The 115,343-nt window shown below is 30.9% G+C and carries 110 protein-coding genes, 1 rRNA gene, 1 other RNA gene and 1 pseudogene; 53 read left to right on the forward strand and 60 right to left on the reverse strand.

Going from position 1 to position 115,343, the window contains the following annotated elements; translation table 11 throughout:
• A 5S ribosomal RNA gene (rrf, locus tag BXY80_RS06010) occupies positions 1-93 on the forward strand; the annotation flags it as partial.
• 170 nt (positions 94-263) lie between these two features.
• On the opposite strand, the gene BXY80_RS06015 is transcribed toward rrf, so the two are convergent.
• The 17 genes from BXY80_RS06015 to BXY80_RS06095 form a co-directional block, all read right to left on the reverse strand.
• The gene (locus BXY80_RS06015) at positions 264-728 is read right to left on the reverse strand and encodes a T9SS type A sorting domain-containing protein (protein ID WP_147376105.1); all 465 of its coding nucleotides are present in this window, start codon (positions 726-728) and stop codon (positions 264-266) included.
• On the reverse strand, positions 725-2,257 hold the full coding sequence (locus BXY80_RS06020; protein ID WP_120200370.1) for a tail fiber domain-containing protein: 1,533 nt from the start codon (positions 2,255-2,257) through the stop codon (positions 725-727). Before BXY80_RS06020 ends, BXY80_RS06015 begins: the two co-directional genes overlap by 4 nt.
• A gap of 24 nt (positions 2,258-2,281) precedes the next feature.
• Positions 2,282-3,637, reverse strand: coding sequence for a hypothetical protein (locus BXY80_RS06025; RefSeq protein WP_147376106.1), 1,356 nt, complete (start codon positions 3,635-3,637; stop codon positions 2,282-2,284).
• A gap of 51 nt (positions 3,638-3,688) precedes the next feature.
• Positions 3,689-4,417 (reverse strand): DUF4412 domain-containing protein, encoded by a 729-nt coding sequence (locus BXY80_RS06030; protein ID WP_120200372.1) that lies wholly within the window; start codon positions 4,415-4,417, stop codon positions 3,689-3,691.
• Between the two features lie 6 nt (positions 4,418-4,423).
• Positions 4,424-5,344 (reverse strand): hypothetical protein, encoded by a 921-nt coding sequence (locus BXY80_RS06035; protein ID WP_120200373.1) that lies wholly within the window; start codon positions 5,342-5,344, stop codon positions 4,424-4,426.
• Positions 5,345-5,829: 485 nt separating this feature from the next.
• The gene (locus BXY80_RS06040) at positions 5,830-6,624 is read right to left on the reverse strand and encodes a T9SS type A sorting domain-containing protein (protein WP_120200374.1); all 795 of its coding nucleotides are present in this window, start codon (positions 6,622-6,624) and stop codon (positions 5,830-5,832) included.
• Positions 6,625-6,644: 20 nt separating this feature from the next.
• A complete protein-coding gene (locus BXY80_RS06045; protein WP_245977186.1) occupies positions 6,645-8,048 on the reverse strand; it encodes a hypothetical protein in 1,404 nt (467 codons plus the stop codon).
• A 10-nt stretch (positions 8,049-8,058) separates the two neighbouring features.
• The gene (locus tag BXY80_RS06050) at positions 8,059-9,528 is read right to left on the reverse strand and encodes an SUMF1/EgtB/PvdO family nonheme iron enzyme (RefSeq protein WP_120200375.1); all 1,470 of its coding nucleotides are present in this window, start codon (positions 9,526-9,528) and stop codon (positions 8,059-8,061) included.
• Between the two features lie 460 nt (positions 9,529-9,988).
• The gene (locus BXY80_RS06055) at positions 9,989-10,219 is read right to left on the reverse strand and encodes a DUF6095 family protein (RefSeq protein ID WP_120200376.1); all 231 of its coding nucleotides are present in this window, start codon (positions 10,217-10,219) and stop codon (positions 9,989-9,991) included.
• Positions 10,209-11,027, reverse strand: coding sequence for an N-acetylmuramic acid 6-phosphate etherase (gene murQ, locus BXY80_RS06060; RefSeq protein ID WP_120200377.1), 819 nt, complete (start codon positions 11,025-11,027; stop codon positions 10,209-10,211). The genes BXY80_RS06055 and murQ overlap by 11 nt, the downstream gene beginning before the upstream one ends.
• Positions 11,028-11,129: 102 nt before the next feature.
• Positions 11,130-13,358: an NADP-dependent isocitrate dehydrogenase gene (locus BXY80_RS06065; protein WP_120200378.1), complete on the reverse strand. Its 2,229-nt coding sequence runs from the start codon at positions 13,356-13,358 to the stop codon at positions 11,130-11,132.
• 911 nt (positions 13,359-14,269) lie between these two features.
• Complete coding sequence (gene rplS / locus BXY80_RS06070; RefSeq protein WP_120200379.1) at positions 14,270-14,620, reverse strand: 50S ribosomal protein L19; 351 nt, start codon at positions 14,618-14,620, stop codon at positions 14,270-14,272.
• Between the two features lie 275 nt (positions 14,621-14,895).
• Positions 14,896-15,573 (reverse strand): tRNA (guanosine(37)-N1)-methyltransferase TrmD, encoded by a 678-nt coding sequence (gene trmD / locus BXY80_RS06075; protein ID WP_120200380.1) that lies wholly within the window; start codon positions 15,571-15,573, stop codon positions 14,896-14,898.
• Between the two features lie 52 nt (positions 15,574-15,625).
• Positions 15,626-16,069 (reverse strand): GNAT family N-acetyltransferase, encoded by a 444-nt coding sequence (locus BXY80_RS06080; RefSeq protein ID WP_120200818.1) that lies wholly within the window; start codon positions 16,067-16,069, stop codon positions 15,626-15,628.
• 127 nt (positions 16,070-16,196) lie between these two features.
• A complete protein-coding gene (locus BXY80_RS06085) occupies positions 16,197-16,805 on the reverse strand; it encodes a tRNA (guanine-N1)-methyltransferase (RefSeq protein ID WP_120200381.1) in 609 nt (202 codons plus the stop codon).
• Positions 16,806-16,946: 141 nt separating this feature from the next.
• On the reverse strand, positions 16,947-18,395 hold the full coding sequence (locus tag BXY80_RS06090) for a glyceraldehyde-3-phosphate dehydrogenase (RefSeq protein WP_120200382.1): 1,449 nt from the start codon (positions 18,393-18,395) through the stop codon (positions 16,947-16,949).
• Between the two features lie 144 nt (positions 18,396-18,539).
• A complete protein-coding gene (locus tag BXY80_RS06095) occupies positions 18,540-19,955 on the reverse strand; it encodes a trypsin-like peptidase domain-containing protein (protein ID WP_120200383.1) in 1,416 nt (471 codons plus the stop codon).
• A gap of 147 nt (positions 19,956-20,102) precedes the next feature.
• On the opposite strand from BXY80_RS06095, the gene dapF reads away from it, so the two are divergent.
• From dapF to BXY80_RS06120, 5 genes are all read left to right on the forward strand, one after another.
• On the forward strand, positions 20,103-20,879 hold the full coding sequence (gene dapF / locus BXY80_RS06100; RefSeq protein WP_120200384.1) for a diaminopimelate epimerase: 777 nt from the start codon (positions 20,103-20,105) through the stop codon (positions 20,877-20,879).
• A complete protein-coding gene (locus BXY80_RS06105) occupies positions 20,873-21,397 on the forward strand; it encodes a GNAT family N-acetyltransferase (RefSeq protein ID WP_120200385.1) in 525 nt (174 codons plus the stop codon). Before dapF ends, BXY80_RS06105 begins: the two co-directional genes overlap by 7 nt.
• A complete protein-coding gene (gene mltG, locus BXY80_RS06110; RefSeq protein WP_120200386.1) occupies positions 21,398-22,441 on the forward strand; it encodes an endolytic transglycosylase MltG in 1,044 nt (347 codons plus the stop codon).
• A 13-nt stretch (positions 22,442-22,454) separates the two neighbouring features.
• The gene (locus tag BXY80_RS06115) at positions 22,455-23,357 is read left to right on the forward strand and encodes a DUF2279 domain-containing protein (RefSeq protein WP_120200387.1); all 903 of its coding nucleotides are present in this window, start codon (positions 22,455-22,457) and stop codon (positions 23,355-23,357) included.
• A 109-nt stretch (positions 23,358-23,466) separates the two neighbouring features.
• Complete coding sequence (locus tag BXY80_RS06120) at positions 23,467-24,138, forward strand: peptidoglycan-binding protein LysM (RefSeq protein WP_120200388.1); 672 nt, start codon at positions 23,467-23,469, stop codon at positions 24,136-24,138.
• Positions 24,139-24,144: 6 nt separating this feature from the next.
• Here the strand turns inward: BXY80_RS06120 and BXY80_RS06125 are convergent, their stop codons facing one another.
• From BXY80_RS06125 to dnaA, 4 genes are all read right to left on the reverse strand, one after another.
• Positions 24,145-24,861: an SAM-dependent methyltransferase gene (locus BXY80_RS06125; RefSeq protein ID WP_120200389.1), complete on the reverse strand. Its 717-nt coding sequence runs from the start codon at positions 24,859-24,861 to the stop codon at positions 24,145-24,147.
• Positions 24,862-24,866: 5 nt separating this feature from the next.
• Positions 24,867-26,285, reverse strand: a complete 1,419-nt coding sequence (locus BXY80_RS06130) for a PQQ-dependent sugar dehydrogenase (RefSeq protein ID WP_120200390.1) — start codon at positions 26,283-26,285, stop codon at positions 24,867-24,869.
• Between the two features lie 78 nt (positions 26,286-26,363).
• Positions 26,364-26,816, reverse strand: coding sequence for a low molecular weight protein-tyrosine-phosphatase (locus tag BXY80_RS06135; protein ID WP_120200391.1), 453 nt, complete (start codon positions 26,814-26,816; stop codon positions 26,364-26,366).
• A 9-nt stretch (positions 26,817-26,825) separates the two neighbouring features.
• A complete protein-coding gene (gene dnaA / locus BXY80_RS06140) occupies positions 26,826-28,253 on the reverse strand; it encodes a chromosomal replication initiator protein DnaA (RefSeq protein WP_120200392.1) in 1,428 nt (475 codons plus the stop codon).
• A 190-nt stretch (positions 28,254-28,443) separates the two neighbouring features.
• Here dnaA and BXY80_RS06145 point away from each other — a divergent pair, with 190 nt between their 5' ends.
• Positions 28,444-28,854, forward strand: a complete 411-nt coding sequence (locus BXY80_RS06145) for an acyl-CoA thioesterase (protein ID WP_120200393.1) — start codon at positions 28,444-28,446, stop codon at positions 28,852-28,854.
• Here BXY80_RS06145 and BXY80_RS06150 read toward each other — a convergent pair.
• The 5 genes from BXY80_RS06150 to BXY80_RS06170 are packed head-to-tail and all read right to left on the reverse strand — an operon-like array spanning position 28,851 to position 32,398.
• The gene (locus BXY80_RS06150; RefSeq protein WP_120200394.1) at positions 28,851-29,471 is read right to left on the reverse strand and encodes an IMPACT family protein; all 621 of its coding nucleotides are present in this window, start codon (positions 29,469-29,471) and stop codon (positions 28,851-28,853) included. The two genes, BXY80_RS06145 and BXY80_RS06150, sit on opposite strands and share 4 nt — an antisense overlap.
• A complete protein-coding gene (locus BXY80_RS06155) occupies positions 29,472-30,335 on the reverse strand; it encodes a DMT family transporter (RefSeq protein ID WP_120200395.1) in 864 nt (287 codons plus the stop codon).
• Entirely contained in the window at positions 30,332-30,943 is a 612-nt protein-coding gene (locus BXY80_RS06160; protein WP_120200396.1) for an HAD-IA family hydrolase, read from the reverse strand. The genes BXY80_RS06155 and BXY80_RS06160 overlap by 4 nt, the downstream gene beginning before the upstream one ends.
• Positions 30,936-31,940, reverse strand: coding sequence for a bifunctional diaminohydroxyphosphoribosylaminopyrimidine deaminase/5-amino-6-(5-phosphoribosylamino)uracil reductase RibD (ribD, locus tag BXY80_RS06165; RefSeq protein WP_120200397.1), 1,005 nt, complete (start codon positions 31,938-31,940; stop codon positions 30,936-30,938). The genes BXY80_RS06160 and ribD overlap by 8 nt, the downstream gene beginning before the upstream one ends.
• A gap of 2 nt (positions 31,941-31,942) precedes the next feature.
• Positions 31,943-32,398 (reverse strand): LEA type 2 family protein, encoded by a 456-nt coding sequence (locus tag BXY80_RS06170; protein WP_120200398.1) that lies wholly within the window; start codon positions 32,396-32,398, stop codon positions 31,943-31,945.
• 53 nt (positions 32,399-32,451) lie between these two features.
• Between BXY80_RS06170 and BXY80_RS06175 the strand changes: the two genes are divergently transcribed.
• The 5 genes from BXY80_RS06175 to BXY80_RS06195 all read left to right on the forward strand — a co-directional run bounded on the left by BXY80_RS06175 (position 32,452) and on the right by BXY80_RS06195 (position 38,218).
• Positions 32,452-32,946: a GNAT family N-acetyltransferase gene (locus BXY80_RS06175; protein ID WP_120200399.1), complete on the forward strand. Its 495-nt coding sequence runs from the start codon at positions 32,452-32,454 to the stop codon at positions 32,944-32,946.
• A complete protein-coding gene (prmC, locus tag BXY80_RS06180; protein WP_120200400.1) occupies positions 32,943-33,791 on the forward strand; it encodes a peptide chain release factor N(5)-glutamine methyltransferase in 849 nt (282 codons plus the stop codon). Before BXY80_RS06175 ends, prmC begins: the two co-directional genes overlap by 4 nt.
• Positions 33,791-35,389, forward strand: a complete 1,599-nt coding sequence (locus BXY80_RS06185) for a hypothetical protein (RefSeq protein WP_120200401.1) — start codon at positions 33,791-33,793, stop codon at positions 35,387-35,389. The genes prmC and BXY80_RS06185 overlap by 1 nt, the downstream gene beginning before the upstream one ends.
• A 2-nt stretch (positions 35,390-35,391) precedes the next feature.
• Positions 35,392-37,386, forward strand: coding sequence for an NAD-dependent DNA ligase LigA (gene ligA, locus BXY80_RS06190; protein ID WP_120200402.1), 1,995 nt, complete (start codon positions 35,392-35,394; stop codon positions 37,384-37,386).
• 97 nt (positions 37,387-37,483) lie between these two features.
• Positions 37,484-38,218, forward strand: coding sequence for a hypothetical protein (locus BXY80_RS06195; RefSeq protein WP_120200403.1), 735 nt, complete (start codon positions 37,484-37,486; stop codon positions 38,216-38,218).
• Here BXY80_RS06195 and BXY80_RS06200 read toward each other — a convergent pair.
• Positions 38,207-38,596 carry a DoxX family membrane protein gene (locus BXY80_RS06200; RefSeq protein WP_120200404.1) on the reverse strand — a complete coding sequence of 130 codons (390 nt, stop codon included), beginning with the start codon at positions 38,594-38,596 and terminating at the stop codon, positions 38,207-38,209. The genes BXY80_RS06195 and BXY80_RS06200 overlap by 12 nt on opposite strands.
• Before the next feature lie 139 nt (positions 38,597-38,735).
• Here BXY80_RS06200 and BXY80_RS06205 point away from each other — a divergent pair, with 139 nt between their 5' ends.
• Positions 38,736-39,509, forward strand: coding sequence for a hypothetical protein (locus BXY80_RS06205; RefSeq protein ID WP_147376107.1), 774 nt, complete (start codon positions 38,736-38,738; stop codon positions 39,507-39,509).
• Here the strand turns inward: BXY80_RS06205 and BXY80_RS06210 are convergent.
• Both BXY80_RS06210 and BXY80_RS06215 read right to left on the reverse strand, forming a co-directional pair.
• A complete protein-coding gene (locus tag BXY80_RS06210; protein ID WP_120200406.1) occupies positions 39,506-40,417 on the reverse strand; it encodes a bifunctional metallophosphatase/5'-nucleotidase in 912 nt (303 codons plus the stop codon). The two genes, BXY80_RS06205 and BXY80_RS06210, sit on opposite strands and share 4 nt — an antisense overlap.
• A gap of 3 nt (positions 40,418-40,420) precedes the next feature.
• A complete protein-coding gene (locus BXY80_RS06215) occupies positions 40,421-41,179 on the reverse strand; it encodes a 5'-nucleotidase C-terminal domain-containing protein (protein WP_120200407.1) in 759 nt (252 codons plus the stop codon).
• A 71-nt stretch (positions 41,180-41,250) separates the two neighbouring features.
• Here BXY80_RS06215 and BXY80_RS06220 point away from each other — a divergent pair, with 71 nt between their 5' ends.
• From BXY80_RS06220 to BXY80_RS06305, 18 genes and pseudogenes are all read left to right on the forward strand, one after another.
• Positions 41,251-41,769, forward strand: a complete 519-nt coding sequence (locus BXY80_RS06220; RefSeq protein ID WP_120200408.1) for a DUF6913 domain-containing protein — start codon at positions 41,251-41,253, stop codon at positions 41,767-41,769.
• Positions 41,769-42,647 carry a 4-hydroxy-tetrahydrodipicolinate synthase gene (gene dapA, locus BXY80_RS06225; protein WP_120200409.1) on the forward strand — a complete coding sequence of 293 codons (879 nt, stop codon included), beginning with the start codon at positions 41,769-41,771 and terminating at the stop codon, positions 42,645-42,647. The genes BXY80_RS06220 and dapA overlap by 1 nt, the downstream gene beginning before the upstream one ends.
• A gap of 123 nt (positions 42,648-42,770) precedes the next feature.
• Complete coding sequence (locus BXY80_RS06230; RefSeq protein ID WP_120200410.1) at positions 42,771-43,586, forward strand: outer membrane protein assembly factor BamD; 816 nt, start codon at positions 42,771-42,773, stop codon at positions 43,584-43,586.
• A 13-nt stretch (positions 43,587-43,599) separates the two neighbouring features.
• On the forward strand, positions 43,600-43,932 hold the full coding sequence (locus BXY80_RS06235) for a DNA-directed RNA polymerase subunit omega (RefSeq protein ID WP_120200411.1): 333 nt from the start codon (positions 43,600-43,602) through the stop codon (positions 43,930-43,932).
• A 4-nt stretch (positions 43,933-43,936) separates the two neighbouring features.
• On the forward strand, positions 43,937-45,148 hold the full coding sequence (coaBC, locus tag BXY80_RS06240) for a bifunctional phosphopantothenoylcysteine decarboxylase/phosphopantothenate--cysteine ligase CoaBC (protein ID WP_120200412.1): 1,212 nt from the start codon (positions 43,937-43,939) through the stop codon (positions 45,146-45,148).
• Positions 45,141-46,028, forward strand: a complete 888-nt coding sequence (gene porD, locus BXY80_RS06245; RefSeq protein WP_120200413.1) for a type IX secretion system protein PorD — start codon at positions 45,141-45,143, stop codon at positions 46,026-46,028. The genes coaBC and porD overlap by 8 nt, the downstream gene beginning before the upstream one ends.
• Positions 46,029-46,071: 43 nt before the next feature.
• Positions 46,072-47,724 carry a DNA repair protein RecN gene (gene recN / locus BXY80_RS06250; RefSeq protein WP_120200414.1) on the forward strand — a complete coding sequence of 551 codons (1,653 nt, stop codon included), beginning with the start codon at positions 46,072-46,074 and terminating at the stop codon, positions 47,722-47,724.
• 153 nt (positions 47,725-47,877) lie between these two features.
• Positions 47,878-48,693: an enoyl-ACP reductase FabI gene (locus BXY80_RS06255; RefSeq protein ID WP_120200415.1), complete on the forward strand. Its 816-nt coding sequence runs from the start codon at positions 47,878-47,880 to the stop codon at positions 48,691-48,693.
• 71 nt (positions 48,694-48,764) lie between these two features.
• Positions 48,765-49,334: pseudogene (locus BXY80_RS06260) on the forward strand (FG-GAP repeat domain-containing protein); the annotation flags it as partial.
• 24 nt (positions 49,335-49,358) lie between these two features.
• Positions 49,359-49,856 (forward strand): ASPIC/UnbV domain-containing protein, encoded by a 498-nt coding sequence (locus tag BXY80_RS06265; RefSeq protein ID WP_120200417.1) that lies wholly within the window; start codon positions 49,359-49,361, stop codon positions 49,854-49,856.
• A 144-nt stretch (positions 49,857-50,000) separates the two neighbouring features.
• A complete protein-coding gene (locus BXY80_RS06270; protein WP_120200418.1) occupies positions 50,001-51,731 on the forward strand; it encodes an FG-GAP-like repeat-containing protein in 1,731 nt (576 codons plus the stop codon).
• A 260-nt stretch (positions 51,732-51,991) separates the two neighbouring features.
• Entirely contained in the window at positions 51,992-54,835 is a 2,844-nt protein-coding gene (locus tag BXY80_RS06275) for a T9SS-dependent choice-of-anchor J family protein (RefSeq protein ID WP_120200419.1), read from the forward strand.
• A gap of 270 nt (positions 54,836-55,105) precedes the next feature.
• Positions 55,106-56,662 carry a T9SS-dependent choice-of-anchor J family protein gene (locus tag BXY80_RS06280; protein WP_162843278.1) on the forward strand — a complete coding sequence of 519 codons (1,557 nt, stop codon included), beginning with the start codon at positions 55,106-55,108 and terminating at the stop codon, positions 56,660-56,662.
• A 79-nt stretch (positions 56,663-56,741) separates the two neighbouring features.
• Positions 56,742-57,755, forward strand: coding sequence for a glycosyltransferase (locus tag BXY80_RS06285; protein WP_120200421.1), 1,014 nt, complete (start codon positions 56,742-56,744; stop codon positions 57,753-57,755).
• Positions 57,745-58,713 (forward strand): YbbR-like domain-containing protein, encoded by a 969-nt coding sequence (locus tag BXY80_RS06290; RefSeq protein ID WP_120200422.1) that lies wholly within the window; start codon positions 57,745-57,747, stop codon positions 58,711-58,713. Before BXY80_RS06285 ends, BXY80_RS06290 begins: the two co-directional genes overlap by 11 nt.
• Positions 58,710-59,297, forward strand: a complete 588-nt coding sequence (gene coaE / locus BXY80_RS06295) for a dephospho-CoA kinase (protein WP_120200423.1) — start codon at positions 58,710-58,712, stop codon at positions 59,295-59,297. The genes BXY80_RS06290 and coaE overlap by 4 nt, the downstream gene beginning before the upstream one ends.
• A gap of 77 nt (positions 59,298-59,374) precedes the next feature.
• Entirely contained in the window at positions 59,375-60,949 is a 1,575-nt protein-coding gene (locus BXY80_RS06300) for a sensor histidine kinase (RefSeq protein ID WP_162843279.1), read from the forward strand.
• A 4-nt stretch (positions 60,950-60,953) separates the two neighbouring features.
• A complete protein-coding gene (locus BXY80_RS06305; RefSeq protein ID WP_120200425.1) occupies positions 60,954-61,664 on the forward strand; it encodes a response regulator transcription factor in 711 nt (236 codons plus the stop codon).
• A 72-nt stretch (positions 61,665-61,736) separates the two neighbouring features.
• Here BXY80_RS06305 and BXY80_RS06310 read toward each other — a convergent pair whose 3' ends face one another.
• The 9 genes from BXY80_RS06310 to BXY80_RS06350 form a co-directional block, all read right to left on the reverse strand.
• Positions 61,737-61,928 carry a cold-shock protein gene (locus BXY80_RS06310; protein WP_120200426.1) on the reverse strand — a complete coding sequence of 64 codons (192 nt, stop codon included), beginning with the start codon at positions 61,926-61,928 and terminating at the stop codon, positions 61,737-61,739.
• 72 nt (positions 61,929-62,000) lie between these two features.
• Positions 62,001-62,933, reverse strand: coding sequence for a tRNA (adenosine(37)-N6)-dimethylallyltransferase MiaA (gene miaA / locus BXY80_RS06315; RefSeq protein ID WP_245977188.1), 933 nt, complete (start codon positions 62,931-62,933; stop codon positions 62,001-62,003).
• Positions 62,914-63,771: an ion transporter gene (locus tag BXY80_RS06320; protein WP_120200428.1), complete on the reverse strand. Its 858-nt coding sequence runs from the start codon at positions 63,769-63,771 to the stop codon at positions 62,914-62,916. Before BXY80_RS06320 ends, miaA begins: the two co-directional genes overlap by 20 nt.
• Positions 63,772-63,800: 29 nt before the next feature.
• Positions 63,801-65,174: an exonuclease domain-containing protein gene (locus tag BXY80_RS06325; protein ID WP_120200429.1), complete on the reverse strand. Its 1,374-nt coding sequence runs from the start codon at positions 65,172-65,174 to the stop codon at positions 63,801-63,803.
• Between the two features lie 71 nt (positions 65,175-65,245).
• Positions 65,246-65,932 (reverse strand): YggS family pyridoxal phosphate-dependent enzyme, encoded by a 687-nt coding sequence (locus tag BXY80_RS06330; protein WP_120200430.1) that lies wholly within the window; start codon positions 65,930-65,932, stop codon positions 65,246-65,248.
• Positions 65,929-66,789, reverse strand: a complete 861-nt coding sequence (locus BXY80_RS06335) for a phospholipase D family protein (RefSeq protein WP_162843280.1) — start codon at positions 66,787-66,789, stop codon at positions 65,929-65,931. The genes BXY80_RS06330 and BXY80_RS06335 overlap by 4 nt, the downstream gene beginning before the upstream one ends.
• Positions 66,790-66,903: 114 nt before the next feature.
• Complete coding sequence (locus BXY80_RS06340) at positions 66,904-68,142, reverse strand: DUF1015 domain-containing protein (protein ID WP_120200432.1); 1,239 nt, start codon at positions 68,140-68,142, stop codon at positions 66,904-66,906.
• 61 nt (positions 68,143-68,203) lie between these two features.
• On the reverse strand, positions 68,204-69,094 hold the full coding sequence (locus BXY80_RS06345) for a 3-hydroxyacyl-CoA dehydrogenase family protein (RefSeq protein WP_120200433.1): 891 nt from the start codon (positions 69,092-69,094) through the stop codon (positions 68,204-68,206).
• Positions 69,095-69,235: 141 nt separating this feature from the next.
• On the reverse strand, positions 69,236-70,195 hold the full coding sequence (locus tag BXY80_RS06350; RefSeq protein WP_120200434.1) for a Gfo/Idh/MocA family protein: 960 nt from the start codon (positions 70,193-70,195) through the stop codon (positions 69,236-69,238).
• Positions 70,196-70,350: 155 nt separating this feature from the next.
• Between BXY80_RS06350 and BXY80_RS06355 the strand changes: the two genes are divergently transcribed.
• Positions 70,351-70,992: a protein-L-isoaspartate(D-aspartate) O-methyltransferase gene (locus BXY80_RS06355; RefSeq protein ID WP_120200435.1), complete on the forward strand. Its 642-nt coding sequence runs from the start codon at positions 70,351-70,353 to the stop codon at positions 70,990-70,992.
• Positions 70,993-71,039: 47 nt separating this feature from the next.
• Positions 71,040-71,939, forward strand: a complete 900-nt coding sequence (locus BXY80_RS06360) for a hypothetical protein (RefSeq protein WP_120200436.1) — start codon at positions 71,040-71,042, stop codon at positions 71,937-71,939.
• Between the two features lie 109 nt (positions 71,940-72,048).
• Here the strand turns inward: BXY80_RS06360 and BXY80_RS06365 are convergent, their stop codons facing one another.
• From BXY80_RS06365 to smpB, 4 genes are all read right to left on the reverse strand, one after another.
• A complete protein-coding gene (locus tag BXY80_RS06365) occupies positions 72,049-72,456 on the reverse strand; it encodes a lipocalin-like domain-containing protein (RefSeq protein WP_162843281.1) in 408 nt (135 codons plus the stop codon).
• Between the two features lie 112 nt (positions 72,457-72,568).
• A complete protein-coding gene (locus BXY80_RS06370; RefSeq protein ID WP_120200438.1) occupies positions 72,569-73,693 on the reverse strand; it encodes a helix-turn-helix domain-containing protein in 1,125 nt (374 codons plus the stop codon).
• A 121-nt stretch (positions 73,694-73,814) separates the two neighbouring features.
• A complete protein-coding gene (locus BXY80_RS06375) occupies positions 73,815-76,283 on the reverse strand; it encodes a DUF5686 and carboxypeptidase regulatory-like domain-containing protein (RefSeq protein WP_120200439.1) in 2,469 nt (822 codons plus the stop codon).
• A 112-nt stretch (positions 76,284-76,395) separates the two neighbouring features.
• On the reverse strand, positions 76,396-76,854 hold the full coding sequence (gene smpB / locus BXY80_RS06380; protein WP_120200820.1) for an SsrA-binding protein SmpB: 459 nt from the start codon (positions 76,852-76,854) through the stop codon (positions 76,396-76,398).
• A 90-nt stretch (positions 76,855-76,944) separates the two neighbouring features.
• Here smpB and BXY80_RS06385 point away from each other — a divergent pair, with 90 nt between their 5' ends.
• Positions 76,945-77,688 (forward strand): DUF6503 family protein, encoded by a 744-nt coding sequence (locus BXY80_RS06385; RefSeq protein ID WP_245977192.1) that lies wholly within the window; start codon positions 76,945-76,947, stop codon positions 77,686-77,688.
• On the opposite strand, the gene BXY80_RS06390 is transcribed toward BXY80_RS06385, so the two are convergent.
• From BXY80_RS06390 to BXY80_RS06405, 4 genes are all read right to left on the reverse strand, one after another.
• Complete coding sequence (locus BXY80_RS06390; protein ID WP_120200440.1) at positions 77,681-78,190, reverse strand: SixA phosphatase family protein; 510 nt, start codon at positions 78,188-78,190, stop codon at positions 77,681-77,683. The genes BXY80_RS06385 and BXY80_RS06390 overlap by 8 nt on opposite strands.
• Before the next feature lie 168 nt (positions 78,191-78,358).
• The gene (deoC, locus tag BXY80_RS06395) at positions 78,359-79,024 is read right to left on the reverse strand and encodes a deoxyribose-phosphate aldolase (protein ID WP_120200441.1); all 666 of its coding nucleotides are present in this window, start codon (positions 79,022-79,024) and stop codon (positions 78,359-78,361) included.
• A gap of 212 nt (positions 79,025-79,236) precedes the next feature.
• Positions 79,237-79,746, reverse strand: coding sequence for an acyl-CoA thioesterase (locus BXY80_RS06400; RefSeq protein WP_120200442.1), 510 nt, complete (start codon positions 79,744-79,746; stop codon positions 79,237-79,239).
• A gap of 49 nt (positions 79,747-79,795) precedes the next feature.
• The gene (locus tag BXY80_RS06405; protein ID WP_120200443.1) at positions 79,796-80,392 is read right to left on the reverse strand and encodes a TetR/AcrR family transcriptional regulator; all 597 of its coding nucleotides are present in this window, start codon (positions 80,390-80,392) and stop codon (positions 79,796-79,798) included.
• A 142-nt stretch (positions 80,393-80,534) separates the two neighbouring features.
• Between BXY80_RS06405 and BXY80_RS06410 the strand changes: the two genes are divergently transcribed.
• Positions 80,535-81,149, forward strand: coding sequence for an OmpW/AlkL family protein (locus BXY80_RS06410; RefSeq protein ID WP_120200444.1), 615 nt, complete (start codon positions 80,535-80,537; stop codon positions 81,147-81,149).
• 215 nt (positions 81,150-81,364) lie between these two features.
• Here BXY80_RS06410 and clpB read toward each other — a convergent pair whose 3' ends face one another.
• Positions 81,365-83,971 carry an ATP-dependent chaperone ClpB gene (gene clpB / locus BXY80_RS06415; protein ID WP_120200445.1) on the reverse strand — a complete coding sequence of 869 codons (2,607 nt, stop codon included), beginning with the start codon at positions 83,969-83,971 and terminating at the stop codon, positions 81,365-81,367.
• Positions 83,972-84,124: 153 nt separating this feature from the next.
• Between clpB and ytxJ the strand changes: the two genes are divergently transcribed.
• Positions 84,125-84,526 carry a bacillithiol system redox-active protein YtxJ gene (gene ytxJ, locus BXY80_RS06420; RefSeq protein WP_120200446.1) on the forward strand — a complete coding sequence of 134 codons (402 nt, stop codon included), beginning with the start codon at positions 84,125-84,127 and terminating at the stop codon, positions 84,524-84,526.
• A 65-nt stretch (positions 84,527-84,591) separates the two neighbouring features.
• Here ytxJ and BXY80_RS06425 read toward each other — a convergent pair whose 3' ends face one another.
• From BXY80_RS06425 to fahA, 3 genes are all read right to left on the reverse strand, one after another.
• Positions 84,592-85,773, reverse strand: coding sequence for a hypothetical protein (locus BXY80_RS06425; RefSeq protein ID WP_245977195.1), 1,182 nt, complete (start codon positions 85,771-85,773; stop codon positions 84,592-84,594).
• 87 nt (positions 85,774-85,860) lie between these two features.
• Positions 85,861-86,160, reverse strand: a complete 300-nt coding sequence (locus BXY80_RS06430; RefSeq protein ID WP_120200447.1) for a GIY-YIG nuclease family protein — start codon at positions 86,158-86,160, stop codon at positions 85,861-85,863.
• Between the two features lie 86 nt (positions 86,161-86,246).
• On the reverse strand, positions 86,247-87,539 hold the full coding sequence (gene fahA / locus BXY80_RS06435; protein WP_120200448.1) for a fumarylacetoacetase: 1,293 nt from the start codon (positions 87,537-87,539) through the stop codon (positions 86,247-86,249).
• Positions 87,540-87,739: 200 nt separating this feature from the next.
• Here fahA and glyA point away from each other — a divergent pair, with 200 nt between their 5' ends.
• Entirely contained in the window at positions 87,740-89,014 is a 1,275-nt protein-coding gene (glyA, locus tag BXY80_RS06440) for a serine hydroxymethyltransferase (protein WP_120200449.1), read from the forward strand.
• Between the two features lie 52 nt (positions 89,015-89,066).
• On the opposite strand, the gene BXY80_RS06445 is transcribed toward glyA, so the two are convergent.
• Both BXY80_RS06445 and BXY80_RS06450 read right to left on the reverse strand, forming a co-directional pair.
• A complete protein-coding gene (locus BXY80_RS06445) occupies positions 89,067-90,620 on the reverse strand; it encodes a hypothetical protein (protein WP_120200450.1) in 1,554 nt (517 codons plus the stop codon).
• A 223-nt stretch (positions 90,621-90,843) separates the two neighbouring features.
• Positions 90,844-91,872, reverse strand: coding sequence for a glutaminyl-peptide cyclotransferase (locus BXY80_RS06450; RefSeq protein ID WP_245977196.1), 1,029 nt, complete (start codon positions 91,870-91,872; stop codon positions 90,844-90,846).
• A 94-nt stretch (positions 91,873-91,966) separates the two neighbouring features.
• On the opposite strand from BXY80_RS06450, the gene ffs reads away from it, so the two are divergent.
• The 4 genes from ffs to fsa all read left to right on the forward strand — a co-directional run bounded on the left by ffs (position 91,967) and on the right by fsa (position 94,158).
• Positions 91,967-92,065, forward strand: an RNA gene (ffs, locus tag BXY80_RS06455) — signal recognition particle sRNA small type.
• Between the two features lie 59 nt (positions 92,066-92,124).
• A complete protein-coding gene (locus tag BXY80_RS06460) occupies positions 92,125-92,928 on the forward strand; it encodes an SDR family oxidoreductase (protein ID WP_120200452.1) in 804 nt (267 codons plus the stop codon).
• Between the two features lie 46 nt (positions 92,929-92,974).
• Positions 92,975-93,391, forward strand: a complete 417-nt coding sequence (locus BXY80_RS06465; RefSeq protein ID WP_120200453.1) for a hypothetical protein — start codon at positions 92,975-92,977, stop codon at positions 93,389-93,391.
• Between the two features lie 113 nt (positions 93,392-93,504).
• On the forward strand, positions 93,505-94,158 hold the full coding sequence (fsa, locus tag BXY80_RS06470) for a fructose-6-phosphate aldolase (protein ID WP_120200454.1): 654 nt from the start codon (positions 93,505-93,507) through the stop codon (positions 94,156-94,158).
• Positions 94,159-94,193: 35 nt separating this feature from the next.
• On the opposite strand, the gene BXY80_RS06475 is transcribed toward fsa, so the two are convergent.
• Positions 94,194-95,633, reverse strand: a complete 1,440-nt coding sequence (locus BXY80_RS06475; protein WP_120200455.1) for a TlpA family protein disulfide reductase — start codon at positions 95,631-95,633, stop codon at positions 94,194-94,196.
• A gap of 250 nt (positions 95,634-95,883) precedes the next feature.
• On the opposite strand from BXY80_RS06475, the gene BXY80_RS06480 reads away from it, so the two are divergent.
• Positions 95,884-97,509: an ABC-F family ATP-binding cassette domain-containing protein gene (locus tag BXY80_RS06480; protein ID WP_120200456.1), complete on the forward strand. Its 1,626-nt coding sequence runs from the start codon at positions 95,884-95,886 to the stop codon at positions 97,507-97,509.
• A gap of 39 nt (positions 97,510-97,548) precedes the next feature.
• Here the strand turns inward: BXY80_RS06480 and BXY80_RS06485 are convergent, their stop codons facing one another.
• The 5 genes from BXY80_RS06485 to nhaC all read right to left on the reverse strand — a co-directional run bounded on the left by BXY80_RS06485 (position 97,549) and on the right by nhaC (position 100,837).
• The gene (locus BXY80_RS06485) at positions 97,549-97,782 is read right to left on the reverse strand and encodes a DUF2007 domain-containing protein (RefSeq protein ID WP_120200457.1); all 234 of its coding nucleotides are present in this window, start codon (positions 97,780-97,782) and stop codon (positions 97,549-97,551) included.
• A 138-nt stretch (positions 97,783-97,920) separates the two neighbouring features.
• Positions 97,921-98,178 carry a DUF6952 family protein gene (locus BXY80_RS06490; RefSeq protein WP_120200458.1) on the reverse strand — a complete coding sequence of 86 codons (258 nt, stop codon included), beginning with the start codon at positions 98,176-98,178 and terminating at the stop codon, positions 97,921-97,923.
• A gap of 9 nt (positions 98,179-98,187) precedes the next feature.
• Positions 98,188-98,496, reverse strand: coding sequence for a thioredoxin family protein (locus tag BXY80_RS06495; protein WP_120200459.1), 309 nt, complete (start codon positions 98,494-98,496; stop codon positions 98,188-98,190).
• Between the two features lie 95 nt (positions 98,497-98,591).
• Entirely contained in the window at positions 98,592-99,230 is a 639-nt protein-coding gene (locus tag BXY80_RS06500) for a peroxiredoxin (protein WP_120200460.1), read from the reverse strand.
• A gap of 140 nt (positions 99,231-99,370) precedes the next feature.
• A complete protein-coding gene (gene nhaC, locus BXY80_RS06505) occupies positions 99,371-100,837 on the reverse strand; it encodes a Na+/H+ antiporter NhaC (RefSeq protein ID WP_120200461.1) in 1,467 nt (488 codons plus the stop codon).
• 85 nt (positions 100,838-100,922) lie between these two features.
• Between nhaC and BXY80_RS06510 the strand changes: the two genes are divergently transcribed.
• Positions 100,923-101,942, forward strand: a complete 1,020-nt coding sequence (locus BXY80_RS06510; protein WP_120200462.1) for a metal-dependent hydrolase — start codon at positions 100,923-100,925, stop codon at positions 101,940-101,942.
• A gap of 52 nt (positions 101,943-101,994) precedes the next feature.
• Here BXY80_RS06510 and BXY80_RS06515 read toward each other — a convergent pair whose 3' ends face one another.
• Positions 101,995-103,221, reverse strand: a complete 1,227-nt coding sequence (locus tag BXY80_RS06515) for an aminotransferase class I/II-fold pyridoxal phosphate-dependent enzyme (RefSeq protein ID WP_120200463.1) — start codon at positions 103,219-103,221, stop codon at positions 101,995-101,997.
• A gap of 187 nt (positions 103,222-103,408) precedes the next feature.
• On the opposite strand from BXY80_RS06515, the gene BXY80_RS06520 reads away from it, so the two are divergent.
• From BXY80_RS06520 to BXY80_RS06540, 6 genes are all read left to right on the forward strand, one after another.
• The gene (locus BXY80_RS06520) at positions 103,409-103,867 is read left to right on the forward strand and encodes an Lrp/AsnC family transcriptional regulator (RefSeq protein ID WP_120200464.1); all 459 of its coding nucleotides are present in this window, start codon (positions 103,409-103,411) and stop codon (positions 103,865-103,867) included.
• 1 nt (position 103,868) lies between these two features.
• Positions 103,869-104,495, forward strand: a complete 627-nt coding sequence (locus BXY80_RS06525; protein WP_120200465.1) for a CPBP family intramembrane glutamic endopeptidase — start codon at positions 103,869-103,871, stop codon at positions 104,493-104,495.
• 95 nt (positions 104,496-104,590) lie between these two features.
• Positions 104,591-105,991, forward strand: a complete 1,401-nt coding sequence (gene lpdA, locus BXY80_RS06530; RefSeq protein ID WP_120200466.1) for a dihydrolipoyl dehydrogenase — start codon at positions 104,591-104,593, stop codon at positions 105,989-105,991.
• A 197-nt stretch (positions 105,992-106,188) separates the two neighbouring features.
• Positions 106,189-106,761 (forward strand): RNA polymerase sigma factor, encoded by a 573-nt coding sequence (locus BXY80_RS06535; RefSeq protein ID WP_120200467.1) that lies wholly within the window; start codon positions 106,189-106,191, stop codon positions 106,759-106,761.
• Positions 106,761-106,934 (forward strand): hypothetical protein, encoded by a 174-nt coding sequence (locus tag BXY80_RS13910; RefSeq protein WP_162843282.1) that lies wholly within the window; start codon positions 106,761-106,763, stop codon positions 106,932-106,934. Before BXY80_RS06535 ends, BXY80_RS13910 begins: the two co-directional genes overlap by 1 nt.
• 34 nt (positions 106,935-106,968) lie before the next feature.
• Positions 106,969-107,796 (forward strand): mechanosensitive ion channel family protein, encoded by an 828-nt coding sequence (locus BXY80_RS06540; RefSeq protein WP_120200468.1) that lies wholly within the window; start codon positions 106,969-106,971, stop codon positions 107,794-107,796.
• Between the two features lie 119 nt (positions 107,797-107,915).
• On the opposite strand, the gene BXY80_RS06545 is transcribed toward BXY80_RS06540, so the two are convergent.
• Positions 107,916-109,271, reverse strand: a complete 1,356-nt coding sequence (locus BXY80_RS06545; protein ID WP_120200826.1) for a DEAD/DEAH box helicase — start codon at positions 109,269-109,271, stop codon at positions 107,916-107,918.
• A gap of 74 nt (positions 109,272-109,345) precedes the next feature.
• Here BXY80_RS06545 and BXY80_RS06550 point away from each other — a divergent pair, with 74 nt between their 5' ends.
• From BXY80_RS06550 to BXY80_RS06565, 4 genes are all read left to right on the forward strand, one after another.
• The gene (locus tag BXY80_RS06550; RefSeq protein WP_120200469.1) at positions 109,346-110,665 is read left to right on the forward strand and encodes an anthranilate synthase component I family protein; all 1,320 of its coding nucleotides are present in this window, start codon (positions 109,346-109,348) and stop codon (positions 110,663-110,665) included.
• Positions 110,666-110,690: 25 nt separating this feature from the next.
• A complete protein-coding gene (gene tilS, locus BXY80_RS06555) occupies positions 110,691-112,034 on the forward strand; it encodes a tRNA lysidine(34) synthetase TilS (protein WP_120200470.1) in 1,344 nt (447 codons plus the stop codon).
• Positions 112,035-112,045: 11 nt separating this feature from the next.
• Complete coding sequence (gene ade, locus BXY80_RS06560) at positions 112,046-113,665, forward strand: adenine deaminase (protein WP_120200471.1); 1,620 nt, start codon at positions 112,046-112,048, stop codon at positions 113,663-113,665.
• A 184-nt stretch (positions 113,666-113,849) separates the two neighbouring features.
• A complete protein-coding gene (locus BXY80_RS06565; protein ID WP_211328343.1) occupies positions 113,850-115,319 on the forward strand; it encodes a CoA-acylating methylmalonate-semialdehyde dehydrogenase in 1,470 nt (489 codons plus the stop codon).
• The last annotated feature ends 24 nt before the right edge of the window (positions 115,320-115,343 follow it).

Raw genomic sequence — 115,343 nt, forward strand, 5'->3', positions numbered from 1 at the left:
GATGGGGCTCACCTCTTACCATTCCGAACAGAGAAGTTAAGCCCATTTGCGCCGATGGTACTGCATTTGTGGGAGAGTAGGTCGTTGCCTTTTTTGTGCCGATGCAAATCGACATTTACTGAAACCCTTACCATAAATTGGTAAGGGTTTTTTGTTTTAATCTTTACATCATATGAACTATAGTAATGGGAGATCTTTTTTTTAGATCTTAAAAAGTTAATAGATAAGAGCGGTTTTATCTTAGGTATAAATACGTTGTATTATTATTGAATCAATACCTTTTTAGTAACTTTTTTATTTTTAGAAACTATTTTTATAAGATATAATCCAGATTGTAAATTATAAACGTTTATTGTTTTCAATTTGGTCTCAATAACTTTGCTTCCTAAAACATTATATATTTCTATAGAATCAATAGGAATATCGGATTTTATAAATATATATGCTGATGCGGGATTTGGATAAACAATTAGATTATATGTTGAATTTGTGATTGGTGTTAACCCTAAGGTACTAGAATTATCTGAATTAATAAACCCACTTGATACTTGAAGATTACCCATGTTAAATTCTTGAACTATAACTTCTCCAATGGTATATAATACATGAATATTATCAATTGCAACATTATTTCCGCCACTATCGATACTAAATTTATCAATAGTTTGTGCTTGTGAAGACATGAATGCTCCGAACAAAAAAAGAATGCTTTTTATTATCGTTTTCATTTTTCTAAAGTATTAGTATTTAATGCTTCTAATTTCTTAATTCGTTGATCGAACTCTTTAAATTTTATGAGTTCAGCAGATAAACCTTCAATCTGTTTTTCTTGAGTATTAATTAAAGTTTGTTGCTCTTGCATGGCTTTAATTAAAATAGGTATGAGTTCTGTATAACTTAGACTTAATGTTTGATCTTTATCAATTCCAATTTTTACAATTTCTTCTATTAATGGTTGCACTTCTTGAGCAATTAAGCCAAGAGATTGTTGCGTTTCTTCTGGATAACGCTTCCAGTTATAACTTACAGGATTTAAATTTAAAATAGTTTGTAATCCATATTGAAGTTCTTTAATATTTGTTTTTAACCGTCTGTCTGAGTTTTGTGTGAGTGTACCTGCTAATGTTGCATTTCCGTTTCGATAAATTGTAAGTGCATTGCTACGTGCTATATCGCTAGATCCATTGCCAATTTCAAAAAGTGGATCGGTTGAAACCATGGTGTTAGGCGTACCACCACCAAGATTAAAGTGACCTATAGCAGTTGAGCCTAATGATTCTGCTTTAGTTCCATCACCAATTGCAAATGAATAAAACCCAGACGCAGTTGTGGCTTGTCCCATTGAAACGGAATAGCTTCCAGAGGCTAGTGTGTTTCTGCCACTTGTAAATGAATACCATCCTTCGGCTATTGTGCCATGACCTGTTGCTGTGGCATAAACACCAGATGCAGAAGTTTGATAACCAATCGCAGTAGCTCCTAAAGCACTTGCATTGTTTAAATAGCCAATTGCAGTAGTATGATTTTCAGCAGCAGTACTTGAGTTTCCCAAAGCGGTAGAGTAATCGCCTGAAGCAATTGTACCAGCTCCCATTGCTGTTGATCCGATTCCAGAAGAAGATGTTGCAATACCAATTGCAGTTGAAACTGCTCCAGTTGATGATACGGAATTTCCAATGGCAATTGCTCCAAACCCAGTAGCACCATTAGTTGTTGATGAATCTTCGGCAAAACTCAAGTCTATTGCGAATTCGCCAATATCGCCAAAATTATTAGGATCGCTACCTATTAATCTCCAACCTATGCCTTCACCTTCATCTAATGCTTCTAAACCAGAAGGTTCTGTGCCAGAACCACCCCCAGAATAATTAGCATCGGCAAATTCTTTAGTGATTAGGGCTTTAGGGTTAGTAATTTCAGAAATATCAAAACTTGGGGCTGTTATGGTTCCGTTTTTTAAGATCGTAAGCGCATTTGATCTATCCAAGAATGTTCCATTTCCTATTTCAAATAGAGGGTCAGTTTCAACCCAAGAATCTAGAGTACCACCTCCTTCATTACGACGCCCAATTACAGTTGATGCATATGACTCTGCGCTAACATTGAAGCCAATTGCGGTAGAATAATCTGCTAATGCACCAAAAACAAAAACCCCATCATTACTAAAACTTAAATCAACAGCTTGACGTCCAATATTACCATAAAGATTTGGATTTCTTCCAATAAGCCGCCAGCCTATACCATTGCCTTCATCCAAAGTTTCGAGACCTGAAGAAGTACTTTAATTATCTGCCCAAGTTAAAGTACCATTACCATCTGTTTGCAATACTTGATTCGTTGAGCCATCTGCGGTAGGAAACGCAAAACCAGTTAGTGTTGGATTACCTATTTGAAACTCACTATTGGTTCTTAAAATATTAATACCAAAATCACCGTAAATAAGTGCACCATTAGCATCATGACTCCTATTTTCTATATAAAGTTTACCGCTACCTGTTTCTTGCGCACCTGCAAAAGATCCAATAAATACGTTTCCATCTCCTATAATATTATCACGACCAGCATTATTGCCAATGGCAGTATTTGACGTACCAGATACATTATTTTCTAGTGTTCTATATCCAATTGCTGTATTATTAGATCCTTCATTGCTGTTAAAAAGCGATTGATAACCGATGGCTGTGTTGAAATCACCAGTATTAATATTAAATAGTGCTTTATAACCGCTTGCAAAATTTCGATTTCCATCTGTATTATTAAAAAGAGCCTGATAACCATATGCTGTATTTTCAGACCCTGTAATATTATTGTATAATGCTTCATTACCAACAGCTGTGTTTTGAATGCCAGAAGTATTACTATAAAGTGATCTATACCCATTTCCTATATTTTTATTTCCAGTTGTATTATTAAAAAGAGAACTAGTACCAATTGCTGTATTATTAAAACCATCAATGTTATTAAATAGTGCTCCACTTCCAACAGCTACGTTTTCTGATCCGATATTATTAAAAGAAAGTGCAAAGGCTCCAATACCTGTATTACCAAAACCTAAATTATTAGATAAAGTTTGATAACCTAGAGCACTATTTTGTAGTCCCGATGTATTATTTAGAAGAGCTTCATACCCAACACCAATATTTTTATTGTCTGCAGCATTATCGTTGTAGCCTGCTCTAATACCTATAAAGACAGAGGATCCATTATCTGTACCATCGTTGTCAGATTTCCCATCTGATAGTTCATCTATTTTACTAGCTGCATTTAAGGCATATGGCACTGCTTTAAATTCGGTAGTTCCCAAATCGGTTAAACCAGCTCCAGAATCCATTTGGACGTTTAAAAAATGAGCATCAGTAGCCCAATCAATTGCATTATAGTTACCGCTAATAATTGTGCCTTCGCCAATATTAACTATAATAATACCATTAGCTCCACTAGTTGTAGTATGAGATTCTTGGTATACAGAAGTCATTCCAGCGCCTTGAAGAATATTAAATTCTACTGTAATTGTTGCATTTGCAAGTACGTTTCCACCAGAATCTTTAATTAAAGCCTTATAGTTTATGCCTTTACTTTGTGCAAAGGATAATGATGTCATTAAAATAGTTAGCAGTAAAATTAATTTGGTTTTCATAATAAATGATATATAGATTAATAGCTTTTTTTTAATTTGCTTGTCCAATGATTAAAACCCCAAATTTGAGTATTCTTTTGTGTTTATAGTGGTTTTCTTTTTGTTAAGACTTATGGCATGCATAGTAAAACTTTGTTTCTTTTTCTTTTTATGTTTAAAATTCATTTCCATAAGCAAAGCTTCTTCTTTTAGTACTTTTAAAAGTGCTGGGTCAAATCCTTTAGGTCCATTTTTATTATTTGCAAATGCCATGAAGGCACTAAAGTTTACTGGTGCATCTAGAGTAAAATACATGGTGCCAATGTAATTTGCATTTTCTAACTCAATACCGTAACATTCAAAGCCTAAGATGTCTTTAGTTCCAATTTCTTTATAACCGTAGCCATAATCTTCTGCCATATTATGTTTTTCTTTAGGAAGCTTAGTTATCTGAGCCATGTTTTGGTCTTGAGCATTCATAAACATAATCATAATTTTTGATTTTAAATCCATAACGATTCTCATTTCACCCATTTGTTTAAAGTCTTTTCCCGACATTTCCATTCCTATGTAATCTTTATCTTCTCCTATGAGGTAATTCATCTCCATAGTTTCATTTTTTGCAGATTTTATTTCGGTTTTAAACTCCCAACTAAACTCATATGTGTTAGGTAATTTTGATGCGTCTAATTTTTTGGAACCCATCATAGCTTCCATGATTTTTTTCGTTGGATTTTGTGACTTTACTGAAATGCTTATAAACAAGCATAATGTGATTAGAAGAATAACTTTAGTTTTCATGATACTTTAATTTTTTTGTTTTTTTTTATCTTTCTTATTGTGTTTCCAGGGTTCTAAACCTTTTTCTAAATTGAGTATTTTACCCAATGGACCAGGAATCATTGATTGTTCTATAGCATCTGGCAATTTTACACTGCATTCTTGATAAGAGTAAACGTATTTGCCCGAAGTAGGTTCTTGCATATTTGAGTTATGTGACTTATTACCAAATGCCGTGGTAGTTTTTATTTTAAGTATTACTAATCTGCCTTTATCATCAAACTGAATATAGCTTTCAGGATATTCGGGATTATTATAGTTAAAACGAGTGCAATCACTAGATACATTACATTTCACTCTTACTGGTGTATAGTTTTCGTTATTTTTAAAGTGAATGGGTTTATAAATAAAAGCCAACTCTAGTATCATAAAATTAAGACTAGAATCAATGTCTTCTAATGCTTGAAATGCTTCTAAATAAGGTTCTGAAGGCAAATTGTATGCTTGAGGAACCATACCAGCAAGCATAAATCCTGATAAGCTTGGCGGTAATAAGGATGCTTTCTCATAATAGTCTTCGTCTTCATTAAAAACATAAAATTTGCCTTTGTTATCATGATAGATTGGTTTAGACTTATCATTTTGTTCAGTGCGCATTGCAATGACCTCTTTGTCAAAATACATGGTTTGGATAATCATATTTTTATCATCTATCAATTTTAAGACAACATCTTTATTAAAGAAGTCTTTAGCTGAATTAAGTACTAATTCTTCTCTTTCATAAGATGTTGTTCTGTTTTTTGTGTTGCCTGTAGTATCATAAGAAACTTCTTTAGTTTCTAGCCCTTTCTCTTTTGCTCTTTTCTTTAATTTTTCTAAGAGTTGCGCTTTAGCAGTTGTACCAAATAGAAGTACTAAAAATCCTGTTAACATTAATTTTAGTTTCATAATTTTTTCATCTTTAAAGTTTTAAATAAAAAGGGAAACAACTCCTTATGATTTTCATTATTTCCCTTTCTCTCACATGATTAATAGCGTCTTCATATTTTTTTTTATAAAGCTTAACAGATTTTATTGCTTTACTCTTAAGTGTAACTTAGCTCATAATGACCCTCTTTAAATAATCAAAACATAAATAATTTTTTTGAGGGCTTATTTTCAGTATTACCATCTGCTTTTGTAGTGCTTGGTAATTAAATTAATTAGGGATAGATTGTGTGCACTAGTTTGGTATTACAAAACTATTATAGAATCCTGATTAAGGATATTACTATTGTAACAAAGTATATAAGATATGTTACACTGTATTGTATCTGTGTGTTGTATTGTTAGTTATGTTTGTGTGAATCTGTGATTTTGCATAAATGTTGTATTATAAAAAAAAGGAAACATAAATTGTTTCCTTTTTCAACTAATACTATTTGAGTTTTTATTTATTCTTTAATGATTTTTTTTACGGTTATTTTATCATCTATTTTTACTTTAACTAAATAAGCTCCAGAACTTAAGCTCTTAACATCTATATGTTTTTTTGAACTACTCATAACCAATTTCCCTAATAAGTCGTAGATTTCTACATTGTCAACAGTTTTAGTAGATTGTATCGTAATATAATCTGATGTTGGGTTAGGATAGATAGAGAATTCAATTAGTTCTGAATCATTAACGTCTAATGTACTAAAATTAAAAGAAGTCATACCAGATAAAGCAGAAGTATTAGAATCTACCACATTTGGAAACATTGCCATGCCATCATCTACCATATCTGCCGCCATAAAACTCTTTAAAGCTGTTACTGTTGTTGCTAATGTAGAATCATTTGCTAAAATACTTATAGACCCAGTTGTAGGCGATCCATTAACTAAAACAGTTACCATAGCAGAATTAGTCCCACTAGAAGGAGCTGCCAATGATATTGGGCTTCCTAAAACCTCAGTTATTAAATAACCATCGATAGTTGGTTGAGCAACATTAGTTCCGTCGAAAAAAGTATCATTAGCTCCATTTCCTAAAGATGATGTTATACTAGCAGTAATACCATCTGTTAAAATAATAGTAAACCCATAACTTTGAACCGATGTTGCAAAGTTTGAAGGACTTGCATTTGGCACAGCAGAAATAGTAAAGCTATAACCACCATTATGTGATAATGTATATGTATATCCATCTTGTGCATTAAGGCTAAGACTTAAAAAGAGGATTATAATAAGAGATATAATTTTTTTCATGATATATAATTTTTTTTAAATTAATTTTCTGGTAATTGCTCAGTTATTTTATAAGTACTCAAATTCAAGAAATTACCTGGATGCAAGAGTACATTTTGTAAAATAAATGGTGTGTCTGGATTTAAGCCAGAATATTGTGTTGTACCATTAAGATCTAAATCATAAGTATAATAACCAGAGATAGCATGCGTAGGGAAATTTAAAAGATTGCTAGGATCATTAAGTATAAATGATAAAATACTTGGTGAATCTGGTGTGTCTCCTGCATATTGTACTACACCATCATTATTAGCATCACCTGCCCATAGCGCTTTGGTTATCTTATTTAAAAATACTTGTGCGTTAGTACCAAAGGTTAAAGTGCTAGCGTTTGTAAAGTCTATTGAACTTGCTACTACACTTAAATTTATTGGATTACCAGTCATAACTCCTAAATGGTTTCGATGTTTTATAACAACATAATAGCTATTAGTAGTTCCTTGTAAAATTACATCTGATGTTCCATCAAGGTCTACTACATCACCATCTCGTTGTATTAATGCAGATGAACTATCTACCACAAGAGTGTTGTCTACATTGCTTCGTATTTCTACCCATATCCAATCTACAATATCATCTGAAGTACTGCCAAGGCCACTGGTACCTCCATCATTTAAAACAGAAGTGTTAATAACAGCTAAATCTTGATAAGGACTAGTTGTTGGAAGGTCGTTGTTTGTTCTTAAAGCATCATTCATATATGCAGGGTTTGTTGGGTTTATTAATGGTCCTTGTAAAAATGCTTTTATATTCAACCTTAAATCTACTATTTGATTAGGGTCTAAGAATGTGCTTTCTTGATTTACAGAAAACCCATCACCATTTCCACCAGCGAACATAAACGTAATCATTTCACCTGTTAGAATGTTTTTGTTTGATTGTTCTAGAGCAAACCCATCACCATTACCACCAGCAAACATGAATGTAATCATCTCACCAGTTAAAATGTTTTTGTTTGATTCTTCTAGAGCAAACCCATCACCATTGCCGCCATCATATAATACAGCCAATGATATATTTTCTAGTGTTGTAGCTGCTAAAATTCTATTAGAGAACCCATCACCATTTCCGCCTTCATATAATATGGTTAGTGATATATTTTCTAAAGTAGTAGCGACTAATGCTTCATTATCGAAGCCATCACCATTTCCACCTTCATATAGTACAGCTAAAGAAATATTATCTAAGGTTGTTGCTGAGATAAGTTTTCTATCGAAACCATCACCATTATTACCTTCATATAGAATAGTTAATGAAATGTTTTCGAGTGTGGTTGCAGTTTTTCTATTGTCAGCATAGCCATCGCCATTACTTCCGTTAAATTGTGCAAACAAACTGTTACTACAAAAGAGTAAAAAAGATATTATTATAAATCTTTTTTTCATTGTTCAGAGATTAAGGTGCTGTTCTAGCTGCTCTAAACCCTAAGCGATTGTTCCCACTAGAAATAATAGAAGCTCCATCGTACCGATCTGAAACTCTAATAAAGTCAGAACCATTTAACCAGCTTCCGCCTCTAAAACTATAGCCATCTCCTGTTGTATTATTTGGCCAATTAGACACGGTTCCATTTCCTGTAGTAGAACTTATAATTCCATTTCCATGAAGCCCAGTAAAATTTCGTCCTTGCAATGTTCCTACGGTTACACAACGTTCATATAAGTTTCCAGAAAGTTCCATGATACCATAATAACTACCACCAGTTTCTTCACGGTTATTGTTTACAGCACTAGCTGCAAAAATTCCGTTTCTTACAGGTCCGTCGATTGACCCATTTGTTAAACTATATATTGCATTTCCAGTATTAGTTTCTGGGTTAGTAATTCTCTCACTTGAAAACCCTGAATTTACTAGTGTATAATCGTTAGAAGCTATATTTGCACTTCCCCAAGCAAATTCACCAGGTTTTGGTATTATAGGACCTCTACAGGCTTTTTCATATTCTAATTCACTTAAAGGACGTAATCCTGTCCAATCCATGTATGCATTCATATCTGCAATATTTAAATAACTAATTGCTCTATCTGGTGCTGTGGTAGTAGCACTTGCGGTTCCACCAGTCCAAGCAATTGTATTTCGACTTACAACAGCATCACTATTTTTGTGATTTGCATCTGTAACATCTCTGTTCGTTTTTTGATTCTCAGTCAAGCTATTAAAGAAGCCTAACCATTGCGATTCTGTAACTTCATACTTCATAGCATAAAAATCATTAAACCCTTTAGGGTATGAAGCACTAAGTACACCTGTTTGATCACCTCCATTTGCATTGGTAGCTGTATAGTATAAGTTTCCACTTGTATTAGCGATGGTTAATGCTGCCTCAGATGTGATTCTAAATGATGAAGATGTAGAAAAACCACCAGAGTGAAATTTATTGGCTTCATCTCCAGTAGTGCCGCCTACATAAAAAGAACCTTCAGGTACATATACCATTTCTATAGCAAATACTTGAATGTCGATAATATCGTCAGTATCTGTAGAACCAAAATTCCAACGAATTTGCATATTTTGGTAGTTTACATTACCGCTTCCGTCTGAATCTCTGTAGACAAATGCTCCAATACCATCAGAAGTAACATCTAATGTTGCTCCTGGAGAGGCTACTGAGTTGGCTTGACTTATAATACCATGTGTCCAGGTTCCATTGTTTACTCGATATTTAATAAAAACCCAAGCTGCATCCCAATTGGATGGTCCTGAACTTATTCTCCATGAATTATCCCAAGCTAAATCAAATTCAACATGTACCCAATTAGATACTTCATTTAAATTTTCTAATGAGATGTTGTTTACCCTAATATTATTGCTATGTATTGTATAGCTAAAAAGGATAATAAATAAAAGTGTAAATTTTGTTTTCATAATATTGATTTTATGTTAATAGATATGTATTAGTGTTCAACAATTAAAAAAGTAAACATTGTTTAAATTTTCAATATTCATATGGTAAAAAAATTACTCTACGAAATTATATTAGCTAATGAAAACTTGATGCATGATATGTAACAAACTATATAACATATGTAACAATAGTCTATTTGTTTAATAGTGTGACGCTTTTAATAGTAGCTGATTATTAATGTTTTATAGCTTTAGTGTAAAGTTAAAAAATGCTATATTTAAAAGTTTACTAAATGTATGAATGGTCAAAATTTGCACTTTTTTGTATACAAAAAATGTATTGGAGGAATTTTTAATTAACAGAAAAGGTTTGTTTACCGTAAAATATTTTGTTTACTGAAAGAAAATAGATAAAACTATTTAACTTTTTTGAAAGCAGATAAGTATAGTTTAATAAATAATGAAGAGAAATAAATTTTTATTACTTTTTAAACATGCTGTCCATAATAATTTTAAGACCTCTAAAGCCAAAAAAAATAGCGAGGCCACAAATGGCAATAGAAATAATTAACAGAGGTATATAAAAGGGTTTATCATTATTACCTAAAACAATATATAATAATGTAGGACCTAGAAACATTAAAACTAAAGTTATCCCCATTGTTTTTAGTCCTTTTACTAGTAAATCTTTATCAGTTTTATTAGTTTCCATTATTGTAATGTTGTATTGCTGTTCTAACGTTTTTGTATTTGTCTAGTAAGTTTTGAGCTTCTTTTTGTGAGATATTTAATTCACTCATTATCATTTTAATGCCTCTGTTAACTAATTTATTGTTACTTAGTTGCATGTCTACCATTTTGTTGCCCTTTACTTTTTCAAGTTTAATCATAGTAGTAGTGGTAATCATATTAAGCGTCATTTTTTGTGCTGTTCCTGCTTTCATTCTAGAACTGCCTGTAACAAATTCTGGACCTACAATAACTTCTACAGGATATTGGGCAGTTTGAGAAAGCGGACTGTTATGATTTGAAGTGATACAACCTGTGATTATTTGGTTTTTATTACAGTTTTTTAAAGCCGAAATCACATAAGGTGTCGTGCCAGATGCCGCAATACCAATAACTACGTCTTTTTCTGAAATATTATAATTTTGTAGATCTTTCCAACCTTGTGTTGTAGAATCTTCAGCAAATTCTACTGCTTTTCTAATTGCAGAATCTCCACCAGCAATTAACCCAATAACTAAGTCATAAGAAACACCAAAAGTAGGTGGACATTCACTAGCATCTAAAATACCTAAGCGACCACTTGTTCCTGCTCCTATGTAAAAAAGGCGTCCACCTTTTTCTAGTTTTTGAACAATTTGATTGACTAAAATTTCAATTTGAGGAATTGCTTTTTCAACAGCTAAAGCCACAGTTTTATCTTCGCTATTTATATTGGTAAGTAATTCGCTTACAGTCATTTTTTCTAAATGATTGTAGTTTGAATCTTGTTCTGTAGTTTTTGTGAAATTCATATATCAAAAGTAATGAATTCTATTGTTAGGTTCTTTAGCTGTTATTTTTAATTTAAAAAGCTCCTTTTAAATAAAGGAGCTTTTGCAATCTATAATTTAATATTAAGATACTGAATCTATAATTGCATTAAATGTATTACTTGGTCTCATTGCTTGAGATGTTGATTTCTCATTTGGTTCGTAATAACCTCCAATATTCATTGGCTTACCTTGAGCTGAGTTTAATTCTTCTACAATTTTTAATTCGTTAGATTTTAAATCTGAATATACTTTTGCAAATTGAGTTTTTAAAGCTTCATCTTCAGTTTGATTTGCTAATGCTTCAGCCCAGAAAAGCGCTAGATAGAAATGGCTTCCTCTGTTATCTAATTCGTTAACTTTTCGTGAAGGTGATTTTCCGTTTGCTAATAATTTCTCGGTAGCATCGTCTAAAGTTTCAGATAGAATTTTTGCTTTTGGATTATTGTTTACTTCTCCAAAATGCTCAAGAGAAACGGCTAAGGCTAAAAATTCTCCTAAAGAATCCCAACGTAAATGGTTTTCTTTTTCAAATTGCTGTACGTGTTTTGGTGCAGAACCACCAGCTCCTGTTTCAAATAATCCGCCACCATTCATAAGTGGTACAATAGATAACATTTTTGCACTTGTACCTAATTCTAAAATTGGGAAGAGGTCTGTTAAATAATCACGTAAAACATTTCCTGTAACAGAAATAGTGTCTTTACCATCTTTAATACGCTCTAAAGTAAATAGTGTAGCTTCAATAGGAGATAAAATTCTAATATCTAAGCCTGATGTATTATGATTTGGTAGATATTGATTTACCTTTTTAATTAACTCTGCGTCATGAGCTCTATTTTTATCTAACCAGAATACTGCTGGTGTTTGAGAAGCTCTTGCTCTAGTTACTGCTAGTTTAATCCAATCTTGAATTGGAGCATCTTTAACTTGACACATTCTCCAGATATCACCAGTTTCAACATTATGAGAAATTAAAGTATTTCCGTTGGTATCGATAACTGTAACTGTTCCGTTAGAAGTTATTTCAAATGTTTTATCATGAGAACCGTATTCTTCAGCTTTTTGAGCCATTAATCCTACATTAGGAACTGTTCCCATTGTTGTTGGGTCAAATGCACCATGTTGTTTACAGAAATTAATTGTTGCAGTATAAATTCCGGCATAACTACTATCAGGAATTACTGCTTTAGTATCTTGTTGATTGCCTTCAGCATTCCACATTTGTCCTGATGTACGAATCATTGCTGGCATTGAAGCGTCAATAATAACATCACTTGGCACGTGAAGATTGGTAATACCTTTATCTGAATTTACCATTGCTAAATCTGGACCATTTTTAAAAGCAGATGCAATATCTGCTTCGATAGCATTTCTTTTATCTTCTGATAATTCTTGAAGTTTGCCAACTAAATTTCCAAAACCATTATTTACATCAACACCTAAATCTTCTAATGTTTCACCATGTTTTTTAAATACATCAGCAAAAAATGCACGAACAGCATGACCAAAAATAATTGGGTCAGATACTTTCATCATGGTAGCTTTCATATGTAATGAGAATAAAACACCTTTAGTTTTTGCGTCTGTAATTTGTTCTTTTAAAAATTCTAATAACGCAGTTTTACTCATAACTGAAGCATCGATAATTTCGCCAGCCAATAAAGGTGTGCTTGCTTTTAGAGTTGTTGCATTTCCATGTGTATCTGTATGTACAATTTTTACATCTGTTGCATTTGATAGTGTGATGGATTTTTCATTATGACAAAAATCGCCATGCGCCATAGTTGAAACATGTGTTTGCGAATTAGAAGACCAAGCACCCATAGAATGTGGGTTTTTCTTAGCAAAATTCTTAACCGCTTTTGGAGCACGTCTATCTGAGTTACCTTCACGCAATACAGGGTTTACAGCACTTCCTTTTATTTTATCGTAACGAGACCTTATGTTTTTAGCTTCTTCGGTTTCTGGCTCATCTGGAAAATCTGGTAAGGCATAACCTTGAGTTTGTAACTCTTTTATAGCTGCTTTTAATTGTGGTACAGATGCGCTAATATTTGGTAACTTGATAATGTTTGCTTCAGGTAATTTTGCTAAATCACCTAATTCTGCTAATGCATTTGGAACTTTTTGATCTTCTGTTAAAAAGTCTGAAAAATTTGCAAGTATACGTCCAGCTAGAGAGATATCTCTTGTTTCTACATTTATGCCTGATGATGCTGTAAAAGATTTTACAATAGGTAATAAGGAATGCGTAGCTAATGCAGGAGCTTCGTCTGTTTTTGTGTAGATAATTGTTGGAGTATTTGCCATATATGGTTGAATTTATTTTGTTGTGAACTGCTTAAATTTTAAGTTTTGCAAATATACAAAAAACCAATATCTTATTTAGTCGCGTAACTACTTAGTAGATGAGTTTTATTAGGATGGGAAATTTGAGGTTGTAAATTTGAGAAAACTATAATTTAAAGTAATTTAATTATGGATTTGAAAATGGAAATGTTAAATATATAATGAGCTAATCTCTTAAAGTTTTAAAAACAGGAAAAGGAATTAGTTAAAAAAACAAAAGCCATATCACTGTAGCTGAACTACTTTGACATGGCTTTTTTGAAATACTTCTGCATGACCTATTTAACATTGCTGTTAACTTTAATTTGATAGCTGAATATACAATGCATATTCCCTCATCTTTTTTTCGGTTCAAGTTTCACTATTTCATAGAAATGTTTCATAACTTTCAAAATGTATTGACCTGTTATTACTTTATTTCAGTTTAATTGTTTTTCTTGATGTTTTTTCTTTTATCATCCACTTTCGTGTTCTATACTTTCAAAAACATTGCTCTTCCTTTTCGTACTCACTTTCGTTTACACTACTTTTTCTAAGCTTTCCACTTTAATCCTTATCATCTACCTAAGCATTCAATAATTTTTAAAGCTTCATGATTTTTTCGCTTCACATGCCTACACATGCAGCTATTAAATCTCAAAAAACAATTATATAAAGAACGTTACTTTATTGCAATTTAACATTAATTTAAAACTTCTTTCAAAACCAAACTAAGTTTGTTGTTAATTGTTTAGCTAAAGTATCATTTCATTTGAAAATTCCAAATTTTATAGCTTTATAGATATTCACAATTTATGAACCGAGTTTATTAACAAAAGTTAATAAAAAAAGCCTTGAGGTTATCAAGGCTTAATATTGTAGGGTTTTGAAGCTTATCTTCTAACTTCTTTGATTCTTGCTTTTTTACCAGTAAGACCTCTAAAGTAGTAAATTCTTGCTCTTCTAACTTTACCTTTTTTGTTTACTTCTACTTTTTGAAGTGCAGGTAAGTTAATTGGGAAAATACGTTCTACACCAACAGTTCCAGACATTTTTCTAATTGTAAATGTTTCAGAACTACCAGATCCTTTACGTTGTAATACTACACCTTTAAAAAACTGCGTACGTGTTTTGCTTCCCTCTTTAATTTCGTAATACACTGTTATTGTATCACCAGCTCCAAATTCTGGAAAATCTTTTGTTGTTACAAATTCGTCTTGTACAAATTTTACTAAAGAATTCATTTTCTTTTATTTATAATGGTTGTTTCAAATCAACATTCACGTATCTCGCCAGAGGTTAATCTAAAATTGAGTGCAAAGATAGTTAAAAAGTTAAAAGTAGAAAGCTAAAAGTGAAAAGTTTTTAGTTTGTTAGGAGTTAGGAGTTAGGAGTTAGGAGTTAGGAGTTAGGAGTTAGGAGTTAGGAGTTAGGAGTTAGGAGTTAGGAGTTAGGAGTTAGGAGTTAGGAGTTGCTATTATATATATTTCACTATTCACTATTCACTATTCACTATTCACTATTCTTCTAGTAAATCTGGTCGTCTATCTTTAGTGCGTTGGTAAGCTTGTTCTTCACGCCATTTTTCAATTTCAGGAAAATTACCACTAAACAAAACCTCTGGTACTTTCATGCCTTTATACTCTCTTGGCCTCGTATAAATTGGTGGAGCTAATAGATTGTCTTGAAACGAATCTGTAAGAGCTGAAGTTTCATTACCTAAAACTCCTGGGATTAGTCTAATTACTGCATCGCACAATACTGCTGCTCCTAATTCTCCTCCTGATAATACATAATCACCTATCGAAATTTCTTTAGTTATGAATTTATCACGAACACGTTGGTCTACACCTTTATAATGACCGCATAAAATAATAATGTTTTCTTTTAATGAGATTTGATTGGCAATACTTTGGTTTAATTGCTCGCCATCTGGTGTCATGTATATAATCTCATTATAATCTCTTTCTGATTGTAGTTTAGAAATGCATTTATCTATTGGCTCAATCATCATAACCATACCAGCTCCACCTCCAAATTGAGTATCGTCAATAGATTTATAATTATCTGTAGTATAATCTCTTAAATTATGAAAGTGTACACTTACTAAATTTGCTTCTATTGCTCGTTTTAAAATTGAAGCTTCAAAAGGGCTTTTAAGTAATTCTGGTAAAACTGTTATGATATCTATACGCATTGTAATTAATTAAGTATGCAAAGATGCAAAGAATAACAAGAATAATAAAACCCTATACGTTTTGTTGTTTCCAAAAAAAATGTAAATCGGAATCTTTAGCAAATCCCAAACGTTGGTATAAATCTTGTGCAGGATTATCAAATGCTGTTTGTATGGCTAAACCTTTATTGTTTTTGTCAATACATAATTGCTTAGCCTTATTGATAAGAGCTTCACCAATGCCTTTTCCTCTATGATTTGCATCTACATATAAATCGTTAAGTAAGTATATAGGTTGCATAGCTACTGAAGAAAACAAAGGGTATAATTGTGTAAAACCAACTGCTGCATCATCTATATAAGCTATATAGATTACCGAATCTTTATTTTTTAAGCGTTCGAGTAAAAATGTTTTTGCTTGATTTATATTTGAATCTTGCTTGTAAAAAACACGATAGTCATCAAATAATATAGCTAAACCATTTAAGTTGTTAGTATCTGCTTGGGTAATGGTCATAAAAAAATCTGTAATCAATGCTTCGACATGCTCAGCAACCAAATTACAGATTTTTAATTTAATAGTTTATGAGGTACTGAAAAAACACTTCGACTGCGTTCAGTACGACGGCTTATAAAACAAAATATTAAGCATTCTTTTGCTTATTGATTTCGTCTTGTAACTGACGTCTAACTTTTTGCTCGCGCTCAAGTGCATTACGTCTGTGTTCTTCAAACTCTTCTTCAGTTTCAGCTAAAGATAATTTAGCTTGTTTTGTTACAGCATTACTACTTCTAAATTTATAAATAAATAATAAAAGCAATGCAAATAAGCCACCTATAACACTCCATAATAAAATGCCATAACTAGCCTTACTCATTTGGATTCCGAAAAGGGAAATATTATCCTTTTCAATATTGGTTTGGTCTAAAGTTGTTTGCGTATTAGTTAAATTGTTTTTTAATTCTGAAATCTCTTTGGCTTGTTTGTCTACAATAGCTTGTGTATCTGTTAAATCTTTATGAACAGCTTTTAGAGAGTCTAAAGTGTGTGCTTTAAGTTTGTAAAGCCATGTTTTTTTAACCGTTTTGTAATCTTGCCAGCTATTTGAACGCCTTATTACATAATCGAATTGATTATCAATTGTACCACTATTTAGTGATAATTTATCTTTTTCAGGGACTTCTTGTGCGTTTGTTGTAATAAAGAATAGGAATGAAAATGCAGTAAATAATACAGTTTTAAAAGAATTCATTTGGTTGGATTATTTTTGTCTGGTTAATTATGAACAATATAATAAATTGTTTTGATGTACAATAAAATATTAAACGAATAGCCTCACTATTATGTGAGGCTATGTTATATACGATTAAAAAACAAAATTAGATCTTACCTACTAATAATAAGTATGACGTCTTACTTTTGCTATGTATTTTGCTAATCTTATTACTTGATGGCTGTAACCATATTCGTTATCATACCATATATATAGCAATGTGTTTTTTCCGTCAGCTCTAACAATAGTTGCTTTACTATCATAAATTGAAGGCGCAGAACTACCAACAATATCACTTGATACTAGTTCGTCGCTCATTTCATATTTAATTTGCTCAACCAAATCACCTTCTAAAGCATACTTTTTCATTACTGCATTAATGCCATCAACAGAAGTTGATTTTTCTAGCTCTAAATTTAATATAGCTAGAGAACCATTAGGTACAGGAACACGAATTGCGTTTGATGTAAGTTTTCCTTCAAATGAAGGTAAAGCTTTAGATACTGCACTTCCAGCTCCAGTTTCGGTAATTACCATATTTAAACCAGCTGCACGTCCGCGTCTGTATTTTTTATGAAAATTATCTACTAAGTTTTGATCGTTAGTATAAGCATGTATTGTTTCTAAATGACCACTAATAACTCCAAATGAATCTTCCATAGCTTTTAAAATAGGAGTGATTGCATTTGTTGTACAAGATGCAGCAGAGAAAATATCTACTTTATCAGGATTGTTTTCAAAGTGATTTACACCGTGTACAATATTTGGTACACCTTTACCTGGTGCAGTTAATAATACTTTATCAACTCCTTTAGAGGCTAAGTGCCTACTTAATGCTTCTTTATCTCTAAAAGCACCTGTATTATCAATAACTAAAGCGTTGTTAATTCCGTATTTTGTATAGTCAATATCTTCTGGCGCATTAGCCGAAATAATATTTACAGTTGTTCCGTTTATAAGAAGTGCGCTGTTGTCTATATCTGCAACTACAGTTCCTGAAAAATCACCATGAACTGAATCGTTACGTAATAGAGAAGCTCTTTTTTCTAAAACAGTTTTATCTATAGCTCCACGAGTTACAATGGCTCTTAAACGAAGTTGGCTTCCTTTACCAGTTCTAGTCATTAATTCTCTAGCCACTAAACGGCCAATTCTACCAAAACCATAAAGAATTACATCTTTAGGCTCAATAGCTTCATCCTTATTTGCATCTTTTAGTTTGTCTGCAACAAAAGCTGTGGCATTACTATATTTTTGATCTTCTAAATGATACTCGTAAGTTAATTTACCAATGTCTAGTTTTGCAGGAGGCAAGTCAAGAGTCTTTATCGCTTGAGCAATTTCAACTGAATCAAAAATAGAAATTGGTTTTTGTACAAACTCTCCAGCATATTCATGAAGATTTAAAATTTCACTTACATTTCTGTCTATTAATTGATTTCTAAAAAGTACAAGTTCAATAGATTTGTCGTACCAAAGGTCACTAACAATCTTTATAAACTCTACTGTTGCTCTTCTACGATCTGCTTGAAAAGCTAATTCCTTTTCATAAGTTCCGTTCAAACTCATTGTGTTAAATTTTTGTGTGTTGTTGTGTTAAAATTTTTGCAAAAATAATACATTTCAAACGTTTTTTAAGTCTTTATTATAGAAAATAAAAACCCCTTTAATAACATTAGTACTAAAGGGGTTTTATATATTAATATTAGATGTTTATCTAAAAATAAATTGTTCTCGTTTTCCTTGTCTATTGATAAGTCCAATTTTATCAATATTATCTTCAAGTGTGTTACCGTATTTTTCTTTAATGGTTTTTAAATCCTCAACACTATTGATTTTTTTATCATTAATATCTGTAATAATATAACCTTTAGTAATCCCTAATTTTGAATATAACCAAGAGTTTTTATTCTCTTGAACAACAACACCATGGCTGATATCATTTTGTTTTTTAAAGTTATCTGGCAGATTTTTTAATTGCATGTTCATAAAATCAAAAGTTAATATTTCATTTTTTGATAATGTAACAGAAAATGTTTTTACTTTATCATCTCTTAGTAGCTCTACATTTACAACATCATTAGGTCTTTTAGTACTTAAATAACCGCTTAAGTCTGAAAATTTTGAGATTTCTATATCATCTAATTTTTTAATAATGTCTCCACTCTGTATTCCAGCTTTTTTAGCTCCAGAGTTTTCGGTAACCTCGCTTATATAAACACCATTTATTTCGTTTAATCCTTGATCTATTGCTTCTTTTGAGTTTTTGTTAAGTATTGATACGCCTAAAATTCCTGTTTGTACATCACCAAATTCCATTATATCTTCAACTACTTTTCTAGCAATATTACTTGGCACAGCAAAGGAGTAACCAATGTATGAACCAGTTTGAGATGAAATTGCTGTATTAATGCCAACTAATTCTCCACTAGAGTTTACCAAAGCGCCACCTGAGTTTCCTGGATTTACCGCTGCATCTGTTTGAATAAAGGATTGTGAGTTTCTTCCAGATAAATCTCTTGCTTTAGCACTAATAATACCAGCAGTAACTGTAGATGTTAAGTTAAACGGATTACCAACTGCTAAAACCCATTCTCCAATTTTTGCAGCGTCAGAATCGCCAAATGTAACAAAAGGCAATTCGTTGTCGGCATTAACTTTTAACAATGCAATATCTGTTTTTGCATCTGTACCAATAAGCTCAGCATCATAAATTTTATTATTGTTTAAAGTAATCGATATATTTTGAGCACCATCAATAACGTGGTTGTTTGTAATAATATAGCCATCTGGAGATATAATCACACCACTACCAGTTCCTATTTGTGGTCTTTGTGAACGTCTTCCAAAAAATAAATCTTCAAAAGTAAGTTGCCCAGAACTCATTGTGGTATTTTTAACATGTACAACAGCATGTATTGTTTTTTCTGCAGCATTAACAAAGCTTGGATGCGCCTCATCTATTAAATTTGCTGTCGATGTTTTATAATTTGTAGGAATAAAATGAGGTTGTTCCTGCTGAGATTGCATTGAAATTGATTCGTTTTTTTCAATCCATAATTTGTAGGCAGACAATGTTATTGCTCCACCTAATACAGAAACAAACACTAAGGTTAAAATCTTCTTCATAGTTTTCAGTTTTAAGTAAAATTAAACAACGTTTAAAATTAATTATTTATTGAAATGTCAATTTAACTTTAACGATTTTTAACGTCAGTTTTAACGATGATTTAACATCAAAATAATCGATGCATTATTCCTATATTTGCTCTGTATATGAAAGTGGAATTTTTTAAATATCAAGGTACCGGAAATGATTTTGTGATGATTGACAATCGTCAACATGTTTTCGATACAAATGATGTAAAGCGTATTGCATTTATTTGTGATAGACGTTTTGGTATTGGAGCTGATGGATTGATATTAGTTGAGAATGATGATAAGGTTGATTTTAAAATGATTTATTATAATGCTGATGCTACGCAAAGCTTTTGTGGTAATGGGAGTAGATGTGCAGTAGCTTTTGCTAAATATCTTGGTATTATAGATAGCACAGCTACATTTGAGGCTATTGATGGTATACATAAAGCAACGATTAAAGATGATGTGGTTAAGCTTCAAATACAAGATGTAAAACATGTAGAGCAACATAAAACACATGTTTTTTTAGATACTGGTTCTCCGCATCATGTACAATTAGAAGACAATTTGAGTACTATAGATATAAAATCTGAAGGCGCAAAAATTAGATATGCTGAGCCTTATAATAAAGCAGGAAGCAATGTTAATTTTGTTACTAAAATCGCTAATGGTAGTTTTAGAGTTCGTACCTATGAAAGAGGTGTTGAAGACGAAACCTTATCTTGCGGTACAGGAGTAACGGCAGTTGCAATTGCTATGAATTATATAGGTGAAACCGAAAAAAATATAGTTGAATTAAAAACCCAAGGAGGAACGCTTCAAGTGTCTTTTGTAGAAGAAGAAAATACTTATCGAGATATATGGCTCATTGGTCCTGCAAAGCAGGTTTTTAAAGGTACTATAGAATGTTAACACTAAAAGGAGAGCATATATATTTAAGAGCTTTAGAGCCTGAAGACTTAAACTTTATTCATGATATTGAAAATGATGAATCTATTTGGGAAATTAGCAGTACAATTACACCGTATTCTAAATTCTTAATAAAACAATATTTAGATAATGCGCATAAAGATATTTATGAAGTTAAACAACTACGATTGGTTATTTGTGATTATGATAACGTAGTCTTAGGCTTGATAGATATTTTTGATTTTGATGCTAAAAATAATAGAGCAGGCGTTGGCGTTTTAATTAAAGATAATAGTAATAGACAAAGAGGTTATGCTAAAGAAGCTTTGTCATTATTAATTGCATATAGCACAACACATTTAGGTTTGCATCAGTTATATTGTAATATTTCTGAAGATAACGTAGCAAGTTTAAAATTGTTTGAAGGTCAAGGCTTTTATAAAATTGGATTAAAAAAAGATTGGAACTACGTTAATGGTTCTTATAAAAACGAATATTTACTACAACGAATTAAAAATTAAATGTATATAAAAAAAATACTTTGGGCTATCGCGCTTATAGGAATTGTAATCGCAGCATTTTTCGCTTATTATGTTTATAATGCAATGTTTTCACCTAATACAGCTTTCAATAATGAGGAAGCATACATTTACGTACCAACAGGGTCAAGTTATAATGATGTTAGAGAACAATTAGAACCTTTATTAAATGATATCGATGCTTTTGATGCATTAGCTGAAAGAAAAAAATATAATACAAATATTAAGGCAGGTAAGTATATCATTAAAAAAGGGATGAATAATAATGATATTATTAATTCTATAAGAAGTAAGAATACACCAATAAAAGTAGCATTTAATAATCAAGAAAGTTTAGAAAAATTAGCAGGTCGTATAGCAACACAAATTGAAGCCGATAGTACATCGTTAATTGAAGCATTCACTAATAAAGCTTTTATGTTTTCTACTGGAATACAAGAAAAAGACTTGCTTGGCATTTTTGTTCCTAATAGTTACGAGTTTTTTTGGAATACATCTGGAGAGCAATTTAGAGATAGAATGCTCAAAGAGTATAATACGTTTTGGAATGACTCTAGAAAGAATAAAGCTAAAGCCATAGGTTTATCTCCAAACGAAGTAATGACTTTAGCATCAATCGTGCATGAAGAATCTAAACAAGCAAGTGAACAACCTAGAATTGCTGGTGTTTATATGAACAGAATTAGAATTGGTATGCCTTTGCAGGCAGACCCAACTTTAAAATTTGCAGCATATCAATTACCAAAATATAAAAACACTGTTATAAAACGTGTTTTAAATGTGCATAAAGAAATTGAGTCACCATATAATACATACAAGAATGCTGGTTTGCCTCCAGGTCTTATTGCTATGCCAGATATATCAGCAATAGATGCTGTTTTAAATTATGAAAAGCACAAATACCTTTATTTTGCTGCAGATGCTAAACGTTTTGGCTTTCATAAATTTGCAAAAACACTATCTCAGCATAATGTAAATGCTAGAGAATATCAGCGTTATTTATCGTCTCAAGGAATAAACAGATAATTTTTTTTTGAAAATGAAAATCATATATATAGTCGTCATTTTATGTACTATATCTTCATACTCTCAAACTAAGTTAGACAGCTTTTTAACATCAAGTGATACACTTAATATTAAAAGACGAAATGCAGTAGCAATCACTCAATCTTCAATAGCCGCTGTAACTTTAATTGGGTTAAACCAATTGTGGTATAAAGATTATCCTAGATCTAAGTTTCATACAATAAATGATAATAGTGAATGGATGCAGATGGATAAGCTTGGTCATGTGTTTTCGTCTTATCAATTAGGTAAAGTAGGAGCAGAGCTTTTAAATTGGAGTGGCGTAAGTGAAAAAAATCAGTTAATTTATGGTTCTACTTTAGGTTTTAGTTTTTTAACTGCTGTTGAGGTTTTAGATGGTTTTTCTAGCGAATGGGGTTTTTCTTGGGGAGATATGACTGCTAACGCAGCAGGAACTGGATTGTATGTTGGACAAGAATTACTTTGGAAAGAGCAGCGTATGACTTTAAAATATTCGTTTCATCAAACCAAGTTTGCTTCACAAAGGCCAGATAAATTAGGCGAAGGTTTTTTAGAAGAAGTACTAAAAGATTATAATGGACAAACCTATTGGTTAAGTGTTAATGTGCATTCGTTTTTTAAAGAAAGTAAAATTCCTAAATGGCTTAATGTTGCTTTTGGCTATGGAGCAGACGGAATGCTAACTGGAATAAATGAACCAGAAAGTTCACTATTTATTACTCAAAATAGAACACGACAATATTACTTAAGTTTAGATATAGATTTAACTAGAATTAAAACAAATTCTCGCGTATTAAAATCTCTATTAAGTGTTTTTAACTTCGTTAAAGTGCCATTTCCTACTTTGGAGTTGAACGAGAAAAATGGCTTCAAGCTACATTATATCTACTTTTAACAACACTTTAACAGCTAATTTTCAGTAAATTAAAAATAAGCGTATATTTGCATGCTGAAATTGTAAGGTGATTTTTGGGGAATAAAAAACCTTACTTAAACTTAGTATTATGATTAAAAATGTAATTAATTATTTTGCTATCCCTCTAGCTATTGGTGCAGTACTTTACATTGCGCTATCGACGAACGCTTCATTAGATATGAGTAGGTATTCTACTGAAGGACTTGAACTAGATTATACAGTTTCAAGAGATTTGGCTTTAAATTCAAATGAAACTAAACTTTCCAATTCATTAAATGCTCAAGACCATTTTTTCCCTTTTTTAGGTAAAAGCTACATTGGCTTTAAAGAAGCTTTGGCTTTTAAAGAGTCTCGTGGTGATTATTTTACTGTAAATACTTTAGGATATTTAGGTAAATATCAATTTGGAAAAGAAACATTAAAAATGATAGGTATTTACAATCCTAATCAGTTTTTATACAACCCACAATTACAAGAAAAAGCTTTTTTGGCAAATGCTGAGCGTAATAAGTGGATATTAAGAAAAGATATTAAGAGGTTTACAGGAAAAAGCATTCATGGTGTTTTAGTTACTGAATCAGGAATTTTAGCAGCAGCACATTTAGGTGGACCTGGTAACGTAAAAAAGTTTTTACGAAGCTATGGTGCTAACAATTTTTCTGATGCTTATGGTGCATCTGTTAAATATTATATGAAAAAGTTTTCAGGTTATGATACATCTTCAATCATACCAGATAAAAGAGCAAAGGCTACGTTATAAAATTAGTTAGTCTCTGTGTATAATAAAGATTGATGGACGTTTATGTAAATCAATCTTTATTTTTTTCCATTCATTTACAGTCATCGTTTTAATAAATTCGCTAGGCAGTGTTATATCACAAGCAACACAAACTCTAGTTTGTGGATGCAATGTTTTACAGATGTCTTCAAGAATTTGATTATTTCTATAAGGCGTTTCAATAAAGAGTTGTGTTTGATTTTGTTCTAATGAGATACGCTCAAGTCTTTTTAGTGTTGCTTTACGTTCACCTTTGTCAATAGGAATATATCCATTAAAAGCAAAACTTTGGCCATTCATTCCAGAGCTCATTAAAGCTAAAACTATAGATGAAGGTCCAACTAATGGTACTACTTGGATATTGTTTTGATGTGCTAATTTTACTATATCTGCTCCAGGATCTGCAATGCCTGGACAGCCAGCTTCTGAGAGCAATCCCATAGGTTTGCCATTTTTACATGCATCTAAAAAACTAGGTAACTCTTCTTCTAAGGTGAATTTGTTTAATAGTTTTAATTTTAATGAAGATTGAGGTTTTCTAGAACTTATTTTTTTTATAAAACGTCTTGCTGTTTTTTCGTTTTCAACGATATAATCATCTACCAATTCAATAATTTTTTTTACTGATATTGGTAGAACTTCTAAAGGTGGATTGTCTCCAAGACGCGTTGGAATTAAATATAGTTTACCATAATTTGAATTCATACAATCTATTCTATAATAAGTTTACGAATGTTTTTTAATCCGTTATTGTCTATAATTTCTACCAAATATAAGCCATTAGAAATAGTATTCATTGGCAATTTTATTATTTGCTCATTAAAATTTGTTACAGATTTTATAAGCTTTCCTTGAATATCATAGATGTTGATTGTTTGTAATTGGTTACTCAGGTTAGAAAAATCAATGGTTAAAAATTCATTTGCAGGATTAGGGTGCATTTTTATTTTGTTTAATTGATTTTCATCAACACTTAAATTAGCATCAACTATTTTAAAAATTGAACCCGAATTTATGCCAGCTATATAAAGTTCTTTATTTGCATCTTCGCCAAAAGCTACCCATCCATTTCCAGAAAATTGCTGTGTAAAAGACATGTTCCAATTACTACCAGAAGATTCCAAAGTTCCAATTTCATTACTACAATAATCTGCAAAAAAGTAAAGCCCTTGTAAGTTTGGATACATTGTACCTCTATATCTAAATCCACCAGAAATAGAACATTTAAAAGGACCGTTACCAGAATGATTATACTGAGCTACAGGGAATGTAAGCGTACTTGAAGCTGGACAATCTGTAGAATTAAATATGCTGTTTCCTTCATAGCATCTCCATCCATAGTTTATGTTTGGAGTAGATTCAGATACCATATTAATTTCTTCGATACTGTATTGTCCTACATCTGCTATCCATAGTTCATTAGTTTGTGTGTCGAAAGAAAATTTCCAAGGGTTTCTCAGTCCATATGCCCAAATTTCAGGGCGTGGATCATTAGCACCATCAGCTGAGGTAGCATATGGATTGTCATTTGGGATTGCATAGTTTTTCCCCGTACTTGTGTTATCAACATCAATACGTAACATTTTCCCAAGGAGTAGTGTTATGTTTTGCGACCTGTCTCCAGGATCTTCTGCAGATCCACCATCTCCAGTTGCTATAAATAAATAACCGTTTGAATCAAAAGCTAAATCTCCACCATTATGATTTGCAAAGGGTTGGTTTATGGTCATTAAAATTAATTCTGAATTGACATCTGCTTCGTTTACTGTGTTTCTTGTGAATCTAGAGATAATAGTATTTCCGCTATTATTAATATAATTTACATAAAAGTGACCGTTAGTAACGTAGTTTGGATGAAATGTGAGGCCAAGTAGTCCTCTTTCGTCATTTGGGTCAGTAATATCAACAACTAAATTATCTATGTTTAAAAATGGAGTAGCTTCTACAGAACCATCATCATTTAAAATCTTTATAAGTCCTTGTTTTTCAACTACAAAAAGTCTACTGTCTCCAGCATTTTTTATGCTAACCGGCATGTTAAAACCAGTTGCAAATGATTCAATTTGTATGTCTTGAGCATTACAAAAAAGCCCAATTAAGGACATAAGTACTAAGGTTAAATTTTTCATTTTTCTGCTATTTTGGGAGTGTTTTTTTACAAAATACAAAAAAAACACTAGTTGTATAAAATATATGTAATAAAGGGCTTACATAATTTTTTTAGAAATCACTTCACAGGCAGAATTTAAAATGGCAAATACATGTTCAAAATTTGTAATATCACCATAATATGGGTCAGGAACATTTTTGTTAGAAACACTATCATCTTCTTCTAAAATGAGCTTTACTTTCTCTATATCATTTGTGTTTCTGGCTAATCTCGCTATGTTGTTAAAGTTTGATTGATCCATAGCGTAAATTAAATCGAAGGTATTGAAGTCTGAAACCTTAAATTGTCTTGCCTTTTGATGAGAAATATCTATCCCATTTGTATTAGCAACTTTTATGGAGCGACTATCTGGTTGTTTGCCAATATGATAATTTGCAGTTCCTGCAGAATCTACATAAAAAGTATCTAAAGGTAATTTAGATTGAAGAATACCATGGGCTAGTGGAGAGCGGCAAATATTACCTAAGCAAACCATGAGTATTTTGGTCATCTTATGTTTTTAAAGAGCTAATTTTTTTGCTAAATCTTCAACATACTTTCTAAATTGCTTGTCGGTAGAAGAAAGATTATCAACTGTTTTGCAGGCATGAAGTACAGTAGCGTGATCGCGTTTTCCAATTTGAGAACCAATACTTGCAAGAGATGCTTTTGTGTATTTTTTTGCAAAAAACATAGCGAGTTGTCTAGCCTGTACAATGTGTCTTTTTCTAGTTTTAGATTGTAGTGTGCTTACATCCATTTGAAAGTAATCTGAAACTACTTTTTGTATGTAATCTATGGATACTTCACGCTTAGTATTTTTGACAAACTTCTCGACAATTTCTTTTGCAAGATTAATAGTAATCTCTTTTTTGTTGAAAGATGATTGCGCAATTAAAGAAATGATAGCACCTTCAAGCTCACGAACATTAGTTTTAATATGCTTTGCAACATACTCAATAATATCTTCTGGCATTTCAACTCCATCACGATACAATTTGTTTTTTAGTATAGAAACACGTGTCTCAAAATCTGGACTTTGTAACTCAGCAGAAAGTCCCCATTTAAATCGAGATAGTAAACGTTGTTCGATATCTTGCATATCTACAGGAGCTTTATCACTAGTTAAAATAACTTGTTTCCCGTTTTGGTGCAGGTGATTAAAAATATGAAAAAACACATCTTGTGTTCCAGTTTTTCCAGATAAGAACTGAACATCATCAATGATTAAAACATCAATAATTTGGTAGAAGTGAATAAAATCATTTCTATTATTCTTTTTTACAGAGTCAATATATTGTTGTGTAAATTTTTCAGCTGAAATATATAAAACTGTTTTTTCAGGATACTTATCTTTAATGTCAATACCAATAGCATGCGCTAAATGGGTTTTTCCTAAACCAACACCTCCAAAAATTAATAAAGGATTAAATGATGTGCCTCCTGGTTTATTTGCAACTGCAATACCTGCATTTCTTGCTAAGCGATTAGAATCGCCTTCTAAAAAATTCTCGAAATTATAATTTGGATTGAGTTGAGATTCAATTTTTACATTTCTAATTCCTGGAATTACAAAAGGATTTTTGAGTTCTGGGTTTTTGTTGTTTAATGGAATATCAACATCTTGAGATTTAACAGCACTTCTATTTGAACTCGGTATTTTTTCTGTAAATGGTTGCTTATTTCCATAAGTGTTTTCCATCTTAATAACATAAACCAGCTTTGCAGATTCTCCTAGTTCTTTAGTAAGTGCAACTTTTAATATTTTTACATAATGTTCTTCAAGCCATTCGTAAAAGAATTTACTAGGTACTTGAATGCTTAATGCGTTGTCAGAAAATTTTACTGCGATTATGGGTTCAAACCAAGTTTTGTATGCTTGAGGTTGTATATTATCTTTTATAAATGACAGACAATTATCCCAAACCGATTGCGCAGTTATATCCATTCTCTAAGTTTAATTTTTGTTGTTAGTTTGTTAGCAAAAAAAAGAGAAATTCGAGTTTCTCCTGAATAATTTTTAGCATGACAAATATGTGAACAAATTTCTTAAAAAAAAAATCAAAAAGGGTTGAATTTTTAGAAATTTTTCCTCATGTTTAATTCTCGTTGAAATTACAAAAAAAAATCTAAAGTTTATGCCAAATCTATTAAAACACGATGAAATAAATATTCGTATACGTTATGGAGAAACAGACCAGATGGGAATTGTATATCATGGCAATTATGTGCAGTATTTTGAAATAGGAAGGACTGAGTGGCTGCGTAAAATGGGCTTGTCTTATAAAGAAATGGAAAATCAAGGTATTATGTTGCCAGTAATTTCTCTTCTTATAAATTACAAAAAGTCAGCACGTTATGATGATCTTATTAAAGTAAAAACCCAATTAAAAAAAATGCCTTCTGCAAGAATTGAATTTGATTATGAAATCACGAATGAAAATGATGAAATTTTAACGACCGGAAATTCAGTTTTGGTATTTATGGATGTTAATAAGAATAGGCCTACAAGATGCCCACAATATATTTTAGATAAACTACAAGATTAATCGTTTAACTTCTTAATGTCAATTTCGTAAAGTGTATTAAATGTTTCAAAAATCGCTTCAGCAATTTTTAAACGTACAGAAATAATAATTTTACAATCTAATTCTAAAACTTGATTTACAATTTTTAATTGCTTCTCTTTTATTATTCGCATCACTTTGTTCATGTTTTTATAATCAAAAGTGATTTGATATTCAATATTTACCGTTTTTTCAATAATGTTAGATTGCTCTAGAGCCATTTGGGCTCCAGTTTTATAGGCGTTAATTAATCCGCCAACGCCTAATTTAACACCTCCAAAATAGCGAACAACTACTATTAATATATTAGTAACATCAAAAGACTGTATTTGTCCGTAAATTGGCATTCCTGCACTATTGTTTGGTTCGCCATCATCATTAGCTCTAAAATTATAGTTTGCTTCTTGGGTTCCTAATTGATAAGCATAACACCAATGACGAGCAGCATGGTGTTGTTTTTTTAAAGCTTCGATATGTGTTTTAATGTCTGTTTCATTTAAAACAGGAAAAGCATAACCAAAAAACTTACTGTTTTTGTCTTTAAAAAGCACTTCTTTTGATGCTTTTGTTATGGTTTTATATGTGTCTTTTATTTCCATTTATGCCAATGTTACTAAAAAAATGGATACAATTGCTAATCCAATTCCGAGCCAATTCTTTTTTGTGATGCGTTCTTTAAAAAAGAATAAGCCCAAAAGACAAGATAACATTACTATTGCTACGTTATTTACTGTAAAAATTGAGGAGCTTTCTGCACCTTCAAAATTTAAAGCTTTTAGTAAAAAAATAATTGAGTAGTAATTAACAATGCCTAAAATGATTCCGCCATAAATATTTTTTGACTCAAAACGGAAGTCTCTTTTGGCTATTTTAAAAATGAGAATACTTAGACCAATTATTCCTGCAAAAGCAAAAATGGTTGCAGAAAAAAGAGGTACACCATTTTCTGCTACATATGTTGTTTCTAAATATTTTATTGATGTATCTATAGTTCCGGCTCCTATAAAAAGCAGTAAAGGAAAACGTAAGTTCTTTTTAAAATTTATTTTTGTTTTAGATTTTACTGAAGCTAAATACACGGCGATTAGTGCTAGTAAAATCCCTAATATTTTTTGTGTTCCAACACTTTCATTGTAAACATATATGCCAAAAATTATAGGAATAATAACACTCATTTTTGAAGCTACAGACGCTACTGATAATCCGTTACGTTGTGCTGTTAAGGCCATGATGTTGAATACAAAAATAAAGAGAAACCCTAAGGCAAATGCACCATAAAACCATTTAGCATTTGCTATTTCGGTTAGTTGTATTGAAGCATCACAACTCAGTAAGCCGTAAATGCAAGCAATTATGTAGTTTGTAACAATAGCTTGGAGTGTGTCTATTTTGTAATAATTAAAGAGCTTAAATATTATAAAAATTAAGGTTGAAGCGGTAATGCTTAAAAGAAGATAAATCAAAAGAAATCTTTTTTAATGATAAATAAGTTTGTTACATCTTCTGTTTTAGGGTTGATAAGCCAAGTATTGATGTTTAGTTGATTTGCGGCTTCGGTATTTTCTTGAGTGTCGTCAATAAACAAAGATTCTTTTGCTAATATATTGTTTTCGTTTAAAACAAATTGATAAATATCTGCATTCGGTTTTCTTAATTTAATTTCGTGAGATAAGTAAAATGCATCAAAACAGTTTTTAAATGCTTCATAGAATGACACGTTTTCCTTTATCCAATCAATATGCATTTCATTAGTGTTGCTTAATAAAATAAGCTTATACTTTTTTTCTTTTTTGAGTTGCTTAATGAAGTCTAAGCGATGTTTAGGGAAATCTTTCAGAATAAAATTCCAAGCGTTGATAATCTCATTTTTTGATACTCCTGGAAAATTTTCTATATAGAATTCTAGAAACTCATTGGTAGAAATTAAACCTTGTTCATATAAGCTGTTAATGGCTAGTAGTTCTTCAGGAAATTCATTTAATTTAAATAAATCTAGAGCATTTTGCATAGCGCCTTCTTTATCTAAATTTATAAAAACATCACCAAAATCGAATATTAAGGTTTTAATCATTTACATATATTTTAAGGTTATCCTCTAAAAGGTTTTGCTCTGATGTTAAGCAACCTGCTATTTTTGGAGCTTTTGTACCAAAGTTAAATTTTGTGTTTCCGGTGAATATACGAGCTTCGTCCCAAAGATTTTCATCTATAAAAGTTTGTAGTGTTTGTGCGCCACCTTCAATAATGATAGAGGTGATGTTTTTTTGATGTAAAGTGTTACAAACTTGTTTAGCTATTGGTTTGTTATAGTCAATAGTTTCTTTTGAAATTATTATAGTTTCAGCTTCATCATCAAATATCTGCAGCGTTTTATCTAATTTTAATTTCTTATCTAAAACGACACGAATAGGGTTTTTCCCTGTCCAAGTTCTTATTGTTAGTGATGGATTATCTTCAGTTACAGTATTTGTACCAACCAAAATTGCTTGTTCTTCTGCTCTCCATTTATGGACTAATTGTCTAGAAATGGCATTAGTAATCCAAACAGGTTTTTGTTCATCTCTAGATTTAGGAGCTATAAATCCATCTTTAGTTTCTGCCCATTTCAAAATAATATATGGGCGCTTTTTATTATGGAATGTAAAAAAACGTTTATGATGTGCTTTGCATTGATTTTCTAAAACACCAACCGTAACATTGCATCCAGATGCTTTTAGTTTTTTGATGCCTTTTCCATAAACCTTACTGTTTGTGTCTGTAGTACCAATAACGACATTTGGAATTTTATACTTTATTATTAAATCACTGCAAGGTGGAGTTTTTCCAAAATGAGAACATGGCTCAAGCGTGACATAAAGTGTTGATTTTTTTAATAAATCTTTATTTTTTACTTTTTGAATTGCATTAACTTCAGCATGATTGCCACCATAAGCACTTGTGTAGCCTTCTGCAATTATCTTGCTATCATAAACTATAACGCAACCAACCATTGGGTTTGGAGCAGTTACTCCTAAACCATTTTTTGCGATTGTAATGCAGCGCTGTATATATGTTTCGTGCTTAGTCAATATTAAAGCTTAATCTTTACTTGTTCTGTTTTGTCAATAGTATAAGTATGTGAAAAGCCTAAAATTTTATATTTAATATCACCTACATATTGTACTTTAAGTTTTTGACTAATTAAACTTCCAATTAAGCCACTAATACTTTTACCACTAAAAATGCTATCTGCTGGAATATTTGCTTTTAAAGGAATAGAAAATTCTTTTTTAGCAGGTACTTTAAAACTTTCTGTACTTACAGATGCCATTTCATTATCGTTAACAAAAACTTTAATACCATCAGTTTTTAGTTGGCCACTAATATCATTTGGGTTTATAAATAATGCATCTGCCGTTAGTGTTACATAGTCTTTTGTAGACTCTAATACTTTTATGTTTTCAACTCTTAAAAATTCTGGTTTTTCATTTACTGAACAGGCAAAAAAAACCAAAGCTATTGTTGATAAGATTATAAGCTTCTTCATTATATTTTTTTTAGAATTAGTGTATCTTCACAACACAAAAATAGTATAATAAAGTGAGCAAAGAGCATATAGTTATAAGAGAAATTGAGCATAAAGACAATGCGCAAATTGAAGCTATTATCAAAGCTTGTTTTCATGAGTTTAATATCCCTTTAGAAGGTACGGCTTATGAAGATGCTGAAACACCATTAATGTATGAGTCTAATCAAGGAGATAAAGAAGTGTACTTTGTTATAGCTAATGAAAATGAGGTTTTTGGCGGCGGCGGAATTAAGCATTTAAAAGCTAATGATGATAATGTGTGTGAGCTTCAAAAAATGTATTTTTCACCTAAAATTAGAGGTCAGGGATTTGGTAAAACAATGTTTGAAAAGTGTATGCAAGCCGCAAAAACTTTTGGTTATGAAACCTGTTATTTAGAGTCTGCTTCTCAGCTAAAAGCAGCAATACATATTTATGAATCGTCTGGGTTTAAACACTTAGATAGACCTCTTGGCAATACAGGGCATTATGCTTGTGGTGTTTGGATGATAAAAACACTACTATGATTTTAAAATCTTTAAGAACTTATTTTAATAACGAACTATTGGGTTATTATCCAGAAACAGAGATCCAATCCTTTTTTAATTTGTTGACTGAGCATATTTTAAAAATGAAACGTATAGACGTTTCATTAAATTTATACATGTTGGTTTCAGGGAAGAAGTATGATAAATATCAAAATGCTATTAATGGTTTGCAAGCATATAAACCAATACAGTACATATTAGGGGAAACAGAATTTTATGGATTGCCTTTTAAAGTTGATAACTCTGTGTTGATTCCTAGACCAGAAACCGAAGAACTTGTAGATTGGATTATTAAGGAAAATAAATTAAAAGAGAATATTTCTATTTTAGATATTGGTACAGGAAGTGGTTGTATTGCTATTACATTAGCAAAGCATTTGCCTCATGCAAAAATCTATGCATTAGATATTAGTAAAGAAGCTTTAAAAACAGCTAATAGTAATGCTAAGTTAAATAAAGTAGACGTTGAATTTATTGAAGCCGATGCCCTCGATTTTATTATTGAAAATATTGAGTTTGATATCATAGTATCTAATCCACCTTATGTAAGAGAAAAGGAAAAGAGTGCAATGAAACCAAATGTGTTACAACATGAACCTCATTTAGCTTTATTTGTAGAAGATGATGATGCGTTAGTGTTTTATAGAAAAATTGCAGAACAATCTCATAATTTATTAAAGCCTAACGGACAATTATATTTTGAGATTAATCAATATTTAGCAAATGATATAAAACTTCTATTGGAGAAGCAACATTTCAAAGCTATAGAATTAAAGCAAGATATTTTTGGTAATGATAGAATGGTAAAAGGAATAAAGAGTTAATGAGAGTTTTTATATTCATATTTGCTTTAATACTTGTCTTTGCTTGTAATCAATCTGAAAAAAAGGCAGATACAATAATAAAAGATGAGGTAGAAAATAATAGTGTTTTCATCGAAAGTTTTAAAAAGGACTTTTTAGCAAGGGTTGGTTTTATGAAATTAAAGAAACCATACTTAATTTCATCAAGAATATTCGATACATATCATTTACTTTCTAAAGAGCAATTGAATATTCTAAAAGTTCATGAGATTTTCAAATCTAATAATGTAAACTCAAAATTTGGAATGGCTCTAGATATTGGGTTTAGTAAAGATTTTAAATCTTTTGTTATTTATCAATATGACGAAAATAAACAGATGCTGTATAAACTTGCTAATTACACAAATGATTACAAGTTTATTGATGCAATAGATGTTTCATATTTTGATTTAACTAAAAAAATGAACGCAACAGAAACTTACGTTTACAATAATAGGTTGTTTGTTCATAATAAAGATAATTTCCAGGATATTGAGTATTACTTAAACAGTGACGGAACTTTTAAAAAAAAACCATTGCCAATCACTTTTAATTACTTGCCTTTAATAGAATATAGCGATTTTGAAGTGTATAAAAACACTTTTGAGCAGCGTGTTGTTAAAGCTAAAAATGGATTAATAATTAGAGATTCTTTGGGTAATAAGCTAGGTAAGTTTAATTATTTAGAAACTATTTCTGTTTTAGAGTACTCTAAAGATAAAATTGAGATTGATAATAATGGAAAGCCTATTATCGGTCAAAAGGCAAAAGTTATAATTAACCCAGAAGAACTAAATAAAGAGGAGAATTTTTATCTGCATAATTCAAACATTGGTTATGTGTTTGATGGGTTTTTATTTGAAAATGCTACAACAGGTAATGATGATTATCGTTACGAAGGCTTGAGTATTAATAAAAAGCATTTAATACCGTTTAATTTAAGTGAGTTGTTAGAAGTTGAAGAGGTAAACATAGATAACTACCTAAATAAAGTTATAAAAAAGCCTAATATTAAAGATGTTACTAGTCGTTATAAACAAGGCAAGCTAGTTACTATAAAAGCCGTAAACGGAAAGCAGCTGCAATTTAAAGATACAACTTACCAATCAGAATATAGTCCAACAAAAACCTTTTATGTAAGTGAAGATTCAAATTTCGAGAATGCTTTTATTATAAATTCTCAAATGATTTTTATGTATCAGCACTTTGATTTTTTTAATAAAAAAAATGGTGAGTTGTTAGATACTTATATAGGCGGCTATCCACATATGTCTCCAGATAAATCATACATTGTGTCTGTAGATTATGATGCCGAATGCCCTAATCAAAGAACACTTTTTATAGATAAAATAGTTAATAATAAGATTATTAAAACTCTAGAAATACATTATGATATAGAGGAGTATAAACATCTAAGTTTTGTGAAAAACAAAACTAAAAATGAAATTTTTTGGCTAAGTAATAATGAGTTTGTGTTTAAATTTTGGGGAGCAACAGGGTGTTATTCAGATAGCGATAACTATTTTTATTATAGATATAAAATTAAAGAGCATTTATTAGATTTGTTAGAGGTTAAATAAGAATGAGCATAGAATTAAAAATAAACGAATTAAGAGAAGAGTTAAGAGCGCATAACTACAATTATTATGTTTTAGATAATCCAATAATTTCTGATTATGAGTTTGATGTTAAACTAAAAGAACTTCAAACTTTAGAAAAAAAACATCCAGAATTTTATGATGCTAATTCTCCAACATTAAGAGTAGGAGGCGAGATTACTAAAAATTTTGAAACTATTGTTCATGAATACAGAATGTATTCTTTAGATAATTCATATTCTAAAGAAGACTTATTAGATTGGGAAAAGCGTATAAAAAAGATTGTAGATGGAGATATACAATATACTTGCGAACTTAAGTATGATGGCGCTTCAATTAGTTTAACCTATGAGAACGGAAGTTTATTAAAAGCAGTTACTCGAGGTGATGGTACGCAAGGAGATAATGTTACCGCTAATATTAAAACCATAAAATCTGTGCCATTACAGTTAAAAGGTGATTATCCACAAAAGTTTGATATAAGAGGCGAAATTGTTTTGCCTTTTAAGGGTTTTAATAAAATGAATGAAGAACGTATTGAAGCTGGAGAAGAACCTTATCGTAATCCTAGAAACACAGCTTCTGGAAGCTTAAAACTTCAAGATAGCGCAGAAGTAGCTAAGCGTCCACTAGAATGTTTACTTTATAATATTACAGGAAATAATCTAAATATAAACACGCAATTTGAAAGTTTACAAAAAGCAAGAGAAATGGGTTTTAAAGTCCCTAAAGCTGCTAAGCTAGTTCATACCATCGATGCTGTTTTTGAGTTTATTAATTATTGGGATGTGCATCGTCATGATTTACCATACGAAACAGATGGTGTAGTAATTAAGGTAAATAATTTGCAGCAGCAAGATGAGTTAGGTTATACTGCCAAAGCGCCTCGTTGGGCAATTGCATATAAATTTAAAGCAGAACAGGTATCTACGCGTTTAAATAGTATCTCATATCAAGTTGGGCGTACTGGAGCTATTACTCCAGTTGCCAATTTAGAACCTGTAGAGTTGGCAGGAACAACAGTTAAAAGAGCTTCATTGCATAATGCAGACCAGATTGAAAAATTAGATATTAGAGTAGGAGATGAGGTGTTTGTCGAAAAAGGAGGTGAAATAATCCCTAAAATAGTTGCTGTAGATTTAAGTAAACGTAAAGAAAATTCTCAGCCTGTACAATATATAAGTACATGTCCTGAGTGCGAAACAGAATTGATAAGGCAAGAAGGAGATGCTAAGCATTATTGCCCAAATTATAATGGGTGTAATCCTCAAATCATTGGTCGTATTCAGCATTTTATATCAAGAAAAGCAATGGATATTGATGGTCTTGGTGGTGAAACAGTTGCGCTTTTGGTAAAAGAAGGCTTGATTTCTAATTATTCAGACTTGTATGAGCTGACTAAAGAGCAAGTGATTCCGCTAGAACGTATGGCAGAAAAAAGCGCAGAAAATTTAGTTAAAGGTATACATAGTTCTAAACAGATACCGTTTGAGCGCTTATTGTTTGCATTAGGTATTAGATATGTTGGAGAAACAGTTGCTAAAAAATTGGCTAAACACTATAAAACTATTGAAGCTTTATCTCAAGCTACTATTATAGATTTGGTTTCTGTTGATGAAATTGGTGAAAGAATTGCAGAAAGCGTAGTAGAGTTTTTCGGCAATGAAGAAAATAGACATATTATTATACGTTTAAAAGCCTTTGGATTGCAATTTGAGCTGTCAGCTGAAAAGTTGGCAAATCAAACAGATATACTTAAAGGATTAGCTTTTGTAGTTTCTGGTGTTTTTGAAACTATTTCTAGAAATGAACTTAAAAAACTTATTGAAGATAATGGTGGTAAAGTAGCATCATCTATTTCTTCTAAAACCAATTTTGTAGTTGCTGGAGATAAAATGGGACCAAGTAAGCGTAACAAAGCAGAATCACTTAATATCCCTATTATAACCGAGCAAGAGTTTTTAAGTAAATTGGTGTAAATTCCTACTTTTTATATTATTTTATCGATTAAATGCAATTTTATACGTTTAATTGTAAAATTATTATATATTTGTCTCAGATATAATAGTTTAACAAATGCAAACAAAGCAAATTTTAATTCCCTTTTTAGTTGTTCTAAGTGTAGTTTTTTTGGGATTTCAATTTTTTGAATATGAAGTTGAAGCTTCAGGAGTACGTACATTGGCATTACTTACACTAACTGCTTTGTATGTTAATACTGTAAGGCATAAACGTTTTTTCTTTTTTATGTTTTTAATCTTTTTTACTCTAGCAGAAATTCTAGGGTTTATTTCTTGGTATGTTTTAATTGATTATGATGCATCTATAGATTATTTTTATTACGCTAGTAATATTTTGTATATAATGTCTTATATATTCCTTATAATTAGAGTTATTAAAGACATGAATTTTAGAGCAGTAGTCTCTAAGTTACCAATTCAAATATTGTTATTATTAATACTAGATGTGTTTTGTGTATTAATTGTAACAGGTACTACTAAAGGACAATTGAGTTTTTATGAGTATTCTTTAGAGTTTGTATATAATACAGTAATAATGGTGCTATTATCTTTGGCACTAATAAGTTACATGTATAGAGATGATAAAAAATCTATGAACTTATTAATTGGATCAATCTTTATTGTTTTTTCTGAAGTTATTCAGCTTGCCTATTTTTATGTATCAGACAGTATTATGCTTAATGTTATTTGTTCGGTTTGCTTTGTATTTGCATTTTTGTTTTTTTACTTGCAATCAATACTTGTGCATACAGAACAATTTGAACCTATTAGAGAAAAATTAAAAGTTTAGTTTTTTGCCAATAAACGGAATGGTCTTTCTGTAAATAAATAGCAGTATTAAAGCTAATAAAAATGTAATTACAGCAGTTATAAATAATACGCCTCCATCATTGTTTACTTCAATACCTAATTGTGTTAAGTGCATCATAATTGCTCCACCAATAATACCAATAGTTAAAACTGCTCCAGACCAAACAGTTTTAGGAATTAATAATAAAATTCCTGCGATAAGTTCTAAAACCCCAATGCCAATTCTTCCGTAAGGTTCTAAGCCTACTTGTGTGAAAATGTAAACACTATCTGGGTGAGCAGAAAATTTAAAACGTAAGGTTTGAATTAAAATAACCGCTACTATAATTCGTAAAGCCAAAGGAATATGTTTTTTCATTTATTTGAATTTAATAATGCTTTAGACGAAACTATTAAGTTAAACTATTTATGCAATCAAATTTTAACAAAATAATCGATGAAACGCATTGATTAATCGTTTAAACTCGTATTTTTTTATATATTTGTAATACCTACTTATGAATTCTACCATGAAAAAATTGGTTACAATAGCACCAAATAGAGTTTTGGTTGTTGTACTATTTGCTATGATAATTTTATCATTTTATGCTTCTTATTATGAAAGCATTATGATACCAAAAGTCATTAAGCTTATAACAACTACTTTATTACTTACATTTTTCTTTTGTCAAAAGAATAGAATTGCAAATGTATTTTTTACAATATTTATACTCTTTTTTTTAGGAGATGTTTTTTCGGTGTTTAATTTTGGGCTTTTGGCTTTAAAATTATCTAATGCATTTTATATAGGTAGTTATTTACTACTCGTTTTTATTTTATTTGGTAGATTAAAACACGTTAAGTTTGAAGGTTTAGTATCTGTTTATTTAGTGTTAGTTTTAACATTAAACACTTATTTTTTATATGTATTGTATAATATTGCTAAGGAGAGTTTGGTTGATGATGTTAGTATAGTGTTATATGTGCTTAGTGGTATTGCATTAATTGGTTTGGTGTTTTTTGCATTTGCTGTGTATTTAAGTAGAGAGACATCGCAATCAATTATATTTTTGATAATGGCATTCTGTTTAGCCTTTTCTGATGTGCTTGGTTATGTTTGCGATATGTATGTGTATTACTGGCTTTTTGAAACCTTTGAGAGAGTGCTTCATATTATTGGGCTATACTTATTTTATATTTATGTATTTAATCATCATTCTAGGTTAATAAATAGTGAACATACTAATGCTAGTGTATTAAATAAATCTGGTGGAGATAGTTTAGCCTATTAAACAATTATAGACGTTCCGTTTGCAGCTTTGTTTTTGTCTGCATCAAAATGAAAATCTATTCTTCCTAAATTTATTCCGTAACATCCAACTTGATTTACCAACGTGTTTTTGCCTTCTAAGTTTTTAACTACAGTTGGTTTCTTTAAAAATGTATGTGTATGTCCGCCAATAAATAAATCTATATCTTTAGTTTTTCCTGCGAGCTTTAAATCACTAATTTTTTCTGGTCTATTTCTGTAGTTATACCCTAAATGAGATAAGCAAATTATAAGGTCGCATTTTTCATCTTCTTTTAATATTCTACTCATTTCTTGAGCAGTTTCAGTAGGATCTAGATAAACAGTTTCTTTATACATTTTTTTATCTACTAAGCCATGCAATTCTATGCCTAAACCAAATACGCCAATTTTTATTCCGCCTTTAATAAATGTCTTATATGGTTTTACATGCGTATCTAAAATAGTATTTGTGAAGTCATAATTTGCAGAAACAAAATCAAATTTTGCATGTGGTAATTGTGCATATAAACCATCAATACCATTATCGAAATCATGGTTGCCTATTGTTGCTAAATCATATTTAAGCATACTCATGAGTTTAAATTCTAACTCACCACCATAATAATTAAAATATGGAGTACCTTGAAAAATATCACCAGCATCTAAAAGAAGTGTATTAGGATTGTTTTTTCTTATTGATTCAATTAACGTTGCACGTCTAGCAACACCACCTTGATTGGGGTTTCTGCCATCATTTGGGCCAAAAGAATCTATATGACTATGTACATCATTAGTATGTAAAATTGTAATTGTTTTCGATGTAGTAGAAAAGGATTGTAACCCAATTCCGCTTAGACCAATTAAAGCTGAAGCAGCTGCTGTTTGTTGTATAAACTCTCTTCTTTTCATGGCTTAGTTTTTTAACTGGATAAAGCGATTGTCAATAACTGGTCTTAAAGTATCAGTTTCTGAGAAATAATCAATAAGTACATTTCTAATTTTATAATCTAATACGTAAAGACTATCATTAGTTTTAAAGAAATTCATTCGGTCTCCGCCATTATATAAATAATCGTTAGTGGCAACAAAATATGTTTTATTTACATCTATAGGTTTATCATTAACAAAAGCAGATTGTAAAAGCGTGTCTTTATCGAGCGTAATTTTTAATTTAGAAATTGGATGTGCGCGTTTTGCTTTAACAAGATAGTTTACTAATTCTTTTACTTGTTGTCCTTTAAGCTCTACAACAACAACAGAATTGTCAAAAGGCATAACTTCGTAAGCGGTTCGTTTGCTAATATTACCTTTAGAAATAATAGCTCTAATACCACCATGATTAAGTAATACCATATCTATATCTTTACCAGTTCTAGATTTGAAAATTGGATTAGACTCTTGGTAAACTGCATCTGCCATCATATTACCAATGGCTGTATTATACTCGCCATCAGTTTTTGAGTAGGTATCAACAGCATAAGCAAGTATGCTATCGAGGTTGTTATTAACATGTTCTCTATAAGGCTTTATAAATGCTTCAATTTCTGTACTCTGTTTAATGCTATCACTTATATTTATTTGTTTGCCTTCAACTTTATGAAGATACATATCTTGCTTGCAAGAACTTAAAAAAGCAATGCAAAGTATTACGATAAGAAATTTAAAATTCATTAGATTATTATAAGGTGTTAACAAAAACTTGAAGTCACTTTTTACTACATTTGTATAAAGCATAAATATAAATGATTTTTAAGGCATTTAAAGAAAAATCAAATCAAAAATATATCAATAAATTGTTAAATGCTCGAAGAGTAGCAGTTAGTAATACTAAAATTGATTCTGTTGGTGTAATTTTGCATCTGAGTGAGTTTTCAGATTTTGAAGCTTTTAGAGCTTACTTTAAATCCTTAAATATTCAACATGCAAAGCTTAAAATTATTGCTTTTGTTGAAGATAGTAAAGACGCAAACCTGCTTTGGGATACTTATTTTAACCCTAAAGATTTTGGTTGGAAAGGCAAAGTCAATAATATAGATTTACAAACATTTATAGATACTAAGTTTGATGCCCTAATTAGTTATTATAAAGATGATGTATTAGAACTTAATCTAATAACGGCACTATCAAAAGCTAATTTTAAAGTAGGGTTAACAACTAAAGATGATAGATTATACGATTTAATGATAGATGTTAGCCCTAAAAATTTTAAGCTTTTTAAAACAGAATTAACAAAATACTTAACAGTACTAAATAAAATATAATGACAAAATTTCGAGGCACTGGAGTTGCCATAATTACACCATTTAATGATGATTTAACAGTAGATTACAAAGCGTTATCTAACTTAGTTAATTATAATATTGAAAACGGAATAGATTATATTGTAATAAGTGGTACTACAGGAGAAAGTGTAACAATAACGAGCCAAGAAAAGAAAACTATAGTTGCTACTATTATTGAAACAAATAACGGCAGAGTGCCATTGGTTTTAGGAATTGGGGGCAACAATACTGCACAGGTAATAGAAGAGATAAAAGCTACAGATTTTACTGGTATTGACGCTATTTTATCTGTATCTCCTTATTATAGTAAACCTACGCAAGAAGGCATTTACCAACATTTCAAAGCAATTTCTCAAGCTTCGCCTGTTTCAATAATATTATATAATGTTCCTGGACGCACGTCGTCTAATATGTTACCAGAAACAACACTACGATTAGCTAAAGATTTCCAAAACATTATAGCAGTAAAAGAAGCTGGAAATAATGTGCATCAATATTTAAAATTACTTCGTGATAAGCCAGATGATTTTTTAGTGATTTCTGGAGATGATGATTTGGTACTTGGTGTGGTTTTAGCTGGAGGATCAGGTGTGATTTCTGTTTTGGGTCAAGCATTGCCAAAACAATTTACTAAAATGATAAATCTTGGGTTAGAAGGTAAAGCCAAAGAAGCGTATGATATACACTTTAATTTAATGGACATAACAAGTCTTATTTTTAAAGAAAATAATCCGGCCGGAATTAAAGCAACTCTTGAAGCTTTAGGGTTGTCAAAATCTACTGTTAGATTACCTTTAGTTTCTGCAACTAATGATTTAAAACTAGAGATAAAAGAAGCCTTACAAAAACTTAATTAAAAGGCTAAAAGTTAAATATTACTTAAACATACTTATAGCCTAAAATCAACTGTTATTTTAGCATCAAATTTTTGTTTTTATAATACGTTATAAATACGTACTTTTGCAATCTGTTTTTTATTTATGAAGAATTTAATTTATATACTTTTAATAGCTGTTGTTTTTTCATCGTGTAGTGAGTTTCAAAAAGCACTAAAATCTGAAGATACAGCAACCAAATTTAAGTTAGGAACTGAACTTTACGAGCAAGGAAAATATAGTAAGGCTCATCGCTTGTTTGCTCAAATAGTACCTAATTATGCAGGTAAACCTCAAGCAGAAAAGTTAATGTTTATGTATGCTAATTCATCATATATGATGAAAGATTACTATATATCTGGGCATCAATTTGAACGCTTTGAAAACAGATATTCTAAAAGTGAAAAGGTAGAAGAAGCTTCTTTTTTATCGGCAAAGAGTTATTATCACTTATCACCAGTTTATAGTAAAGAACAACAAGAAACTAAAGAAGCTTTAGAGAAATTGCAGCTGTTTATAAACAAATATCCAGACTCTAAACTTTTACCAGAAGCGAACAAGCTTATAAAAGAGTTAGACTATAAATTAGAAAAGAAAGCTTTTGAAATAGCAAAGCAGTATAATAAAATAGCCTACTTTGAATCTTCAGATTATGAAGCAGCAATAAAAGCATTCGATAATTTTTTAGCAGATTACCCAGGAACTAGCTTTAGAGAACAAGCTATGTTTTATAGATTAGATTCTGCTTATAGATTAGGTATTAATAGCATAGAGTCTAAAAAGCAAAAAAGACTTGATATAGCTTTAGGTTATTTTAATGCTTTTAAAAGATATTATGGCGAATCTGAATTAATTGAAGATGCCGAAAAAATGAACCAAGACATGCTATCAGCATTAGAAAAATACAATACAAAAAGTTAATTATATACCAATTATGGATTTAAAAAAGACAAACGCTCCAGTAACTTCTTTAACATACGACAGAAATGTAATTGATGCGCCAACAGATAATATCTATGAGGCTATCTCTGTAATTTCAAAAAGAGCAGAGCAGATTAATACAGATATCCGTAGAGAGTTAGTTGATAAGTTAGAAGAATTTGCAACTTACAATGACAGTCTAGAAGAAATTTTTGAAAACAAAGAGCAAATAGAAGTGTCTAAGTTTTACGAAAAATTACCAAAACCACATGCACTTGCAGTACAAGAGTGGTTAGACGATAAAATCTATTACAGAAATACAGACGACGACGTTAAGGAACAATAATAAGATGTCAATATTAAGCGGCAAAAATATACTCTTAGGCATCACTGCTGGTATTGCTGCTTACAAGACAGCTAGTCTCGTTAGACTATTTATAAAAGCAGGCGCAAACGTAAAGGTAGTTATGACGCCTGCTTCAAAAGACTTCATTACACCTTTAACGCTTTCAACACTTTCTAAAAACCCAGTTCATTCTTTATTTACAAATGAAGATGATGATAACGCTGTTTGGAATAACCATGTAGAATTAGGGCTTTGGGCAGATGTATTTGTTATAGCTCCAGCAACAGCAAATACCATGTCTAAAATGGCAAACGGAACGTGTGATAATTTGTTGTTAGCTACATATCTATCTGCAAAATGTCCTGTGTATTTTGCTCCAGCAATGGATTTAGATATGTATAAGCATCCATCTACTTTAAGTTCTTTTAAAAAACTAAATGCATTTGGTAATGTTATGATTCCTGCAACCAGTGGAGAATTAGCAAGTGGTTTAGTAGGCGAAGGCAGAATGGCTGAGCCTGAAGATATCGTAGTATTTATAGAAAATGATATTTTAGATAAACTTCCGTTACGCGGAAAAAAGATACTAATTACAGCTGGACCAACATACGAAGCCATAGATCCAGTACGATTTATAGGTAATCATTCTAGTGGTAAAATGGGGTTTGAAATAGCAAAAGCATCAGCAAATTTAGGTGCTGAGGTTATTTTGGTTTCTGGACCAACACATCAAACAGTTTCGCATAGTTTAATTAATGTTATTAAGGTTACCAGTGCTTCAGAAATGTATGATGAAGCTCATAAATACTTTAATGCAGTAGATATTGCTATCCTTTCTGCAGCAGTAGCAGATTATAGACCAAAAAATGTTTCAGATAAAAAAATAAAAAAGAAGGAAACAACGTTTACTATTGAGTTAGAGAAAACCAAAGATATTTTAAAATCATTGGGAGCAATTAAAAAACAACAGTTTCTTGTTGGTTTTGCGTTAGAAACTAATAATGAATTAGAACATGCTAAAGGTAAACTAGAATCTAAAAATTTAAATTTAATTGTATTAAATTCTTTAAACGATAAAGGAGCAGGTTTTGGTGGTTCGACAAATAAAGTTACTTTTATAACAGATACTAAAGATGTTATTGAACATCAATTAAAATCTAAAGCAGAAGTTGCTTCAGATGTATTGCAACAAATATTAAAACAAATAGATGCGTAATAGTATAATTTTTATAGCACTTTTATTTTTAACTAATGCTTTTGCTCAAGAGCTCAACTGCAATGTTGTAGTAAATGCACAGCAAACTGGTAATGAGAATGTGCAAGTTTTTAAAACGTTAGAACGTCAATTACAAGAATTTGTAAGTAATACTAAATGGACAGATAATACCTATAAACCACAAGAGCGCATTGACTGTAATATTATTATAAATGTAAGTGATTATAGTGGCGATAATTTTAAAGCTGAGCTTCAAGTACAATCGTCTCGACCAGTTTATAACTCTTCATACGAAACACCTATTTATAATTTTAGTGATGAGAATTTTTCTTTTAAATATTTAGAGTTTCAGAATCTAGTATTTAATTCAGCACAGTTTGAATCTAATTTAGTTTCAGTTTTAGCATTTCATATTTATATGATTTTTGGCTTAGATGCCGATACATTTTCTCTTAAAGGTGGAGATAAGTACTTAAAGCAAGCACAAACAATTTTAAATTACTCACAACAAGGAAACTATAAAGGTTGGAAATTAGAAGATGGTAACAGAACACGATTTACACTTATAGATAACATATTATCACCAACGTTTAAAGAGTATAGAAGTGCTATGTATAATTACCATAGAAATGGGTTAGATGTAATGAATAGTGATGCTAAAGAAGGAAAACAGCAAATAGCATCAACTATATTAAGTCTTGTTGATATGAACAGAAGACGACCTAACTCTCTTATGATGCGAGTGTTTTTTGATGCAAAAGCAGAAGAAATAGAAAGCGTTTTTAGTGATGGACCAAGTGTGAACATTTCTGAGGTAATAGATGTACTTAATAAAGTGGCTCCAACACATGCTTCTAAATGGAGAACAATAAATTACTAAGATTTTTACTGTAATAGTTTAAAAGCAGAATACTGCCAACATTATGTTGACAACACTTACCATAAAAAACTACGCTCTTATTGATGACTTACAAGTTAGTTTCAATAACGGTCTTACTATAATTACAGGAGAAACTGGTGCAGGAAAATCAATTCTTTTAGGAGGTTTATCACTTATTTTAGGAAAGCGTGCAGACTTAAGTACAATAAAAGACACCTCGAAAAAATGTGTAATAGAAGCTACTTTTGATATTGCAAATTATAATTTGAAGTCTTTATTTAAAACAGAAGATTTAGATTATGAAGCACTAACTATAATTAGAAGAGAAATTTTACCATCAGGTAAGTCTCGAGCATTTATAAATGATACACCTGTTAATTTAAACAGTTTGCAAGTTTTAGGAGAACACCTTTTAGATATACATTCACAACATCAAACACTACAATTAACAAATGATATTTTTCAGTTTCAAGTTATAGATGCTTTAGCAAAAAATGAAACCGTATTAGAAAGCTATTCAGCAAAACTTTCACAATTTAAAACTCTTAAATCTGAATTGGTCATGCTTCAAAATATAAAAGCTGAAGCAATTAAAGAATTAGATTATAATACTTTTTTATTAAAAGAATTAGAAGACGCTAAATTGATTGATGGAGACTTAGAAGTCTTAGAAGCAGAATATGAAACTTTAAATAATATTGAAGAAATTAAAGACAAACTTTCTGCATCTCACCAGTTATTAAGTAGTGATGATATAGGTGTAATTACTAGTTTAACCGAAATTAAAAACCAACTCTCCAAACTAACTAGTTATGCACCACATTACAATTCAATCTATGAGCGTGTAAATAGTAGTTTAATTGAGTTGGACGATATTTTTGCAGATATAGAAAACCTTCAATCGCAATTAGAAGCAGACCCTAATCGATTAGATGTTGTTAATAGTAAACTTCAAGTATTACACAATCTTTTTCAGAAACATCAAGTATCTGTTATAGCAGAGCTTATAAGCATTAGAGACACATTAAGTAATAAAGTATTTGAAACAGAGAATTTAGATGCAACACTTTCTAAAAAAGAGACAGAACTAGAATCTTTAAAAAAGCAATTGGAGAAAGATGCTTTTAAATTAAATACCAATAGAGTAAAAATAATTCCGCAATTAATTGTGCAGTTAAAAGAGATACTTTCAACGTTGGGAATGCCCAATGCTAATTTTAAAATAGAACTTAAACCATCAGATGCATTTTTATTTAATGGTACAGATGAGTTACAATTTTTGTTTTCGGCAAATAAAGGAGGTTCATTTAACGAATTGAAAAAAGCAGCTTCTGGAGGCGAGCTGTCAAGAATTATGTTGGCAATTAAATTAATACTTTCAAAATACATACAATTACCAACAATTATGTTTGATGAAATCGACACAGGAGTTTCTGGTGAGGTTTCAAATAAGATGGCAGCAACAATGCAGCAAATGAGTAAGACCATGCAAGTATTTACTATTACGCATTTACCACAAATTGCAGCTAAAGGCGATACACATTACAAAGTGTATAAAGAAGATGTTGATAATCGAACACATACACAACTTAAGCAGTTAACATCTGAAGAACGTATTGTTGAAATTGCACAAATGCTTGGTGGTGTAAATATTTCAACATCTGCAATTGCACATGCAAAGCAATTACTAAATTAAAAAATAACTTCTCAATATTAATTATCGAGATATCATATAAACTGTCATTCCTACTTTTGTTGGAATCTAAAAAAAATAGAAATTCATTAGAATTTTTAATTTAATACTATCTTTGCTAAACTTTTAAAACTAATCAACTTATACACATATAATATGTCATACAACTTACTAAAAGGAAAACGAGGAATTATATTCGGAGCATTAGATGCTAATTCAATTGCATGGAAAACAGCCGAACGCGTTCATGAAGAAGGCGGAACATTTGTATTAACTAATGCACCAGTTGCTATGCGAATGGGACAAATTAATAAACTTGCAGAACAAACAGGTTCGCAAATTATTCCTGCCGATGCAACATCAGAAGAAGACCTTAAAAACCTTGTAGAGCAATCTATGGAAATACTTGGTGGTAAAATAGACTTTGTATTACATTCTATAGGCATGTCAATAAATGTTAGAAAAGGAAAGCATTATACAGACCAAAATTATGCTTGGACTCAAAAAGGAACAGATGTATCTGCAATGTCGTTTCATAAAGTAATGCAAACACTTTATAAAGCAGATGCTATGAACGAATGGGGAAGCATAGTTGCTTTAACTTACATGGCAGCACAACGTGTATTTCCAGATTATAATGATATGGCAGATAATAAAGCGTATTTAGAAAGTATTGCGCGTAGCTTTGGCTATTTCTTTGGTAGAGATAAAAAAGTGAGAGTAAATACCATTTCACAATCACCAACGCCAACAACAGCTGGTAGCGGCGTAAAAGGGTTTGATGGGTTTATAGCTTATGCCGAAAAAATGTCGCCATTAGGTAACGCAACAGCTTTAGACTGTGCTAATTATACAGTATCCTTGTTTAGTGACCTTACCAAACGTGTAACATTACAAAATTTATTTCATGATGGAGGTTTTAGTAATATGGGCGTTAGTGATGCAGTTATGGACACCTTTATAGAAGAGTAAATACTCCTTAATCTGTAAGATAAATAAGAACTCGTTAAGTAATTTAGCGAGTTTTTTTTGATTATAATAATGATGGTTTTCAGGACATTTACCTTACAAACGATATAGCAAATGCAAATATTCTGTACCATAATAATGGAGATGGTACTTTTTCTAATACAGCACAACAAGCTAATGCAGATAGTATTATTGATGCCATGTCGACCACTATTGGCGATTTTAATAATGACGGTTGGTTTGATATTTATGTAACAAATACACCTAGCGGAAATGTACTTTTAAAGAATACACAAAACGGAACATTTACAGATATAGCAGATGGTTCTGGTACAGCTTTTACCAGTGTTGGTTGGGGCGCTGCATTTTTAGATGCCGAAAATGATATGAACTTAGATTTATATGTAAGTGGAGAATTAAATATCCAAGGTCTTAGTCAGTTACTAGCAGCATTTTATGAGCAAGTATCTAATGAAACCTTTTTAATGTCTAGTGATAATGGGTTTTTAAATGATGCCTATAAAAGTTATTCAAACGCAATTGGAGATACAGATAATGATGGCTATCCAGAAATTGTTGTAAATAATTCTAATAATGAGTCCCTTTCTCTTTGGAAAAATAATTCTAATACTACCAATAATTGACTTAAGATAAGATTAGAAGGTACGGTGAGTAATAAAGATTGTATAGGTTCACTAATAGAAGTTTCTGTTAATAACAGCAGTCAGCATAGATACACACTTTGTGGAGAAGGATATATAGCGCAAAATTCCTTAACAGAGTTTTTTGGATTGGCACAAAACACAGAAGTCGATTATGTTAAAGTTACTTGGTTAAGTGGGATTGAAGATTATTTTTATAATATACAAGCTAATCAAGTATTTAATATAATAGAGGGTAATGGTACATTATCAATAAATAGTTTAAATAAGCAGTCAACTTCAGTTTTTCCAAATCCAGTGAAAGATAAACTGATTTTAAAGTCAAAAAAACAAATTACAAAAGTTCAAATAATTAGCCAGTTAGGTGAGATAGTTTTCTCAATGTCTAGTATTAATGATGAAACTGTAGAAATTTATGATTTAAATAAACATGAATCAGGAATAAACTTCTTAAAAGTTTTTTTTGATACAGACACTTATATACATAAGTTTATTAAGGATTAAATAATAATTTAATAATATACTTTAATTTCAGAAATGAACCTCTTATAAGATAGATGCGAAATAATTAAGTAATTTACTCAGTTTTTTTCTATAATAACATTTCTTAACTTTGATTATATTTAATTTTAATAATTATATTTTTAAATGAAACGCGTCTTATTTATTATTTTATTTTTTGTTGCATTATTTGCTAATTCACAAATATTTTTCGAAGATAAGTCTTCAAATTTAGGTTTAATTGATGGTGGAGGAATTACAGATTTAGGAAATGGAATAAGCTTTGTTGATTTTGATAATGACGGATGGGATGATATAACAATAGCATCTGGGAATAATGAGCCGCTTAGGTTCTATAAAAATAATCAAGGAACTTTTGTTGAAGTAAATTTACTTGTGCCATCAATCAACTACCAAACTAGAGCAACTAATTGGGTAGATATTGATAATGATGGAGATAAAGATTTATACGTTACTAGTGATACAAATGGGAACAGGTTATATGAAAATACTGGAAATTTAACGTTTATTGATATTACACAAAACTCTGGTTTGCCTCAAAGCAATATACTTACATATGGAACTTCTTGGGGAGATATCAATAATGATGGCTATTTAGATATATATATATCTAATAGAACATTTAATACAGATATAATTAATCATTTATTTAAAAACGATGGGGATGGAACATTTACAGATGTAACCATATCTTCAGGGTTAAATACGGATCACGAGTTAACTTTCTGTTCTGGTTTTTTTGATTTTAATAATGATGGTTGGCAAGATTTATACATAGCTAATGATAAAACCGATTCTAATTTACTCTATAAGAATAATGGTGATGGAACTTTTTCAGATGTAAGTCTATCATCTGGAACTGATATTGTAATTGACGCTATGTCTGTTACTGTTGATGATTTTAATAATGACGGTTTCTTTGATATTTATATCACTAATACACCACATAGCGAAACTGCACCAAATGGGGGAAATGTTTTTTTGAGAAATAACGGAGATGAAACCTTTACAAATATTGCAATAGCATCAGGAACTTTTTTTGATAGCTTTGCTTGGGGAGCAGTTTTTTTTGATGCCGACAATGATATGGATTTAGATTTATATGTTAGTGGGATGCTAGATGGGTCGGTTGCTGGATTCTTGCCAGCTGCATTTTATCAAAATGAAGGAAATGAGACTTTTATTCAACCCACAAATATTGGATTTGTAGGCGATACAAAAAGTAGTTTTTCAAATGCAATTGGAGACGTCAATAATGACGGCAAAACAGATGTCGTTGTTTTCAATAATAATGATACACCATTTGTTTGGATGAATCAAACCACAACATCAAATAATTATTTGGCAATTAAACTTGAAGGCGTTAGTAGTAATGAAGATGGTATTGGTTCTGTTATTGAAGTTGGTGTTAATGGAGGGAAGCAGTATAGATATACAATGTGTGGAGAAGGTTATTTGTCCCAAAATTCTTCAAAAGAAATATTTGGGCTAGGTAATAATACAATAGTAGACTATGTTAAGGTAACATGGTTAAGTGGTACTGTAGATGTGTTATATAATATATCTGCAAATCAAGTATTAAATATTGTAGAAGGATCACATTTACTTTCTAACTCAGAAGATGATTTATCTATTGTAACAATTTTTCCAAACCCAGTTAAAGAATCTTTATTATTTAAATCTCTTAATTTAATTGATAGGATTTATATTTATAATATGTTAGGCCAAGAGTTAATAAGAGTAAATAATGATAAAAATAATTACCTTCTTAGTTTATTAGATTTACAAACCGGAACTTATATAGCAAAAGTTATTGTTAATAATAAAACTAAAATAATTAGATTTATTAAAGAGTAAGTTTAGCCAACATAATATGATTATTCATAATAAAAGGTCAGTTTTGTTTAGGATGACTTAGTAACTAATTTGTTTTGAGTAACTTAATTGATCTTTTAGTTTGCCTAATAATAAAAATGTTAGTTTAACTTAATATCTTTTGTTCTTACCGTGTATTTCATCCTTATTAATTGCATTTAAGCGATTAGATGAAAATCATAACTTTTTCTTAAATAAATATTAATATTTTTATACGATAACTAATTAAATACCATTTTAATATGAAAAAAATTACATTGTTACTTTTTTTAACGTTTTGTTTTACCTTAAATGCTCAGGTATTAACAGAAGATTTTGAAGCGGCAGGAGTTCCTGCTGGTTGGACATCAACACCAACTTCAGGAGCAACAAATTGGACTTCTGCAGCAGCTAATAATAGTGGAAATGTTACACCAAGAACTGGTACTGGTATGGGATTTTACTATTCTGGTAACTATAATGGAGATATGGCAACATTAGAATCTCCAGCAATGGATTTATCTGCGGTTGCTTCTCAACAACTAACATTTTACTACACTCAAGAAGATTGGGGTGGTGATCAAGATGAATTAAGAGTATACTATAAAACTTCTGCAGCTGGAGCACTTGTAGAGTTGGCAGCTTATACAACTAGTGTTAGTACATGGACTGAGGTGAATTTGGTTTTACCAAATCCAAGTGCAGATTATTATGTGGTTTTTGAGGCAACTTCTGGCTACGGCTATGGAGTAGGTATTGATGATCTTGTTATTGATGATGCACCTTCTTGTTTAACTCCAGGAAGTTTAAGTGTATTTGCAACATCAACAACAACAGCTGATTTAAGCTGGATTCCAGGTGGTACAGAAACAGACTTTACTTTTGAGTTTGGAGCTCCTGGTTTTACACAAGGAACCGGAACAATAGATACGGTTACAGGAACTACAGGTTCAATTTCGGGATTAACAGCTGGAAATTCATATGATTTTTATGTTACAGCAAATTGTGCTGGTGGAGATAGTTCTCCTGCTGGGCCTTTTAATTGGCTTCAACCTGACTCGGGAGATTCTTGTGGTACAGCATATGTAGCTGCTTTAGAAGCAGATTGTGGCACAGCAACACCTACTACTTTAGATTTTACAGGAGCACCAAGTAATGTTTCAACTTCTTGTGATACATTTAATAATTATGGACTGTGGATTACAACAACAACTGATGCTGCTGGTGGTTTAACTGTTAATGCTTCTGGAACATTAGGAGGTATGGCTATTTATGATGCTTGTGGAGGAACTGAAGTTTTTTGTGATGGAGGTGATATAAGTCCTTCAACAGACGTTGTTTTATCGCCAAGCACACAATATTATTTATTTTTCTGGCAAGAAGGAACTGCTTCTACAGCAATGGTAGATATTTGTTTGTCTTCTTATACTCCAGCTCCAGCACCTGACTGTGCTGATGGAGTAAACTTCCCTGCAGATGATGCTACAGATATTGATGCTTTTGGAACAATTACATTAGATTGGGATGCACCTTCTGGAGGAGAAACGCCAACAGCATATAACATTTATAGCGGTACAACTTCAGGAGCTTTAACTTTATTGGCAACTGTAGATGCACCAGCAACAACGTATGATACAACCGTAGGAGCTTATAGTACTGAGATATTTTGGTCTGTAGTTCCTGTCAATGGAGCTACTGAAGCTGTTGGACCATGTGCGGAGTGGAGTTTTACATCTGCAGATGCACCACCACCACCAGGTAACGATTTATGTGATAACGCAACACCTATTACTTGTGGAGCTACATTAACGGCACAATCAACTGTTAATGCAACAGGCGGTAGTGCTACGTCTTGTGACGGTACTATAGGTGATGATGTTTGGTATCAATTTACTGGTAATGATATGGATGTAACAATTACGGTTAATGCATCAGTTGAAGAAGCACAAATCGGAGTTTTTGAAAGCGCAGATTGTGCAGGTATAACTGATTTAGCGGCATGTTTTGCTTCTGCTGCTGGAAGTGGAAGTAACCCTGTAGAAGTTACTTTTGCTGCTGCTGCAGGTAATGAATACTTTATTCAAGTTGGTAATTGGATTAATGGAGATCCTGGGCTTACATTTGAAATTAGTGCAACGTGTACACCATTCCCTACGTGTGGAGAACCAAGTAATTTAGATGCATCACCAACAGATGTTACAGCCGATTTATCTTGGGATGCTGCTGTTATAGGTACACCTATTGGTTACAATTGGGAGATTCAACCAGATGGCGTAGCACAAGGTACAGCAACACCTTTTACAGGCAATACTGTTGGTTTAACCGATACAGCTACTGGATTAACAGCTGAAACAGCCTATGACTTATATGTGCAAACAGATTGTGATGCTGACGGAACTTCTCTGTGGACTGGACCTTTTTCTTTCACTACAACTATTGCTCCACCAGCATGTGGAGGTAATTTCTATGATACAGGTGGAAATGCAGGAGTACACAGTGCTAATGAAAATTATACTATAACTATTTGCCCAGATACTCCTGGCGATGCTGTAAGTGTTGCTTTTACTAGCTTTTTAGTGGAAGGTAACGGTGATGGTGACTGTTGGGATGAATTATTGATATTTGATGGAGCCGATAATACAGGAACACCAATTACACCAGTAAGTTTAGGGTTAAATCCAGCTGCTGCAACTGATGGATTCTGCTGGCAAGCTGCTGGTGATGGTACTGCTGATTTAACAGGTCAAACAATAGTATCTTCTGATGCATCTGGTTGTTTAACGTTCACGTTTACTTCTGATGGTTCTGGACAGTTTGATGGTTGGGAAGCAACTGTAGGTTGCGCACCATTATCTTCTGCAGATATTGATAGAGCTAATGCATTTACGTATTACCCTAATCCAGTTAAGAGTACATTATCTTTAACTGCTAGAAATAATGATATACAAAATGTAGCTGTGTATAATATGCTAGGTCAAGAAGTATTACGTACTTCTCCTAATTCATTGCATACTAATGTAGATACATCTGCATTACAAACAGGAGCATATTTTGTAAAAGTTACAATTAATAATGTAACAGAAACAATACGAGTTATTAAGCAATAAGCTAATAGATAACCATAAAATATTAAAAGCCTTGCTAGTTTAGCAAGGCTTTTTTTATGCTAAGTTTTTTTGTAATTACATGATAATCAGATTGTAATAATATTTTTTTAAGAAAAAAATGAATGATAATTAAAAAATATGTGGTATAATTGTTAATTACTGTTAAACGATTATAATGGTTTTGTATCGGTTAACTTATATGTAATCATGATATTATATATTATTTTAGTGTTTAATAAATTAAAGAATAACCCAAAAATACCATTTACTATGAAGAAAATTACTTATTTATTTATTACATTTTTAATGGTTTCTATGACCTCAAATGCTCAGCTTACTGAGGGTTTTGAGTCTGGAATTCCTGTAGATTGGGCAACATTTAGAGGAGCCAATAATTTAGGAACAAGTTTTGATTGGACAGCAAGCACAGCAAATCCTTATGCAGGAAGCAATTCCGCTTTTGTTAGATATGAAAATGTATCTGGTGGATTAGCTGAAGATTGGATGGTTACTAGCCAAGTTGATTTAACATCATTAAATAATGCCCAATTGCGTTTTTTTACTAGACAAGGAGGTACAACTGATTATGGTTCTACATTTCAGATTATGATTTCTACTGGAACATCTCAAACTACGATGGGAGATTTTGTATCACTTGGAAGCATAACTGAAACAGAATTAAATGTAGTTGGTAATGTATACGAAGAAAAAATAATAGATTTAAGTGCGTATGATGGTGATATGATATATATTGCTTTTGTAATGACAAATGATAATGGAGATAGTTGGTATATTGATGACGTATCTGTAGATAATGGACCTCAATGTGATGCTGTTACTAATGTATCTATAACAAACCTATTAGATACTTCTGTTGATTTTGGATGGGATGCACCTTTAACAGGTATTCCAGCGACTTATGATTGGGAAGTTGTTCCTGATGGAAACGCTCCTGGTGTTGGAACTGTAGATTCTGGTGTAGAAAATCATCCAGATACTTCTGCTACAGCAACTGGTTTAACAGCAAATACTGCTTACGATATATATATAAGCTCTAATTGTGGTGTTAATGGTTTAGAAACTTTTGGTCCACTATCTTTTACAACACTTTTAGGGCCACCGCCAGCAAATGATTTACCAACCGGAGCTTTAACAGCAACTCAAGAAACAAGCATACCAAATGTAGCAGCAGCAACAGCAGTAGGCTCATCGATTGCTTTTGCTATTCAGTCTGGAGATTTATATGATTGTTTTGTTGGGGGAATTGTACCAGAAAATATTACAGCAGATGATGTTTGGTTTAAGTATACAGCACTTACCGCAGATGTAACCTTAACAGTAACATCTCAGTTTGATGCAGCTCTATCTTTATATTCTTCACCAGATGATACAGGAAATAGTATAACTAGAACACATTGTGTGGATGCTAATACATTTACACCACAAAATGAGGAGATAATGATATTATCTGGGTTAACCATAGGAGAAACATATTTCTTTAGAGTGTATCAGCCTAATGGTAGCATTCCTGCTGATCCAACGTTTACTTATAAATTATGGTCATCTACTACATTAGGAGTAGAAAATGTTCAAGAAAATGATTTGTTTACATATTACCCTAACCCTGTTAAAGATTATTTAAATGTTAAAGGAGAACATAATATTTTAAATGTGAGTATTTTTAATATGTTAGGTCAAGAGGTTGCTAGAGTACAACCAAATAAAGTTGAAGACAGAATTAACATGTCTAACTTGCAAGCAGGAACTTATATTGTTAAGGTTAGTACTAACAATACAACTAAAACATTACGTATATTGAAGCAATAGATTTTAATACTATTATAAATTTTCAAAAGCCACCAATTAGGTGGCTTTTGTGTTTTCTTTAATTACCTTTGTATTTAGTATGAATACATTCTATTTTTCATTTATAATCCCTGTTTACAATCGTCCAGATGAGATTGAAGAGCTTGTAAGAAGTATAACTCAATTAAATGGAGGTTATAAATTTGAAATCGTTATTGTAGAAGATGGATCTACTATTCCTTCAAAATCGATTATTAAAACATATCAGACACAGCTAGACATTTCTTATTATTTCAAAAATAATACAGGGCCTGGAGATTCTCGTAATTATGGTATGAAAAAAGCAAAAGGCAATTATTTTATAATACTAGATAGCGACTGTATTTTACCCAAAGAATACTTAATAGAAGTAAATAAGAGTTTAAATATAAATTATGTAGATTGTTTTGGAGGGCCAGATAATGCACATCATACATTTACTAACCTACAAAAGGCAATTAATTTTGCAATGACTTCTTTTATTACTACAGGAGGAATTAGAGGAGGGAAAACAAAAGTGGATAAGTTTCAGCCAAGAAGTTTTAATATGGGACTTTCTAAAAAAGCATTTGAAGCTTCAGGAGGTTTTGGAAGTATACATCCTGGAGAAGATCCAGACTTATCTATAAGGCTAAATAAATTAGGTTTTAAAACAAAGCTAATTAGTAATGCTTATGTATATCATAAAAGACGTATCTCATGGTCTAAATTTTATATGCAGGTCAATAAGTTTGGTATGGTGCGACCAATTTTAAATCAATGGCACCCAGAAACTAAGCGTTTTGTTTATTGGTTACCATCATTATTTAGTATAGGTTTTATTTTTGCCGTAATTTCTTTTCTTTTAGGGGTAAAACTTTTTTTGTTAGCTTATGGGTTTTATTTTTTATTGGCTTTTAGCATAGCTTTTTTCTCTACTAAAAGTTTAATAATAGCTTTGCAGTCAATTATAGCAATAACTATTCAGTTTTTTGGTTACGGTTACGGCTTTTTAAAATCTACAATTGCTTTAACAATTTTTGGGCAAGAACCAGAACAACAGTTTCCATATTTATTTTTTAAGCATGGCAAATAGATTAAAAATAAAGTTTATAAAAGCATTAAAGAATAAAAAGCTAAATGTATTTGGCGTATTCTTTTTGTTAGCCTTTTTGTTTTTGATACTAACTAAGCTATCAAAGAGCTATACAGAAACTATAAATTTTGACCTTAACTATAAAAATGTACCAGAAAACGTAATAATAACATCGAAAGAGCAACCAACTCTTTCTGTTGAAGTTTCAGCATTAGGGTTTAGATTAATGCCTTATTTTTTTCGTAAACGGACGTTTGATATAGATTTTAAAAAAGATGTTTATAAAACTAAGAATAAGTATTATTTAACAAGATCTAAATCTATTCAAAAGCTAAAGTCAACCTTTGGTGCATCTATTGAGGTGATATCTGTGCATCCAGATACAATTCAATTCCCTTTTGAGAGCTTATCGATGAAGACAGTTCCTGTTGTCTTAGATGAAAACATATCTTTTGCTTCTGGATATAATAGTTTAGAAGACTTCGTAATTATACCAGATTCTGTTAAAGTAATAGGCGGAATAGACAAAATTTCTGAAATAGATTTTATTTTAACCGAAGAGTTAAAAATTAAAAATTTGAAAGATAGCCTTAATCAAAACTTGAAATTGAAGCCTTTTAACGAAAACCAAAAAATAAAACTATCTCATCAAAGTGTTTTGGTAACCGGTAATGTTGAGAAGTTTACTGAGGGAAAATTAGAGATTCCAATTACAATTATTAATTTACCTTCAGATTCTAAAGTAAATTATTTTCCAAAAAAAGTTACAGTTTCTTACTATGTAAGTTTAAAAAACTTTAAGACTATTAAGCCGCAAGATTTTAAAGTTGTGTGTGATTATTTAGAAATTTCAGAAACAAACAATGCATATTTTACTCCTAAATTGATTAAAACGCATAACTTGGTAAAGCATGCTAAATTAAAGCACAATAAAATAGATTATATTTTAAAGCAATGATAATAGTTGGTCTAACTGGAGGTATTGGTAGTGGTAAAACCACAGTCGCAAATATGTTTGAAGAACTTCAAATCCCAGTTTACATTGCAGACAATGAGGCTAAATTATTAATGAATAGGTCTAAAGTTATTAGGAGAAAGCTAATAGCTTTGTTTGGAGACGAGGCATATATCTTAAAGGAGTTAAATAAACCATTTATAGCTTCAAAAATTTTTTCTAATAAGGCATATTTAGAAAAGATGAATGCTATTGTACATCCAAAAGTAGCTTCGCATTTTAAGCGTTGGTTTAAAAAACAAACGTCTCCTTATATAATAAAAGAAGCTGCAATAATTTTCGAACAAAATAAAGATAGTCAGTATGATTATATTATCACTGTAATTGCAAATAAAGAAGAGCGGATAAATCGCGTATTAAAGAGAGACAATACAAGCAGAAAAAAAATAGAAGCTATATTAAAAAATCAACTTAGCGATAAAGAAAAGATAAAGCGTTCAGATTTTGTGATTATAAATAATAACTTAGAAGAAACTAAAAATCAAGTATTAAAACTTCATAAAAAACTACTACGCTTACACAATTAATCTTCAAGTTTTAACATTTGTGTTAATGTAAGGTTAAAGACTAACTTTCGTAAATGTTAAAATGTTAAATTTGACCGATGGGCAAAAAGCTATTCGTTTTATTGGTAGTATTAATGAGTTTATCACTCATTGGCATTATTTTCGTTCAGGCATTCTTTATTAATAATACCTTAGAGAACGAAGAGAAGAATTTTACATCAAACGTAATACGATCATTAAGTTCTGTATCTAAAGCAATAGAAAAAGTAGAGTTATTAGGCTATAATAAACTCTACCAAGAAATAATAGAAAGCGGTAAAAAACCCGATACTACAGAGCTAAAGGCATCTATTGTATTTGATACTTTTGATGAAGAAAATAATAGATACATAAGAAATAGAAATGCTATTTCTGAAGAAAGTTTTAAAGTCCCATCACAGTTCTTTGACATTGATTTTGACACCATTAGTATTAGTAAATTTACTAATATTAGAGAACGTAAAGTATTTGAAAGAACTGAAGTAGATGGAAAAGTTTCTATAAAACCAATAGAAACCATTAAAAATTTTAGCGCTATGGATGAAATTGATAGAGCTATTTATAAATCATCATACAGAGAGTTTTTTAAAGATTATCCAGTTTACAAGCGAATTTCATCCGAAGAAGTTTTTAATTTATTAGAGAAACAATTAGAAGCCAATAACGTTAAAACAAATTTTGAGTTTGCCATTTACGATGAAGATTTAGCAACTAAAGTGCAATCAGATAATTTCGAAAAAACACCAAACTCCACTATAGGAGTTCCTGTTTTTTTAGATAATAATAATGAAAGTGATTTTATATTATATGTAGATTTTCCGCAACGTAGAAAATTTTTACTCTCATCAGTATTAGGAATGATAGCATTATCTATAATTTTCACCTCAATTATAATATTGGCTTACTCTAGCGCTATCTATCAGTTAATAAAGCAGAGGCAGATATCTCAAATAAAAACAGATTTTATTAATAACATGACGCATGAGTTTAAAACACCAATTGCAACAATTAATTTAGCTTTAGACTCGATTAAAAACCCAAAAATTATTGGAGACCAAGATAAAGTTAAGCGTTATCTTAAAATGATAAAAGATGAAAACAAACGCATGCATGCGCAAGTTGAAAATGTGTTGAGAATATCTAAGCTTGAAAAAAATGAATTAAATATTAGTAAGGAAAGAGTTAAGCTACACGACTTATTAGAAGATGCTTTAACGCATGTAGAGTTAATTGTTGAAGATAGAAAAGGGTATATTAAAACCCATTTTAATGCAGAAAAAACTTCAGTTTTAGCTAATGAAACACATTTTACTAATGTTATAGTAAATATTTTAGATAATGCAATTAAATATAGTGATGACGAACCTAAAATAGATGTTTATACAGAGAATGCAGGAACAAATGTTTTATTAAAAATTGCTGATCAAGGTAACGGAATGTCAAAACAAGTACAAAGACGTGTTTTCGAAAAATTTTATAGAGAACACACAGGTAATGTGCACAATGTTAAAGGTCATGGATTAGGTTTGGCTTATGTTAAACGTATAGTTGATGATCATCAAGGTTATATAACAGTAGAAAGTGAAAAAGGAAAAGGTAGTGTGTTTACAATTAAGCTACCATTAATATCTTAAAATTATGGAAGAAATAAATAAAAAAATACTCTTAGTTGAGGATGATCCAAATTTTGGAACAGTATTAAAAGATTATTTAACGATGAATGACTATGATGTTGTTCATGCAAAAAATGGAATGGAAGGCTTTGAAAAGTTTAAAAAGGACGATTATGATTTATGCATTTTAGATGTTATGATGCCTTATAAAGACGGTTTCACTTTGGCTAAAGAGATTAGAGAAAAAAACACAGATGTCCCTATCATTTTTCTTACAGCAAAGGCAATGAAAGAAGATGTTTTAAAAGGATATAAAGTAGGAGCAGACGATTACTTAAATAAACCTTTTGATAGCGAAGTATTATTAATGAAAATTAAGGCTATCATACAGCGTAAAGCGACAGATAGTATAGCAGACAGTAAACAGTTCGAATTTAAAATTGGTAAGTTTGATTTAAATTCTAAACTACGTTTTTTAAAGTTTAATGGAGAAAATCCAGTAAAACTATCACCAAAGGAGAATGAATTGCTACGTATGTTAGCACTTCATGAAAATGATTTAATGCCAAGAGAGTTGGCATTAACTAAAATTTGGAGAGATGATAATTATTTTACATCAAGAAGTATGGATGTATATATAGCTAAGCTTCGTAAGTATTTAAAATTAGATGAGAATGTAGAAATTTTAAATATTCATGGTGAAGGATTTAGGTTAGTAATTAACCAAAATGCATAATATAAAAATTTTAAGATATAAAAAAAAAGCCTATCATTATGATAGGCTTTACTTTTTAAGATAATCGAAATATTAGATAACTTTTACGTTTACTGCGTTCAATCCTTTTCTTCCTTCTGTTAAATCGAATTCTACTTCATCACCTTCACGAATCTCATCGATTAAGCCAGAAATGTGTACAAAATGTTCTTTGTTGTTTTCTTCTTCTGTAATGAATCCAAAACCTTTAGAATCATTGAAAAATTTTACGGTACCTTTACTCATAATATGATTTTATTAATAAGGCACAAAGGTAGTGTTAATTAATTGAAAACAAGTTGTTTTATTTTTTATTTACTAAGACTCTTTTTTAGGAAAATTATTTTTTTCTAAATCTTCTACAATTTTGCTAAATGCTGTATCATATTGATACCAAAACGTGTCTTTATTTTTCTTAAACCATGTGAGTTGACGTTTAGCAAAACGCCTCGTATTTTTTTTAATTTCAGATATAGCAAAATCTAAGGTCCAATGGTCATTGTAATAATTGAATAACTCTTTATAACCTACAGTATTTAATGCGTTTAAGTTTTGCTTAGAAACTAAACTTTTTACTTCATCAAGTAGGCCTTCTTTTATCATTATATCAACACGAGTATTAATTCTGTCGTAAATGATGTCTCTGTCTGCAGTTAAACCAATAGTTATAGTTTTAAAATTGCGTTGCTCTTTATTTTTATTTAAAAAAGATGAATACGGTTGATTGGTACCAATACAAATTTCTAAAGCTCTAATAACGCGATGCGGATTATCGATGGCAATAGATTGAAAAGCTTTACTATCTAACTTTTTTAACTCTAGTTGTAATACTTCTAAACCTTCTTCTTCTAGCTGTTTGTTTAACTGTGTTCTAATGCTTGAGTCTACTTCTGGAAAATAATCAAAACCTTTTGTTACAGCATCTACATACAAACCAGAACCTCCAACCATAATTACAACAGTATGTTTTTGAAAGAGGTTATTTAAAAGATGTATGGCATCTTTTTCAAAAGTACCTACATTATAATTATCTTCTATAGATTTATGATGAATAAAATGATGCTTTGCAGAAGCTAATTCTGTTAGAGTAGGAGCAGCAGTTCCTATTTGCATTTCTTTGTAGAACTGTCTAGAATCTGCAGAAATAATTTCGGTATTAAAATGTTGCGCTAATTTTATACTTAATGAAGTTTTTCCAATAGCTGTTGGACCAATAATGGATATTAAATGATTAGTCATGGTGTAATTCATTACCGCATTTGAGACAAAAATCTGCACCATCTTGATGTTTTTCGTTCAAACAATTAGAGCAAGATTGAGAGTTTAAGTGTACGGTTTTGTCATCATCTGCATCTTTATCAGATTTATGTTGCATTGTGTATTCTGCCGAAACAATACCTGTTGGTACAGCAATAATACCATATCCTAAAATCATAACTATTGAAGCAATAAATTGACCTAAAGGTGTTTGTGGAGCAATATCACCATAACCAACTGTGGTAAGCGTTACAATACACCAATATACACTTTTTGGGATGTTATCAAACCCATGTTCTTCACCTTCAATAAGATACATGATTGTACCTAATATGACTGATAAAATAATCACAGCAAATAAAAATACTGCTATTTTAGCACGGCTGGATTTTAAAGCTTGAACCAAAGTGTTAGATGCACCTAGATAACGGGCGAGTTTTAAAATTCTAAAAATACGCAATAATCGCAATGCTCTTAAAGCAACTAAGGCGTGAGTACCTGCAAATAAGATTGAAATGTATTTTGGTATCGTTGAAAGCAAATCTATTATACCATAAAAGCTAGTAATATATTTTAGTGGCTTTTTTACGGTTATTATTCTTGCTATATACTCAATTGAAAAAAGTATAGTTATAACCCATTCGGAGATATTAAGAAAATCATGATATTTTTTATCAATCCACTCTACACTTTCTAGCATTACAAGAATAATACTAGCAATAATTACGATGAGTAAAACAATATCAAACAACTTACCAGAAGGCGTATCTGCTTCATATATAATTTCATGAAGTTTCGTTTTCCAACTTTTATTTGATTTTTGCGTACTCATTAAGCCAAATGTACTAAAAAAGATTAGTTTTATGTAGATGTGTTAATTTGAACGATTTTAAGATTTTTATTGCGTCTTAAATAGTTTTGTATAATATGCTGAGCATCTCTATTGTTTTCCATTGGAGTGATAATAGATTTTAAGACCTCTACATTATTAATTTGGTAATTGAGGTCAAAAAAACCAAGACCTTTAAAAACACCATCTTCAATATAAATTGCGCTTCGTTCGTCAATATCTCTACCTTTATCAATAATAATCATGTCTTTGTTTGCATAACTATTTTTATTTATAAGTTGGTTAACGCGATTATTATAATCAGTAGATGCTTCTTCATTAATACAGGCACCATCACAAGTTTTAATTGTATAATTAAAGCAATTACTTTTAGTAGAATAAAGCCCAGTTAGTTTTTGACAAAGCTCATAATCTTCAACAGCTTTAAACATAAAACTCTTTGCACTTTGTCTATTTGTAAATGTTGTAATTAGATTTTCGGTTCCGTTGGCTTTATCGATTTTTAAATTAATATAACCATTAGCATCAATAAAATGGTATAAAGCGTGAGTGAAAGTGTTTCGTCTTAACGCTCTATTATGTAGCGGTTTAATTCTTTTTATTTCTTCACTTTCTTTTAGCAATGCAACAAGTTCGCTTCCTGTTATTTCGTAAGTTACTGTAGCTATTTGAAGCTGTATTTTTTTTGATTTAGAATTATCGTTAGTTAAATGCTGATTTATGCGATGCTTAATATTTTTGCTCTTACCAATGTAAATTATTTTGCCATCTTTATCATGTATGTAATATACACCAGTTACAGAAGGTAAAGCATCAATTATTTGTCTGTGGTTTGAATCCATTTTTTTTTTAGATTCTACTTTCACATTATTTTTTATAATATTTTTTTCTAAATCTTTACTTAGTAATATTTTAAATAGCTTTACAGTAGCCATAGCATCGCCATTTGCTCTATGTCTATCACTTACAGGAATGCCTAATGCTCTAGTTAATTTACCTAAGCTATACGATGCTTGCTCAGGGATAAGCTGTTTTGAAAGTTCAACTGTACAAAGTGTTTTGCGTTTAAACCCAAAACCTAGACGTTTAAATTCTGTTCGTAATATGCGATAATCAAACTCTGCATTATGAGCTACGATAATACAATCTTCGGTAATTTCAACAATACGTTTTGCAACCTCATAAAATTTAGGTGCATTTTTAAGCATCTTACTATTTATGCCAGTTAGGTTAACTACAAAAGGTTGAATCTCACGCTCAGGATTAACAAGACTTATAAACTTATCAACCACATTATGTCCATCAAATTTATAGATTGCAATTTCTGTAATGCCTTCTTCATTATACTGTCCGCCAGTAGTTTCTATGTCTAAAATTGCGTAAATGTCTTAAAAGTTAAAAGTTAAAAGTTTCTGTTGTTCTATAATTTATCAGCAATTTGTCTACTGTCTACTGTCTACTGTCTACTGTCTACTGTCTTATATTTTCGATGGCCAAATATACGGCTTCCTACACGAACCATAGTACTTCCGCATTCTATAGCTAGTGGATAATCACCACTCATTCCCATGCTAATAGTATTGAGTTGGCAGTTAGTAGTTTTTAGTGTCTTTAAATCATCAAAAGTAGACTTTAAATGACTGAATTCTTTTTTAATTTGTTCTTGATTGTCAGTAAAAGTTGCCATTCCCATAAGACCGACAACTTTTATGTTTTCTAATTCTGAAAAATCTTTTGATTTAATAAGCTCTGAAGCTTCATCTTGTGTCATTCCAAATTTAGAATCTTCTGTAGCGATTTTAATTTGAATTAAACAGTCTATTGTTCTATTGTATTTTTTAGCTTGTTTGCTAATCTCTTTTAGGAGCTTAACATTATCAACACCATGAATTAAGTTTACAAAGCTTGCCATGTATTTTACTTTGTTGCGTTGTACATGACCAATCATGTGCCATTCTATATCTTTTGGCATTTGTTCATGTTTTTCAACCATTTCTTGGATTTTGTTTTCACCAAAAATACGCTGACCAGCATTATAGGCTTCCATCAAATCACTAACAGGTTTCGTTTTTGAAACAGCAACTAAAGTGACGCGCTCAGGAAGTGTAGATTTTATATGGTTTAGATTGTCTTTTATATTCATTTCAATATATGGTGGTTCTCTTGTAAAATATTATAAACAGATTTTATTATTGATAAGTCTTTTTCAACTGAAATATCAAGTCCTTTTAAATTATACTCATGAAAAAACTCTCTCTCTGGATATATATTTATTTCATTTCTATTCCAATAATATCTGCCAAGAAGGTTATTAAAATTACCTTTCAATTCTGACATTATTTTATAATATGCATCATAGTTTTCAATAATAACATTTATCCTATGTTTAACTTCTAAGTTAATTCCAGGTATTGGAAAGTTTTTTATCTCAATAAAATCATTATAAGTGATTTTATAGTCATCAAATAAATCTTTTAAATTCTTAAAGACTTTTTTATATCTAAGCTCTTCAAATTCTTCATAATCAATTTCTTTTGAATTATCATTAGATTTATTTTCATTAAATAATTTAAGCTTAAGTTCAGAGTTATTAATAATAGATTCAATTTCAATTAATGAATCGTTAAATATTTCATAATCGGTATCTTTATGAATTAGTATACCCATTTCTCGATTATTCTTTTCTGAAAATTCATATAAGTTCATTGAAGTAATTATCATTGAGTTCTCATTATGATAGCACTTTGCATGCAAATTATAAAAATAATAGATATCAATGTTTTTTAACGAAAATAGAATTTTATGTTGCTCACTATCTAATTCACTTTTACCATAAATTAGAGTTATATGAATGTCTTTTTTGTCAGCGTCAGAAATACGCTCGATTAAATTTTTACTTAATTTAAGAAAAGGAGTAACAAGTGTTAGAGATTTTTTTGCATTAATTATTATATCTTCTATATGATACGAATTGCCTGTTGTGGTTAAAAATTTCGCCATTGTAGGATTTTTGGTTATGTGATAGTTTTGGAGCTTACATAATTGATAATAAAACAAAAACATTAAATTTCATAGACAAATAAACGATTAAACATATAAACTGATACACCTATTTTAAAACTCATAAATTGTAACACCACTTCTAAGCTTAGGCTCTATAAATGTACTCTTTGGTGGCATTTTAAGTCCGTCGTTTGCAATGTTTTTCATTTCTTCAATGTTTATAGGAACCATCCCGAAGCCAACAGCAAATTCACCACTATCAACACTACTTTTTACATTTATAACGTCTTTTTTACCATTACTATACATAATACGATTATCATTACGTAAATCGTTAACGCCTAAAATAGGTTGTAAAATGGTATTGTAAAGTATCTGAGCATCGAGTGCATCGAGTGCGTTTTCGAAATTATATAGTGACTTACGTAAGTATAACGAATAGAATTCACCATCTAAATACATACTAAAATGGTGTTTTTTTGAAGGCTTATAAGGAAGCTTTCCTCTGTTTTCTATTCTATAAATAGTATCTAACTGAATTAAAAACTCTTCTTTACTCAAACCATTTAAATCCTTTACAAGTCTATTAAACTCATGTATTCTTAAATCTGATTCAGGGATGAGATACGTCATAAAAAAATTATAACTCTCATCACCTTTATGATTTGGGTTATTTTCTTTTTGATCTTTATATAACAAATATGAAGACGCAGAACGATGATGACCATCTGCAATATAGATGGTTTTCATGGCGTTAAATTGCTCTGTAATTATATTTAATGTGCTTTCGTCTTCAATTTTCCAGAGGTAATGTGTATCTCTATATGTGGTTGTAAATTCAAATTCAGCACGTTCTTGTTGAACTTCAGAAATTATATTTGAAATGGTTTTGTTATCTGGATAGGTTAGGAGTACAGGCTCTGCATTAAAGCCTACAGTTTTTAAATAGTCTTTAAAAATTTGCTCGCGATACTCAATAGTATCTTCATGTTTTTTAATGATGTCATTTTGATAATCTTCTGCACTTGCAGCAGCAATTATACCATTAAACACTTGATGCTCTCTATCTACAATTTTATAGACGTAATAGCTAGGCACATCATCTTGAACAAAAACATTATCTTCTTTAAATTCTAGATAACGATTTTTAACCAAGCTATAACGTTCGGTTCCTGTAATTTCTCTAGCGTATTTATATCCAGGATTTACAATATGCAAAAATGAAAACGGATTATAATCTAATCGAGCTTCACGTTCAGCCTGTGTATAGGTTTGATATGAGCGTGATGCCACAAGACTTACTTTGTCTCGTGTTGGTCGAACAGCTTTAAACGGAATTATTTTTGCCATGTATTTAAGTTTTCAGTTTCAGTTTACAGTCACAGTTATTAAAACTGTTAATTGAGACTGATTACTTTGAGAATTGCAAAGCAATTTTCTCAGCTTTTCTACTTTCAGAATAATCATAAAAACCTTCACCAGATTTTACACCTAATTTACCAGCATTTACCATATTTACTAATAATGGACAAGGTGCATATTTAGGGTTTTTAAAACCATCATACATAACATTTAAAATAGATAGGCAAACATCTAGACCAATAAAATCGGCTAATTGTAATGGCCCCATTGGATGTGCCATACCAAGTTTCATAACCGTATCAATTTCGTTAACACCAGCAACGCCATTGTATAAGGTTTCAATAGCTTCATTAAGCATAGGCATTAATATTCTGTTAGCTACAAAACCAGGATAATCATTAACTTCTGTAGGTGTTTTACCTAAAGTTCTAGACATATCCATGATAAGTTTTGTGACTTCATCACTTGTATTATAACCACGAATAATTTCTACCAGTTTCATAATTGGTACAGGATTCATAAAATGCATACCAATCACTAATTCTGGACGCGATGTTACAGCAGCAATTTGCGTAATAGAAATGGATGATGTATTAGTTGCCAAAATAGTGTCTTCTGGACAAGCTTCATCTAACTGCTTAAAAATTTTGAGTTTTAAATCAAGATTTTCTGTTGCAGCTTCAACTACTAAACTTGCATATTCAACACCTTCAGGAATACTGGTAAATGTTGTTATATTACCTAAAGTTTCAGCTTTATCTGCTTCGGTGATTTTTTCTTTAGCAACCATTCTATCTAAGTTTTTAGTAATGGTAGCCATACCTCGTTTAAGAGAGGCTTCACTAATATCTATTAATTGAACTCTAAATCCGCTTTGCGCAAACGTATGTGCAATACCATTTCCCATGGTTCCTGCTCCAATAACTGCGACGTTTTTCATTGAATATTTTTTTTATTTATTCCCATGAAAATGGGAATCTTAATTAATAATTATTTATGTTTAAATAGTTCTCGACTTACTTTGTAAGCTATTTTCGTTCAAAATATATTTTGTTCTCAATAATGCTCGAACTGACAAAATTTAAAATTGATTTATAATCATTGTAGCAACACGTAAAGCTTCTGTGCCATCATGTAACGTTACAATAGGTTTTGTATTTGTGTTTATGGCGTGAGCAAAAGTTTCTAACTCATCTAAAATTGCATTATTGTTAGCAATTTCTGGGTTGTCAAAATAGATTTGCTTTTTTATGCCTTCTGCATTTTGAAGAATCATATCAAAATCTCCAGGTTGTTCTGGCGCATCTTTCATTTTTACAACTTCACATTTCTTCTCTAAAAAGTCTACAGAGATGTAAGCATCTTTTTGAAAGAAACGTGTTTTACGCATATTTTTTAAAGAAATACGACTTGCAGTAAGATTTGCTACACAACCGTTTTCAAACTCTATACGTGCATTTGCTATATCTGGCGTATCACTAATAACAGAAACACCACTAGCAGACACATTTTTCACCTTAGAGTTTACAACGCTTAAAATAATATCGATATCATGAATCATTAAATCTAAAACCACAGGAACATCAGTGCCACGAGGATTAAACTCAGCTAAACGATGTGTTTCAATAAACATTGGGTCTTTAACCTGATCTTTAATGGCTATAAATGCAGGATTAAAACGCTCAACATGACCAACTTGACCTCTAATGTCATGCTCAGTTAAAAGTTCTCTAATATGCTCAGCTTCTTCAACCGTATTGGTAATAGGCTTCTCGATAAAAATATGTTTGCCTTTTGCAATAGCTTGTTTTGCACAATCGTAATGTGATAAGGTCGGCGTTACGATATCAACCATATCTACAGCCTCAACTAAAGCCTCAATAGAATCGAAATATTTATAACCAAACTCAGCTTCTACTTTTTTTGCATTTGTTTCATCAGCATCATAAAACCCAACAAGGTCATATTTTTCTGATTGATTAAGAAGTCTTAAATGAATTTTTCCGAGATGACCAGCACCAAGAACTCCAGCTTTTAGCATTGTTTTACGTTTTCAACAAAAATAAGATATTTCGATATTTATTTGTGTGAATTTAGTAATAAAATCTACTATTGATTAATAGTTTATAATTAATGAAAAATTAGTTTCTAGCTTTAAAATCTTTGAGTAATTTTAGCTTTGAAAATTGCTAACCATTGAAAGACACTTTTAAACATAAAGGCATGCGACAGCAACTTGTAGAAGTTGTTAAAGCTAAAGGTATTACAGATGTAAATGTACTAAACGCTATTGGTAAGATACCAAGGCATTTGTTTATGGACTCTAGTTTTATTGATCATGCCTATCAAGACAAAGCATTTCCTATTGCGGCAGATCAAACCATATCACAACCTTATACAGTAGCTTTTCAAACCGAATTACTACAAGTAAAGCAAGGCGATAAAATTCTTGAAATAGGAACAGGAAGCGGTTATCAAACTGCTGTGCTATGTTTATTAGGCGCACAAGTGTTTAGTATTGAGCGCCAAAAAGAACTATTTAAAAAAACGAGCCAGTTTTTTCCTAAGCTGGGTTATAGAGCAAAAAAACTCATTTTTGGTGATGGCTATATTGGCTTAGAAGACGAAGCACCTTTTGATAGTATTATTGTTACTGCTGGAGCACCTTTTGTGCCAAAACCGTTATTGAGCCAGCTTAAAATTGGTGGACGTTTAGTAATACCAGTTGGTGACGAAATACAAATTATGACACTTTTTACAAGAAAAGGGACAAAAGAATTTGAACAACAAGAATTTGGCGAGTTTAGATTTGTACCGCTTTTAGAAGATAAGAATTAGATAGATATAGTTATTATAAATACGTTGTAAAACATTAGCACAAACCTATGAAAAAAGCTTTAACATTATTGATTCTATTAAATTTAGTCGTTTCTTGTTCAGAAGATGACTCAGCAAATGAGCAGGAATCTGCTGAATTTCCAACGAATATTACTTTATCATTACAAACAGCCGAAATAGGAGATATTTTAACAATTAATGGTAGTGGATTTTTAGTTAATGAAACTTATACAGTTACATTTTCAACTAATATTATTGGAAATATTACAGAGATTAATTCTGATTTTATAAATGTGGAAATTCCACAAAATGCAGTAAGTGGAAATATAACCTTAACGTTCAATGGAATAACGTATGTTATCGGTGATATAACAATAAACACATCTTTGATTACAAGATTATTTACTTACAAGAATCAAATAACACCAAGTCAAATAGTTGAAATTGATAAAACAACAGGAAACGAAATTAGTGTAATTGCTAACATAAATCACAATAATTATTTAGCAGATTTTAATTTTGATTCTTCGACTAACGAGATTATTTGCGACTATTCAGATAACAATGTAAAGTATTTATATAAGATAAATGTTAACACAGGAGAAACTATTTCTGTTCAGAGTAATCCAACAAATGGAAGATACGAAAATTGGATTATGAGTAATGATAATAGACTTTTTGCTTATAAAGATCAAATAACACCAAGTCAAATAGTTGAAATTGATAAAACAACAGGAAACGAAATTAGTGTAATTGCTAGCATAAATCACAATAATTATTTAGCAGATTTTAATTTTGATTCTTCGACTAACGAGATTATTTGCGACTATTCAGATAACAATGTAAAGTATTTATATAAGATAAATGTTAACACAGGAGAAACTATTTCTGTTCAGAGTAATCCAACAAATGGAAGATACGAAAATTGGATTATGAACAAGGAATAATGGCGTTTTACTAGAACATGTATAACCAAGAAGTAATAGCTTATAAATTTAAAGCTATCACTCCTTGATGTGTATTTTAGGTTTCTAAAAAATAATAAAACAATCTTACTTATTGTCTAGTATATGTTTTTGTAATATAATTAGAATTTTCTACAGATTTTAGTATAAGTGTTTCGTTTCTTGGTGTTGAAATTTCTGCATTCATGATACCATTAATTGTAATAGAACTATGGTCTATTGTATAACTATGAGTAACATCAGAATCTAGCTCGCAATTATTATTTGAGTCAAAAGCATAAGTTTTTATGATGACCTCATTTGAGGTGTTAAAGTTTAGTGATTTTAAAAGTTCACAATCATTTAAACTTACATCTGTATCATTTTCGGTTATACTTGCTAATTTCCATTCACCAATAATAAATGTTTCATTAATTGTTTCAACAACATCATCATCGCTACATGAAGTTGCAAAGCTAAAAGTAATTAGCATTAATAAGGATAATAAATTTTTACTCATTTTGTTTTTTTTAGACTGTAAAGCCATTAGTATTAAATTTTGAGCAAAACTAATTTAGCAAAGTAAAATTGAGGTTTCTATTTGTTAGAAGTGAATAATTATGGACAACCTTTTAGTTGTTTATATGTAGTTTTTTGTATTCTGAAGGTGTATATCCTGTTTCTTTTTTAAATCCGATATAGAAAGCAGATTTAGAGTTAAATCCGGCTTCTAAGCCAATAGCAAGAATATTGTAATTTTTAAATTCATCATTTATTATCATTCTTTTTACGTCTTCAACTCTATAAAAATTTAAATAGTCTGAAAAACTTTTTTTAGATACTGCGTTTATAACTTGAGAAAAATAACCAACGCTTATTCCAATTTTTTCAGCAATATCATTTCTACTCAATTTGGGGTCTTTATAGAGTTTGTCTTCTTCAAGAAGCGCTATCATTTTTTGAAAATGAGGATTTTCATTTATGTTACTTAGCTTAGGTTTTGTTGATTTTGGAGATTGTTTTTCTTGATTTACAACCTCTCTTATTTCGTATCTATTTCTAGCTAGCCTAAATTTATAGATGCCTATGTAACCAACCCAATAAAAGAAAAAGTTTAAAATGAGCCATAAAATAAATGTATAATCTCCATAAAAATAATAATCTAATATTTCTAAAATCACCCATGTTGCTACTACTAAAACATGAAAACCATAAAATATTTTTATCCATTTTGAATCATAATTTATAGTGTAATTATTAGCTCTTTTTTTTCTAAAAAGGATATTGTATTCTACAACTAGGAGAATTAAATTTAGAATAATTGATGCATAGTATTCAACACCATAAAAACTAGAAATCCATTGTGTGTTAGTTATATTATATAACTTAAAATAAAAATGACCTCCAATATATAGGTTAACTATTAGAGAGATAATAAAAGGAAGCAATAACAGTAAATACTTAGTGCTTAATTTTTGCTTGGGATTTAAAAATTTTTGATAGTATATAAATAAACAAACAGGAAAGAGTAAAACAAGCTCTATATCTTCTAAAATTCGATAACTAGGATGCTGTTCATACCAATTGTATTTTAATAAGCAGTATTGAATATTTATAAAAACACCTATTAGTAGTGCAGCACCTAGGTATAAATTGGTATTACTTTTAAAGAATTTAGAGAACAGAATTGCTAACGAAAAGAATAATCCTTGAACAATTCCGATGAGAATAAAAAAGTCTATAAATTCAATATTCATTTTTCAGTATTTCGTTAATTTGAAAACCTTAAGCAAAGATATAATGAATTTCTAATCTAAATTTTTAGTTGTAGTTATTTTTATGTCATTTATCTAGTTTAAAAGGTTTTTCAGAATCATATTAAAAAAACTTCAGCCCAAATACAATGGCGTCACTTTGAAAACCGCTTTGATATGAGCGTACATAATCGAGTCTTAAAAATCTAAACTTTCCCCAACCAATATTATCTAGACCAATAGTATATTCTTGATAAGGTTTATTGTCTGGAGTTGCTAATGTATGAGCACCCAGAATGAGATTGAAATTAAGTTTATTTATTAGCGGAATTTTTCCTAAAATAAAACCACTAAAATCATGCTCGGCATGCATTTCTAGATACGAATCGTTTGTACTAGCTGCATAGTAAGGTAGATTATTAAAGACATTTAAGTATGAACCTTCACTAATATGTGTTTGATTACCATTAAAATGTTGATAGTCCATAAAAGCAATATCGTCTGCATTAAAAAACTTACCAGCTCTTATGTTGTATTGTAATCTGCCTTTGTCTGCAACATTAAAACTTTGTCTTAATCTTACTTTTACTTGGTCAAAATCATAATTTGAGTTTGATGCAGAAAATCCTTTTTCATAACCTAAAAATAGTGTAGGATATTTTCCGTTAGGAATATTGTATTTGCTATCTGGATAGCTCAAATAATTTTGAGCAAAGTTTATGCGCGTACTTAAGTTTAATTTTACAATGTTATGGGTTTTAAAAGGAGCAATGCCATATGCTGTTTCGTCTAATGGATTGTTGCTAGTATAGTTTCTATCGTCTTGCGGATACCAAGCTTGGTCTGTTGTATTAAATAGCGCTTTTCTGCGTTCGTAAGCTAGAGTAGAGTATAACCTAAACCCATTAAACAATTCATTTGAGTAAGATACTTGAGCAAAAGCTTTGTCGTAGATTTTTATGTAATTTTTTTCTGCAAATAATGAAAAACTCGTATTGTATGCTTTAGATATTGGGTTACTTGCATTAAATTGTTGTGTAGTCACACCTGCTGAAAGTGTTAAGTATGGATTGTTAATATCGTTAAATTTGTAAGTAGTAGATATGCTTCCTCTTAAACGTTTGTCACTAAAACCATAATTAACAGTTCCTCTTAATGAGATGTAACGTTTGTAATCTTCATCTAAACCTTTTCTGTAATAAGCACCAATGTTTCCATTCCAACCTTGTACCGTATTAAAATTGATGGCAGATATTGGTGAGGTTATACCTGCATTCCAGTTTTTATAAGTATTAGCATAATTATAACCAGATATAATGTTGCCTAATTTAAATTTGTTGTTTTTTGTGTCTATAGAATCTAAATAGACTTGAGACTTTCTAACAACTTGTATACTGTCTTTTTTAATATAGTCTGATATTTCTTCTTGAGTTAAAGGTACTGGCCTTATAGTTTCCCAAAAAGTAGAATCTTTTTTATTGGCTTCATTAGCAAAGGACACTATTTCTCTTCCAAAATCTCTTTTAGAAATCTCAGGATTAAACTCATAATTGCTATATACAGCTGTAAATCTTCCGTCACCTTTAATTCCAAATAGACCATATTTGAAATCTATATTTTGAGAAATGATTGCCCAGATAGTATCATTTTTAGCATAGGAAAAGTTTTGTGTAAGCGTAATCACATCTACTGCAGGAATACGTGCTTGAGTGCCTGTAATGTCTAGTTCTAAAGCGTAGATTGTCCATTGGTCTTCAACAATGTAAATGGTTCCGGAAAAAATGGGGTCGTTTTTTCGTTTCGGAATGACGTTTATTTTATTAATGAGGTTGCCTCTATCATCATAAAATACACCTTCTAATTTATAGCGGTAATAGCCAAATGCATTATTAGCAATTGGAGATATAATTTGATTGCCAAGTTCTACGGTATTATTATAAAAGTTATAATCGACATCTATAGCATTGTTAAAACTAAAACCATTGTCATCACCGCTAACTTTTGAGGCAGTAATTTTTTCTTTTAGCTTGTTTGGTCTTAAAAACTCAATTTTTGAAATGGTTTCTGATAAGTAAATAACACCACTTCTTGTGGAGTCTAAACCACCACCTAAATCACCAATTTCTTGTCCGAGTAATTTTTCTGGAGCATCTTTAATTCTTATTAATCCACGAGAATAAAAATCGGCTTTGTAGGCTTTAATTTTTTCTAAATTCGCTTTGCGTTTAGCAATAGCTTGTCTAATAATTTTGTTTGCAGGATTTTCGTCTGCATTAATAACAACTTCGTTTAATGAGATTTCTTCTTCAGTTAAAGAAGCATTTAATGTATAAGGAAACTGTTCTATAATGACGTCTTTTTTTACTGTTTTGTAACCCAAAAACTGAAAGACAACAGTATATGTTTTTGGTGAAGTAATGTTAAGTTCGTAATTACCTTCTTCATTACTAGTTGTGCCAGTAAATGTGTTTTCTATATAAATATTTACAAACGGAAGCACTTTGTCTTTACTATCTGTAACTGTACCTGTAATTTGAGAAAATGATTGGATACTATATAAAAAGACGATTGTAAGAAGTAGTTTTAGTTTCATGTATAAATAGATGGTTATATTAGTATAGACGTCTTTTTTTATAAAAAGGTTGACTAACAAGTTATCAAACTTAGATATTATTGTAAATAATGAGTGTTAAAGAATCTTAAAGTTAATTGAAACTTTTCTTAATACGAGCCAAATCTCTTTTGTTATCGCGATCTTTCATGGTTTCACGTTTATCGAAAAGCTTTTTTCCTTTTGCTAAAGCAATATCTACTTTTGCAAAACCATTTTCATTAATAAATAAACGTAGCGGAACTATAGCTAAGCCTTTTGCTTGAACATCTTTTTGAAGTTTTTTTAATTCCTTTTTATTCAATAAAAGTTTGCGTTCTGCCTTTGGTCTATGGTTGTAATAATTACCATAAGCATATTCTTCAATGTTCATGTTTATAACAAACAATTCGCCTTTATCATTAAACTCACAAAAGCTTTCAGCAATAGATGCTTTACTATTACGAATAGATTTTATTTCTGTTCCAGTAAGTACAATACCAGCTGTATACTTGTCTAAAATCTCGTATAGAAAGCGTGCTTTTTTGTTTTGTATGTTTATGTTTTTTTGCATGGATGCCAAAGGTAAATAATTTAAGATAACTTTTAGAGCCTCTACCAAAAGTAATCAATAGTTTTACGACTTATTGTAAAAATTTAGACAATGAATCATTTTTTAAAATTTGGAATTTTTAGTGTTTTGTTCTTAGGAATTACTATAAATGGGTTTTCTCAGAAATCTGCTCAAGATATTATAGATAAAGTCATTGAAGTGGCAGGAGGAAAGCTTTATGATAGTTATAATATGGAGTTTGATTTTAGAGACAAGCATTATGTGTCTAAACGTGATAATGGCGTGTTTGAGTATAGCAGAATTGCTAAAACTGATAATGAAAAAGTTGTAATTACTTATGGTAATACTAAACCTTTAAATAAAACTATTAATGGAAAAAATGCATCTGTTACAACCGAAATGTCTTCGAGAATAGAAAATAGTATAAACTCTGTTAACTACTTTGTGCTATTGCCTTATGGATTAAATGACAAAGCTGTTTTTAAAACGTATAAAGGCGAAATATCAATTAAAGGAAAAGAATATTACATGATCCAAGTTACTTTTTCTGAAAATGGAGGCGGAAAAGATTTTGAAGACGTTTATATGTATTGGATTAATAAAGAGACTTTTAAAATTGACTACCTAGCTTATTCTTTTCTTGTAAATGGTGGAGGCATTCGCTTTAGAGAAGCTTACAACGAACGCTATATTAATGGTTTACGTTTTGTAGATTATAACAACTATAAGCCTCAAGATAAAAATATAGAATTAACTAGTTTGTCAAGCCTTTTTGATAATGGAGAATTAAAACTGCTATCAAAAATTGAAACCAAAAATATAAAGTTTAATTAATAACTAATACTTGGTCTGAGGTTTTGCCATCAATTATTGTAATAGTATATAAGTTACCATTATTACTATCGTTAATATCTTTATATTTTTCTTTACCTAAAATTGCGTTTACAAACATTGGTGTTGTATTACTATGGCCAACAATCAAAACGGTTTTCCCTTTAGTAGCATTCATAAAGGTTTTACCATCAATGTTTCTTGGATTGTATAATGTAATGTCTACACTATTTTTTGTTGCAGTTGGTTGTGCGGTTTCTTTTGTTCGGTTATAATCTGTAGAATATACAGCATCAAATTTTACATGCTTTAATATTTTACTCCAATGTTCAGCTCTGTCTTTACCAATTTCTGTTAAATGCGGATTTCTATTGGTTTTATCACTTCTGTCCTTTTCAGCATGACGAATAAAATAATACGTTGTAGTCTCTGTACTTATTTCTTTTTGTGAATGAATTGGTAGTACAGATAGTAATGCAATTACAATTATAACGATATGTTTCATATGGTAATTTCTATTTTGTTAAGTAAGTCATATAGAACATCCAAACTAATCATTTTCTTAGATAAGAAGCACTTTATATATGGGTGTTTTATGCTAAATAAATTGAATGAAATCAAATATAAATAGATTGAAGTGAAACCTATTTAAATATATGTTAAATGTATATATTTAATAACTGTTAGTTTTTACTAATTTTTTGGTAACAATTGCAACACCATTAGAAGTTCCTATTCTATCAACTCCAACATCAATATATTTTAAAGCGGTTTCATAATCTCTAATACCACCAGATGCTTTTATTTTTGCTTTGTCTCTAACTGTTTTTCTTATAATTTTTACAGCAGTAAGTGTTGCTCCACTTTTAGAAAAACCTGTAGATGTTTTTATAAAATTAGCTTTAGCATCTAAACAAATTTCACATGCTTTTATGATTTCATTTTTAGATAATTCACTTATTTCTAAAATGACTTTTAAAGGAATTCTACCAATAGCATTTTTAACATAACTAATATCTTTTAATACCTCAACATAGTTCTTGCTTTTTAAAAAACCAATGTTTAAAACCATATCAATTTCATTAGCGCCTTGCTCTACTGCATTTTTTGCTTCAAAAACTTTTACCTCTGTAGATGTTGCTCCTAAAGGAAATCCGATTACAGTGCATATTTTTACACCTGAACCTTTTAAAAGTTGTTTTGCAAGAGGTATGTACGAGCTATTAATACAAACAGAATAAAATTCATGCAGTTTTGCCTCATTACAAAGATCGATAATATCTCGTTCTGTTGTATTGGGTTTTAATAATGTATGGTCTATGTATGAGTTAACATTCATTGTTTAAGTAGGTTTGTTTTTGTTTATATTCTTGATTTGAAGAAGAATAAAACATTAAATTATTGACGTTTACGTCTAATGTAAATTTTGGGAACTAATAGCAGTTCAAATTTAAGCTTTTCTTTATTAATTTAAATGGAAAAACTTAAATTTTATTGCCTTTTTGCACAGTTTTACACAAAAATTAACAGATTTTGCTGTTTTTTAATTGGTTATGATTTTACTATTGTTGAAGAATTTGCTTTCATTTTTCTTATGTTATTTATTCTTTCTTCAAAAAGTTGTTCTTTTATTTCAATTTTTACACCTTTAAAAAGCGTCATAAGATTTTCTGAATGGGCTTCACGTTGTTGCTTTAGTAAGTTAAAATGTACAAAACCACACCAGATCACAGCTTTTAGTTGGCTTTTATCTTTATTATACATGCGCATCTCTACTTTTAAGTTGCTAGAATCGTAATGTATTAGTTGTGATTCTATGCTAACGGTTTCCATTAACAGAGCTGGCTTTATATATGCTATTTGATTGCTGCTAGACACCCAACTTTTTCCTAATTTCTGTGCCATTGCATACACATCTATGGCATAGTGTTTTATAAGCTGATCTTCACGATGGTTCATAAAGTAATCAATATAATTTCCGTTGTTTAAATGATTAAATGGATCACAATCTTGAAACCTAATTTTTGATTGACTTTCTAGTGTTTTTGGTAACGTATTCATGTTTTTATTGTTTATAATATACCAATTGGTATATTGTTGTTCAAATTTTTTAAGCTTTTATATTGTTATGTATTATTTGGTCAAGTTGGTTCATTGTGTCTTTTAAATAAAACTCATCATCCATAGTATAGGTCATGAAAATAGCGCCTTGAATCATGGTGTCTAGACGTTTTGCAAATTGCATAGCATTTACTTCTGTAGATATTTCACCAGCTTCTATACCTTCTTCTACAATAGTTGCTACTTTATCTTGAATGCGTTCAATTACAATTCGTACATTTTTTAATAATAAAGAGTTCTGATTGTTTGCATCTACTCCAACATTTATAACAGGGCAACCTCCAAGTTGTTTACTATAGTCATAATAATTTCTGTAAAAATCGGTAATCAAAAATAATTTTTGAAGAGGAGAATTACTTAACTTTAAATGTGATGAAATTCTAGACATTAAACTTTTAACATTAAACTTAAATGCTGCAATGGCTAATTCTTCTTTGTTTTTAAAGTTACCATAGATAGCTCCTTTAGTTAATCTAGTAGCATTTGTAATTTCACTCATGCTTGTTGCTGCATATCCATTTTTATTAAAAATAGGCGCAACTATTTCTAAAATATAGTGTTTAGTATGTTCAGATTTTGTTTGCATGAGTGTAAATATATTAAAAATATACCATTTGGTATATTTTGTAATTGCATTTTTATAAATAAAATTTACAAACTATGATTTAAGTCAGTATTTATGATTTCTTGTCGCTTTATTTTTGTAGTAAATATTAAACAATCATATCATGAAAAAAACAATTTTCACAGCATTAATGTTAAGCTTATTTACTTTTGTTAATGCACAAAATGTAGACACTAAAGAAACAACAGACTATAGTAAGTGGCAAGCGCGGTTTAGAATAGTATCGGTTATACCATCACCAGGAGATGATATTGTTGGTGCAGATGTAGATATTTCGACCGCTTATGTGCCAGAATTTGATTTAACGTATTTCTTTAATAAAAATTTAGCTGCTGAATTAATTTTAGCAACTACAAAACATGATGTAGAAATTGAAAATGGAGCAGATTTAGGTCACGTTTGGTTATTACCACCAACACTTAATTTACAATACCATTTTTATGCTAATGAATTTAAGCCTTATGTTGGTGCTGGTATTAATTATACTATATTTTATGGCGTAGACTCAGGCGATGTAAATGATATAGACTATGATAGCTCTGTTGGGTTTTCTTTACAAGCAGGTGTAGATTATAATTTAAACGACAAATGGTTTTTAAATTTAGATATTAAAAAGATTTTATTAAAAACAGATGTTACAGTTAATAATGCTTCAACTTCATCAGAGGTAGAAATAAATCCATTATTAGTTGGAGTAGGTGTTGGCTTAAAGTTCTAAATTTTAAAATAGATTAATAGCATTAAAAAGGTCACTTATGGTGACCTTTTTTGTTTTAAATAGATTGCTTATTCAGCTTTTTATATTTATATAACTATACTTGTAAATTTAGTTTATAAAAAAAGCAACACTTATTTCAATAAAGAAACTCGCATTGCTTTTCAACTAACCAACCAATTAAATGACTGTTTTAAAAGAAATTTGTTACAGCCTACTTAAAATTCTTCTGTTACTAAGTTACCTTGATTTCTAAAAACTAATTCATCATCAAATGCATCTAATAGAATAATGCTATCTGTAGTAACTTTTCCAGCTAATATTTCTTTGCTTAATGCATTTAAGACTTCTTTTTGTATCACCCGTTTTACAGGTCTTGCGCCATACTCTGGCTCATAACCTTTTTCTGCTAAATAAGCTATAGCTTCTTCTGTAGCATCAAATGTAATGCCTTGTTGCGCAATCATTTTTGTGATGCCTTTTAACTGTAAACCAACAATAGCTGCAATGTTGTCTTTGCTTAAAGGCGTAAACATAATGGTGTCGTCTATTCTATTTAAAAATTCTGGTCGTACGCTTTGTTTTAATAAGCCTAACACATCGACTTTTGCAGAATCCATTGCGGCATTTATATCTTTAATTGCTTCAACACGTTCCTGAATTATATGACTTCCCATATTTGAAGTCATAATTATTATTGTGTTTTTAAAATCTGCTATTCGTCCTTTATTGTCTGTTAAGCGTCCTTCATCTAATACTTGTAATAAAATATTAAAAGTATCAGGATGTGCTTTTTCAATTTCATCTAGTAATACAACAGAATATGGTTTGCGTCTAACAGCTTCGGTTAATTGTCCGCCTTCATCATAACCAACGTATCCTGGAGGCGCTCCAACTAATCGACTAACCGAATGACGTTCTTGATATTCACTCATATCAATACGCGTCATAGCATTTTCATCATCAAACAAATATTCAGCTAGTGCTTTTGCTAATTCTGTTTTACCAACGCCAGTTGTACCAAGAAACAAGAATGTTCCTATTGGTTTTTGAGGGTTTTGTAAACCAGCTCTCGAGCGACGTACAGCATCACTAACCGCAACTATGGCTTCGTCTTGACCAACCACACGCTTATGTAATTCGTCTTCAAGTTTTAATAGTTTTTCGCGTTCACTCTGAATCATTTTTGTTACTGGAATACCAGTCCATTTTGCTACAACATCAGCTATATCTTCGTAAGTTACTTCCTCTTTAATTAATGCATTTTCTTGTTGCGCTGCTAATTGTTTTTGGAAACCTTCAAGCGCTTCTGTTGCTTCTTTAATTTTTCCGTAGCGTAATTCTGCTACTTTGCCATAATCACCTTCACGTTCTGCACGTTCTGCTTCTAATTTATAGTTTTCAATATCTTGTTTTGCAATTTGAATATTATCAACTACCTCTTTTTCAGATTTCCATTTGGCATTAATCTCGTTGCGTTCTTCTTTTAGATTGGCTAAGTCAGAACGAAGTGATTTTAACTTGCTTTCGTCTTTTTCACGCTTAATGGCTTCAATTTCAATTTCTAATTGCATAATCTTTCTATCCAGAACATCTAATTCCTCTGGTTTAGAGTTGATTTCCATGCGAAGTTTAGAAGCAGCTTCATCCATTAAGTCAATAGCTTTATCTGGTAAAAACCGGTTTGTAATATATCTGCTAGACAATTCTACAGCACCAATAATTGCTTCATCTTTAATACGAACTTTATGATGTGTTTCGTACTTTTCTTTAATACCACGAAGTATAGAAATTGCACTTTCTGTATCAGGTTCGTCTACCATTACTTTCTGAAAACGACGTTCTAGAGCTTTATCTTTTTCAAAGTATTTTTGATACTCATCTAAAGTTGTAGCACCAATTGCTCGTAGTTCTCCACGAGCTAAAGCTGGCTTTAAAATATTTGCTGCATCCATTGCGCCTTGTCCACCGCCAGCTCCAACAAGTGTGTGGATTTCATCAATAAATAGAACGATATCTCCTTCACTAGTTGTTACTTCTTTTATAACGGCTTTCAAGCGTTCTTCAAATTCACCTTTAAATTTAGCACCAGCGATTAATGCGCCCATATCTAAAGCAAAGATTTGCTTATCTACTAGGTTTTCTGGAATATCTCCATCAATAATTCTGTGAGCCAAACCTTCTGCAATAGCTGTTTTTCCAGTTCCTGGCTCACCAACTAATATTGGATTGTTTTTGGTGCGACGTGATAGAATTTGAAGAATACGCCTTATCTCTTCATCACGACCAATTACGGGATCTAACTTTCCGTCTTTTGCTAATTGGTTTAAGTTTTTAGCATATTTATTTAATGAGTTATATGTGTCTTCTTGACTTTGAGATGTTACACGATCTCCCTTTCTTAGTTCATCAATACTAGCTTTTAGTGCTTTTTCTGTTACGCCTTGGTCTTTTAATATCTGTGCAATTTTACTTTTAGACTTAAAGATAGCCAATAGTAGATGTTCAATAGATACAAAGTCATCGTTCATTTTTTTTGCAATGATTGATGCTTCGTTTAAGCTTTTTCCTGCTTCACGAGATAACATAATATCTGTTCCGCTTACTTTTGGAAAGCTTTCTAGTTCTTTGTCTAGTATTTGTTCTAATAGGCTTGTATTGACATTCAATTTTTTTAAAAGGAATGGTAATACGTTCTCATCAACTTCTAGAATACCTTTAAATAGGTGTTCGTTTTCTATTTGTTGATGACCATAGCTTTGAGCAAGCTGTTGTGCTTGCTGAATTGCTTCTTGTGATTTTATTGTATAGTTATTAAAATTCATATGTTTTTTTCTTTTATGATAGACGTATTTCAATTACCTTACCAATTAATCACAAGAGACATTCTGTCTGTTTTTGTTAGTGGTTAACTGACTTTTCGTCATACTGTAAGATTTTAGAAGTATCACGACTTACTTGTTATAATTATAATAACTATGGGAATTTTAAATAAAATATTTGGGTCTTCGACAGGCTCAGACACCAAAAGTAAAGAAGAAAAGATTTTGCCTTGGATTGCTTTAAATGATTTGCAACAGTTAAAGCATATAGAAAAAAAATCTAATACTAAAACGCAGGTTATTTTTAAACACTCTACACGTTGTGGTATTAGCAAAATGGTAATGAATCAGTTTGTTGATAGTTACGAGTTAACAGAACAGGATTTAGATTTATACTATTTAGACTTGTTAGATTATAGAGATGTGTCAAATGAGGTTGGTTATAAATTTCAAGTAATGCATGAATCTCCGCAACTTTTAGTTATTAAAAATGGAGTAGTGGTTACCCATGCTTCTCATGGAGCAATTAATCAAGTTGATTTAAGTAGGTTTGTTTGAAGGGATTGATGATATACATGTAATAAAAAAACTCCCACATTATTTTATGTGAGAGTTTTTAGTTGCTATCCTCTTAATTGATATGAGTTAATAATATCTTTTAATTTGAGTTTTAAATCTTCTCCAGTATCAAAAACCATTTGAGCATCTGTAGGAAAATGAACTCTTTTGTTATTTAGTAAATTTTTATCATCTCTATGTAATGCTCTTTTATCTCCTCTATATGTAGCATAGTGATGATCAAAAACAAATTCGCTATCTATAGCAAAAGCATCTAGTACTTGATTTGTTTTTATATCGCTATAAACAACATCTGCAATTAGTTGAGTAGACTTAAACTGATTAAACTTAAAGTAACGTGCTCTTACGTTAACAATCTTATCAACTTTAATATCATTGCCTAAACTGTCTTGCATGACATTGCCATTGCTATCGAGTTGATATCTCCAGCCGTCAATAATTTGTCTTTCTCTAAGCAATTGTTTTTCGTATAATTTTTCTGGAGAGATATTAATTCGTTTTAATTGTAATTGCATAGCATAATCATAGTCAATATTTTGATTTTGATTTGCATGATATTCCGTCCAAAATTGATTTAATCCATAAGTGTCAAAATCTAATAAATCGGCTTCTAATCGTTGAGGTATAATTTGGTGTGTATTATTAGTGATACTAACAATAACATGGTCTGTTCCTTTTTGGCGAGCTTCAATTATTAAATCTCTATTCTCTTCAAAATTCGGATTTATGCGTTCTATATATTCAAATATTAAATACGCTTCTCTAGCTTTATATTTATCACCTGCATCTAATAAGGCAATACCTTTATCAATTAAATAATCTGATGTTTTATATCTATAATCGACAATTTCATTTGAATAATCGTTGAACTCAAATGTAATTTGTTTACCATCTACTTGTAATGGTAATACTGGTTTAATTGCATTTTGACGTGCATTTAAATTCATATATACTTCATAAATAGTTTTATATTGCTCAGGATTACCATCCTTTTTTAGGTGCGCTATACTTTTTAAATCATGTTCAACAACTTTGTAGTATGCATCTTGCAACATAACAATAAACTGTTGTTTTCGTTTTTTGTCTTTGTTGTTTTCTAATTTCTTTAAAGCCTTAGTTATAGCCTGATCGTAATTTCCAGAGTATAATGCTTTTTCAATTTGTTGTTTCCCACCACAAGATACGAGTACTGAGAAAAGGACTGTAAGGAGTAGTAATTTCTTCATAATCTTGTATTTTAATTAATAGATATTAATTGAAATTCAATTATGATGCCAAACTTCGACAGACTCAGTTTCCAATTCTTAATAAATTTATTTATTAAGGTTTTGTGTGTAGTTTTTAGATAAGCTAGGAAGCTTATAATTTTTATTATTGATCAAAGCTTCTTTCTTTTTTCGACTCCAACCTTGAATTTGTTTTTCTCTATAAAAAGCTTCATCAATTCTAGAATATTCTTCGTGATACACTAATTTTATAGGAAGATACTTTTTAGTATGTTTAGCACCTTCACCACTTAGGTGTTGTAACAGTCTCTCTTTTAAATTTATTGTGCTACCAGTATAATAGCTACCATTCGAACATTCTAAAATGTACATGAAACCGATTGGCATATTATTAATTTTGAGGTTTACCTAATCAAATTTTGGTAGCTGAGCTTGTCGGTAGCTGAGCTTGTCGGTAGCTGAGCTTGTCGAAGCTACTTTTTCTTTTTTGGATTGTAAATAGGAAGTAACTCTGTAGAAACTTCACCAAAACCTATTCGAGTTCCGTCATTTTCACAGTAACCTCTCATGATAACCGTATCATTATCATTAATAAATTTTCGTTCTGTTCCATCTTTCATCTTTAAAGGTTTTTCACCTCTCCATGTAAGCTCTAACATAGAACCATATGAGTCTGGAGTTGCGCCAGAAATAGTGCCACTTCCCATCATATCGCCAGAGTTTACAGGACAACCATTAACTGTATGATGTGCCAACTGTTGTACCATGTTCCAGTACATATATTTAAAGTTTGATTTACTTACCGTAGTTTCTTTAGCACCTTTTGGTTTAATCGCTACTTCTAAGTTAATATCATAACTCTTTTTTCCTTTGTATTGTAAATAAGGTAATTGTGGTTTTTTTGGTTTAGGACTTTCAACTCTATATGGCTCTAAAGCATCAAGAGTAACAATCCAAGGAGAAATACACGATGCAAAACTTTTAGCAAGAAAAGGCCCTAATGGTACGTATTCCCATTTTTGAATATCTCTTGCAGACCAATCATTAAACAATACTAATCCAAAAATATATTCTTCGGCTTCATCAATAGGAATTGGTTCTCCTAAATCGTTAGCATCAGTTGTGATAAACGCCATTTCTAATTCAAAGTCCACTAATTTTGAAGGTCCAAAAACAGGCTCTGTAGCACCAGCAGGAAGCGTTTGTCCTTGTGGTCTGTGAATAGGAATTCCTGATGGGATTATAGAGCTACTTCTACCATGATAACCAACTGGAATATGTAACCAGTTTGGTAATAGAGCATTATTTGGGTCTCTAAACATTGTCCCAACATTAGTTGCATGTTCTATGCTCGAATAAAAATCTGTGTAATCACCAATTTCTACTGGCAATTGCATTTCAATTTCATCTAATCTAAAGCAAACAATTTCTTTATGTTTTGTGTTATTTTTTAAGGTTGAGTTAGTACTGTCAAAAATTTCAGCGATTCTATTTCTTACCAAACGCCAAGTTTTTCTACCGTCAGCAATAAAATCATTTAATGTGTCTTGTAGGAAGATATCATCAGTTAAGGGTATACCTTTAAAATAACCTAATTGATGCAATGCACCAAGGTCAATGGCAGTATCTCCAATCCTGGTTCCGATAGTAATAATATCATCACGTGTTAAAAACACTCCAAAAGGTATGTTTTGTATTGGGAAATCAGAATTTTTATCGACGTGCAACCACGATGTTCTATCTGGATTATTGGCTGATAATGGCATAACTATATTGTGTTGAGTTGTTTTTAATTTCTATTCAAACCTACATATTTTTTTTATTCTAAAAGCAAAAAATGATTAAAATTATATTCATTTTAACTGTTGATAACATGCTAATAAATGAGTAAGTAAAAATATATTTTAGAATCTATTTAACTAATGTATTTATTATTTTTGAAAAAACTTAACAAACATTAAATTATATGCAACGTGATCAACAAATTTTCGAGCTTATTGAAGCTGAAAAAGAAAGACAATTACATGGTTTAGAACTTATAGCTTCAGAGAATTTTGTTAGTGACCAAGTAATGGAAGCTGCAGGATCAGTTTTAACAAATAAATATGCTGAAGGTTATCCTGGAAAGCGTTATTATGGCGGTTGTGAAATTGTAGATGAAGTTGAGCAAATTGCAATTGATAGAGCAAAAGCCTTATTTGGTGCTTCTTGGGTAAATGTACAACCGCATTCTGGAAGTCAAGCAAATACAGCAGTTTTTGCAGCGTGTTTAAAACCAGGAGATAAAATATTAGGTTTCGACTTATCACATGGCGGACATTTAACTCATGGTTCTCCAGTTAATTTTTCAGGGAAATTATATAATCCTGTGTTTTATGGTGTAGATGAAGAGAATGGTCTTATTAATTATGATAAGATGGAAACCATTGCTAAAGCCGAAATGCCTAAACTAATTATTGCAGGAGCTTCAGCATATTCACGCGATATGGATTTTAAGCGTTTTAGAAAAATTGCTGATAGTGTTGGCGCACTTTTAATGGCAGATATATCGCATCCAGCTGGTTTGATAGCTAAAGGCATTATGAATGACCCAATTCCGCATTGTCATGTAGTAACAACAACTACTCATAAAACCTTGCGTGGTCCAAGAGGAGGAATGATTATAATGGGAGAAGATTTTGATAACCCATTTGGTTTAAAATTAAAGAATGGAAACCTGCGAAAAATGTCATCTTTATTTGACTCTGCAGTTTTTCCTGGAAATCAAGGTGGACCATTAGAGCATATTATTGCAGCTAAAGCTATTGCTTTTGGTGAAGCTCTTACAGATAAATATATGCATTATATGTTACAAGTAAAACGTAATGCAGCAGCTATGGCTATGGCATTTGTAGATAGAGGTTATCATATTATTTCTGATGGAACAGATAACCATATGATGCTAATAGATTTACGAAACAAAAATATTACAGGTAAAGATGCAGAGCAGGCTTTAGTAAAAGCAGATATTACTGTAAATAAAAACATGGTTCCTTTTGATGATAAATCACCTTTTGTAACCTCAGGGATTCGTGTAGGAACACCAGCAATTACAACTAGAGGTTTAAAAGAAGAGGATATGGATACTATTGTTGGTTTTATTGATGATGTTATTACTAATTATGAAGATGAAACTAAGTTAGCAGCTATTGCAACAAAAGTAAATACGATGATGAAAGATTTGCCATTGTTTGTTGCTTAAAAAGAATACTATTAATAAAAAAGGCTTAGAAATTTTTCTAAGCCTTTTTTTGTTAATCTTCAAAAGTTATATGTTGATAGGCTCCTAAGTCTGGTGAAGTTATTCTGCTTGTGTTTAGAATATCAAACGGAACTTGATTAGCGTAAAAGTCATATAAATTATTTCCTAAATTATTTGCTGCAGAATCATCTCCAATCATTAACATGTTTTCAAAGCCATCTTTAAAATCTGGATCTTCGTTTAATATAATGTTTGCAAAATGCATACTATCTGTAAAGTCTATTGGGTTTGTATTACTTTGATAACGTATTAAATTGTTTGTAAACATGTAGTTAAAAGCGCTTCCGTTGTTCTCATCTAAGAGTAATTCTGCATTATCATTTCCGTAGATGATACAATTATTAAAGTTTGCTTGCTCTAAGGTGTTACTAATTGGTGTACCATTTTCATCTAGCACGTAGTTATTTAAAAACACAGAAGGGAATTGCCTAAAACTAGTATTCCAGTAATTTGCTAGTGTGCAATGTGTAAAATTGTATTTACCGCCTAAAGTACCAGCAAAAGAGGATTGTCCAGAATTATTTATGACAACATTTTCTCCGCTTATAGAAGTTGCTCTGCCTAAAATTCCAAAATTACTTGAGTTATATATCTGTGAATTTGTAATGGTTAACTTATCATCAATTGCATCTTGATTGCCTTCGCATAAAATACCAACTGAGGCATTTTTAATGGTTGCATAATTAATATCATTATCAACACTGCCAACAAATAACCAAATGGTTCCCCATTGTCCAGGTATATTAGAAAACAAATCTTCAAGGCGATCACCTTCAAAAATAACTTCGTTTTCTAAAAGATCTTGGTCATTACTTAATTCGCCATTAACTTTTAAAGATGCGTTATTAGTAACAATTAAACCAGAATTTGCATGAAAATGCACTCTTGCTCCAGCTTCAATGGTTAGTGTTTCTCCTTCATTTACAGCTGCATAACCATAAATCACATAAGGTTTTTCATTGGTAAAAGTAAGTTCACTTGTTTCTAAAAAACGCCCTTGTATATTAGTTTCATCTTGGGTTCCATCACCATCAACATCAAAAGTGAGCGTTTCTATTATTCCTGTAGTATCGTCTCTATTTGGATAAATAAATATCGCATCTTTAACTAAAGTAACAAGCTCTACTTTTTGTTGATTTGCACCAGTATCAAATTCTATGGCGTCTGTGTATAAAAATTGAGTTTCAGAATTGGTTAAATCTTGAATATCAATTGTTGTTTCAACAAAAATAAACATACTGTCTTTTGCTAAAAGCTCAATGTTTTCAAACTCTTTACCAGCTAAACCATCAACATTTAATCTGTAATTAGAAGCTTGACCTTCACCTAATCTAACTGTAGGAATAACAATATCATTATCACTTCTATTATAAACTTTAAGGTTGTATGTACTAGATCCAATGTCTGTAAAAACAGTGTCTAAATAAACAGTGTCTTTAGAAAACTCTAAAGTTCCTGTACTTGGATCAAACTCAAAGTCTTTTCTACAAGAACTCCAAAGGACTAAAATTGAAAGCGTAAGTATAAAGGATAAGACTCTTTTCATGTGTTTTGTTTATTGCTTTTAAAGGTCGCACGCTGTTCGCTATAATCATTTTACTTAATGATAAAACTTTTAGCACGCTTGTTTCATGTAATATTGAATTCTATTTAAGGCAAAAAATATTTAATGCGTTTCAAGTGTTAAAAATATAACTTTTGAAAGCATTATTTAGTATGATTACTATTATTTTTAATTGTGTTTTTTTGGTAAAATGAAGAAGTGGTTTTTATTTTTCTGTAATTTCTACTTCAAAAACCTTATCCCAGCGTTTTCCAGTTACGAAAACGGTTTTTGTTTCAGGGTTGTAAGCAATGCCATTTAAAACATCTAAACCTTGATGTTGTGTTACTAGTTTTTTAAGTGGAGAAAAATCAATAACACCTTCAATTGCACCATTTACTGGATTAATAATTGCGACACCATTTTTTTGATATCTGTTAACATATATCTTACCATTAACCCATTCCATTTCATTAAGTCCTATGATTTTTCCTTTATTAGTATAGGCTTGAATTTTAGATTCTTCTGCCTGAGTGTCTGGATTTAATAACCATATGTTTTCGGTACCGTCGCTTTTGTATAATTGTCTCCCGTCATTACAGATTCCCCAACCTTCTTTACTTTGGCCATATTTAAAGCTGCCAGTTTTTTCTAAAGAATTTACATCATAAACAAAACCAGTATTTTCTTGCCATGTTAATTGGTATATCTTATCATTTAAAACTGTTAAGCCTTCGCCAAAATATTGCCTAGTTAAATTTACATTCTGTATAATGTTTCCTGTTTTGTAATCTACTTTTCTCAATTTTGATTCTCCATATTGACCTGTACTTTCATATAAATCACCGTTGTAAAATTCTAATCCTTGAGTATATGAAGTAATATCGTGAGGGTATTCATTCACAATTTTGTAAGTGTATATTTTTGGTGGATTATTATTTAATATGGTGATTTTTGTAGACTTTTCTTCTGATGCGTCATTATAATGTATAGTAGCTGTTAAGTTATGCACACCTAGTTTTAGGTTTTCTACTACAAAACTATCAGATACGTTTTTACCATCAATTTTATAGGTAACAGAAGTGATAGCTTTTTTATTTGGGTTTTTTATGGACAGATTAAGCGTTTCTCCTATAGCTACTGAATTATTTTTAGCATTAGTTTTAATTGAAAAATTGTTTTTTACAGCATTAGATGTGTTACCACAAGTCAATAATAACAGACTTAACATTGTGATTATAAAAAACTTAAACATTGAAACCATTCTTAATAATTTTTGAGCAATATATTTATTAAAATTCAGTTTAAAAAAACATTGTGAAAATATTAAAAGATTGTATCTTTGCAGCCGGCAAGTCCTACACAACCAGCTCCTGTTGAATCCTCCAGGGCGGGAACGCAGCAAAGGTAAGCGGTCGTAGCGGTGTGATGTAGGTAGCTTGCCTTTTTTTGTACCCTATATTTTCCTTTTTAAGTTGTATTTTTGAACACTAATTTTTCTTAAAACATGTCTAAAGTAATATTAATTACAGGTGGTTCTTCTGGAATAGGTAAATCTATTGGTGAGTTTTTATTCAAAAAAGGGTTTACGGTTTATGGTACAAGCAGAAATCCTAAAAATCATGCTAATTCAATATTTCCTTTAATTGCCTTAGATGTTTCAGATGTTGAATCTATTGAAAATGCTATCGTTTCTGTTGTTAAGCAATCGGGAAGACTTGATGTGGTAATTAATAATGCTGGAGCAGGAATTACTGGTCCTTTAGAAGAAATTCCTAATGAGGAAATACGAAGAAATTTTGAGACTAACCTTTTTGGACCTATTAATGTCATTAAATCTGTTTTGCCACAAATGCGCAAGCAAAACTCTGGGTTAATTATTAATGTTACATCAATAGCTGGATATATGGGCCTGCCATATCGTGGTATTTATAGCGCAAGCAAAGGTGCTTTAGAGTTGATAACTGAAGCTTTTAGAATGGAAATTAAGAGTTTCAATATAAAGATGACTAATGTTGCGCCTGGAGATTTTGCAACTAATATTGCTGCGGGTCGTTATCATGCGCCTGTAAAAGATAATTCGCCCTATAAAAAATCTTACGGAAATTCATTAAAATTAATGGATGAACATGTAGATCAAGGTATGGATCCAAAGCATATGGCAGAAGCTGTTTTTAAAATTATTAATACTAAAAACCCAAAAATTCATTATAAGGTTGGAGAGTTTATGCAAAAATTCTCAATAGTTTTAAAACGTATTCTACCAGATAAAATTTATGAGAAATTATTGCTTAATCACTATAAGCTATAATATAACTTGGTACGTTATTTGATAATTAGTTTTGAAACTAATAATCATGAAAAAGCCTCTACTTTTTTTATTGACACTTTCCTTTTTTGTATTTACTAGCTGTGATGATATTATTGATTGTATAATCAATGTAAGACCAGAACTACCAGATAAGACTTTTGAAATTGGTTATGTAAATGAGTTTTATTACCAAGATATAAGAGCAGAAATTAAGAATGAGCCACGCGACGATGATTATGCGTACTATTTTGATGATATTACAAACTTGCCTGATGGCTTAGAAATGTTTGTAGATCATAGAACTATATATATTGAAGGAATTCCTCAAACTTCTGGCAGTTATACATTTACAGTCTATTTGTATGTGGATCCTCCAGTATATTATGATTACGATACAGATACGTATGAAGATTCATTATGCTCAGATTCAACTTCTAAAACCTATACAATAATTATCAACTAAATTTCACTTTAATAGTTTTGTTGATATGTTTTAATTAAAAAATAGATTTAAAAGTATCTTAAAATTGTAAATTCGCAACATATTTTAAAACACAACTTAATAAAAATATAAAGATGAAATTTTTTATTGATACAGCTAATCTAGCTCAAATTAAAGAAGCACAAGAACTAGGCATATTAGATGGCGTAACAACTAATCCGTCATTAATGGCTAAAGAAGGTATTACAGGGACTAACAATATTTTAAAACATTATGTAGACATTTGTAATATTGTAGATGGCGATGTAAGTGCTGAGGTTATAGCTACAGATTTTGAAGGCATGGTAAGAGAAGGTGAGGCTTTAGCAGATTTACATGACCAAATTGTTGTTAAACTACCAATGATTAAAGATGGAATTAAAGCTTGTAAATATTTTAGTGATAAAGGCATTAAAACTAACGTAACATTAGTTTTTTCTCCAGGACAAGCATTGTTAGCAGCAAAAGCAGGAGCAACATATGTATCTCCATTTATTGGTCGGTTAGATGATATCTCTACAGATGGTTTAAATCTAATAGCAGAAATACGAATGATATATGATAATTATGGTTTTGATACAGAAATTTTAGCAGCTTCTGTTCGTCATACGATGCATGTTATTGATTGTGCAAAATTAGGAGCAGATGTTATGACTGGACCATTAAGTTCTATAGTAGGATTGTTAAAACATCCATTAACAGATATAGGGTTAGAAAAGTTTTTAGCAGATTATAAAAAAGGGAATTAATCTTTTGTAATATATAATTAAGCTCTTAAGTAATTTTATTTAAGAGCTTTTTTGTTTTTGGCTAATAAATTTTCAAGTTCTATACCTAAATCTTCACTAAAAAGATTAGTATTAGAGTTTATGATTTTTGCTTTTGCATCAACAATAATAGCTTTAGAAGAGAATTCAAGCGCAAGCTTTTTAAAAGCAACATTAGGGTTTTTAAGCTTGTATTCATTTTTTACAGAGTACTTAAATTGCTTTAGCGTTTTTTTCCAATAATTTAGGTCTGTATCATTCATGTTAATAGCTATAAAATTAACATCTGGATATTTTTCTTTTAACTCCTTAGCTGCATAGTGACTGTTTCTATAATGCATTTTAAAATTTGATGACCAAAAATAGATGACAGTTGGTTGCTTTATTACAGAACTCAGACTAATTGTATTATTACCAAAATCTAGAATTTCAACATAAGGAAGCTTATTTCCGGGTGTTAAATTACTCATAGATTCTACAAGCCTTTTAATGTGACTCTCACTTTTTTTATTTGTGTTTTTTTCTAAATATGAGTTCAATAGCTTATTAGATTCATCATTGTTTTTGCTATTAAAAATAAACTCTCTAGCATGATGCTCTAATAAATAATTTTTTATAGTCTCATCTTCAACAAGTGTATCAATTAGATTTAGCTTTTCTAAATTATAGTCTAAAGACATACGATTAAAATCGTGATGGTCATGGCTGTTTTTGTAATAATTTTTTAAAGCAAGATTACTAAAGTGCCAAAAAAGGAATCTGTTATATGGAGCTAAATTAGTTAGCTCATTATCATTATAATCTATTTCACTTCTAAAATCATAAAAGCCATCTGGAAGATCTTTAAAATGAACTAGCTGTTTTTTTCCGTAATAACCAAACGGATAAATTTCTTTATAGGTATAGTAATTATAGTTAATGTTGGCTTTGGCTATTTTTTTAAAAAAATCTGAACTAGGGATTTTATCTAAAAACAGTTCAAGGTTATTTAGTTTACTAGTCTTAACAGAATCAATAAGAGTTTCAAATAGTTCAGGCTCTAGTGTATTGTATTTAATGATTTTTTTGTTGGCTTTCTCGTCTCTTAAAAAAGATTTTATTAAAAAGTTGTTTTTCTTAGAGCCTTTTCCTGTAAAAACTAGAGATTCATCAAAGGCATTCGTATTTAACCTAATTAATAAACTATCGTTTGGTTCTAAAACCATCATTTGATACTCACCACCATGAGCAAATGTGTACATACCTGCTCCTAGGTTTTTTATTTTATGATGAAATCTATTTTTAGAATCTAAGTAAAGTGTATCCATTTTAGCAGATTTACCGCTAATTATAACATAGTTGTTGTTTGGGTTTATAATTACACCACCAAAATATGTGAAACCACTATCTTCAGTAGTTTTATCTTTACAACCTATAAGGGAAAGAGCCGTTAACAAAGTAACTATGTAAAGTTTCATATTTATAACTATAATGTAGGCTAAAGTAAGTTTCTATAACAAAAATAGAACTTGAAACGTATAAGTCTTGTTAATACGCTGTTAAATATTACTAAGACCTTTATTTATTTCCTCTTATGGATTGATTTATCTACTTTTGCACAAACTTACAAATGAGGTTTATGTCAAGGAGTAAATTGTGCTCAATTGTAGGTTTGTAAAGCGCAAATTAATAAATATAAATATCTGAGAAAAATATAAAAAGATTACTATGTTATCAGTTTCTAACCTTTCGGTACAGTTTGGAAAACGTATACTATTTGATGAAGTAAACACTACTTTTAATAATGGAAATTGCTATGGAATTATTGGAGCAAATGGAGCGGGAAAGTCTACGTTTTTAAAAATTATAGCTGGAAAGCAAGAACCAACATCTGGACATGTGCATTTAGAGCCAGGAAAACGTATGTCTGTTTTGGAGCAAAATCATAATCTATATGATGAGCACACAGTTTTAGAAACAATTATTATGGGTAATAAACCCTTATTTAAATTGAAATCTGAAATTGATGCATTATATGCAGATTATACAGATGAAAATGCTGAAAAAATTGGAGAGCTTCAAGTTGAGTTTGAAGAAATGAATGGTTGGAATGCTGATAGTGATGCAGCAGCAATGCTTTCAAACTTAGGCATTAAAGAAGAGTTTCATTATACTTTAATGAAAGATTTAGATGGTAAGCAAAAAGTACGTGTGCTTTTGGCTCAAGCACTTTTTGGAAATCCTGATTTGCTTATTATGGATGAGCCTACCAATGATTTAGATTACGAAACTATTTCTTGGTTAGAAAACTTTTTAGCTAACTATGAGAACTGCGTTATCGTAGTATCACATGATAGACACTTTTTAGATTCTGTTTGCACACATATTTCTGATATTGATTTTGGTAAGATCAATCACTTTTCAGGAAATTATACGTTTTGGTATGAATCTTCTCAATTAGCAGCAAGGCAACATGCGCAACAAAACAAAAAAGCTGAAGAGAAAAAGAAAGAATTAGAAGAATTTATACGTCGTTTTTCTGCTAACGTAGCAAAATCTAAGCAAGCAACGAGTAGAAAGAAGATGATCGAAAAATTAAATATTGCAGATATTAAGCGTTCTAGTCGTCGTTATCCTGCATTAATTTTTGAAAGAGATAGAGAAGCAGGAGATCAAATTTTAAATATCGAAAACCTTTCGGCTTCAATAGATGGTGACATTTTATTTAAAAACATAGATATAAATCTTGCTAAAGGAGATAAAGTAGTTATTTACTCAAAAGATTCTAGAGCTACTACAGCATTCTATCAAATTATAAACGGAAATGATAAAGCAGATACTGGAAAATACGCTTGGGGAGTTACAACATCTCAATCATACTTACCTTTAGATAACAGTGAGTTTTTTAATAATACACTTACACTAGTAGATTGGTTGCGCCAATGGGCAACTACAGAAGAAGAAAGAGAAGAAGTATATATTCGTGGTTTCCTTGGTAAGATGATTTTTAGTGGCGAGGAAGCTTTAAAAACATCTAATGTACTTTCTGGAGGAGAAAAAGTGCGTTGCATGTTAAGTAGAATGATGATGATGAGAGCTAATGTTTTAATGTTAGATGAACCAACAAACCATTTAGATTTAGAGAGTATTACTGCGTTTAATAATTCATTAAAGAATTTTAAAGGAACCGTTTTGTTTACAACTCATGATCATGAGTTTGCTCAAACAGTTGCTAATAGAGTTATTGAGTTAACACCAAGCGGAATAATTGACCGTTATATGACTTTTGATGAGTATATGGTTGATAAAAAGATAAAAGAACTACGAGAAAAAATGTATGCAGTTACAGCTTAATAATAAAAAAGCCTTGATTTATAAATCAGGGCTTTTTTATTACTGCAATTCAGCTTTAACAGCTTCAACTATTGGTACAGCACTATCAAGTTCGTCTTTACTAACATAGAGTTCTTGAAATCCTTGAATAGAAGAACCAAAGCCAGCAAGACGACCAGATTCCGATTCATCTTTTAAAATAGCATTTATACCAACGCTAATGAGTCTATCCATAACTAATTGAACAACAATAAAGCTTCCTGAAAATATTTTTATATAATCTGTGTCTGACATAAGTTTTAGGTTTAAAATTCTTACCTATAAGGTACAAAAAAGAGCTGAATGTTACACTATAAATTAAGAAGTCTTTAACTAAAAAAAGCGTTCAAAATTAGAACGCTTTTTAAATGTATATAAGATACCTTAACTTATTTAGTTGTCTATTGAGCCTAAAACACGTTGCATAAAGTTATTTAGTGCTTCTTTTTTAGGAGTGCCACTTTTTATCATCTTATTTACCTCAATGGCTCCATACATATTAGAAATAAGTTCTCCAATAACATCTAATTCTTCATCTTTTAAAGAAGGTACTTCTGTAAGATTTTCTAGAGTTTCAATAGTCTCTATAACAAAATCTTCATCATTATCTTCAATAAATTGTGTTAGTTGTTTTATTACAGGTAGTTTCATAGTTTCTGTTTATATAACTTCGTCAACTAATTCTTTTAAAACATCAAATTTATTAGTCTGAACTTGATTTTTAAATTCACCATTTTTGAATGTAGCAAATGTTGGTAAATTATCTACAGTAGCTAATTTTCTAGATTCAGGAAATTTTTCAGCATCAGCAATTACAAAAGTTAAACTTTCGTTTTCTAAAGCTAATTTCTTAAATTTTGGTTTCATTATTCTACAATTGCCACACCATGTTGCAGAATACTGTACAATAACGGTGTCGTTATTATTTACGATGTCTTGTAAATTGTCTTGTTCTAATTCTTGAATCATAAGAGGTGATTTTATAAGTAACCATGATATAAGTGATACAATTTGTATGCTAACTAACAAATTGTATCACCATAATTAAATAACATTTATATTGTTTAGTGCGACGCTAAATATTCAGCAGTACCTTTAGCATTTGGTGCCATTGCATCTTTTCCTTCTTCCCAGTTTGCAGGGCAAACTTCACCTTTTTCTTGCACATGAGTTAAAGCATCAATTAGTCTTAAATATTCATTTACATTTCTTCCTAAAGGCATATTGTTAATACTTTCGTGTTGAACAGTTCCTTCTTCGTCAATAATATAAGTTGCTCTATATGTTACGTTATCTCCTTCAACTTGAACAGTACCAGTTTCTTCGTCATACACTTCGTTTGTAATATCTAAAATACCTAAGATGCTCGATAAATTTCTATTACTGTCTGCTAAAATTGGATATGTAACACCTTCAATTCCTCCATTGTCTTTTGAAGTACTTAACCATGCAAAGTGAACTTCTGGAGTATCACAAGATGCGCCAATTACAATTGTATTTCTTTTTTCAAATTCACTAATTGCAGCTTGAAAAGCGTGAAGTTCTGTTGGACATACAAACGTGAAATCTTTTGGATACCAAAACAATACAACTTTTTTGTTATTTTTTTTTGCTTCTTCAAGAACGTTCACTTTAAAAGTATCTCCCATATCGTTCATTGCGTCAACGTTAATGTCTGGGAATTGTTTTCCTACTAATGCCATTTTTTATAAATTTTTTATTGATTATTATTTTCTAGTACAAAGATACATTACATTACTAGTTTTTTAATAAAATCAAATTTTAAATCTTTATCGAATAATAGATTTTAGCTATGAAAGTTGTTGACACGTATAGCAAACATCTATTTAGATTTCATCATTTTTATTTTTATTCTAAAAGCGGCAAATAAAAGTGTAGTAAATGGACTTAGCCAATTAAAGAAAGCATACATAAAGTAATCTCCAGTTTGAACTCCCAAAACACCAGCTTGATAAGCTCCGCAAGTATTCCAAGGAATTAACACAGAAGTTACTGTTCCAGAATCTTCAAGTGTTCTACTTAGGTTTTCTGGAGCTAAACCTTTATCGTCAAATGCTTTTTTAAACATTTTACCTGGAATTACAATGGCTAGATATTGGTCGCTTGCAATGGTATTTAATCCTAAACAACTAATAACAGTACTAGCAAATAAACCAAAAATTGTAGTTGCAACAGATAGTAAGGCTTTTGTAATTCTTGATAGAGCACCAATAGCATCCATGACACCTCCAAAAACCATAGCACAAATAGTTAAGTAAACTGTCCATAGCATACCTTTCATTCCACCAGCAGAAAACAAGTCGTTAAGTTTTTCATTGTCTGTTGTAATTTGTGTATCAGTAAAAATTGAACTCGTAATAGCATTTAGTTTAGAATCTGATAAACCACTTAAGATGTTTCCTTGAAAAATAAATGCAAAAATGATTGCCAATAAAACGCCAGCTCCTAAAGCTATTAATGGTTTTGTTTTGAAAAGAATTAGTATAATTACACCTATTGGAACTAGAAAAAGCCATGGTGATATATTGAATGTTTTATCAATATTTGTTAGTAAAAAGCTAATATCTGCTGTACCTGTTGTTTCAATCGTGACACTCAAAATTGAAAAAATAATTAGTGTAGCTAAAATTGTTGGTACGGTCGTGTAAGCCATATATCTTATGTGTGTAAACAAATCTGTTCCGGCCATAGCTGGAGCTAAATTTGTGGTATCACTTAATGGTGACATTTTATCTCCAAAATATGCGCCAGAAATAACGGCACCAGCAATCATGCCTGGATGAATCCCTAAAGCGCTACCAATACCAATTAAAGCAATACCTACAGTTGCTGAAGTGGTCCAAGAACTACCAGTAGCAATAGAAATTACGGCACAAATGATGACAGATGAAGGTAAAAATATTTCAGGGCTCAATACTTGTAAACCATAATAAACCATTGCTGGTATTACTCCACTAATAAGCCATGTTCCTGCTAAAGCACCAACTAAAAATAAAATCATAATTGGAACAAAAATGCTTTTTAGATTTTCCCAAACCTCTTTTACCATAACCATTGGTGGGACTTTATTCATAAAGCCACCAATCATTGCTACAAAAGCACCCATTAATAATATGAGTTGGTTGGTGTAAGCTCCTAACCATTCTTGGTCTTCAACAAAAAAGATATTATAGGCTAAAAGCCCCATTAATATAACAACAGGAACCAAGGCTTCAAAAATATTAAGCTCTTTATTATCTACTACGTTTTCTTTATCTGCTTTAAATTCGGAAAGATTATCGTCTTGCATTAGTTAGGAATTTTGTTTTGTAATGTTACGATTTTGTTAATCGATTTGCAAATCGATTTAGTTATGTACTTTTGCTCAGCAATTTATGGATTCAATTACTCAAATCGTTTTAGGTGCTGCTTGTGGAGAAGCAGTTTTAGGAAAGAAAATTGGCAATAAAGCTTTATTGTTTGGTGCTATTGGTGGCACAATTCCAGATTTAGATGTGTTTACATCACGTTGGTTATTTAATAACGAAATTGATATTTTGGCTGCGCATCGTGGGTTTAGTCATTCTATATTATTTTCAATTATAGGCGCCTTTGCTTTTGGCTGGATAGTCTTTAAACTGTATGATAAAGGTAAGCGGCGTTATACTACATCGTTAAGAGATTGGATTAAACTTTTCTTCTGGTCCTTATTCACACATATAATTTTGGACGCATTTACACCTTATGGTACGCAATGGTTTTTACCTTTTTCTGAGTATCGTGTGGCTTTTAATAACATTTCGGTTGCTGATCCAATGTATACCATTCCGTTTTTATTATGCATACTTGTTTCAATGTTTTTTAAACGCAATACAAAACGTAGAAAACTATGGTTGAAACTAGCTTTAGGTATTAGTTCTGCATATATGCTGTTTACTATTGGTAATAAAATTTATATTGATTCTGTTTTTAAATCTTCCTTAGAGTATGAACAAATTAGTTTTAGTCGTTATAGCACACAACCAACAATTTTAAACAATGTTTTATGGTATGGTATTGCAGAAACCAAAGATAGTTATCATGTAGGATTTTATTCACTACTAGATAAAGAGCAAAAATTTTCTAATTGGCAAATACTACCAAAAAACCATGGCATTTTACCAAATACTAATCCAGATATAAAAACTTTAGATTGGTTTAGTAATGGCTATTATAATTTATCTAAACAAAAAGGCGACACTATTCGCTTTAACGATTTACGTTATCCATTATTGAATGCAGATGATCCAAATTCTTCAGTATTTTCATTGTATTTATATAAAAAGGGCAATCGATATGATATGAAAGATTTCGAGCCTTCACCGCCTAAAGATGATGATTTAGAATTATTTTGGAATAGAATTAAAGGGAATTAAAAAGCCTTTTAGTTATTAACTAAAAGGCTTTTTAATAGTATTAATTAGAAAGTTAAACTAACTCTACAACTTCTCTTTTTTCTAAAATATCTAATTCTTCCATACAAGCTTTCATCATTTCAAACGTACGCTCAATATCAGCATCTAATCCAATAGAAAAACGGATTAGTCCATCTGTTAATCCCATTTCTACTTGCTCGTCTTCAGGAATTTCAGATGATGTAGATGTACCAGGAGCAGAGAATAGTGTTTTATAGAATCCTAAACTTACTGCTAAATACCCAAGGTTTTTATTTTGCATCATTTCCATTAAAGCATTTGCTTTATCTAAAGAGCCAACATCTATAGTAAGCATACCACCAAAACCATATTTTTCATTCATCATGGATTTAAAAATCTCGTGAGATGGATGAGAAACCAATCCTGGGTAAACTGTTTTTAGACCTAGTAATTGAAATTGTTCGGCTAAATATGTTGCATTCTTGCTATGTTGCTCCATACGAATATGTAGCGTTCTTAAATTCTTTAATACAGAAGCAGAACGTAAACTATCCATTGTAGATCCTAATAACATCGAAGCTCCGCTGTTTACATCTTTTAACTCGTTAATAAATTCTTGAGTACCACAAACAACACCACCAACAGTATCACTTGAGCCGTTGATAAACTTTGTTAAGCTGTGTATTACAACATCGGCACCTAACTTTGCAGGAGAAATAGATAAAGGAGAGAATGTATTATCTACTACTAATTTTAAGTTGTACTTTTTTGCAAGCTTAGCTAAAGCAGCAATATCTGCAACTTCTAATAAGGGATTACTAACAGACTCACAGTATAATATTTTTGTGTTTTTGGTAATTGCAGCTTCAACTACATCTAGTTTAGTAATGTCTACAAAAGAAGTTTGGATATCAAAACGAGGTGTAAAGTTTTTAAGAAATGCGTAAGTACCTCCATAAATTGTTCTACTAGAAACAACATGGTCACCAGCACCACATAATTGCATAATTACAGGAGTAATTGCTCCCATTCCAGAAGCCGAAACATTTGCGGTTTCTGTGCCTTCCATTGCTGCTAAAGCTTCGCCTAGGTATAAATTTGAAGGTGAAGTATGTCGAGAATATAAGTAGCATCCATCTGCATTACCCTCAAAAGTATCAAACATTGTTTTTGCTGATAAAAAGGTATAAGTAGAGGAATCAGAAATTGAAGGATTAACACCTCCAAATTCTCCAAAATATTGTAAGTCTTGAATGTTATTTGCTGGTTTAAATTTCATATTTATTGCTTTGTCAGGTTGAGCGTAGTCGAAACCTAGTTAATTAAGCTTCAAAATTCGATATTATTAGACTAATAATCAATATATTTGATTTATTATAGAAAATAAATCTATTCAAAGTTATTTTTAATGATTTATTTTAATTTAAAATAGCATTGATTGTATTTAAACTGAAAATTTTTCGATTATGATTTTAGATGAAATTGATGAGCAAATTTTAGTGTTACTTCAAACTGATAGTAAGCAAACCAACAAGGAGCTATCTAACAAGCTTAATTTATCTGTTACAGCTGTCTATGAACGTATTAAAAAACTAGAACGAGAAGGTATTATATCTCGCTATGTAGCATTAATTGAGAAGAAAAAAATTGATAAAAGTTTTGTGGCTTTTTGTAATATAAAACTGTTGCAACATTCAAAAGATTATGTGATGCAGTTTGAAAGAGATGTTACTAAATTAGATGAGGTTTTAGAATGCTATCATATTAGTGGAGATTATGATTATTTACTAAAAGTAATTGTTTCAGATATGGAAGCATTTAGAGAGTTCATGGTAAAAAAGCTAACAACAATAAGTCATATTGGGAGTACGCATAGCACATTTATGATTAATGAAGTTAAACACACAACAGTTATAACCATTTAATATGAGATCTAATCAATATAAACTCGTAGAATTATTTTTAATATTTGTCTTAATTCCGGTAAGTTTTGCAATCACTTATCCTATTTGGATGAAAATGATTATTGGATTTTTTGGGTTTATATATGTTATTTATATGCTTCTTAAAGTTGAAAAAAATAAATTTAAAGTTGCTTCAAATCTAAATTGGAATCAGTTTTGGAAAACAACGTTTATAAAATTAGTTGGCATTGCAATCATTACATCAATTTATATGCAGATTGTAGATATAGATAACCTATTTATTGTAGTACTTTACAAACCTTTATTATGGATTGCTATTCTCTTTGTGTATAGTTTTTTTTCAGTATATCCTCAAGAACTTATTTATAGAACGTTTTTTTTTCAGCGTTACCAATCGTTGTTTAAGAGCGAATGGTTAGTTATTATTGTTAATGCTACTTTGTTTTCATTAGCACATATTTTTTTTAAAAATACTTTAGTCATGTTCTTAACATTTATTGGAGGCATTTTATTTGCATTAACCTATAAAAAAACTAAATCAACGCTTTTGGTTTCTATTGAGCATGCTATTTATGGCTGTTGGTTATTTACAGTTGGAATGGGAGAGATGCTTGGTTTTCCGTCTTAATCTTAAACTTTAAATTTCATTAAACCTATTGGTTAATCATAAATCAAAGTCGTATTTTTGTACTCATTTTATAAAAATCTGATAAAAATTATCTTATGAATTCATACGATGTAGCAGTAATAGGTTCTGGTCCTGGTGGTTATGTAGCAGCAATTCGTTGCGCACAATTAGGCATGAAAACAGCCATAATCGAGAAATATTCAACACTTGGTGGTACCTGTCTTAATGTAGGTTGTATACCAAGTAAAGCACTTTTAGATTCCTCACATCATTACGAAGATGCTATAAAGCATTTTGATGCTCATGGTATTGAAATCCCTGGAGATGTAAAAGTAAACATTGAAAAAATGATTGCTCGTAAGCAAAGTGTTGTTGACCAAACTACATCTGGAATTGATTTCTTAATGAAAAAGAATAAGATTGATGTGTATGAAGGTGTAGGTAGTTTTAAAGATGCAACACATATTACAATTGATGGAAAAGATGCAGGTGAGATTGAAGCAAAAAACACCATTATAGCAACAGGAAGTAAGCCATCTAGTTTGCCTTTTATTAATATAGATAAAGAGCGAATTATTACATCTACTGAAGCTTTAAAGCTTAAAGAAATCCCTAAACATATGATTGTGATTGGTGGTGGTGTTATTGGTTTAGAACTTGGTCAGGTATACAGACGTCTAGGTTCTGAAGTTTCTATTGTTGAGTATATGGATCGCATTATTCCTACAATGGACGCTGGTTTATCTAAAGAACTAAATAAAGTTTTTAAGAAAGCTAAATTCAAAATGAACGTGTCTCACAAAGTAAAATCTGTTGAACGTGTTGGTGATGAGGTTGTAGTAAAAACAGACAATAAAAAAGGAGAAGAAGTAGAGCTTAGAGGCGATTATTGTTTAGTTTCTGTAGGGCGTCGCCCTTATACAGATGGCTTAAATGTAGAAGCTGCTGGTGTAAAACTTACAGATAGAGGTCAAGTTGAAACTAACGAGCATTTACAAACAAACGTATCTAATATATATGCCATTGGTGATGTGGTTAAAGGTGCAATGTTAGCTCATAAAGCTTCTGAAGAAGGTGTTTTAGTAGCAGAAACGATTGCAGGACAAAAACCGCATATTGATTATAATTTAATTCCTGGTGTTGTTTATACATGGCCAGAAGTTGCAGCTGTTGGTAAAACAGAAGAAGAATTAAAAGCAGCAGGAATAGCATACAAAACTGGTCAATTTCCAATGCGTGCTTTAGGTAGAAGTAGAGCAAGTATGGATATCGATGGATTTGTAAAAGTTCTAGCAGATGCTAATACAGATGAGATTTTAGGCGTACATATGATTGGAGCTCGTGCTGCAGATATGATTGCAGAAGCAGTAGTTGCTATGGAATATAGAGCGTCCGCAGAAGATGTCTCTCGTATGTCGCATGCACATCCAACATTTACAGAAGCTATTAAGGAAGCTGCTTTAGCTGCTACAGATGATATTGCTTTGCATATATAAATAATAACTAAGTTATTAAATAGATAAAGCGAACCATTTGGTTCGCTTTTTTTATACATTAACATTTATAATATTTTGGTAGTTAGTAAACTAATTTTTATTCGTATATTTTTTATGAAGAAAAAAATAAAAATAATGTGACTTTTTATCTTCGTTAGTGTCTTAATTTAATATAACCCACATTAATAGCTTTATAATTGAAAACCATTAAAGATTTTAGCAAAGTATCTGATGAAGATCTTATAAAATCTATTGTCAAAACAAATGACACGCTGCTCTTTGAAGTACTATATGATAGATACGCAACAGTAGTATATAACAAATGCTATGGTTTTGCAAAAGATGAGCACGAAGCAAAAGATTTAACACAAGATGTATTTTTAAAGCTCTTTGTTAAATTGGCTAGTTTTAAAGAGAGGTCTAAGTTTTCTACATGGTTATATGCATTTACTTATAATCACTGTGTAAATTATGTAACGAGAAATACTGCAAAAAAGATTGAAAGACAATCTGTAGACTATCGTGACATTGAAGACGTTTCAGAAGAAAAAGAAGATTATAGTTTCCACCAAATGAAAGTTGAAAAACTTAAAGAAGCTATGGACTTAATTTCTCCGCAGGAGAAAATGATATTATTACTAAAGTACCAAGATTATTTATCAATTAAAGAAATCGAAAGTGTTTTAGGGATAGGAGAAAGTGCAGTTAAAATGAGACTAAAACGCGCAAAGGATAGATTGGTTAACGTTTATAGAAATAATCTAAAATGATGGAAAATCCGTTTAAGCATATAGACAAGCCACTAAAACAAGTTCCTAAAGAACTTAAATCTAAGGTGATGAATGATATTGCCATGGCAAAACTAGTCATGGAAATTGCCGAGTTGTTTTCATACAATTTAGGTGATGTTATAGAAACAGTAATGCAAAAAAGAACTAAATAAAAAAACTCAACCCTCTAAATAAGAATAAATAACCATGGAAAAAGCATCAGAATATAAAAATATAGCATTAGAATCCTTATCATCTATGTGGTCAGAAATAGGAAAATCATTTCCGAGCATAATTGGAGCTATTGCTGTATTACTAATAGGATGGATTGTAACTAAAATTATTGTCAAAATAATTAGTAAAGCATTAAAACTAGCAAAAGCTAATAAGCTTGATGATAAGTTAAATGAGATTGAAATTATTGAAGGAAAAAAACTAAACTTCGATACTATTAAAATTGTATCTAGTTTTGTAAAATGGGTATTATACATCATGCTAATTATTATGGCATCAGACATTATGAACCTTACAATTATCTCAGAGCAGATAAGCAATTTTCTAGGCTATTTACCTCAGTTATTTGTTGCAATAATTATTTTCACATTAGGCCTATTGTTTGCCAATTTTGTGAAGAACGGACTAAGGTCGTTTTTTGAATCTATGGACTTGTCGGGCTCTAAAATCATTAGTCAAATAGTATTCTTTTTACTACTCATATTTATCTCAATAACAGCTTTAAATCAAGCAGGTGTAAACACAGATATAATAACTAGTAATTTAACGATGATTATGGCTGCTTTTTTACTAGCATTTGCTATTGCATTTGGTTTGGGGGCAAGAGAAATTGTTAGTGATTTACTAAGAACATTTTATACTAGAAAAACTTTTGAAATAGGACAAAAAATAGAATTCAATAATAAAAATTACGAAGTAGATGCTATTGATAATATTTCCGTTGTCTTAAAAAATGATGAAGGTAAATTAATTGTGCCAATTAAAGATATAGTAGAAAGTCAAATACAAATACGAGGTTAACTATAAAGTTAGGGTTATAGATTTTATATATGGTTAATTATAAAGACCTCGTATTTTGATGATTTTTTATTTATCCCTTTTCATTTATTTGAAAAGGGATTTTTTTTTTTTTTGAGCTATTATTTTTTCTTATTTCGCTTATTATAATTTTTATCACCTCTAGTTTTTGGCTTCTTGTATTTTGCAGCAATTTTAAACTTGTAAGAACCACCTAAATTTTCCTTACTATTCTTTTCTGATTTTTCATGAAAAGCTGGTCCAGGAGCATGCTCATCTGTTTTACGCTTATGAGGATTATTGCGCTCTCTAATTTGCGGACGTTCTTCTTCAATGAGTTCGGTAGAAATACTTACAGTTTCAGGAATATCTTGTACTGGAATTTTAAAATCCATATACTCTTGAATGTTTTCAATAGCATCTTGTTCTTTTTCAGTAGAAAAAACTAAAGCTTGTCCTTCGCGTTCTGCACGACCAGTTCTACCAATTCTATGCATGTAGTTTTCAGGATAAACTGGTGTGTCAAAATTAATGACATGAGAAATATTATCAATATCTAAACCACGAGCCATAACATCTGTAGCAATCAAAATTCTATTTTCTCCAGCTCTAAATTGCTCAATGCTTCGTAACCTGTAATTTTGAGTTTTGTTAGAGTGAATTACACAGCATTGCTCATTAAATAATTCTTCTAATTGACTAAATAAGCGGTCAGCCATTTTTTTGTAAGCCACAAAAATTAAAACTTTGTTATACGTGTCTTCGTCATTAAGTAATTGCTCTAATAAGTTTACTTTGGTGTAAAAATTTGGAACATCATAACGCAGTTGATTAATATTATCTAAAGGCGTTCCAGATACAGCAATAGTTACACGTTCTGGCTTTACAAAAAACTCAGTAATCAACTCGTCAACATCTTGTGTCATAGTTGCAGAAAACATGATGTTTTGTCTGCGTTCTGGTAATATGTCAAAAATGTTTAAGAGTTGGTGTCTAAACCCTAAATCTAACATAACATCAACTTCATCAATTACTAATTTCTGAATTGATTTTAACTTTAAAACACGACTTACCGCTAAGTCAAATAAACGACCAGGAGTAGCTACAATAATATCTAATCCTTGAGACACAGCTTGCTTTTGAGTGTTAATGTTTGTGCCTCCATAAACACCTAAAACTCTTACATTAATATATTTAGCCAGTTTTTCTATCTCATCAACGACTTGAACAACCAATTCACGTGTAGGAACTAAAATTAATACTCTTGGGTTGTCTTGCGTTGAGTATTTAAGATTTTTAAGTATTGGCAGCATGTAAGCAAATGTTTTACCTGTTCCAGTTTGTGCAATACCAACAACATCTTTGCCAGAAGATACAATACTAAAAGCTTGCTCTTGTATAGGAGTAGGCGATATAAAGCCTAAATCATCTAAGGCATTATATAATGGTGTGTTTAAATTTAAATCTTTGAAAGTCACAGTATACATTTAAGTTGCAAAGATAGTTTTTTAAGCCACTTAAATTTCAGTAATTTGTATGCAATCTTTTTTACTTGAGAACAACCTATATACATAAACCAGAATCTGTAAGAATATTTAATAAACAGTTACTCAACTGGAGCCTAAAGTATGATGATGTTGTTTGGTTAGATTCTAATAAGTATAACCAGCAATATTCTAGTTATGATGCTATTTTAGCTATTGATGCGTTTACAGGTATTAAAACAGACTATATTGATGCCTTTAATAAATTAAAAGAATATCAAAGTGTAACTAAAGATTGGCTTTTTGGATACCTTACTTATGATGTAAAAAATGCTGTAGAAGATTTAAAATCTAATAATTTTGACAGACTTCAATTTCCTGACGTATATTTTTTTCAGCCTAAAAAATTATTCTTAATAAAAGGAAATAGTGTAGAAATTAAATATTTAAAATTTGTTGATGACGAAATTCAAAATGATATAAAAGCTATAGAAAAAACTTTAGATAATTGTCATCTTGAGCGTGATACACAGAGTAAGTCGAAGTGCAGTCGAGAGGATATAAAAATAAAATTGCGTATTCATAAAGATGACTATTTTAAAAAGCTAGACAGTATGTTAACCCATATTCATCGAGGCGATATTTATGAAGCTAATTTTTGTCAAGAGTTTTATGCTGAAAACACAGTGATTAATCCGCTAGAAACGTACCAAAAACTAAATACAATTTCTAAACCGCCATTTGCAACTTTTTTAAAAATAAATGATAAATACTTAATGTCTGCATCACCAGAACGTTATTTAAAAAAAGAAGGTAATACTATTATTTCGCAACCAATTAAAGGAACTGCAAAACGTTCAAATAATAAAGTTGAAGATGATGAGCTTAAGTACAACTTATCTCAAGATGAAAAAGAACGTAGTGAGAATATTATGATTGTAGATTTGGTGAGAAACGATCTCTCGCAAACAGCAACTAAAGGTAGTGTAACAGTTAAAGAACTTTGTAAAGTATATAGTTTTCCGCAAGTGCATCAAATGATTTCTACGGTTACATCTAATGTTATTGAGAATACACATCCAATAGATGTTTTAAGAACTACGTTCCCAATGGGAAGCATGACAGGAGCACCAAAAATTTCTGCAATGAAAATTATTGAAGAACTTGAGGAGACTAAACGTGGCTTGTATTCTGGAACAGTTGGCTATTTTACGCCAGATAATGATTTTGATTTCAATGTAGTTATACGTAGTATTTTATATAACCAAACTAATCAATACGTGTCATATTCGGTTGGAGGAGCGATTACAGCTAAAAGTGTTCCCTTAAAAGAATATGAAGAATGTTTAGTGAAAGCTAAGGCTATGCGTGAGGTCTTAGAGAATTAACAGATAAATAATAGTATTTTTGAATATGCTTAAAGCACTCCAAAATCATATCGATAAAAACTTAGCGTTCTTAAAAGATGCTAGGCTTCTTATTGCGCTTTCAGGAGGATTGGATAGTGTTGTGTTGACACATTTATGTCATGATTTAAAACTAAATATTACACTTGCGCATTGTAACTTTAATTTGCGAGGAGAAGAAAGTAATGAAGATGAAGAATTTGTACTTAAGCTCGCTAATGATTTAAATATTGAAGTTTTTATTGAAAGTTTTGATACCGAAACTTATGCCAAAAACAACAAGCTTTCTATTCAAATGGCAGCTCGTCAATTGCGATACAACTGGTTTGATGAATTAGTAGAATCACTAGGTTTTGATTACCTTTTAACAGCGCATCATGCAGATGATAACCTCGAAACGTTTCTTATCAATCTTTCAAGAGGAACAGGTTTAGATGGCTTAACAGGCATTCCTGAAAACAATAGTAATGTTGTAAGGCCAATGTTGCCATTTTCTAGAGAAGAAATTGAAGCTTATGCATTAAAAGAAAACTTAAAATGGAGAGAAGATAGTAGTAATACCTCAACTAAATACTTGAGAAATAAGCTGCGTCATGAAGTGATTCCAATTTTAAAAGGGATTAATCCGCAAATGCTTCAGAATTTTGAAAAGACACAATTATATCTTGAGGGTTCTAAAGAGATTATAGAAGATACAATTGCTAAAATTCAAAAAAAAGTAGTTTCAGTAGAGAACAATGTTATTAGATTTAATATTAAAAAGCTCAAAAAGCTATCCAACCCTAAAGTCTATTTATATGAGCTTTTAAAAGATTTTAATTTTACAGAATGGGATGATGTGGTTAACTTATTAAGTGCTCAATCTGGAAAACAAGTGTCTTCTAATACGCATCGCTTAGTAAAAGATCGTGACTACTTACTACTTACAGAGGTAAAAGATAAACATGCTGCTGGCTGTCATTCTGAGCTTGTCGAAGAATCTCTAATTATTGAAGAAAACATAAAACAATTACAAACACCTTTTGGCGTTTTGCTTTTTGATGAAGCAGATGCGCTCTTTTCAAAGCAATCTAACGTAATTCATGTTGATAAGGATAAATTAAAATATCCTTTAATTATTCGTCAATGGAAAAAAGGAGATTATTTTTTTCCCTTAGGAATGAAAGGAAGAAAGAAGCTCAGTAAGTATTTTAAAGATGAAAAATTGTCTTTGGTTGATAAAGAGCGTGTGTGGTTGCTTACTTCAGAAAACAAAATTGTTTGGGTAATTGGTATGCGAGCAGATCGTAAATTTAAGGTTGATAGCAATACAAAAAAAGTTTTAAAAATTGAATTAAAACAATCCTTTTAAAAGGAAAGAATATGAAATTACAAGGTCAAATAGTCGATATTCAAAACAAACGAATCTATAAAGGCGAAATAAGTATTGAAAATGGAAAAATAGTTGCTATTCAAGAAAAGCAACATGATGTTAATCATTATATATTGCCTGGCTTTGTAGACGCACATATTCATATTGAAAGTTCTATGTTAGTACCAAGCGAGTTTGCAAAAATTGCGGTTAAACACGGTACAGTTTCTACAGTTTCTGACCCTCACGAAATTGCTAATGTTTTAGGCGTAAAAGGTGTTGAATTTATGATAGAAAATGGTAAAAAAACACCATTTAAATTCAATTTTGGAGCACCATCTTGTGTACCAGCAACAAGTTTTGAATCTGCAGGAGCTGTGATAGACTCAAATGATATTAAAAAGTTAATGGCTAATCCAGATATTAAGTATTTAGCCGAAATGATGAATTATCCTGGAGTGATTTATGACGATGCTGAAGTTTTAAAAAAACTAGATTGGGCCAAATATTATAAAAAACCAATTGATGGTCATGCGCCAGGATTGCGAGGAGACGATTTAACAAAATATATTTCTGCAGGAATCTCAACAGATCATGAATGTTTTACGTTTGATGAAGGTTTAGAAAAACTTCAAAAAGGCATGAAAGTTATTATTCGTGAAGGTAGCGCAGCTAAAAATTTTGAAGCTCTTATTAATTTATTGCCAGAACATTATAATAACATGATGTTTTGTAGTGATGATAAACATCCAGACGATTTGTTGTTAGGTCATATTAATCAATTATGTGCTAGAGCAGTTTTAAAAAATGTTGATGTGTTTAAGGTATTACAGGCTGCTTGCGTTAATCCAGTAAAGCATTATAATCTAGATGTTGGTTTGCTTCAAGTTGGAGATTTTGCAGATTGTATTGTTGTAGAAAATTTAAAAGATTTTAAAACGCTTCAAACCTATATTAATGGAGAGCTGGTTTTTGATAAAGGTGTTTCAAAAATTGAACATGTAGAATTTGAAAACTTAAATAACTTTAACACAGATAAAAAAAAGGTTGAAGATTTTAGGTTCCAATCTAATGCAAAACAAATAAGAGTTATTGAATGTTTAGATGGCGAATTAGTTACTAATGAGACAATTGAGGATGCAACTATTCAAAATGGAAATCTAGTCTCAAATACAAAAAAAGATATTCTAAAAATGGTAGTTGTTAATCGCTATCAAAACGATAAACCAGCTATAGCATTTATAAAAAACTTCGGATTAAAAGAAGGTGCAATTGCGTCTTCTGTTGGTCATGATTCTCACAATATTATCGCTGTAGGCGTTTCAGATGAAGCCATTTGTAAAGCCGTTAATTTATTAATAGAAAAAGAAGGCGGTATTTGTGCTATAAGTAATACTAAAGAAAAAACAGTTGCGCTTCCTGTGGCTGGAATTATGAGTGATAAAGATGCTCAAACTATCGGAAAGCAATACTCAGAGCTAGATGCAATGGCTAAGCAAATTGGTAGCAAACTTCATGCACCTTACATGAGTTTATCATTTATGGCGTTATTAGTTATACCATCATTAAAGCTTAGTGATAAGGGCTTGTTTAACGGAACCGATTTTAAGTTTACGCCTTTAGAAGTCTAATTATAAATAAGAATCATTCAATATAGTTTTTAAATTGTTATTGACTTTTCAATAATAGTATCATTTTAATATATATTTCATATATTTGATTAGAGTGCGATTAGAATTTGTCAATCTTATGACAAAGTTTCTATAGCATTCTTATTTTTTGTTCAAATATTAATAAAATTAATCTGATAAACTGATGATGCCTGTAAGCGAAACACTTTCCGAAGTAAAAAATTATATAGACGGTAAATTTGAAAGAAATGGCCAAAATGCAATGGATGTATTAAGCCCTTTAGATGGCTCTAAAATTTCTTCAATTCCAATGTCAACAACTCAAGATGTTAATGCTGCAGTTGAAGCAGCAAAAAAAGCATTTCCAGAATGGTCAGGAATGACCTTTAAAGAGCGTGTTCAAATATTCTTTAGATATCGCAATCTGTTAGAAAAAAACATGGATGAGTTGACTAAGCTAGTACAATTAGAAAATGGTAAAACCTATGGCGAAGCCAAAGCTGAAGTTGAGAAGAGTATGGAACTCTGTGAGTTTGCTGTATCCATGCCACAAATAGTTGTCAATGAGGTGCAAGAAGTTAGTAAAGGTGTTGAATGCCGAATTGAGCGTAAACCTTTAGGTGTTGTAGCATCTATTACACCATTTAATTTCCCGAATATGGTGCCACATTGGACCTTGCCAAATGCTTTGGTTTTAGGAAACACGATGGTTATGAAGCCCTCTGAACTAGTGCCGCTAAGTACAGTACGGATGGCTGAGTTACTAAAAGAAGCTGGTCTTCCAGATGGTGTATTCAATATTGTTAATGGAGGAAAAGAAGTCGTAGAAGCCATTTGCGACCATCCAAAAATTGAAGCAGTTTCTTTTGTGGGTTCTACAAAAGTGGCTAAAATCGTATATAAAAGAGCAACGTCTAATTTAAAACGTTGTGTCGCTTTAGGAGGTGCAAAAAACCATTTATTAGTCCTACCTGATGCTAACCCTGAAATGACAGCTTCAAATGTTGTTGCGTCCATGTCTGGCTGTGCAGGCCAGCGTTGTATGGCTGCTTCTGTAATGGTTGGAGTGGATAAAGTACAGCACATTATAGACCGTATGGTTGAGGATGCTAAAGCCATTGTGCCTGGAGATAACTTGGGTTCTGTAATTACTGCCGAAGCTAAAGAGCGTATTGAAGGCTATATTTCTGAAGCTGAAAAAAATGGAGCCAAAATTTTGTTAGATGGTCGTAATACAACAGTTCCTGGAAAAGAAGGTGGTTATTATGTTGGACCAACAATTATAGATTATGTAACTACAGATATGTCTGTGGCAAGAGAAGAAATTTTCGGACCAGTGATTTCAATTATTCGTGCTAAAGATTTAGATGAAGCTATCGAGATTGAAAATGGGTCGAACTATGGAAATGCAGCTGCTGTGTTTACCCAAAGTGGTGGTTTGGCTAAACAAGTTATGGAACGTGCAAGCGCAGGAATGATTGGTGTAAATATTGGAGTTCCGGTGCCTAGAGAGCCATTTTCTTTTGGCGGATGGAACGAATCAAAATTTGGAGTAGGTGATATTACAGGACGCAGCTCTATAGAATTCTGGACACAAAACAAGAAGACTACAACGAAATGGAATCCAGAAGCACAAACCAATTGGATGAGTTAATTAATCAATTTATATAATAGTAAT

It is taken from the genome of Ichthyenterobacterium magnum (assembly GCF_003610635.1).
Classification (GTDB): Bacteria; Bacteroidota; Bacteroidia; order Flavobacteriales; family Flavobacteriaceae; genus Ichthyenterobacterium; species Ichthyenterobacterium magnum.

Excerpts from the sequence above, each read along its gene's own strand:
- BXY80_RS06215 (WP_120200407.1), bottom strand. The coding sequence starts at position 41,179 with ATGAATTTTAAATTTCTTATCGTAATACTTTGCATTGCTTTTTTAAGT.
- deoC (WP_120200441.1), bottom strand. The coding sequence starts at position 79,024 with ATGAATGTTAACTCATACATAGACCATACATTATTAAAACCCAATACA.
- BXY80_RS06185 (WP_120200401.1), top strand. The coding sequence starts at position 33,791 with ATGAGAGTTTTTATATTCATATTTGCTTTAATACTTGTCTTTGCTTGT.
- trmD (WP_120200380.1), bottom strand. The coding sequence starts at position 15,573 with ATGCGTATAGATATCATAACAGTTTTACCAGAATTACTTAAAAGCCCT.
- BXY80_RS06200 (WP_120200404.1), bottom strand. The coding sequence starts at position 38,596 with ATGAAAAAACATATTCCTTTGGCTTTACGAATTATAGTAGCGGTTATT.
- murQ (WP_120200377.1), bottom strand. The coding sequence starts at position 11,027 with ATGAATTTCACAAAAACTACAGAACAAGATTCAAACTACAATCATTTA.
- BXY80_RS06510 (WP_120200462.1), top strand. The coding sequence starts at position 100,923 with ATGGATTCAATTACTCAAATCGTTTTAGGTGCTGCTTGTGGAGAAGCA.
- nhaC (WP_120200461.1), bottom strand. The coding sequence starts at position 100,837 with ATGCAAGACGATAATCTTTCCGAATTTAAAGCAGATAAAGAAAACGTA.
- BXY80_RS06230 (WP_120200410.1), top strand. The coding sequence starts at position 42,771 with ATGAAGAATTTAATTTATATACTTTTAATAGCTGTTGTTTTTTCATCG.
- BXY80_RS06360 (WP_120200436.1), top strand. The coding sequence starts at position 71,040 with ATGAAAAAAGCTTTAACATTATTGATTCTATTAAATTTAGTCGTTTCT.
- BXY80_RS06430 (WP_120200447.1), bottom strand. The coding sequence starts at position 86,160 with ATGCCAATCGGTTTCATGTACATTTTAGAATGTTCGAATGGTAGCTAT.
- prmC (WP_120200400.1), top strand. The coding sequence starts at position 32,943 with ATGATTTTAAAATCTTTAAGAACTTATTTTAATAACGAACTATTGGGT.
- BXY80_RS06055 (WP_120200376.1), bottom strand. The coding sequence starts at position 10,219 with ATGGAAACTAATAAAACTGATAAAGATTTACTAGTAAAAGGACTAAAA.
- BXY80_RS06300 (WP_162843279.1), top strand. The coding sequence starts at position 59,375 with ATGGGCAAAAAGCTATTCGTTTTATTGGTAGTATTAATGAGTTTATCA.
- BXY80_RS06285 (WP_120200421.1), top strand. The coding sequence starts at position 56,742 with ATGAATACATTCTATTTTTCATTTATAATCCCTGTTTACAATCGTCCA.
- BXY80_RS06495 (WP_120200459.1), bottom strand. The coding sequence starts at position 98,496 with ATGATTCAAGAATTAGAACAAGACAATTTACAAGACATCGTAAATAAT.
- BXY80_RS06330 (WP_120200430.1), bottom strand. The coding sequence starts at position 65,932 with ATGAATATAAAAGACAATCTAAACCATATAAAATCTACACTTCCTGAG.
- BXY80_RS06275 (WP_120200419.1), top strand. The coding sequence starts at position 51,992 with ATGAAAAAAATTACATTGTTACTTTTTTTAACGTTTTGTTTTACCTTA.
- glyA (WP_120200449.1), top strand. The coding sequence starts at position 87,740 with ATGCAACGTGATCAACAAATTTTCGAGCTTATTGAAGCTGAAAAAGAA.
- BXY80_RS06205 (WP_147376107.1), top strand. The coding sequence starts at position 38,736 with ATGAATTCTACCATGAAAAAATTGGTTACAATAGCACCAAATAGAGTT.
- BXY80_RS06195 (WP_120200403.1), top strand. The coding sequence starts at position 37,484 with ATGCAAACAAAGCAAATTTTAATTCCCTTTTTAGTTGTTCTAAGTGTA.
- BXY80_RS06050 (WP_120200375.1), bottom strand. The coding sequence starts at position 9,528 with ATGAAAACAAAATTTACACTTTTATTTATTATCCTTTTTAGCTATACA.
- BXY80_RS06490 (WP_120200458.1), bottom strand. The coding sequence starts at position 98,178 with ATGAAACTACCTGTAATAAAACAACTAACACAATTTATTGAAGATAAT.
- BXY80_RS06370 (WP_120200438.1), bottom strand. The coding sequence starts at position 73,693 with ATGAATATTGAATTTATAGACTTTTTTATTCTCATCGGAATTGTTCAA.
- BXY80_RS06085 (WP_120200381.1), bottom strand. The coding sequence starts at position 16,805 with ATGAATTCTTTTAAAACTGTATTATTTACTGCATTTTCATTCCTATTC.
- BXY80_RS06090 (WP_120200382.1), bottom strand. The coding sequence starts at position 18,395 with ATGAGTTTGAACGGAACTTATGAAAAGGAATTAGCTTTTCAAGCAGAT.
- mltG (WP_120200386.1), top strand. The coding sequence starts at position 21,398 with ATGTATATAAAAAAAATACTTTGGGCTATCGCGCTTATAGGAATTGTA.
- smpB (WP_120200820.1), bottom strand. The coding sequence starts at position 76,854 with ATGCAAAAAAACATAAACATACAAAACAAAAAAGCACGCTTTCTATAC.
- BXY80_RS06335 (WP_162843280.1), bottom strand. The coding sequence starts at position 66,789 with ATGGCGAAATTTTTAACCACAACAGGCAATTCGTATCATATAGAAGAT.
- BXY80_RS06410 (WP_120200444.1), top strand. The coding sequence starts at position 80,535 with ATGAAAAAAACAATTTTCACAGCATTAATGTTAAGCTTATTTACTTTT.
- BXY80_RS06565 (WP_211328343.1), top strand. The coding sequence starts at position 113,850 with ATGATGCCTGTAAGCGAAACACTTTCCGAAGTAAAAAATTATATAGAC.
- BXY80_RS06270 (WP_120200418.1), top strand. The coding sequence starts at position 50,001 with ATGAAACGCGTCTTATTTATTATTTTATTTTTTGTTGCATTATTTGCT.
- BXY80_RS06460 (WP_120200452.1), top strand. The coding sequence starts at position 92,125 with ATGTCTAAAGTAATATTAATTACAGGTGGTTCTTCTGGAATAGGTAAA.
- BXY80_RS06540 (WP_120200468.1), top strand. The coding sequence starts at position 106,969 with ATGGAAAAAGCATCAGAATATAAAAATATAGCATTAGAATCCTTATCA.
- dnaA (WP_120200392.1), bottom strand. The coding sequence starts at position 28,253 with ATGGATATAACTGCGCAATCGGTTTGGGATAATTGTCTGTCATTTATA.
- BXY80_RS06160 (WP_120200396.1), bottom strand. The coding sequence starts at position 30,943 with ATGATTAAAACCTTAATATTCGATTTTGGTGATGTTTTTATAAATTTA.
- dapA (WP_120200409.1), top strand. The coding sequence starts at position 41,769 with ATGACAAAATTTCGAGGCACTGGAGTTGCCATAATTACACCATTTAAT.
- BXY80_RS06220 (WP_120200408.1), top strand. The coding sequence starts at position 41,251 with ATGATTTTTAAGGCATTTAAAGAAAAATCAAATCAAAAATATATCAAT.
- ade (WP_120200471.1), top strand. The coding sequence starts at position 112,046 with ATGAAATTACAAGGTCAAATAGTCGATATTCAAAACAAACGAATCTAT.
- ytxJ (WP_120200446.1), top strand. The coding sequence starts at position 84,125 with ATGGGAATTTTAAATAAAATATTTGGGTCTTCGACAGGCTCAGACACC.
- BXY80_RS06115 (WP_120200387.1), top strand. The coding sequence starts at position 22,455 with ATGAAAATCATATATATAGTCGTCATTTTATGTACTATATCTTCATAC.
- clpB (WP_120200445.1), bottom strand. The coding sequence starts at position 83,971 with ATGAATTTTAATAACTATACAATAAAATCACAAGAAGCAATTCAGCAA.
- miaA (WP_245977188.1), bottom strand. The coding sequence starts at position 62,933 with ATGAATTACACCATGACTAATCATTTAATATCCATTATTGGTCCAACA.
- fahA (WP_120200448.1), bottom strand. The coding sequence starts at position 87,539 with ATGCCATTATCAGCCAATAATCCAGATAGAACATCGTGGTTGCACGTC.
- BXY80_RS06290 (WP_120200422.1), top strand. The coding sequence starts at position 57,745 with ATGGCAAATAGATTAAAAATAAAGTTTATAAAAGCATTAAAGAATAAA.
- dapF (WP_120200384.1), top strand. The coding sequence starts at position 20,103 with ATGAAAGTGGAATTTTTTAAATATCAAGGTACCGGAAATGATTTTGTG.
- BXY80_RS06400 (WP_120200442.1), bottom strand. The coding sequence starts at position 79,746 with ATGAATACGTTACCAAAAACACTAGAAAGTCAATCAAAAATTAGGTTT.
- BXY80_RS06390 (WP_120200440.1), bottom strand. The coding sequence starts at position 78,190 with ATGAAACATATCGTTATAATTGTAATTGCATTACTATCTGTACTACCA.
- BXY80_RS06340 (WP_120200432.1), bottom strand. The coding sequence starts at position 68,142 with ATGGCAAAAATAATTCCGTTTAAAGCTGTTCGACCAACACGAGACAAA.
- BXY80_RS06280 (WP_162843278.1), top strand. The coding sequence starts at position 55,106 with ATGAAGAAAATTACTTATTTATTTATTACATTTTTAATGGTTTCTATG.
- BXY80_RS13910 (WP_162843282.1), top strand. The coding sequence starts at position 106,761 with ATGGAAAATCCGTTTAAGCATATAGACAAGCCACTAAAACAAGTTCCT.
- BXY80_RS06305 (WP_120200425.1), top strand. The coding sequence starts at position 60,954 with ATGGAAGAAATAAATAAAAAAATACTCTTAGTTGAGGATGATCCAAAT.
- BXY80_RS06465 (WP_120200453.1), top strand. The coding sequence starts at position 92,975 with ATGAAAAAGCCTCTACTTTTTTTATTGACACTTTCCTTTTTTGTATTT.
- BXY80_RS06520 (WP_120200464.1), top strand. The coding sequence starts at position 103,409 with ATGATTTTAGATGAAATTGATGAGCAAATTTTAGTGTTACTTCAAACT.
- BXY80_RS06500 (WP_120200460.1), bottom strand. The coding sequence starts at position 99,230 with ATGGCATTAGTAGGAAAACAATTCCCAGACATTAACGTTGACGCAATG.
- recN (WP_120200414.1), top strand. The coding sequence starts at position 46,072 with ATGTTGACAACACTTACCATAAAAAACTACGCTCTTATTGATGACTTA.
- BXY80_RS06105 (WP_120200385.1), top strand. The coding sequence starts at position 20,873 with ATGTTAACACTAAAAGGAGAGCATATATATTTAAGAGCTTTAGAGCCT.
- coaBC (WP_120200412.1), top strand. The coding sequence starts at position 43,937 with ATGTCAATATTAAGCGGCAAAAATATACTCTTAGGCATCACTGCTGGT.
- BXY80_RS06375 (WP_120200439.1), bottom strand. The coding sequence starts at position 76,283 with ATGAAACTAAAACTACTTCTTACAATCGTCTTTTTATATAGTATCCAA.
- BXY80_RS06485 (WP_120200457.1), bottom strand. The coding sequence starts at position 97,782 with ATGTCAGACACAGATTATATAAAAATATTTTCAGGAAGCTTTATTGTT.
- BXY80_RS06475 (WP_120200455.1), bottom strand. The coding sequence starts at position 95,633 with ATGAAACTTTACATAGTTACTTTGTTAACGGCTCTTTCCCTTATAGGT.
- BXY80_RS06525 (WP_120200465.1), top strand. The coding sequence starts at position 103,869 with ATGAGATCTAATCAATATAAACTCGTAGAATTATTTTTAATATTTGTC.
- BXY80_RS06080 (WP_120200818.1), bottom strand. The coding sequence starts at position 16,069 with ATGACCATTACCCAAGCAGATACTAACAACTTAAATGGTTTAGCTATA.
- BXY80_RS06045 (WP_245977186.1), bottom strand. The coding sequence starts at position 8,048 with ATGAAAAAAAGATTTATAATAATATCTTTTTTACTCTTTTGTAGTAAC.
- BXY80_RS06015 (WP_147376105.1), bottom strand. The coding sequence starts at position 728 with ATGAAAACGATAATAAAAAGCATTCTTTTTTTGTTCGGAGCATTCATG.
- BXY80_RS06480 (WP_120200456.1), top strand. The coding sequence starts at position 95,884 with ATGTTATCAGTTTCTAACCTTTCGGTACAGTTTGGAAAACGTATACTA.
- BXY80_RS06210 (WP_120200406.1), bottom strand. The coding sequence starts at position 40,417 with ATGAAAAGAAGAGAGTTTATACAACAAACAGCAGCTGCTTCAGCTTTA.
- BXY80_RS06450 (WP_245977196.1), bottom strand. The coding sequence starts at position 91,872 with ATGTTTAAGTTTTTTATAATCACAATGTTAAGTCTGTTATTATTGACT.
- BXY80_RS06135 (WP_120200391.1), bottom strand. The coding sequence starts at position 26,816 with ATGACCAAAATACTCATGGTTTGCTTAGGTAATATTTGCCGCTCTCCA.
- rplS (WP_120200379.1), bottom strand. The coding sequence starts at position 14,620 with ATGAATTCTTTAGTAAAATTTGTACAAGACGAATTTGTAACAACAAAA.
- BXY80_RS06030 (WP_120200372.1), bottom strand. The coding sequence starts at position 4,417 with ATGAAAACTAAAGTTATTCTTCTAATCACATTATGCTTGTTTATAAGC.
- BXY80_RS06025 (WP_147376106.1), bottom strand. The coding sequence starts at position 3,637 with ATGAAAACCAAATTAATTTTACTGCTAACTATTTTAATGACATCATTA.
- lpdA (WP_120200466.1), top strand. The coding sequence starts at position 104,591 with ATGAATTCATACGATGTAGCAGTAATAGGTTCTGGTCCTGGTGGTTAT.
- BXY80_RS06125 (WP_120200389.1), bottom strand. The coding sequence starts at position 24,861 with ATGAATTCAAATTATGGTAAACTATATTTAATTCCAACGCGTCTTGGA.
- porD (WP_120200413.1), top strand. The coding sequence starts at position 45,141 with ATGCGTAATAGTATAATTTTTATAGCACTTTTATTTTTAACTAATGCT.
- BXY80_RS06095 (WP_120200383.1), bottom strand. The coding sequence starts at position 19,955 with ATGAAGAAGATTTTAACCTTAGTGTTTGTTTCTGTATTAGGTGGAGCA.
- BXY80_RS06130 (WP_120200390.1), bottom strand. The coding sequence starts at position 26,285 with ATGAAAAATTTAACCTTAGTACTTATGTCCTTAATTGGGCTTTTTTGT.
- coaE (WP_120200423.1), top strand. The coding sequence starts at position 58,710 with ATGATAATAGTTGGTCTAACTGGAGGTATTGGTAGTGGTAAAACCACA.
- BXY80_RS06035 (WP_120200373.1), bottom strand. The coding sequence starts at position 5,344 with ATGAAACTAAAATTAATGTTAACAGGATTTTTAGTACTTCTATTTGGT.
- BXY80_RS06170 (WP_120200398.1), bottom strand. The coding sequence starts at position 32,398 with ATGAAGAAGCTTATAATCTTATCAACAATAGCTTTGGTTTTTTTTGCC.
- BXY80_RS06310 (WP_120200426.1), bottom strand. The coding sequence starts at position 61,928 with ATGAGTAAAGGTACCGTAAAATTTTTCAATGATTCTAAAGGTTTTGGA.
- BXY80_RS06345 (WP_120200433.1), bottom strand. The coding sequence starts at position 69,094 with ATGAAAAACGTCGCAGTTATTGGAGCAGGAACCATGGGAAATGGTATT.
- BXY80_RS06350 (WP_120200434.1), bottom strand. The coding sequence starts at position 70,195 with ATGCTAAAAGCTGGAGTTCTTGGTGCTGGTCATCTCGGAAAAATTCAT.
- BXY80_RS06385 (WP_245977192.1), top strand. The coding sequence starts at position 76,945 with ATGAATCATTTTTTAAAATTTGGAATTTTTAGTGTTTTGTTCTTAGGA.
- BXY80_RS06150 (WP_120200394.1), bottom strand. The coding sequence starts at position 29,471 with ATGGAAATAAAAGACACATATAAAACCATAACAAAAGCATCAAAAGAA.
- BXY80_RS06040 (WP_120200374.1), bottom strand. The coding sequence starts at position 6,624 with ATGAAAAAAATTATATCTCTTATTATAATCCTCTTTTTAAGTCTTAGC.
- fsa (WP_120200454.1), top strand. The coding sequence starts at position 93,505 with ATGAAATTTTTTATTGATACAGCTAATCTAGCTCAAATTAAAGAAGCA.
- BXY80_RS06445 (WP_120200450.1), bottom strand. The coding sequence starts at position 90,620 with ATGAAAAGAGTCTTATCCTTTATACTTACGCTTTCAATTTTAGTCCTT.
- BXY80_RS06120 (WP_120200388.1), top strand. The coding sequence starts at position 23,467 with ATGATTAAAAATGTAATTAATTATTTTGCTATCCCTCTAGCTATTGGT.
- ligA (WP_120200402.1), top strand. The coding sequence starts at position 35,392 with ATGAGCATAGAATTAAAAATAAACGAATTAAGAGAAGAGTTAAGAGCG.
- BXY80_RS06365 (WP_162843281.1), bottom strand. The coding sequence starts at position 72,456 with ATGAGTAAAAATTTATTATCCTTATTAATGCTAATTACTTTTAGCTTT.
- BXY80_RS06515 (WP_120200463.1), bottom strand. The coding sequence starts at position 103,221 with ATGAAATTTAAACCAGCAAATAACATTCAAGACTTACAATATTTTGGA.
- BXY80_RS06255 (WP_120200415.1), top strand. The coding sequence starts at position 47,878 with ATGTCATACAACTTACTAAAAGGAAAACGAGGAATTATATTCGGAGCA.
- BXY80_RS06145 (WP_120200393.1), top strand. The coding sequence starts at position 28,444 with ATGCCAAATCTATTAAAACACGATGAAATAAATATTCGTATACGTTAT.
- BXY80_RS06065 (WP_120200378.1), bottom strand. The coding sequence starts at position 13,358 with ATGGCAAATACTCCAACAATTATCTACACAAAAACAGACGAAGCTCCT.
- BXY80_RS06320 (WP_120200428.1), bottom strand. The coding sequence starts at position 63,771 with ATGAGTACGCAAAAATCAAATAAAAGTTGGAAAACGAAACTTCATGAA.
- tilS (WP_120200470.1), top strand. The coding sequence starts at position 110,691 with ATGCTTAAAGCACTCCAAAATCATATCGATAAAAACTTAGCGTTCTTA.
- BXY80_RS06425 (WP_245977195.1), bottom strand. The coding sequence starts at position 85,773 with ATGAAGAAATTACTACTCCTTACAGTCCTTTTCTCAGTACTCGTATCT.
- BXY80_RS06405 (WP_120200443.1), bottom strand. The coding sequence starts at position 80,392 with ATGCAAACAAAATCTGAACATACTAAACACTATATTTTAGAAATAGTT.
- BXY80_RS06235 (WP_120200411.1), top strand. The coding sequence starts at position 43,600 with ATGGATTTAAAAAAGACAAACGCTCCAGTAACTTCTTTAACATACGAC.